The organism is Micromonospora sp. HNM0581, from assembly GCF_012726175.1.
Classification (GTDB): Bacteria; Actinomycetota; Actinomycetes; order Mycobacteriales; family Micromonosporaceae; genus Micromonospora.
In genome coordinates this window covers 1-91333 of record NZ_JAASAD010000019.1, presented here as the reverse complement: position 1 = coordinate 91333, position 91333 = coordinate 1, and the positions used below count along the sequence as shown (strand labels likewise).

General features: G+C 69.8%; 85 protein-coding genes. 42 read left to right on the top strand and 43 right to left on the bottom strand.

Annotated elements, in window-relative coordinates:
• Positions 1-117: 117 nt before the first annotated feature.
• Positions 118-330 (bottom strand): hypothetical protein, encoded by a 213-nt coding sequence (locus HCA58_RS20050; protein WP_169599376.1) that lies wholly within the window; start codon positions 328-330, stop codon positions 118-120.
• 357 nt (positions 331-687) lie between these two features.
• On the opposite strand from HCA58_RS20050, the gene HCA58_RS20045 reads away from it, so the two are divergent.
• Both HCA58_RS20045 and HCA58_RS20040 read left to right on the top strand, forming a co-directional pair.
• Positions 688-1272, top strand: coding sequence for an NAD(P)H-dependent oxidoreductase (locus HCA58_RS20045; protein ID WP_169599375.1), 585 nt, complete (start codon positions 688-690; stop codon positions 1270-1272).
• 269 nt (positions 1273-1541) lie between these two features.
• Entirely contained in the window at positions 1542-1724 is a 183-nt protein-coding gene (locus HCA58_RS20040) for an antitoxin (RefSeq protein WP_169599374.1), read from the top strand.
• Between the two features lie 149 nt (positions 1725-1873).
• Here the strand turns inward: HCA58_RS20040 and HCA58_RS20035 are convergent, their stop codons facing one another.
• Entirely contained in the window at positions 1874-2410 is a 537-nt protein-coding gene (locus HCA58_RS20035; protein WP_169599373.1) for a CGNR zinc finger domain-containing protein, read from the bottom strand.
• A gap of 82 nt (positions 2411-2492) precedes the next feature.
• Here HCA58_RS20035 and HCA58_RS20030 point away from each other — a divergent pair, with 82 nt between their 5' ends.
• The 5 genes from HCA58_RS20030 (at position 2493) to HCA58_RS20010 (ending at position 7476) form a co-directional block, all read left to right on the top strand.
• A complete protein-coding gene (locus HCA58_RS20030; protein WP_169599372.1) occupies positions 2493-3377 on the top strand; it encodes an alpha/beta hydrolase in 885 nt (294 codons plus the stop codon).
• 213 nt (positions 3378-3590) lie between these two features.
• Positions 3591-4769 carry an ATP-binding protein gene (locus HCA58_RS20025; RefSeq protein ID WP_169599371.1) on the top strand — a complete coding sequence of 393 codons (1179 nt, stop codon included), beginning with the start codon at positions 3591-3593 and terminating at the stop codon, positions 4767-4769.
• Positions 4759-6015 carry a hypothetical protein gene (locus tag HCA58_RS20020; protein WP_205809176.1) on the top strand — a complete coding sequence of 419 codons (1257 nt, stop codon included), beginning with the start codon at positions 4759-4761 and terminating at the stop codon, positions 6013-6015. Before HCA58_RS20025 ends, HCA58_RS20020 begins: the two co-directional genes overlap by 11 nt.
• Positions 5988-6701 (top strand): response regulator transcription factor, encoded by a 714-nt coding sequence (locus HCA58_RS20015; protein WP_169599370.1) that lies wholly within the window; start codon positions 5988-5990, stop codon positions 6699-6701. The genes HCA58_RS20020 and HCA58_RS20015 overlap by 28 nt, the downstream gene beginning before the upstream one ends.
• Before the next feature lie 73 nt (positions 6702-6774).
• Positions 6775-7476 (top strand): hypothetical protein, encoded by a 702-nt coding sequence (locus HCA58_RS20010; protein WP_169599369.1) that lies wholly within the window; start codon positions 6775-6777, stop codon positions 7474-7476.
• Between the two features lie 32 nt (positions 7477-7508).
• On the opposite strand, the gene HCA58_RS20005 is transcribed toward HCA58_RS20010, so the two are convergent.
• The 9 genes from HCA58_RS20005 to HCA58_RS19965 all read right to left on the bottom strand — a co-directional run bounded on the left by HCA58_RS20005 (position 7509) and on the right by HCA58_RS19965 (position 17047).
• Positions 7509-8258 carry a lysophospholipid acyltransferase family protein gene (locus HCA58_RS20005; RefSeq protein WP_169599368.1) on the bottom strand — a complete coding sequence of 250 codons (750 nt, stop codon included), beginning with the start codon at positions 8256-8258 and terminating at the stop codon, positions 7509-7511.
• A gap of 115 nt (positions 8259-8373) precedes the next feature.
• Positions 8374-10434, bottom strand: a complete 2061-nt coding sequence (locus HCA58_RS20000; protein WP_169599367.1) for a glycogen debranching N-terminal domain-containing protein — start codon at positions 10432-10434, stop codon at positions 8374-8376.
• Positions 10434-10802, bottom strand: coding sequence for an SCP2 sterol-binding domain-containing protein (locus HCA58_RS19995; RefSeq protein WP_169599366.1), 369 nt, complete (start codon positions 10800-10802; stop codon positions 10434-10436). Before HCA58_RS19995 ends, HCA58_RS20000 begins: the two co-directional genes overlap by 1 nt.
• 182 nt (positions 10803-10984) lie before the next feature.
• Entirely contained in the window at positions 10985-11401 is a 417-nt protein-coding gene (locus HCA58_RS19990) for a CBS domain-containing protein (RefSeq protein WP_169599365.1), read from the bottom strand.
• 113 nt (positions 11402-11514) lie between these two features.
• Positions 11515-12537: an aspartate-semialdehyde dehydrogenase gene (locus tag HCA58_RS19985; protein WP_169599364.1), complete on the bottom strand. Its 1023-nt coding sequence runs from the start codon at positions 12535-12537 to the stop codon at positions 11515-11517.
• 207 nt (positions 12538-12744) lie between these two features.
• Entirely contained in the window at positions 12745-14097 is a 1353-nt protein-coding gene (locus HCA58_RS19980; protein WP_169599363.1) for a pitrilysin family protein, read from the bottom strand.
• An 85-nt stretch (positions 14098-14182) separates the two neighbouring features.
• Positions 14183-15475, bottom strand: a complete 1293-nt coding sequence (locus HCA58_RS19975) for a pitrilysin family protein (RefSeq protein WP_169599362.1) — start codon at positions 15473-15475, stop codon at positions 14183-14185.
• A gap of 99 nt (positions 15476-15574) precedes the next feature.
• Positions 15575-15790 carry a hypothetical protein gene (locus HCA58_RS19970; RefSeq protein WP_169599361.1) on the bottom strand — a complete coding sequence of 72 codons (216 nt, stop codon included), beginning with the start codon at positions 15788-15790 and terminating at the stop codon, positions 15575-15577.
• Between the two features lie 105 nt (positions 15791-15895).
• Entirely contained in the window at positions 15896-17047 is a 1152-nt protein-coding gene (locus tag HCA58_RS19965; RefSeq protein WP_169599360.1) for an alkaline phosphatase PhoX, read from the bottom strand.
• Positions 17048-17349: 302 nt separating this feature from the next.
• Between HCA58_RS19965 and HCA58_RS19960 the strand changes: the two genes are divergently transcribed.
• The 3 genes from HCA58_RS19960 (at position 17350) to HCA58_RS19950 (ending at position 19172) form a co-directional block, all read left to right on the top strand.
• Positions 17350-18450, top strand: coding sequence for a 3-deoxy-7-phosphoheptulonate synthase (locus HCA58_RS19960; protein ID WP_169599359.1), 1101 nt, complete (start codon positions 17350-17352; stop codon positions 18448-18450).
• A gap of 277 nt (positions 18451-18727) precedes the next feature.
• Positions 18728-18937, top strand: coding sequence for a hypothetical protein (locus tag HCA58_RS19955; RefSeq protein WP_169599384.1), 210 nt, complete (start codon positions 18728-18730; stop codon positions 18935-18937).
• Between the two features lie 37 nt (positions 18938-18974).
• Positions 18975-19172 carry a hypothetical protein gene (locus tag HCA58_RS19950; RefSeq protein ID WP_169599358.1) on the top strand — a complete coding sequence of 66 codons (198 nt, stop codon included), beginning with the start codon at positions 18975-18977 and terminating at the stop codon, positions 19170-19172.
• Positions 19173-19188: 16 nt separating this feature from the next.
• On the opposite strand, the gene HCA58_RS19945 is transcribed toward HCA58_RS19950, so the two are convergent.
• Genes HCA58_RS19945 through HCA58_RS19935 form a run of 3 tightly spaced genes read right to left on the bottom strand, consistent with a single transcriptional unit; the run spans position 19189 to position 20426 of the window.
• Positions 19189-19719 (bottom strand): DUF1360 domain-containing protein, encoded by a 531-nt coding sequence (locus HCA58_RS19945; protein ID WP_169599357.1) that lies wholly within the window; start codon positions 19717-19719, stop codon positions 19189-19191.
• Between the two features lie 60 nt (positions 19720-19779).
• Positions 19780-20103 carry an SRPBCC family protein gene (locus HCA58_RS19940; RefSeq protein WP_169599356.1) on the bottom strand — a complete coding sequence of 108 codons (324 nt, stop codon included), beginning with the start codon at positions 20101-20103 and terminating at the stop codon, positions 19780-19782.
• Positions 20103-20426 (bottom strand): DUF6158 family protein, encoded by a 324-nt coding sequence (locus HCA58_RS19935; RefSeq protein ID WP_169599355.1) that lies wholly within the window; start codon positions 20424-20426, stop codon positions 20103-20105. The genes HCA58_RS19940 and HCA58_RS19935 overlap by 1 nt, the downstream gene beginning before the upstream one ends.
• 120 nt (positions 20427-20546) lie before the next feature.
• Here HCA58_RS19935 and HCA58_RS19930 point away from each other — a divergent pair, with 120 nt between their 5' ends.
• From HCA58_RS19930 to HCA58_RS19920, 3 genes are all read left to right on the top strand, one after another.
• Complete coding sequence (locus tag HCA58_RS19930) at positions 20547-21014, top strand: hypothetical protein (protein ID WP_169599354.1); 468 nt, start codon at positions 20547-20549, stop codon at positions 21012-21014.
• A 26-nt stretch (positions 21015-21040) separates the two neighbouring features.
• Positions 21041-21376: a DUF3817 domain-containing protein gene (locus HCA58_RS19925; RefSeq protein WP_169599353.1), complete on the top strand. Its 336-nt coding sequence runs from the start codon at positions 21041-21043 to the stop codon at positions 21374-21376.
• 347 nt (positions 21377-21723) lie between these two features.
• The gene (locus HCA58_RS19920) at positions 21724-22674 is read left to right on the top strand and encodes a C40 family peptidase (RefSeq protein WP_240956512.1); all 951 of its coding nucleotides are present in this window, start codon (positions 21724-21726) and stop codon (positions 22672-22674) included.
• A 110-nt stretch (positions 22675-22784) separates the two neighbouring features.
• Here the strand turns inward: HCA58_RS19920 and HCA58_RS19915 are convergent, their stop codons facing one another.
• Complete coding sequence (locus HCA58_RS19915; protein WP_205809186.1) at positions 22785-23774, bottom strand: sigma-70 family RNA polymerase sigma factor; 990 nt, start codon at positions 23772-23774, stop codon at positions 22785-22787.
• A gap of 502 nt (positions 23775-24276) precedes the next feature.
• Here HCA58_RS19915 and HCA58_RS19910 point away from each other — a divergent pair.
• On the top strand, positions 24277-24972 hold the full coding sequence (locus tag HCA58_RS19910; protein ID WP_169599350.1) for an SDR family NAD(P)-dependent oxidoreductase: 696 nt from the start codon (positions 24277-24279) through the stop codon (positions 24970-24972).
• Here the strand turns inward: HCA58_RS19910 and HCA58_RS19905 are convergent.
• Positions 24957-25685 (bottom strand): thymidylate kinase, encoded by a 729-nt coding sequence (locus tag HCA58_RS19905; protein WP_346776053.1) that lies wholly within the window; start codon positions 25683-25685, stop codon positions 24957-24959. The two genes, HCA58_RS19910 and HCA58_RS19905, sit on opposite strands and share 16 nt — an antisense overlap.
• Before the next feature lie 101 nt (positions 25686-25786).
• On the opposite strand from HCA58_RS19905, the gene HCA58_RS19900 reads away from it, so the two are divergent.
• The 10 genes from HCA58_RS19900 to HCA58_RS19855 all read left to right on the top strand — a co-directional run bounded on the left by HCA58_RS19900 (position 25787) and on the right by HCA58_RS19855 (position 34777).
• The gene (locus HCA58_RS19900; protein WP_277351280.1) at positions 25787-26434 is read left to right on the top strand and encodes a nucleotidyltransferase; all 648 of its coding nucleotides are present in this window, start codon (positions 25787-25789) and stop codon (positions 26432-26434) included.
• Entirely contained in the window at positions 26431-26706 is a 276-nt protein-coding gene (locus HCA58_RS19895) for a hypothetical protein (RefSeq protein WP_169599347.1), read from the top strand. Before HCA58_RS19900 ends, HCA58_RS19895 begins: the two co-directional genes overlap by 4 nt.
• A gap of 9 nt (positions 26707-26715) precedes the next feature.
• On the top strand, positions 26716-27492 hold the full coding sequence (locus HCA58_RS19890) for a metallophosphoesterase (protein WP_169599346.1): 777 nt from the start codon (positions 26716-26718) through the stop codon (positions 27490-27492).
• Entirely contained in the window at positions 27483-27626 is a 144-nt protein-coding gene (locus HCA58_RS19885) for a GPGG-motif small membrane protein (RefSeq protein WP_018786997.1), read from the top strand. The genes HCA58_RS19890 and HCA58_RS19885 overlap by 10 nt, the downstream gene beginning before the upstream one ends.
• A gap of 177 nt (positions 27627-27803) precedes the next feature.
• Entirely contained in the window at positions 27804-28298 is a 495-nt protein-coding gene (locus HCA58_RS19880) for a TspO/MBR family protein (RefSeq protein WP_169599345.1), read from the top strand.
• A 236-nt stretch (positions 28299-28534) separates the two neighbouring features.
• On the top strand, positions 28535-29884 hold the full coding sequence (locus tag HCA58_RS19875; protein ID WP_169599344.1) for an ABC transporter substrate-binding protein: 1350 nt from the start codon (positions 28535-28537) through the stop codon (positions 29882-29884).
• Positions 29885-29954: 70 nt separating this feature from the next.
• Complete coding sequence (locus tag HCA58_RS19870) at positions 29955-31007, top strand: sugar ABC transporter permease (protein ID WP_169599343.1); 1053 nt, start codon at positions 29955-29957, stop codon at positions 31005-31007.
• A gap of 1 nt (position 31008) precedes the next feature.
• Positions 31009-31974, top strand: a complete 966-nt coding sequence (locus HCA58_RS19865) for a carbohydrate ABC transporter permease (protein ID WP_169599342.1) — start codon at positions 31009-31011, stop codon at positions 31972-31974.
• Between the two features lie 61 nt (positions 31975-32035).
• Complete coding sequence (locus tag HCA58_RS19860; RefSeq protein ID WP_169599341.1) at positions 32036-33070, top strand: LacI family DNA-binding transcriptional regulator; 1035 nt, start codon at positions 32036-32038, stop codon at positions 33068-33070.
• A gap of 114 nt (positions 33071-33184) precedes the next feature.
• Positions 33185-34777 carry a glycoside hydrolase family 13 protein gene (locus HCA58_RS19855; protein ID WP_346776052.1) on the top strand — a complete coding sequence of 531 codons (1593 nt, stop codon included), beginning with the start codon at positions 33185-33187 and terminating at the stop codon, positions 34775-34777.
• Between the two features lie 127 nt (positions 34778-34904).
• On the opposite strand, the gene HCA58_RS19850 is transcribed toward HCA58_RS19855, so the two are convergent.
• From HCA58_RS19850 to xylA, 3 genes are all read right to left on the bottom strand, one after another.
• Positions 34905-36329: an MFS transporter gene (locus HCA58_RS19850; RefSeq protein ID WP_169599340.1), complete on the bottom strand. Its 1425-nt coding sequence runs from the start codon at positions 36327-36329 to the stop codon at positions 34905-34907.
• A 159-nt stretch (positions 36330-36488) separates the two neighbouring features.
• Positions 36489-37946, bottom strand: coding sequence for a xylulokinase (gene xylB / locus HCA58_RS19845; RefSeq protein ID WP_169599339.1), 1458 nt, complete (start codon positions 37944-37946; stop codon positions 36489-36491).
• Between the two features lie 10 nt (positions 37947-37956).
• Positions 37957-39144 carry a xylose isomerase gene (xylA, locus tag HCA58_RS19840; protein WP_169599338.1) on the bottom strand — a complete coding sequence of 396 codons (1188 nt, stop codon included), beginning with the start codon at positions 39142-39144 and terminating at the stop codon, positions 37957-37959.
• 49 nt (positions 39145-39193) lie between these two features.
• Between xylA and HCA58_RS19835 the strand changes: the two genes are divergently transcribed.
• Positions 39194-40453: an ROK family protein gene (locus HCA58_RS19835; protein ID WP_169599337.1), complete on the top strand. Its 1260-nt coding sequence runs from the start codon at positions 39194-39196 to the stop codon at positions 40451-40453.
• A 125-nt stretch (positions 40454-40578) separates the two neighbouring features.
• The gene (locus tag HCA58_RS19830; RefSeq protein WP_205809175.1) at positions 40579-42258 is read left to right on the top strand and encodes a PP2C family protein-serine/threonine phosphatase; all 1680 of its coding nucleotides are present in this window, start codon (positions 40579-40581) and stop codon (positions 42256-42258) included.
• 44 nt (positions 42259-42302) lie between these two features.
• Here HCA58_RS19830 and HCA58_RS19825 read toward each other — a convergent pair whose 3' ends face one another.
• Positions 42303-42854, bottom strand: coding sequence for a MarR family transcriptional regulator (locus HCA58_RS19825; RefSeq protein ID WP_240956510.1), 552 nt, complete (start codon positions 42852-42854; stop codon positions 42303-42305).
• 94 nt (positions 42855-42948) lie between these two features.
• Here HCA58_RS19825 and HCA58_RS19820 point away from each other — a divergent pair, with 94 nt between their 5' ends.
• Positions 42949-44073, top strand: coding sequence for a PP2C family protein-serine/threonine phosphatase (locus tag HCA58_RS19820; RefSeq protein ID WP_169599336.1), 1125 nt, complete (start codon positions 42949-42951; stop codon positions 44071-44073).
• A gap of 14 nt (positions 44074-44087) precedes the next feature.
• Here HCA58_RS19820 and HCA58_RS19815 read toward each other — a convergent pair whose 3' ends face one another.
• The 7 genes from HCA58_RS19815 to HCA58_RS19785 form a co-directional block, all read right to left on the bottom strand.
• A complete protein-coding gene (locus tag HCA58_RS19815; RefSeq protein WP_169599335.1) occupies positions 44088-45572 on the bottom strand; it encodes a sugar transferase in 1485 nt (494 codons plus the stop codon).
• Positions 45573-45776: 204 nt separating this feature from the next.
• Positions 45777-47540, bottom strand: coding sequence for a substrate-binding domain-containing protein (locus HCA58_RS19810; RefSeq protein ID WP_169599334.1), 1764 nt, complete (start codon positions 47538-47540; stop codon positions 45777-45779).
• Positions 47541-47685: 145 nt separating this feature from the next.
• Entirely contained in the window at positions 47686-48720 is a 1035-nt protein-coding gene (locus HCA58_RS19805) for a lactonase family protein (protein ID WP_169599333.1), read from the bottom strand.
• Positions 48721-48852: 132 nt separating this feature from the next.
• Positions 48853-49455, bottom strand: coding sequence for an ATP/GTP-binding protein (locus HCA58_RS19800; RefSeq protein ID WP_169599332.1), 603 nt, complete (start codon positions 49453-49455; stop codon positions 48853-48855).
• Positions 49436-49825 (bottom strand): DUF742 domain-containing protein, encoded by a 390-nt coding sequence (locus HCA58_RS19795; protein ID WP_169599331.1) that lies wholly within the window; start codon positions 49823-49825, stop codon positions 49436-49438. Before HCA58_RS19795 ends, HCA58_RS19800 begins: the two co-directional genes overlap by 20 nt.
• Positions 49815-50234 (bottom strand): roadblock/LC7 domain-containing protein, encoded by a 420-nt coding sequence (locus HCA58_RS19790; RefSeq protein ID WP_205809171.1) that lies wholly within the window; start codon positions 50232-50234, stop codon positions 49815-49817. The genes HCA58_RS19795 and HCA58_RS19790 overlap by 11 nt, the downstream gene beginning before the upstream one ends.
• Positions 50234-52840, bottom strand: a complete 2607-nt coding sequence (locus HCA58_RS19785; RefSeq protein WP_169599330.1) for a nitrate- and nitrite sensing domain-containing protein — start codon at positions 52838-52840, stop codon at positions 50234-50236. Before HCA58_RS19785 ends, HCA58_RS19790 begins: the two co-directional genes overlap by 1 nt.
• Positions 52841-53136: 296 nt before the next feature.
• On the opposite strand from HCA58_RS19785, the gene HCA58_RS19780 reads away from it, so the two are divergent.
• From HCA58_RS19780 to HCA58_RS19770, 3 genes are all read left to right on the top strand, one after another.
• Entirely contained in the window at positions 53137-53724 is a 588-nt protein-coding gene (locus tag HCA58_RS19780; RefSeq protein ID WP_169599329.1) for a hypothetical protein, read from the top strand.
• A gap of 10 nt (positions 53725-53734) precedes the next feature.
• Positions 53735-54523: a hypothetical protein gene (locus tag HCA58_RS19775; RefSeq protein WP_169599328.1), complete on the top strand. Its 789-nt coding sequence runs from the start codon at positions 53735-53737 to the stop codon at positions 54521-54523.
• A gap of 144 nt (positions 54524-54667) precedes the next feature.
• Positions 54668-54898 carry a hypothetical protein gene (locus HCA58_RS19770; protein WP_169599327.1) on the top strand — a complete coding sequence of 77 codons (231 nt, stop codon included), beginning with the start codon at positions 54668-54670 and terminating at the stop codon, positions 54896-54898.
• A 198-nt stretch (positions 54899-55096) separates the two neighbouring features.
• Here the strand turns inward: HCA58_RS19770 and HCA58_RS19765 are convergent, their stop codons facing one another.
• Entirely contained in the window at positions 55097-56887 is a 1791-nt protein-coding gene (locus HCA58_RS19765) for a glycoside hydrolase family 6 protein (RefSeq protein WP_169599326.1), read from the bottom strand.
• 531 nt (positions 56888-57418) lie between these two features.
• On the opposite strand from HCA58_RS19765, the gene HCA58_RS19760 reads away from it, so the two are divergent.
• Positions 57419-58597 carry a hypothetical protein gene (locus tag HCA58_RS19760; RefSeq protein WP_169599325.1) on the top strand — a complete coding sequence of 393 codons (1179 nt, stop codon included), beginning with the start codon at positions 57419-57421 and terminating at the stop codon, positions 58595-58597.
• On the top strand, positions 58581-59276 hold the full coding sequence (locus HCA58_RS19755) for a class F sortase (protein WP_169599324.1): 696 nt from the start codon (positions 58581-58583) through the stop codon (positions 59274-59276). Before HCA58_RS19760 ends, HCA58_RS19755 begins: the two co-directional genes overlap by 17 nt.
• A 103-nt stretch (positions 59277-59379) precedes the next feature.
• Here the strand turns inward: HCA58_RS19755 and HCA58_RS19750 are convergent, their stop codons facing one another.
• A complete protein-coding gene (locus HCA58_RS19750) occupies positions 59380-64434 on the bottom strand; it encodes an NAD-glutamate dehydrogenase (RefSeq protein ID WP_169599323.1) in 5055 nt (1684 codons plus the stop codon).
• A 287-nt stretch (positions 64435-64721) separates the two neighbouring features.
• Between HCA58_RS19750 and HCA58_RS19745 the strand changes: the two genes are divergently transcribed.
• Positions 64722-66677 carry a penicillin-binding transpeptidase domain-containing protein gene (locus HCA58_RS19745; RefSeq protein ID WP_169599322.1) on the top strand — a complete coding sequence of 652 codons (1956 nt, stop codon included), beginning with the start codon at positions 64722-64724 and terminating at the stop codon, positions 66675-66677.
• Positions 66678-66753: 76 nt separating this feature from the next.
• Here HCA58_RS19745 and HCA58_RS19740 read toward each other — a convergent pair whose 3' ends face one another.
• From HCA58_RS19740 to HCA58_RS19715, 6 genes are all read right to left on the bottom strand, one after another.
• The gene (locus tag HCA58_RS19740; protein ID WP_240956508.1) at positions 66754-67911 is read right to left on the bottom strand and encodes an arginase family protein; all 1158 of its coding nucleotides are present in this window, start codon (positions 67909-67911) and stop codon (positions 66754-66756) included.
• Between the two features lie 124 nt (positions 67912-68035).
• Positions 68036-68947, bottom strand: coding sequence for a tetratricopeptide repeat protein (locus tag HCA58_RS19735; protein ID WP_169599320.1), 912 nt, complete (start codon positions 68945-68947; stop codon positions 68036-68038).
• A gap of 98 nt (positions 68948-69045) precedes the next feature.
• Positions 69046-70734: a methylmalonyl-CoA mutase family protein gene (locus HCA58_RS19730; RefSeq protein ID WP_169599319.1), complete on the bottom strand. Its 1689-nt coding sequence runs from the start codon at positions 70732-70734 to the stop codon at positions 69046-69048.
• 102 nt (positions 70735-70836) lie between these two features.
• On the bottom strand, positions 70837-71241 hold the full coding sequence (locus tag HCA58_RS19725) for an Asp23/Gls24 family envelope stress response protein (RefSeq protein ID WP_169599318.1): 405 nt from the start codon (positions 71239-71241) through the stop codon (positions 70837-70839).
• 85 nt (positions 71242-71326) lie between these two features.
• A complete protein-coding gene (gene meaB, locus HCA58_RS19720; protein WP_169599317.1) occupies positions 71327-72331 on the bottom strand; it encodes a methylmalonyl Co-A mutase-associated GTPase MeaB in 1005 nt (334 codons plus the stop codon).
• Positions 72328-73527 carry an acetyl-CoA C-acetyltransferase gene (locus tag HCA58_RS19715; protein ID WP_169599316.1) on the bottom strand — a complete coding sequence of 400 codons (1200 nt, stop codon included), beginning with the start codon at positions 73525-73527 and terminating at the stop codon, positions 72328-72330. The genes meaB and HCA58_RS19715 overlap by 4 nt, the downstream gene beginning before the upstream one ends.
• Positions 73528-73588: 61 nt before the next feature.
• On the opposite strand from HCA58_RS19715, the gene mce reads away from it, so the two are divergent.
• The 3 genes from mce to HCA58_RS19700 all read left to right on the top strand — a co-directional run bounded on the left by mce (position 73589) and on the right by HCA58_RS19700 (position 78032).
• On the top strand, positions 73589-74062 hold the full coding sequence (mce, locus tag HCA58_RS19710; protein WP_169599315.1) for a methylmalonyl-CoA epimerase: 474 nt from the start codon (positions 73589-73591) through the stop codon (positions 74060-74062).
• A 405-nt stretch (positions 74063-74467) separates the two neighbouring features.
• Positions 74468-75748, top strand: coding sequence for a DivIVA domain-containing protein (locus HCA58_RS19705; RefSeq protein ID WP_169599314.1), 1281 nt, complete (start codon positions 74468-74470; stop codon positions 75746-75748).
• A gap of 166 nt (positions 75749-75914) precedes the next feature.
• Positions 75915-78032, top strand: a complete 2118-nt coding sequence (locus HCA58_RS19700) for a hypothetical protein (RefSeq protein ID WP_169599313.1) — start codon at positions 75915-75917, stop codon at positions 78030-78032.
• A 160-nt stretch (positions 78033-78192) separates the two neighbouring features.
• On the opposite strand, the gene HCA58_RS19695 is transcribed toward HCA58_RS19700, so the two are convergent.
• The 5 genes from HCA58_RS19695 to HCA58_RS19675 all read right to left on the bottom strand — a co-directional run bounded on the left by HCA58_RS19695 (position 78193) and on the right by HCA58_RS19675 (position 82942).
• On the bottom strand, positions 78193-79002 hold the full coding sequence (locus HCA58_RS19695) for an alpha/beta hydrolase (RefSeq protein WP_169599312.1): 810 nt from the start codon (positions 79000-79002) through the stop codon (positions 78193-78195).
• Entirely contained in the window at positions 78999-79289 is a 291-nt protein-coding gene (locus tag HCA58_RS19690) for a hypothetical protein (RefSeq protein WP_169599379.1), read from the bottom strand. The genes HCA58_RS19695 and HCA58_RS19690 overlap by 4 nt, the downstream gene beginning before the upstream one ends.
• Positions 79290-79363: 74 nt before the next feature.
• The gene (locus HCA58_RS19685; RefSeq protein WP_169599378.1) at positions 79364-81082 is read right to left on the bottom strand and encodes a 3-hydroxybutyryl-CoA dehydrogenase; all 1719 of its coding nucleotides are present in this window, start codon (positions 81080-81082) and stop codon (positions 79364-79366) included.
• Between the two features lie 161 nt (positions 81083-81243).
• Positions 81244-82314 (bottom strand): alpha/beta hydrolase, encoded by a 1071-nt coding sequence (locus HCA58_RS19680; protein ID WP_169599311.1) that lies wholly within the window; start codon positions 82312-82314, stop codon positions 81244-81246.
• 163 nt (positions 82315-82477) lie between these two features.
• On the bottom strand, positions 82478-82942 hold the full coding sequence (locus HCA58_RS19675) for an FHA domain-containing protein (RefSeq protein WP_169599310.1): 465 nt from the start codon (positions 82940-82942) through the stop codon (positions 82478-82480).
• A gap of 253 nt (positions 82943-83195) precedes the next feature.
• Here HCA58_RS19675 and HCA58_RS19670 point away from each other — a divergent pair, with 253 nt between their 5' ends.
• Entirely contained in the window at positions 83196-84692 is a 1497-nt protein-coding gene (locus tag HCA58_RS19670) for an aldehyde dehydrogenase family protein (protein WP_169599309.1), read from the top strand.
• Between the two features lie 12 nt (positions 84693-84704).
• Here HCA58_RS19670 and nucS read toward each other — a convergent pair whose 3' ends face one another.
• Positions 84705-85364, bottom strand: a complete 660-nt coding sequence (gene nucS / locus HCA58_RS19665; protein WP_169599308.1) for an endonuclease NucS — start codon at positions 85362-85364, stop codon at positions 84705-84707.
• Between the two features lie 71 nt (positions 85365-85435).
• Here nucS and HCA58_RS19660 point away from each other — a divergent pair, with 71 nt between their 5' ends.
• From HCA58_RS19660 to HCA58_RS19650, 3 genes are all read left to right on the top strand, one after another.
• The gene (locus HCA58_RS19660; RefSeq protein ID WP_169599377.1) at positions 85436-86056 is read left to right on the top strand and encodes a DUF4126 domain-containing protein; all 621 of its coding nucleotides are present in this window, start codon (positions 85436-85438) and stop codon (positions 86054-86056) included.
• 162 nt (positions 86057-86218) lie between these two features.
• Positions 86219-87067, top strand: coding sequence for an ABC transporter ATP-binding protein (locus tag HCA58_RS19655; protein ID WP_169599307.1), 849 nt, complete (start codon positions 86219-86221; stop codon positions 87065-87067).
• Complete coding sequence (locus HCA58_RS19650) at positions 87064-87912, top strand: ABC transporter permease (RefSeq protein WP_169599306.1); 849 nt, start codon at positions 87064-87066, stop codon at positions 87910-87912. The genes HCA58_RS19655 and HCA58_RS19650 overlap by 4 nt, the downstream gene beginning before the upstream one ends.
• 72 nt (positions 87913-87984) lie before the next feature.
• Here HCA58_RS19650 and HCA58_RS19645 read toward each other — a convergent pair whose 3' ends face one another.
• Together HCA58_RS19645 and murA are read right to left on the bottom strand one after the other, a co-directional pair.
• On the bottom strand, positions 87985-88833 hold the full coding sequence (locus HCA58_RS19645; protein WP_169599305.1) for a 3-hydroxyacyl-CoA dehydrogenase family protein: 849 nt from the start codon (positions 88831-88833) through the stop codon (positions 87985-87987).
• Positions 88834-88906: 73 nt separating this feature from the next.
• Positions 88907-90349 carry a UDP-N-acetylglucosamine 1-carboxyvinyltransferase gene (gene murA / locus HCA58_RS19640; RefSeq protein ID WP_169599304.1) on the bottom strand — a complete coding sequence of 481 codons (1443 nt, stop codon included), beginning with the start codon at positions 90347-90349 and terminating at the stop codon, positions 88907-88909.
• Between murA and HCA58_RS19635 the strand changes: the two genes are divergently transcribed.
• Positions 90348-90920 (top strand): cob(I)yrinic acid a,c-diamide adenosyltransferase, encoded by a 573-nt coding sequence (locus tag HCA58_RS19635; RefSeq protein WP_169599303.1) that lies wholly within the window; start codon positions 90348-90350, stop codon positions 90918-90920. The genes murA and HCA58_RS19635 overlap by 2 nt on opposite strands.
• The gene (locus HCA58_RS23650; protein WP_240956507.1) at positions 90917-91135 is read left to right on the top strand and encodes a hypothetical protein; all 219 of its coding nucleotides are present in this window, start codon (positions 90917-90919) and stop codon (positions 91133-91135) included. The genes HCA58_RS19635 and HCA58_RS23650 overlap by 4 nt, the downstream gene beginning before the upstream one ends.
• The last annotated feature ends 198 nt before the right edge of the window (positions 91136-91333 follow it).

Genomic DNA, 91333 nt, shown 5'->3' with positions numbered 1-91333 from the left:
CCGCCGAACCACCGATCAGCCAGCCCAGCGACTACCCCCTTCACGCCAACCAACGAGCCGTCAACACACGGGCTGAACAGACCACCGACCGATCGACCCGCGTTTAACACCAGTCACCTAGCCCTTGTCGATGACCTCGTAGCAGTTGATCCAGGAGTCGCTGAAGGTCAGCGACGGGCCGTAGTCCCAGATCAGGGAGACGGTCCACCGGCCGCGCCGACCCTGGAGGCTGTTGCGGATGATCACGTCGAAACTGCCGACAACCCCGTTGCTGTCGCCATAGGTGGCGTTGCCCTTCGTCTCGCCGATGTAGCGCGAGGCATCAATCATCCGGTGGCAGGTGCCGCTGCTCTCGCACCAGGTGTCGTAGTCGTCCGCGAGAACCGACGTCGAAGCGCGGGCCGGGGCGGTGGTGGCGGTGACGGGCGTGAAGGTGGTGACAGCCGCATCCGATACGCAATGCGGCGCAGCGCGTCCCGGCTGTACCGCCGCTGCGCTCGGCCTATTCGCCCACCGTGAACCCTCTGACGGAAACGTCGGTCATGGCGACACGGCACTTGACTTGAACCTTGGTTGAAGAGCGACGGTGGAGGCAGAGCAACGGTGTGTGACAGACCGCTGTGTCCGGCTGCCCGCCGAGGGTCCCGGAGGGATCGCCACCCGCCCAGTGATGGAAGGAACCTCGCTATGTCCGCGGAACTGTTGAAGATCGCCGTCATCGTCGGTAGCACCCGTAAAGCCCGCTTCGGCCCCGTGGTGGCCGGCTGGTTCGCCGAACAGGTCCGGCAGCGTGACGACATGGAACTCGACCTCGTCGACCTCGTGGAGGCGGCCCTGCCGTACGAGTTGCCGGACTTCCACCGGGGCGAGGAACCCGCACCGGTTCGGGCACTCGCCCCACGACTCGCGGCGGCGGACGGGTTCGTCTTCGTGACACCTGAGTACAACCACAGCTATCCCGCCTCGCTCAAGAACGTCGTCGACTGGTATCTGAAGGAGTGGCAGGCCAAGCCGGTCGGCTTCGTGTCGTACGGAGGGCTTGCCGGCGGTCTGCGTGCGGTCGAGCATTTGCGCCCGATTCTGAGCGAGGTGCACGCGATCACCGTCCGGGACGTCGTCAGCTTCCACGGTGTGTGGGAGCGGTTCGACACATCCGGCCGGCCGGTCGAGCCGCAGGGCTGTAACGCCGCCGCGAAGACGATGCTCGACCAGCTGGCGTGGTGGGCCCGCGCCCTGCGGACCGCGAGAGCTGAACGCCCCTACGGCGCCTGACCGGTCGAGCTCCGTGGTCGGGCGATGGCACTGCTGGGCACGGGCACTCAACGGATACCGCTGTCGAGGAGAACCGACACTCGTGGTGGTGCTGGAGGGCAGGTCGGGTGGGGATGAGGAATCGCTTTCCCGTCGCCTCGGGCAGCGTTTCGCCGGCGAGAAATCTCCACGGTGAGCGACAACAAGAGGATTTTGTGTCGATTTGTCGATGTTTCTACCGACGGGCTGAGGGAACCTGACGAAGGTCGCTCTAGCAAAGGAGGACCATCGTGGGTGACTTCATGAGCAAGGCTAAGGACTTGGCGGACAAGCACGACAAGCAGGTCGATCAAGGGCTGGAGCGGGCCGGCGACATGGCCGACGAGCGCACCGGCGGAAAGTACGACCAGCACATCGACAAGGCGGTGGATCAGGCCCAGGAGCGCACCGGCGAGGGCGACCAGGTGCCCTGACGCCTACGCCGGAGCCCGGGCCGCCCTCGAAGGACGGCCCGGGCTCGGTCATGTGTGACGAAGTTCGTCTCCACAACTGACATGCCCCGGGTGCGCCTCAGGCCGATGGGGGCGCCTCGGCGGTGTCGACGACCCGGTGACGGTGAGGTTCACCGCCGAGCGGGACGGTCCTGGTCGGCGGGTGGTGGACTGTCACCTGCCTGGCGTACCGCGCGCTCGTGGTGACGCCGGGCCTTGAGCCGGTTGCCGCAGGTTGCCATGGAACACCAGCGTGCACTGTTGGACCTGCTCCGGTCGAGCAGGAACAGGTGACACTCGTCGTTTGCGCACGGTCGCAACCGGCCTGGTTGAGACCGGCGCAGTTCGTCCCATTCGGCAACCGCGTCGACTATCACCTTCCGCGCACCTGTCGCCTGAATCTCCCAGGTCAGGCCCTGATCGTCGACGGTGGGGAGCGCGACGACCCCGGACAGCAGGGCTTCGAGCGCGGCGGGGCTCTGCTCGGCGCGGACCACCGCCTGTAACCGGTTCCGGGCCTCGCGCAGCAGCTGCCGCTCGCCGACCTCGACGGTGAGCCCCTGGGCGCGCAGCCACCGGCGGGTGGACTCGTCGTCGGCGAGTTGATCGGTCCTCGTACCGCGGACGATCGGCGTGCTGTTCAGCAGCGCCAGCAGAACCCCACTCACTTCTAACCTCCATCGATCATTTGACAGGTTACCGCATCACCTGCTTTGCTCTAACCTTCTTAGGCCTTCAAGGGGGTTAGCAATGCCGGAGATCCGTCATCGCTTCGCGACCGTCGCCGGGCATCAGGTCTTCTACCGCGAGGCCGGACACGCCGACGCGCCGGTCATCGTCCTGCTGCACGGCTATCCGACCAGCTCGTTCATGTTCCGCAACCTGATCGGACCGCTCGCCACGGACCACCGCGTCATCGCGCCGGACCACCTCGGCTTCGGCCTGTCCGACGCACCACCCGTGGACGAGTTCGAGTACACCTTCGACGCCCTGGCCGAGATCACCGCCGGCCTGCTCGGCCAACTCGGCGTAGACCGCTACGCCATCTACGTCCAGGACTACGGCGCCCCGATCGGCTGGCGGCTCGCCCTGCGCGATCCGGCAGCGATCACCGCGATCGTCACCCAGAACGGCAACGGCTACGACGCGGGTTTCGTCCCCGACTTCTGGCAGCCGGTATGGGAGTACCACCGCGAGCAGAACCCCCGGACCGAGGCCGGCCTACGCGCCGCGCTCAGCCTGGAGGCGATCCGGTGGCAGTACCTCACCGGAGTGCCGGACGAGAGCCTGGTCGACCCGACGGTGTGGTGGCACGACTTCCGCCTCGTGTCCCGGCCGGGCAACGACGCGGTGCAACTGAAGCTGTTCGCCGACTACGCAACCAATCCGCCCCTGTACCCGAGGCTGCACGAGTACTTCCGCACCACCCGGGTGCCGCTGCTGGCCGTATGGGGGCGCGGCGACCAGATCTTCGGGCCCGATGGGGCCAAAGCCTTCGCCGACGACCTACCCGACGCGGAGATCCACCTTCTCGATGGTGGCCACTTCCTTCTTGAGACCGCCGCCGCCCAGGTTGCCGACCTCGTCCGCGCGTTCCTCACGAAGTCGGGGGCCTCAACCAAACCACCCCGGTGATCGTCGCCAACCGGCTCGACTGATCCGCCGACCGCGCCTGCGCGACGGGTACGGCTCCGACACCGCCCCAGCCGAGCGTCACGGGTCAGCGACCGAAGGTCGACACGTACGTCACCGACGGTCGCTCGCCCGGCTGCCGCGTGTTATTCTCCGGCGTCGATCTCCGCTGTTCGGGCCCGGATCGGGTCGTTTGTCGCAAAGGACGCCTACCCGATGCCGGCCGTGCCCAGTCCGACCACGCCACCCGCCCCGAACGACCCGCCGGCCGCCGGCGCGTTCGCGTTCATCTTCAGCCGGCTACCTGCACTGCTCCGGCTGTCGTGTGGACTGTTCTGTCTCCTCGTGGCGCCCGCCGTACGTACCCCGCCGGTCCGCACGGAGCTGCTGCTGCCCGCCGTACTCGTGCTGACCGGGTGGGCCGTCTGGTACACGGTGCGTGCCTGGCGCGTCGACCTCGGCGTGTCGTTCGTCGCCGCCGATGTGGCCCTGACCAGCGCTGCGTGTCTCGCGATCCCGGTCCTGGTCGCTCCTGAGGTGCTGCCCGGTGAGGCCAGCTGGATCGCCGTGCTGGCGAGTACCACCGTGATCAATGCGCAGGCGACCGGGACGGCCCGAATGTCGGTTCCGGCCGGGCTGCTCGTCGTCGTCGCGTACACCACGGGCGCGCACACGGCCGGGAACCCGACGGAGGCGAGGGCCCACGCGGTCACCCTGCTGGCCCAGACCGGTTGCGCGGCGATGCTGACGGCAGTGATGCGCCGACGCATCGCCCGGGCCGACACCACCTTCGTGGCCGCTCAGCGGGCCACCCGTCACGCCATGGTCGCCCGGATCGCCCGTGAGGCGGAACGACGCCAGAACCGCGATCTGCACGACACGGTCCTGGCGACGCTCACCATGGTCGGGCAGGGCGCGGTGAGCGGACCCTCTCCGGCGCTACGCGAGAGATGCGCCGCCGACCTGCATACCCTCGCCGCCCTGGCGGAGGCACGCTCGGTGCCACACGATGCGACGGCCCGACTGGACGAGCGACTCCGCGCGGTGCTCGCCCGGCTGCCCGGCCTACCGGTCGCCGCCGACCTACCACCGTGCACGGTGACGGCGTCCGTCGCGGAGGCGGTCGCGGAAAGCGCGCACGCCGCGCTGGCGAATGCGGCCAACCACGCTCCCGGCGCACGGGTGTCCCTGCGACTGCGGTGGCTCGCCGGCACCGTCACGGTCGAGGTGGTCGACGACGGTCCCGGCTTCGACCCGGACGCGGTTCCGGCGCACCGGTACGGTCTACGCGAATCGGTACACGGCCGGATGGCGACGATCGGTGGACACGTCGATGTCGACTCCGCACCCGGTCAGGGCACCCGAATCCGGTTGGAGTGGTCGGATGTCGGCTGAACGACTGTCCGGAAACCCGGGGGTTCACAACGCGACGTTCCGACAAAAGTTCAGGCGTGCGACGTTCCTTCCCCGGCCGCCCCGGTCGACTGCGGTTCCCGACCAGCGCGCCAGGCCGGCCTCCGACGAATTCGACACAGTACCGGCAGCTGCTGCGGTCGCCCGTGCCTCCGATCGGGGTGCCCGCATCGTCGCGATCACCATCGCGCTGGTCTGGCATCTGACCATCGGACTGCCGGCGGTACTGGCCGCCTGGTCCACCCTGGCCGTTCCCGAGGTGGTCATCGGCGGCTGGCTCCTCGTGGCGGCCCTCGGCGTGATCGCCGGAAGCCGGCTGCTGCGCGACATACCGTTACCGGCGGCGCCGCTGGCCGGCCTGCTGCTTGTCGTCGACGTGGCGGTTTTCGCCACCGTGGGCCGGGCCCACCTGATCAGCCCGGCGAACTGGGTGTGGGGCACCCTCGCCTGGTTCTTCCTGGTGGCGATCTGGGGGCAGCCGGTACGCCGGCTGCTCGTCCTGCTGGGGGTGCACGCGGCCACCGCGATGGTCGCCGTGGTGCTGCACGATGCGACGAGCGCCGCCGACCTGGCCCGAGCCACGATGGCCATCTATGGCACGTCGTCGTTGCCGGTGGCGGTCTTCACCGGGGCGATGGCGCTGGCGGCGTTGTCCCGGCAGCGGGCTGCCACGGCGGCGACCGCGAACGCCATGGTCGCCGAGCGGGAAGCCGCCGAACAGGCTCGACAGGAGCGGGGCAAGCGGCTGGGTCTGGTCAGTCGCGCCGCCAGCGAGGTCCTCACCGAGCTGGCTCGTGGGCGGGTCGACCCGGCCGACCCGCAGGTGCAGCGGCGCTGCATGCACGCCGCTGCCCGGCTGCGTCGCCTGATCGCCGAGTCCGACGACGTGCCCCATCCGCTGCTGCACGAACTGCGGGCCGCAGCCGATCTGGCCGAGCGCAACGGTCTGCCGATCGACCTGGTCACCATCGGTACACCGCCACCGTTGCCGGTGGGGGTCCGCCGAAACCTGGCCGACCCCCTCACCGCCGGCCTCGCCGACGCACGGGACTGGGCCCGGTTGACAGTCGTCTCCAGCCCCGACGAGGTGGTGGTCAGTCTCGTCACACCCGACGGGGAGGGCCCGGACACCACCGGGCCCACCGGGGATGAGGACGACGGGCAGGTGGAGCACCTCTACGAACGGGACGGGAAGATCAGATGGACGCAGACGCGCTGGCACCGGTGATGCCGGGACGGCCCGTCGGTGTGGCGATCGTGGACGACCACCCGGTGGTCATCGACGGGGTACGCGCCTGGCTCGCCGCCGACTCCCGATTGACCGTACTGGCCACCGGCGACGATCCGGACGAGGTGCTACGGACGGCACCGCAGGCCGATGTGGTCCTGCTCGACCTGCGGTTGCACGGCCGGTTGGTGCTGGACAAACTCGCCGAGTTGAGTTCCGCCGGGAAACGCGTGGTGGTTTACTCCGAGCACTCCGATCCGGCGACGATGCTTGCCGCGCTCGATGCCGGGGCGGTGGCGTTCCTTGCCAAGCACGAGGGGCGCGAGCACTGTGTGGCGACCGTGCTGGACGCGGCGAGCGACCGACCTTACGTCGCTCCTTCGCTGGCCGGCGCGATGGTGGGCGATCCGCGACCGGACCGTCCGGTGCTGTCCGACAAGGAACGCGAGGCACTGCTGTTGTGGTTCCAGTCGATGTCCAAGGCGTCGGTGGCCCGGCGGATGCGGATCAGCGAACACACCGTCAAGCAGTACGTCGACCGGGCACGGATCAAGTACACGCGGGCGGGCCGGCCGGCTGCCACGAAGGCGGCGCTGCTCGCCCGGGCGATCGAGGATGGACTCGTACGACCAGAGGAGATTGGTATCTACCGGTCGCGTGCGTCGACCGATCAGCCGACCCCCTAACGACCGTCATGACAGCGACGGACGATTCGACCAGGCTCGTGGACAGTTGCCGTCCGCCCCGGAGGTTTCGACGATGCGCAGTGACGCGTCCCCGTTCTTCATCGCGCCGCATCGGTTCGACGCGGCGCACGACGGCTCAGGCCCGCTGCTGGACCGGCACCACGAACTGGTGCCGGAGAGCGGCGAACGGGTGCTCGACCGTAGCCGGGTGGACGTGGCGGGTTATCTACTCGGTCCCAGCGACGCCTACCGGGCTTGGGGGCTGCCCGCTCCGGTGACCCTCACCGTCACCGATCACCGGCTGGCGTACGTGGGTGGGAGCACGCAGCTGGCTGCCGTGGGCGCCACTCGGGGCGGAGCCACCCGGCTGCCCGGGTTGGTCAGCGGGCAGATCCGCTGGCAGTGGCCTTCCCGGTTGGAGCTGTCAACGGCCGACGACGGCGACCGGGCCACGTTGCTCGTGGTCTGCGACGCGCTTAGGACGATCCGGCAGCCCGCGCTCGCCCTGGTCGGTCCCGAGGGCCGGATAACCCAGATCGCCCGGCAGCTGCGCCACCTGGTCGCCACGTTCCGGCTGGTCCGGCCGGAGCTGGTGGACCTGTCCCCACCGGAGCGGGACGCGCTCGCACGCCTCGCCCGGGCCTCGTCACTCGGCGGCGCGGGGCGGGTGCTGCTGCCCGGTGCCCTGCCCGTGGAGTTCCACTCCCGCGACGACTACTACCGGCCCAGGCACACCGACGCACGATCGTACGATGCCGCCTCCGGCCAGCGTTAGGTCCACGGCGTCGACCTGCCGCGTCCGACGGCTCAGCGGTTCGCGGAGCGCCTGTCGTCGGAGTCGAGCACCGCGGCCTCCTGCGGGGTCGGCGCGCTGCCGCCGAGATGAGCCGGCAGCCACCACCGGTCCGCTGGTGTGTCCGGCTGGTCCGGGTACTCCCGCTGGGCCCGGTCGACGAGCGCGGTGAGCCGGGTCCGCAGTTCCTCGGTCATCGCGGCGGGGTCCTGGTACGCGGCCGGGTCCATCGGCTCACCCACGATGATGGTGATCGGGGTGTGCCGGCGGGTGAGCGTACGCGGGCGCCCCTTCGTCCACAGCCGCTGCGTGCCCCAGAGCGCGACCGGCAGCACCGGCACCTGTGCCTCCCGGGCCATCCGGGTGGCCCCGCTCTTGAGGTCCTTGACGGTGAAGGAGCGGCTGATCGTGGCCTCGGGGAACACCCCGACCACCTCGCCTGAGCGCAGTGCCGCGACCGCGGCGGCGTACGAGTCGGCACCGGCACGTCGATCCACCGGGATGTGTCGCATTCCGCGCATCAGGGGCCCGGACACCCGGTGCCGGAACACCGAGTCCTTGGCCATGAACCGGACGAGGCGCCGGGACGCGAGGGCGCCCAGGCCGCAGAAAATGAAGTCCAGGTAGCTGACGTGGTTGCTGGCCAGGACCGCTCCGCCGGTACGGGGAACGTGGTGGTCGCCCTCGACGGTGAGCTTCAGGTCGAGGGCCCGGAACATCGTCCGGGCGGCGGCGATCACGGGCGGGTACACGAGTTCCGGCATCCCGAAACTTTACCCCGAGTAGGTTACGCGTCGGTAGGGACCGTGGGTGTCTAACCATATCCCGCGGACGCGGCCGGGTCGCCCGTCGCCCGCACCGGCGACCCGGCCGTACCGGTCACCCGGCGAGCGAGTGCAGGTCGAGCCGACCACGAGCGAACGCGTCCACCCGCCCCCAACGACCCGGGATGTCGAGCACCTCGATCCGACCCATGCCCACGGGCAACCGCGGCTCGACCGCCAGGTGCCCCTCGTGCGGTTCGAGGCCGAGCATCGTACGCAGCAGCAGCAGCGGGGCCCCGGTCGACCATGCCTGCGGGCTGCACGCCGTCGGGTACTCCACCGGAAACTTGGTCTGCTCACGCGGGTATCCGCCGAAGGCCTCCGGCAACCGGCCGTCGAAGTATTGGGCGGCATCCAGGATGCCGTTGGCGACGACGGCAGCCTCCTCCGCGAAGCCGTACCGCCGCAGACCCCAGGCGCAGAACGAGGTGTCGAACGGCCAGACGGTGCCATTGTGGTAGCCGATCGGGTTGTAGCGAACCTCGCCCTCGGCCAGGGTCCGCACCCCCCAGCCGGTGAACAGCCGCGGACCGACCAGGTGGTTGGCGATCTGCTCGGCCCGGTCGTCGTCGACGATGCCGCTCCACAACAGGTGGCCGATGTTGGAGCTGAGCACGTCGCACTGCCGCCCGTCCGGGTCGAGCGCGAGCGCGTAGTAGCCGCCGTCCTCGACCCACCAGTCCCGGTTGAACCGTTCCTTCAGGGCAGCAGCCTCACGCTCCAACTGGTCGGCGTACGCCGGGTCGTCCCAGAACTCGCGGGCCAGCCGTGCGCCACGCATCTTCGCGTCGTACGCGTACCCCTGCACCTCGCAGGTGGCCCGGGGAAACGGCGGCAGCGTCCCGTCGCGGTAGGAGATGGAGTCCCAGGAGTCCTTCCAACACTGGTTCTCCAGGCCGGTGTCGGTGTTGCGCCGCTCGTACCAGATGTAGCCGTTGCCGACCAGGTCAGCATGGTCGTCGATCCACTTGAAGGCCCGGCGGCACTCCTGTTCCACCTCTCTCACCAACGCGGCGTCACCGCTCCACTGCTCGTACTCGTCGAGCAGCACCACGAACAGCGGTGTCGAGTCGACCGCCCCGTAGTACGGCGAGTGTGGCTGTTCCTCGAACGCCGCGCTCTCGCCGTACCGCATCTCGTGCAGGATCCGCCCGGGATCCTCCTCCCGGAAGTCGTCGAACCGGGTGCCCTGCAGGGAGGCCAGGATCCGCAGCGTCGTCGCGCTCAGTTCCGGCGTGAACGGCAGTGTCTGCAGACAGGTGAGGATGCTGTCCCGGCCGAACATGGTCATGAACCAGGGCAGGCCGGCGGCGGGCAGGGTCTGCCCGCCGAGCGACAGCGGCGAGAAGCGCAGCGCCGCCAGGTCGACGATGCACTTGCGGTACGTCGCGGCCACCTGGTCGTGCTCGCTGTTCACCTTCGGCGCCTTCGCGATCCACTCCTCCAGGTCGTGTTGCAGGGCGAGCCGCTCGTTACCGTGCACCCGAACCCCGAGGCGCAGGTCCCGACCGCCCGGGCCGAGGGCCAGGGTCTGCACGTCGACGGAAGTGTCCCACTGCTCGTTCGGTTCAAGGTGGATGGAGTACGCGAAGCCGTTCCGGTCGTACCGGGCCGGCGCGGACGACGAGATGATCGTCTCGCGCTTGAAGTTGCCGCGTCGGTAGCCCAGGCGCAGCCGGTCCGGTTCGGCCTCGGAGTAGATCTCGCCCTTCTTGTTGAGAATTTCGTCCTTGACCTCGAACAGGTCGGCGAAATCGCACCCGGCGTCCATTCGGACCTCCAGATCGACCGCCTTCTCGTCGTGGTTGAGGATGGTGATGTGCTCCCGGAAGCTCCCACCGACCGCCCGCTCCCGGATGACGGAGAGTTTGGCGTCCACGTAGTGGGTGGCCAGGCCGGGCACCAGGAAGAAACGCGACTCGTAGTACTGCAGGTCGTCGTAGGAGAGAGCGTTCAGTCGCTCCCCGTTGACGGTCAGCACCCACTTGGAGAGGAAACGCGTGTCGATGGAGAACAGTCCGGTCGGTTCGGTGGGTGTCGCCTCGATGTCCCCGGTGGCCTCGCAGACGACGAAGTTGTTGCCGTCGAGAATCCGTACGGTGTGGCTGGGCGCCATCACTGCACCCCCTTCCGGTAGCGCTGCGGTCCCCTGGCGTACGGCGACCCGGGAAAGATCCGTTCGACCTGCACCACCAGACGGGCGTCACCGGTGACCGTCATGTCCCCCCGTAACAGCGCCGCCAGCCCGTTCTCCCGACCGGTGACCAGTTCCTCGAAGAGCGCGGGACTGGTGCCGACCACCGTGTCCGCCTCCTTGTCCTGCCGGCTGACCTCGACGCTTCCCCGGTCGATCCGGATCAGCCAGTGCGTCGTCTGCGGCCCCTCGTGCAGGTCGAAACGCACGGCCCCGGAGGACTTCGCCAGCAGGGGTTCGTATCCCTGCTGGTCGAGGTCCTCGAAGAACCGCGTGGTCGCGTCCACCATCGGGCCCTCCTCCCACTCGCTCGATATCCCGCAGAGGGGTCCCCGGCGCCCGGTGACTCAACCTCACCCGCTTCGGGCGATCCTGTGGGATCGGCCGGTGACCGGGGCGTCCGGTGGCAGCCCGAGCGGCACGAAGCCGGCCCCCGACGACTCGGGGACCGGCTTCGCCTCGGCCGAGGTGATCAGTTGTTGGGGTCGTCAGCGCTGATGTCGGCGAGCACCGACTGGGGCTCCCGCTCCACCGCCAGATCACCCATCGACACCAGACCGATCAGTTTGCCGTCCTCCACCACCGGCAACCGTCGTACGGCGTACGTCCGCATCAGGTCGGCGGCGGCGACCGCCGCGTCGTACTGACTGACCGTCACCACATCCTTGGTGGTGATCTGGCTCAGTCGGGTCGTGTCCGGATCCATGCTCTCCGCCACGCCCCGGACCGTGATGTCCCGGTCCGTGATGATGCCGACCACGCTGTCGCCGTCGGTCACCACCACGTCACCGATCGCGGAGTCACGCATCTGCTGGGCCGCCGCGACGAGCGTGGCGCTGCCGTCCATGGTCACCAACCGGGTCGTCATGAACTCTCCGACCGTTGTCATGGCGCCTCCCTCTGGGTGTCGGGCAACCAGGGGTCTACCCGACCTGCGCAGTCGGTAACGTCGCCGTCGGGCACACCGGACCTGGCCCGGCCGCAGCACTGACCCGGTGTGTCTCAGCTCTCGGCGGCGACCAGCTCGGCCAACTGCACGGCGTTCAGCGCGGCGCCCTTGCGCAGGTTGTCACCGGTGCAGAAGAGCGCAAGACCGTGCTCGACGGTTTCGTCGACCCGGATCCGGCCCACGAACGTCGGGTCCTGACCGGCTGCCTGCAACGGGGTCGGCACGTCGGAGAGCGCGACGCCCGGTGCGTCAGCAAGCAGCTCGTACGCCCGCTGCGGGCTGATCGGCCGGGCGAAGCGGGCGTGCAGCTGAAGCGAGTGACCGGTGAAGACCGGAACGCGCACACAGGTGCCGGAGACCTTCAGGTCGGGAATCTCCAGGATCTTGCGGCTCTCGTTGCGGAGCTTCTGTTCCTCGTCGGTCTCCGCGGACCCGTCGTCGACGATCGAACCGGCCAGTGGGAGCACGTTGAAGGCGATCGGACGGGCAAACGAACGGGGGGCGGGAAAGTCCACCGCGCCGCCGTCGAAGGTCAGTCCGGTGGCCGTCTCGGCGACCTTGCGCACCTGCTCGTCCAGCTCGGCGACGCCGGCCAGGCCGGCACCGGAGACCGCCTGGTAGGTCGCGACGACCAGGGCGACCAGCTCCGCCTCGTCGTGCAGCGGACGCAGAACCGGCATCGCGGCCATGGTGGTGCAGTTCGGGTTGGCGATGATGCCCCTGGGGCGATCGGCGGCGGCGTGCGGGTTGACCTCGGCGACGACCAACGGCACCTGCGGGTCCATCCGGTACGCCGAAGAGTTGTCGATGACGACGGCCCCCGCAGCGGCCACCCGCGGCGCCAGCTCCTTGGCGGACCCCTTACCGGCCGAGAAGAGCACGATGTCCAGCCCCGAGTAGTCCGCGGTGGCCGCGTCCTCGACCGTGATCTCCTCGCCACGCCACGGGAGCGTACGCCCGGCTGAGCGTGCCGAGGCGAAAAGCCGCAGCTGCTCCGCCGGGAAGTTCCGCTCCGCCAGCACCTGCCGCATCACACCACCGACCTGGCCGGTGGCACCCACAATGCCGATCCTCATGCCCGCGAGGCTACCCAGCCCGACGTCCGGGCGGGGAACGCATTCCCACTGGCGGAGAGCCAGCGGCAGTACCGAGCCGGGCCGGTTCGGGACAGTCGCCCCTTACCGGCCGGTTCCACCGGAAGAACAGCGTCGCACCACGGTGACCGGCCGCAGCATCTCAGCCTCACTCACCTGCACCGCGATCGACGTCACACCTCCGGTCGATCAAACTCGTGGCGGATGGTCGATCAGCTCGCCGAGACCGGTGGCCACCAGTTCGTCCCTGATCACTGCGGCGTCACCCTCCACCACCAGGGTCAGCGAGTCGGGGCGCAGGTGCGTGGTGGCGGCAGCCGAGACCTGGGTGACCTGGGCGCCGAGCAGTTCCTCACGCAGCCGGGCGTGGTAGTCGTCCGGCAGGTCGTGCACCACGAGCGTGCTCAGTGCCCCGGCGATCGCCCGGGGGCTCTGCAACTCGACCGAAAGTTGACCCGCCCGCCAGGACCGGGCCACCGCCAACTCGTCCTCGGTCACCCCACCGGCCTGGGTACGCGCAATCTCCCCGACCGCCTCGACGAGCGCCGGTGCGGTGACGGCGGTCTGCACGTTCGAGCTGACCGCGAACCGGCCGAACCGGCGGGACGAGCCGAAGTCACCCCGGATTCCGTAGGTGTAGCCGCGGACCTCCCTGATGAGGTGGTTCAGCCGGGAGGTGAACGCCCCGCCGAGCACCGTGCCGGCGAGCGCGACAGGGACATGATCCGGGTGGGCCCGGTGCGGTCCGGGGTGGCCGAGCCGCAACGTGGACTGCACCGAACCGGGCCGGTCGACGAGGATGATCCGCCGCCCGCCCCGCGTCGGCACCTCGATCGGCTCCCCCCGGTCGACCGGCCCGCCACCGGTGCCGGTGAACGCGGTGGCGGCGAGGGCATCCAGGTCGAGCCGGTCCAGGTCGCCGGCCACGACGAGGGTGCCCGGACGGATGAACCACTCCGAGTGGAAGACGTTGACGTCCTCCACGTCCAGGCCGGCCACCGAGTCGGGGTCACCGTACATCGGGCGGCCCCAGCGGTTGCCGGCACCGAACAGGTCGGCGCGGAGCGCGGCCTCGGCGCGCGGCCCCGGGTTGGCCCAGTCCATCCGCAACGCGGTCACCTCGTCGTCACGTACCCGACGGACGTCGTCCGGATCCAGCCTCGGGGTGCGTACCGCCTCGGCGAGCAGTTCCACCGCCGCGCCCAGCCGGCCCACCGGCACCTGCACACTCGCCTGGAAGGTGTCCCAGTCCAGCCCGGTCACCAACTCGGTGCCGAGGGCCTCGATGGCCAGCGCGTACGCGGTGGCGTCCCGTTGTGAGGTGCCCTCCTCCAGCGCCTTGGCCAGCACCCCGCCGAGCCCTTCGCGGCCCACCGGTTCCCGCCCGGCACCCGCGTCCAGCAGCAGCATCGCCACGGCGAGGTTCTGCCCCGGCAGGTGCGCGGCGACGACCTCGCCACCGGCGACGGAGCGACGGACCACCGGGGGGAAGCGGTACGGGCGGGCGGTGCCCGGGCCGGGACGATCTGCGATCAGGGTCACCTGTCGTTCCTCTCGTTCGCGGCTGCAGAGCTGGCCGGTGCCGGTGTCGCACACCCAACCGGGCAACGCCGATCACTGATCGCGGTCACTGCTTTCCCTCCGGAAGGTAGATCAGGGTCGCCCGGTCGCCCGCGCCGAGCACCTCGGCCGCCGCCTCGGTGATCTGCCCGGCGGTCACCGCGAGCCAGGCAGGTAACCGTTCGGCCACCACGGCCGGGTCACCGAACTGGGTGGCGTACCGGCTGAGCGCGTCCGCCCTACCATCCACGGTGGACATCTGTCGCCACCATGCGGTGGTCAGCAGTGCCTTCGCCCGGTCCAGTTCGGCTGCGGTGACCGGCACGGTCGCCAGCTCGTCGACCACCTGGGCGAGCCCGGCGGCCACCTGCTCACCGGTGACCGACGGGCGGGCGGTGGCGGTGGCGATCAGCGGCGCCGGAGCGTGCGCCAGGTCCACCCCGTACGCCCCGACCAGATCGGGCTGGGCGATCCGTTCACCGTCGGCGAGACGCTGGTAGAGGCGGCTGCCCCGACCGCTGCCCAGCACGGTGGCCAGCACCGTCATCACGTCGTACCCGGGGGTGCCGAACGGGTAGGTGCGGTGCGCGACGTACACCCGGGGTGCCGGGACGTCGGTGACCACCGTCTCCTCGGCGGGGACTCCGGTGGCCGGTACCACTCGGCCGTCCGGTGCCGGCGGAATGTCGGGCCGGGGCGGGATCGCGCCGAAGTACCTGTCGGCCAGGGAGACCACCTCGTCCACTGTGGTGTCGCCGACCACGGTGAGCACGGCGTTGTTCGGCGCGTAGTAGGTCCGGTGGAACGCCTGGAAGGTGGCCAGGTCGGCGGCGTTCAGATCGGCCATCGACCCGATGGTGGCGTGATGGTACGGGTGGCCCGGCGGGTAGAGCAGCGGCAGCAGCCGCAGCCAGGCGTCGCCGTAGGGCACGTTCTCGTAGCGTTGCCGCCGCTCGTTCTTGACCACGTCGCGCTGGTTGTCGAGCGTCTCCTGGGTCAGCGCCGGCACCAGCCCGCCCATCCGGTCGGCCTCCAGCCAGAGGGCCAGCTCGAGGTGCTCCGCCGGGACCGTCTCGAAGTAGTTGGTGCGGTCCGGGTTGGTGGTGGCGTTCAGCGAGCCACCGGCCCCCTGGACCAGCTTCATGTGCTCGGTCTTCGCGACGTGCGTCGACCCCTCGAACATCAGGTGTTCGAAGAGGTGGGCGAAGCCCGTCTGGCCGGCCGGCTCGTGCCGGGAGCCCACGTCGTACCAGAGGTTGACCGCGACCGCCGGGGCGGTGCGGTCCTCGCTGACCACCACGCGCAGGCCGTTGTCCAGTCGGGTCGTCGAAATCGGCCAGGGGTAACCGCTGTCGGGCATGACACCGACGCTATCCGATCTTTTGCCTCCGCAGTCCCCGGGACACCCCGCCGGCACTGCGACACCGGGCGAGGATCCCGTCGGGCGGGAGCGCCGCTGTCAGTCCGGCGGCTCGACGGGGTGCACGGTCTGGTCCGAGGTACGCCGTTCCAGGACGGTGTCGGGGGCGACGTTCTGGTCGGCCGCGCGGGCGTCGGACTCGGCGAGGATCGCATCCGCCTGGGCACGTGCGTCGTCGCTGCCGGCTGCGGCCTCCTCCGGTAGCAGGTGGGCGCGGGACTCCACCCGCTCCTGGTCGCTTCGCTCGTCGTTCATACCGCTGCTTTACCCCGCCCCGCTCTCCCCCACTCAGGCGAGGAAGGGCACCTTGTCCACACCCGGCGTCGTGAAAGGCGCCCTTCCTGACATCCGCGGACCGGCTCAGCGGAACGGGCCACGAACCTCGTAGGTGATGCCGCCGGAGGAGGAACCGGAGGCGCCGCGCTGCGACGAGAAGTACAGACGGGTGCCGTCGGGCGAGAAGGCCGGCCCACAGATCTCCGAGTACGACTGGCCGGTGATTCGCAGGAACGGGGCGACCACCCCCGTCGGGGTGATGATGTTGATCTCCATGTTGCCGCCGTCCTCGGCCACGTAGAGGTCACCCGAACCGGTGCCGGTGATGTTGTCCACCCCGGTCAACGGTGCGGTGCCGGACACCAACGAGTCGTCGTACGCCAGGTCGATGCGTTGGTCGACCGCGTCGTACGCCCACACCCGGTTGTCTCCCTTCGTGGTGAACCAGCAGGTCCCGTCGGCGTACCAGCAGCCCTCCCCACCGTTGAACCGCTTGGCACCGGAGACCTGACTGCGGGTCACCGTCGGCGACCCGTCCGGGTCCGGCACCCGGGCCCAGGTCACCGGGCCGCTGGTGGCCGACCCCGCGACTAGCACCTCGAGGGTGCCGGCGGAGAGGTTGCCCCAACTGTTCGGCCGGAACCGGTAGAAGCAGCCGTTGTTCTCGTCCTCGGTCAGGTAGATCACCCCGCGATCGGGGTCGCAGGCGGCGGCCTCGTGCTTGAACCGCCCCATCGCCGGTCGTTGCACCGCCGTGGTGCCACCCTGCGGGTACGTCTCGTAGACGAACCCGCGGCTGACCTCCTCGCAGGAGAGCCAGGTGCCCCAGGGGGTGGCGCCGCCGGCACAGTTCTGGTTGGTGTTGGACAGGATGCGGTACGCCGAGGCGATGCTGCCGTCGGCGTTGAAGCGCACCGCCGAGGCGCCGCCGCCGGGGGTGATCTCGGAGTTCGAGACGTAGATCCAGCCTGTGCCGGCGACGAAACAGGCACCGCCGTCGGGCGCGTCGTGCCAGGAGTACGACGTTCCTGAAACTGCCTGACGGGACCGGGCGATCACCCGGCTGGTGAACCCGTTGGGCAGCTGGATGCCGTTGGCGTCGGCGCTGCGCAGCGAGCCGTAGGGGCTCGGGCCGGGTTGGGCCGGTGCGGCCACGGCGGCACCCGCCCACAGGCTGCCGGAGAAGGCGGCGGCGCCACCGGCGACGGTGGCGCGCAGGACGGTACGACGATCCATCGGGACCTCCGGGTGAGCGGCTTTCGGTGACGCCGAAACTACCGACGAACCCATTGATGTCGGTAAACATGAGACGAGGCTTTGCCGACGGGAGGATGAGCGCTCGGGCGCGGTCGGGTAGGCTTACCGCCGTGACACTGTCGTATCGATGGTTTAGCGAGCCGGCTCGTGGGCCGGTGACTTCACCATGATCTGACGTCACCGATTTCGAGCCGGCCGGGCAGGAGCTTTCGTTCCTGCCCTTTCGCGTACGAGCAGCCGGCTCGACCCGGGCACCGGCCCCGGGTGCGGTCGGCGGAAGGATGTCCAACGTGCCGACCCCGGAGAACCACCGGGTCATCGACCAGCGGATCGACCGTGTCGTGCCGCTCACCACTCCCGCCCTGCTGCTGCACGAGCTGCCTCTGGACGACGCACTCACGGCGGCCGTGCTGGCTGGCCGCCGCGCGGTCGGCCAGGTGCTCGACCGTACCGACGACCGGCTGCTGGTGGTGGTCGGGCCGTGCTCGGTACACGACCCCGCCGCCGCTCTCGACTACGCGCACCGGCTCCGCGTGGCAGCCGAGCGGGTCAGTGGGGACCTGCTCGTGGTGATGCGGGTCTACTTCGAGAAGCCGCGTTCCACGGTGGGCTGGAAAGGCCTGATCAACGATCCCGGGCTCGACGGTTCCGGTGACGTCAACACGGGGCTGCGCCGGGCCCGGGAACTGCTGCTGGACGTCCTGCGGCTCGGCCTGCCGGCGGGCTGTGAGTTCCTCGACCCGATCACTCCGCAGTACATCGCGGACACCGTCGCGTGGGGTGCGATCGGCGCACGCACCGTGGAGAGCCAGGTGCACCGGCAGCTCGCCTCCGGGCTGTCCATGCCGATCGGCATGAAGAACCGCCCTGACGGCAGTATCGCCACGGCCGTCGACGCGATCCGGGCCGCTGGCGTTCCGCACGTCTTCCCGGGCATCGATGTCTCCGGCATCCCGGCGATCATGCACACCCGGGGCAACGCGGACGGACACCTGGTGCTGCGGGGCGGTGGCGGCCTGCCGAACTACGACGCCGTGTCGGTGGCCGGTGCACTGGACCTGCTACGGGCCGCGGGACTGCCGGAACGGTTGGTGGTGGACGCCAGCCATGCCAACAGCGGCAAGGACCACCGCAACCAGCCGGTGGTGGCCGCCGACGTGGCCGGGCAGATCGCCGCCGGCCAGCGCGGCATCGTGGGGATCATGCTGGAGAGCTTCCTGGTGCCGGGTCGGCAGGATCTCGACCCCACCCGCGAACTCACCTACGGCCAGTCGGTCACCGACGCCTGCATCGGCTGGGACACCACCGACGAGGTGCTCGACGAGCTGGCAGCCGCCGTCCGCGCCCGCCGCGCCGCCACCTCCCTGCCCACCCCCGCCTGACAGTCACGCCGATCACGAGGTTGTCGCGCAGGTTCCGTTTTCCACCGCGACAGCCCCGTGATCACGGCGGGAGGCCGGGGGGCGGGCGTTTTGGCGGGTCGGGGACGGGTAGCTCCCGGGGGTGACCGACGACGTACCCGTGACCGAGGCGCCCACGGTACCCACGACGCAGGCACGGCTACCCGAAGCCGTGCTGGCCGACGTGCCCGTGGTCGACACCGCCGCGCTCGATCCGCCCGTCACCGACCTGCCCGGCACGGCTGCCGCAGTCGACGAGGTGGAGACCGAGGAGGTGGACACCCGTCCGCTCGACGACCTGCTCGACGATCTGTACCGAGGCCAGGAGCGGATCAGTCAGGTCGACATCTACCGTCGCGCGGTAGCCGCGGAGCTGCCGGCGCAGCTGTTGTCCCGGCTCAACGCCCTACCGCAGGGCGAGTACGCGGTCGACGAGGTGACCGACCTGCTGGGTGGGTCGGTGGGCTGACCGACCCACCGGCACCGGCGAGAGGGAGGGGAACACGATGAGGCAGCGCGAGGAAGATCAGCACACCGGTACGCCCGCGCTCGGCCAACCACCGGAGGGGACGGACACCCTGCCGGAGCCCGACTTCGCCAACGAGCACGATCGCACCGCCGTGGACCGGGACATCATCACCGGTGCCGACGAGGACGAGCGGGAGCCGGAGTCGCCCAGCGGCTGGTCCGGCATGCAACGCTGACCCTGCGCGTCGGGCCTCACTCCCCTGCGCCGCCCTCGGCTGCCCGCTGGGCCGCCGCGTACCCCATCTGCAGGAAGTCCGAGGCCGCCACGGCGGTGAGCGCCGTCGCGACGAGCCGGGTCAGTCGGGGCGCGAGCACCAGTCCGCCGGTGAGCCCGGTGGCCACCCACACGGCAAGGCAGAACGGGCAGCTGAGCAGTTCGCCGATGGCGTGCCGGGTGGAACTGCCGGAGTCGCGTACCTGCTCCATCACCTCGCCGCTGCCGATCGGTCGTTCGTACCTGGTGAAGGGGGCACGCAACGGACTCGTCACCGCGTCCTTGGAGAGCAGCCGGCTCAGCTTGTGGGTGGCGATGGCGAGCAGCACCACGTCCGACGTGGTCGGTCGCTCCGGCACCGTTCGGCCGGTCACCTTCACCAGACCCGTGATCACACCGGTCACCCCGGCGTAGGTGCCCATCGCCGCCAGGTAGCCGCCCAGCGGGCGGTGCTCGTGTGGTGCGTACGCCTGGCGCAACCGCGCCACCTTCTGCCTCAGGTCGCTCACCCGGCCTCCTTTTCAAGTCACGCTACGATTCCGCCGCGGTCCGGCGGCGGGCCGACCGACTCAGCCGGCCTGCAGGTTGTCGGCCACCTCACGGGCGAGGCTGTCCAGCGTCTCCCCCGCCAGTCGGTCGGCTGACGCGCCGCCCCCGCCGAGTTCGAGCCGGAGCCGTGAGCCACCGGCGTCGACCGGCTCGACCTTCAGCTCGACCGACCAGTCGGTGCCACGGGCGGTCCAGCGGGACCACAGTTGCTCGGCGTCGCCGTCCTGGACCGGGTCCGTCGACAGCAACGGGCCGGGCAACCAGGACGAGATCCGCCCTCGGTCGGTGGCAGTGTTGAAGACGACCTCTGGTGGCGCGGACACCCCCCGCTCCGCGTACGCCATCACCCGTCCCGCAGCCGGCTGGGGTCCACCTCACGACCGGGGTGGCGGGCGAGGTACTCGGTCTCCAGTTCGGCGGTACGCCGCAGGTGGTTGGCGAGGGCCGAGTCGGTTGCGTGGCGCAGCGTGTCCAGACGGGTGCGATGCAGACTCTGCATCTCCCGGACGAGGTCCTCCTCGCCCAGTTCGGCGGGATCGACGCCCAGGAGGTCGACCCCGGGGGCGGGGGCTGGCGTGCGGCCGTCCCTCCACTCGGGGATGCGCTGCTCGGGGCTCACCTCCGTACCGCCGTCAGGAAATTCGTCCGGTCGTCCCGGTGCCGTCATCTCGCCCCCTCGTCCGTCCTGGGCTGGCATCTGTACGGATGCCCACCTTGGGTGTGGCCAAACCACAAGGCACTACGACACCGCGTCGGAGAAGGCAGCCGCTTTCGGTACCCTCGTCACATGAAGCGGCTCTGGACCCCGGCGTGGATCGCCCGCCACGTGGCCATGGTCGTGCTGGTGATCTCGTTTCTCGGTCTCGGGTGGTGGCAGTTGAGCCGGGCCGCGGCAGGTAACGCCATCAGTTGGGGTTACGCCGTGGAGTGGCCCGTCTTCGCCGGCTTCGTGGTCTTCGTCTGGTGGCGCGAGGTACGCCACGCGCTACGCGCGGTCACCTCGGTCGACGGCGACGCGAGCGCGTCGGCGTCGCGTGCTCACCTGGCCGGGTCAGCCGGGCCTGGCGTCACCACCATCGGTGCGGCCGGGGCCGCCCGCACCGACCTGCCACGCCCGGGGATCCGACGTCCGGTGCGGGTTGCCCGGATCTCCGTCGGTTCCGGCGTGGACGACGCCGAACTGGCGGCCTACAACCGCTACCTGTCATGGTTGAACGCCAATCCGGGCGCGAAGCCTGGTGACTATCCCGGCTGAACCGGGTCCGGAAGGACGGACGAGAAGTGCGCGCTGCTCTCACCCGCTACCGCGTGATCGCCTGGGTCGTCGGCGTGGTGCTGATCCTGCTGGTCGTGATCGGAATGCCACTGAAGTACGGCTTCGACAACCCGGTCGTGGTGGAGACCGTGGGCCAGGCGCACGGCTTCCTCTACATGGTGTATCTGGTCGCCGCCTTCGATCTGTCCCGGCGGGCCGACTGGCAACTGAAGCGGATGATCCTGGTGATGTTGGCCGGCACCGTACCGTTCGTCTCCTTCTGGGCGGAGCGTCGGGTGAGCGCTCTTGTCACGGCCGAGCAGCGGGGGCGCGACCAGACGCCCGAGCCGATCGCCGGCTAGCACCGTCGCGGGCGCCACCGGTCGCCCGCCACGGCGAGCAGCACCGGCACGAGAACACGGCACCGAGCAGCAGGTACCCGGCGCCATTCGCCGGAAGCGACCGGTCCGACATGTCGTCGACAACCGCCTTGTCCACGCGAATCCGACCGGACCCCCGCACCCCAGCGCCACCACTGGTCCCGACTTTCTCTGCGGATGACTCCTGTCCCGTACTAGGTTGGGCAGGTCGGCTCGGCCGGCCGCCGTCCACCGGGACGGCACCGGGCCGTCGCCGTCGCGGTGCCTCAGCCGCCCGCGTCGGCCTCGGGAGAGGAGCACTCAGGCTCTTGTCGTCCCTGACGCACACGCTGCGTGCCCTGACTGCCGCCGCCTTCACGCTGGCGCTGCTCACGCCGGCGACGGTCGCTCGGGCCGAACCTTCCCCCGCCGAGTTGACCCGGCGGATCGAGAAGGCCTCCGTCGAGTTGGAACGCGTGGTGGAGGCCCACAACGAACTGCGGGAGAAGATCAAGGACAACCGTGCCGCGGTGCAGCGGCTGCAGGACCGGATCGGCCCGCTGGAGCAGCAGGCCGAGCAGAGCCGGGCAGATGTCGGCGAGATGGCGGTGACTGCGTACAAGACCGGCGCCCTGGGCACCGTCGATGCCCTACTGCACGGCGGTGACTCGACTGCCGTGCTGGACCGGCTCGGCACACTGGACCACCTGACCCGGCAACGGCATGCCACCATCGCCGGCTACACCGCCGACCAACGGCGGCTGCTCGACGAGAAGACCCAGCTCGACGTGACGCTGAGCCGGCAGGCGGCACAGTCGCGCGAGCTCTCCTCGGCGAAGAAGCGAATCGAACGCGATCTCGCCGAGCTCTACGAGCTGCGCCGGGAGGCGTACGGTCGGGCGACCGAACGACCGACGAACCAGGCCAGCAGCGCGAACGACGCCCCCGCGGTCTCCGGCAAGGCCGGTGTCGCCGTTCGGTACGCCTACGGTGCGTTGGGCAAGCCGTACGGCTGGGGGCAGGACGGCCCCGGCAGCTACGACTGTTCGGGGCTGACCTCGGCCGCGTGGCGGGCGGCAGGCCGCTCCCTGCCACACAACACGCGTATGCAGTGGGGTGCCGTGGCGCACATCAGTCGCGGTGAGTTGCGCCCCGGCGACCTGGTCTTCTACCGCAGCCTCGGCCATGTCGCCATCTATGTCGGAGACGGTCAGGTCATTCACGCCCCGACCTTCGGCCGCAATGTCGAGAAGCGACCCGTGGATCTGATGTCACCTTACGGATACGGTCGCATACGCTGAGTGACCAATGTGTCGGGTCCTGCCCGACGGAGTCGCGGCGAGCACGAGAGACGCGAACAGCCGGCGCCCCCCTATCGGGCGCCGGCCGTTCCCTGTCGTTGTCCCCCTGCTCAGGCCGCTTGCAGCCCCTCCGCTCGGGCCAACTCCCGAAGCCGGCCGAGCGCCTGGATCTCCAACTGCCGGATCCGCTCCCGGGACAGGGAGAACCGCGAAGCCACCTCGGTGAGCGAGTGCTCCCGGCCGTCCTCCAGCCCGTACCGGGCCCGCATGATGCCGGCCGAACGATCGTCCAGATGGTTGAGCAGCCCTTCGATCCGCTGCCGCTCCAGTCCGGTCAGCACGATCTCCTCAGGGGACGGCGCGTCGCTGTCGGCGACCAGGTCACCCAGGTTGGTGTCGCCGTCGTCGCCTACCGGCGTGTCCAGTGACACGGTGTCCTGCGACCAGCGGACCAGTTCGTTCACCCGCTCGACGGTGACCCCGAGGGCGGTCGCGATCTGCTCCGGTTCCGGGTCGCCACCCAACTCCCGGGTGAGCTGACGGGCGACGTTACGCATCCGGTTGACATCCTCCACCAGGTGCACCGGCAGGCGCACGGTGCGCTCCTGCTGAGCGATCGCCCGGCTGATCGCCTGGCGGATCCACCACGTCGCATAGGTCGAGAACTTGTATCCGCGCTCGTAGTCGAACTTCTCCACGGCCCGAACCAGACCGGTGTTGCCTTCCTGGATGAGATCCAGCATCGGCATGCCGGAGCGGACGTAACGTCGGGCGATCGACACGACCAGCCGTAGGTTCGCCCGGATGAACAGGTCCTTGGCCCGCTCTCCGTCGGCGATCAGCCGTTCCAGTTCCTCCCGGGTCGCCCCGTCCGGGACACGGTCGTCACCGATCAGGTGCTCGGCGTACAGGCCGGCCTCGATCGCCTTGGAGAGATCGACCTCCTTGGCGGCGTCCAGTAGGGGCGTCCGGGAGATCTCGTGCAGGTAGACTCCGACCAGGTCGCGCTCCTCGGCAACCTCGTCGGTTCGGATTCCGATATTCTTGTCCACGGTGCCCACGGTCCCCTCGCTCGCGCCGGTTGCCCGGTTCCTTGCCATCCCCACGCCCATCAGCCCTCCCCCGTAACCTCCGCTGTGCCCATCGGTGCTGACATCTACACAACAGATGAGACGTGTCGGGGATTCCATGTCGTGGGTCGAAAGTGTCACGAATGCCTGATAATCCGCTGAGAGCAGCGTCCATGTTTGCTGTCAGCACCCTGCCTGACTGTCGTCGGCAGGCGCCCTGTCAGGTCGACGGATCGACGGATCGCCGACCGTCCCGGTCCATGGCAACACTGCCCGCCCGATGATCACAGCGACCCGGGTCACCACCGTGCTGCGATCCCAGTCACTGCCAGATACGCATGTGTGGGCCGCTCGGTTCATCCACACCGGTGGTATTACCCCTCGCCGTGTTGAACAATCCGCACCCCGGTCCTATGCCCGCCCGGACAGCGCCCCATATGCAGCTGTCGGGTTCCTGACGTCACGGTCGAGCCAAGACCTCACGAACCGGGCGGCTCGACGAGATCCAATGGTCACCTCCTAGTCTCAGGTCATGGCGAATCGCACTGTGTTGGTCACCGGAGCGACGGGCGGGCTGGGTAGGGCGGTCAGCGCTGCCTTCCTGGAAACGGGCTGGCGCGTGGTCGCGCCCCAACGGCAACGGCCGGTCCCGGTGGGTGAACCGGGGCTGGACGCTCCGGTCCCGGTCGTGGCGGACCTGACCAACCCGCAGGACGCCGCCCGGGTGGCCGAGGTGGCATCCGAGGATCCCGGTGCACCGTTACGCGCGGTCGTCAACCTCGTCGGTGGATACGCCAGTGGCGGTCTGGTGCACGAGTTGCCTGTCGAGGAATTCGAACGGATGCTCACCATCAACCTCCGTCCGACCCACCTGGTCACCCGTGCGGCGTTGCCGCACCTGATCGCCGCCGGCGGCGGCGCGGTGGTGTGTGTCGCAGCCCGGGCGGCTGTCGCACCGTTTCCAGGGGTAGCCGGATACGTGACCGCGAAGGCCGCCGTCCTCGGGTTCGCCGCTGCGGTGGCGGTGGAGTACAAGCCGGCCGGAATTCGCTGCAACACGGTGCTGCCGAGCGTCATCGACACCCCGACCAACCGTGACGCGATGCCGGACGCCGACCGTAGCCGCTGGGTGGACCCGACCGAGATCGCCTCGGTGATCCGTTTCCTCGCCTCGGACGAGTCGGCACCCACCAGCGGTGCGGCCATACCGGTCTACGGGCGGGCCTGAAGCGGGACCAGTTCCGTCGCCGGTGCGGCGGTTCCCGCCGGATCGGCGACGGCCGGCTCGTTTCCCGCCGCCAACCAGGCCTTCAGGTGCCCGCGGATCTCCCGTGCGACCTCCTCGGCCGGACGACCCGCGTTGACCTCAACGAACGTCGGATACTCCGGCAGGGTGCGGTACGCCCAGTCGGCGGCGACCAGGAAGCGAAGACTCTCGTGGTCGGTGCCCCGGCGCTCGATCCGCCGGTACGCCTCGACCGGCTCGACGGTCAGCAGGAACGTCACCTGCGGCCGGGGGAAGATCCGGTAGGCGGCCCGGATCAGCCGCTCCCAGCGGTGCCCACCGTGCGCCCGCAGGCTGGCGTACTGGCAGGCAGCGTAGCGGTCCATCACGGCCACCCGCCCGGTGAACGGACCACCGAGCAGCGTCAGCGCGATGGCCAGCCAGCGCAGGACGGACTCCATCAGGAGCATCCCGTCCCGTCCGAGCAGACTCTGGGCGTCCGGGCGGCCGAGTCGTTGCGCAGCCCGGCCGAGCCAGCGCCGTCCACCAGCGTTGCGGTGGTAGGTGGCTGGATGCCCGGCTGCGGTGAGCGTCTCGGCCAGCCGGTACGCCTGGGTGGTCTTGCCCGAGCCGTCGATGCCGATCAGCGCTACGGTGCGGAGCCGCCCACCGCAGCGGACTCCCGTCGAGTCGGGCACTGCCGTCGATCTGGCCACCCTCGAAAGGTTATCCGACAGGCGCATGATGGGCGCACCATAGATCCGGTTTGAGCACCGTTCATCCCCTTGCGCATGTTCCGCAGGTGTGGACGACCGGAATGCCGGGTACCGATCGGGGAGCCCACCGGTGGCACCCCCGACGAGTCGACGGGAGAGGCGAGATGGCCGAGCGCGACGACGAGACTCTCCTGCACACCCTCAAGAAGGTCGCTGCCGTACTCAAACAGGCGGAGATCCCGTTCGCGCTCGGCGGCAGCTTCGCCGTCTACGCACACGGCGGGCATTCCAGCGAACACGACGTCGACTTCCTCATCCGGGAGACCGACGTCGAAGCCGCACTGGACGTGCTGGCGCAGGCCGGTTTCACCGCCGAGCGACCACCGGAGGACTGGCTGGTCAAGGTCTACGACGGCGGCCGGATGGTGGACCTGATCCACCGCCCGATCGAAACGCCGGTCACCGAGGAGACCTTCGCCGACACGGTCGTACGCCCGGTCGACGCCATCCACATGCCGGTGCTGTCGGCCACCCAACTGATGGTGCACAAGCTGCTCAGCTTCTCCCAGCACTACTGCGACTTCGCCCGTGGGCTGCCGTTGGCCCGCTCACTACGGGAGCAGATCGACTGGGAACGGGTACGCAAGGAGACGCAGCACTCGCCGTACGCCGAGTCGTTCCTGGTGCTGTTGGACAGGCTGGACGTCGTGCCGGACCCCGGCACGGCCGAGGGAAAGGGGAGACCGTGACCGCGTACCGCGACTCCGTCGCCGGGCCGCCCGACGAATACGTCGAGGCGGAGATCCACCGGCTGCTCACCGAGGATCCGGCCGTCGCTGAACAGGGCATCACCGTAGTCCGGACCGAACGCGCCCTCGTGCTGCACGGCGAGGTCGAGAGCGCACACCGGCGGGAGGAGATCCTGCGTCGGGTGGCTGATCGCTTCCCAGACGTGTCGATCACCAGCGACATCGGGGTGGTCAGGGCACAGGCGCCCACCGAGATCGAGCAACTGCCCTGAGGGGGTTCGATGGTTATCCGGATCGCCGCTGTGGGCGACGTGCATGTGGACGAAGACGTGCTCGGCCGGTTCCGGCCGGCACTCGAACAGCTGGCGGGCAGCGTCGACGCGCTGCTGCTCGCCGGCGACCTGACCCGGCACGGCACCGAGGCCGAGGCCCGCTGCGTGGCCCGGGAGTTCGGTGGCCTGGGCGTACCGGTGGTCGCCGTGCTCGGCAACCACGATCATCAGTGTGACGAGGTACCTCAGGTGGTCGGCGCGCTTGCGGAAGCGGACATCACCGTCCTTGAGGGCGACGGCGTGGTGCTGGACTGCCCGGGTGGCCGCCTCGGGGTCGCCGGGGTGAAGGGCTTCGGTGGCGGTTTCGCCGGCCGGTGCGCAAGCGACTTCGGCGAGCCGGAGATGAAGGCTTTCGTCCGCACCACCACCGAGAGCGCGGACCGGTTGGGTGAGACGCTGCGCGCCCTGGACTGCGACGTACTGGTGGCACTCACCCACTACGCCCCGGTGCCGGACACCCTGGCCGGTGAGCCTCTGGAGATCTACCCGTTCCTCGGCTGTTACCAACTGGGGCAGGCGGTCGACTCCGCGCCGACCGCGCTCGCCCTGCACGGGCACGCCCATCACGGTTCCGAGCGGGGTACCACGCCGGGCGGGGTACGCGTCCGTAACGTGGCCCATCCAGTGATCAAGCAGGCCTACAGTATCTTCCACCTGGGCGATCACCTTGATCAAGGCGAGGTTTCCGGAGTCGCCGCCGGGGGTATTCAGCAACCATGGAGCTGATTCTCTGGATTCTCGCAGTCGTGCTGGTGGTCGCCGGTATTCTCGCGCTGTTCCGCCGGCAGATCCTCTGGGGCATCGTCCTCATCGTCGTCGGGCTGCTCGTCGGCCCGGGTGGGGTCAGCATCTTCAGTTGACATGGCGGCGCAAGGCGTCGCTCACCGAACCCGCCGGGGTCGTCGTATCCGGTACTCCGTCCTCCCGACAGGAGTAACCGGACGCGGCGACCCCGGCGTGCTGTCGCCTCCGTTGCCGTGGGCCGACGGCAACGGACGGGAGGTTTGGCGGCCCCACCGAACGGAGAAGCACCCTTCATGCGGACGACTGCGGAGAAGACCCGACGCGACGGAGCCGGCCAGTGGTGGGCGCTCGCCGGTTTCATGGTGGCCGTGGTGGTTGCCGCCGGCGTCGGCAACCTGGCCGCTTCGGGGGCCGCCGACCAGTACGCGGGTCTCGACCGCCCGGCGTGGTCGCCGCCGTCCTGGCTGTTCGGCCCGGTCTGGACCGTCCTCTACGTGATGATCGCGGTGTCCGCCTGGCTGGTCTGGCGCCGGGTGGGGTTCGGTGCGGCCCTCGGCGCGTGGGCGGTCCAGTTGGTCCTCAACGCCGGCTGGACGCCACTCTTCTTCGCCGGCGACCGCTACGGGCTGGCCTTCGCCGAGATCATCCTGCTCTGGCTGGCGATCGGGGTGACGGTCCTGCTGTTCGCCCGGACGAGTCGCCTGGCTGCGGCGCTGCTGCTGCCCTACTGGGCCTGGGTCACTTTCGCTGCGGCTCTCAACTACTCGATCTGGCAGCTGAACAGCTGACCGCTTTCGGCCCGACGGTGCGCCCGTCCGGCTGACCGGAGTTCCGCGTACGGGCCGTGCCGGACGACAGAAATGGCCGTACGGCCAGCTTCCTGGTTTCCGGATTGTTACTTGCCCGTGTCCCTTCAGGTGTGGACCTCGGCCCGATGCAAGCGCTTGCATGAGGTACGCCCATCGGACCGGCGCCAGGTCACCAGATGTCATCCCGGCCGGCGCCGGAGAGGAAGGAGGACGGCATGGCGGTCTTCACCAGACCACGCCAGGCCCTCGCGATCGTCGGCGCGATCGGGCTGGCGCTCGGCGCCACCGCGTGCGGCACCGGGAGCAGCAACGACAGCGACAGCGACAGAGCCGACTCACCGGAGTGCGCGCCTTACGAGGACTATCAGGGCCACAGCGGCACGACCGTGAACATCTACTCGTCGATCCGGGGTATCGAAGCCGACCGCCTTGCGGAAGCCTGGAAACAGTTCGAGGACTGCACCGGCATCAGAATCAACCACGAGGGTAGCGGTGAGTTCGAAGCCCAGCTCACCGTCCGCGTCGACGGCGGCAACGCTCCGGACCTTTCCTTCATCCCGCAACCCGGCCTGCTCGCCAGGTTCGCCGAACGCGGCCAGCTCAAGCCGGCCAGCGCCGAGACGAAGGCGATGGCCGAGGAGAACTACTCCCCCGACTGGCTGAAGTACAGCACCGTGGACGGCACCTTCTACGGCGCGCCACTCGGTTCCAACGTGAAGTCGTTCGTCTGGTACTCGCCGACGATGTTCCAGGAGAACGGCTGGACCGTCCCGACCACCTGGGACGACATGATCAAGCTGAGCGACACCATCGCCGACAGCGGTCTCAAGCCGTGGTGCGCTGGCATCGCCTCCGGTGAGGCCACCGGTTGGCCGGCCACCGACTGGATCGAGGACGTGCTGCTGCGTACGCAGACCCCCGAGGTCTACGACCAGTGGACGACGCACGAGATCGCGTTCAACGACCCTCGTATCGCCGAGGCGCTGGACCGGGCCGGCACCATCCTGAAGAACGAGAAGTACGTCAACGCCGGCTTCGGCGGGGTACGCAGCATCGCCACCACCTCCTTCGAGGAGGCGGGCATCCCCATCACGCAGGACAAGTGCGCGCTGCACCGGCAGGCGTCGTTCTACGCCAACCAGTGGCCTGAGGGGACCCGGGTGGCCGAGGACGGCGACGTGTTCGCGTTCTACTTCCCGGCGATCGATCCGGCCAAGGGCAAGCCGGTCCTGGGTGGTGGCGAGTTCGTGACGGCCTTCAACGACCGCCCGGAGGTGCAGAAGGTCCAGACCTACCTGGCCTCGGGCGACTACGCCAACAGCCGGGCGAAGATCGGTGACTGGGTGTCCGCGAACAACAAGGTCGACCTGGCCAACGTCGCCAACCCGATCGACAAGTTGTCCGTGGAGATTCTCCAGGATGACAGCACGGTCTTCCGCTTCGACGGTTCCGACCTGATGCCCGCTGCCGTCGGCGCCGGGACGTTCTGGAAGGGCATGGTCGATTGGATCAACGGCGGCGACACCGCCTCCGTCCTCCAGGGCATCGAGAGCAGCTGGAAGTAACTCCAGTGGTGGGCCGGTCCGCGATCGCGCACCGGCCCACCGGCTTGTGCCGATAACCCGGGGAGGATTGATGGACTTCGACTTCACCGAGCAGTCACCGAAACTCATGATGCTGCTGTGGGGGTTGATCGCCTTCGCGGTGGTCGTGGGTGGGCTGCTCGTACTACTCGACGCGGTGCCGGCCTTCTTCGCCCGGCGACGCGAGGCGCGGTTCGCGACCGCCGCCGCCAGCGGCGCTCCGCCCCCCCGGCAGGGCGGGTCACAAGAGGGACTGTTCGCGACGTTCTTCCTGCTGCCGGCGGTCCTGTTGCTGCTCATCGGTCTGGTCGTCCCGGCGATCCGGACCACCCTGCTGTCCTTCATGGACGGTGGCAGTCAGAACTGGGTCGGCCTCGACAACTACCGGTGGATGTTCTCCGACGACTCCATCGTCCGGGTGCTCATCAACACGCTGGTCTGGGTCACCCTGGTCCCGCTGGTCGCAACCTCCATCGGGCTGATCTACGCGGTGATGGTCGACAAGGCCCGGCTGGAGGCGGTCGCCAAATCACTGATCTTCATGCCGATGGCCATCTCGTTCGTCGGCGCCAGCATCATCTGGAAGTTCGTGTACGCCTTCCGCAGCGAAGAGCAGGAACAGATCGGACTGCTCAACCAGATCCTGGTCAGTCTCGGTGGACAACCGCAGCAGTGGTTGCTGGACTCGCCGCTGAACACGCTGCTGTTGATCGTGATCATGGTGTGGATCCAGGCCGGATTCGCCATGGTGGTGCTCAGCGCGGCCATCAAGGCGATTCCGGCCGACATCGTCGAGGCCGCCCGGCTCGACGGGGTCAGCCCGTGGCAGATGTTCTGGCAGATAACCCTGCCCAGCATCCGACCGGCGTTGATCGTCGTGGTGGTCACCATCTCGATCGCCACGCTGAAGGTATTCGACATCGTCCGCACCTCGACCAACGGCAACTACGACACCAGCGTGATCGCCAACGAGATGTACAACCAGGCGTTCCGGTACGGACAGAACGGACAGGGGTCCGCGCTTGCGGTGTTCCTCTTCATCCTGGTGATCCCGATCGTGATCTTCCAGATCCGCAACCTACGTCAGCAGCGACGGGAGGGCTGAGATGACCACCACCACTCCCCCGGTCGCCGCCGGCGCACAGAACACCAGCGGGCGGCCCACCCGGGCGGCCCGGGTACGCAAGCGACTGAACACCCACACCGCGACCCTGATCGCCATCGTCATCGCGGTCGTCTGGACCATCCCGACCTTCGGCCTACTGGTCTCCTCGTTCCGGCCGGAGAACCAGATCAAGACCACCGGCTGGTGGACGTTCTTCCGGGAACCGGAGTTCACCCTCCAGAACTACCAGGAGGTGTTGTTCGGGCAGTCCGCCTCGTCCGGACAGCTCGCGAGCTACTTCATCAACTCGTTGGTGATCACCCTGCCGGCGGTGCTGTTCCCGCTCGCCTTCGCGGCCCTGGCCGCGTACGCCCTGGCGTGGATCAACTTCCGGGGCCGGGACTGGGTGTACATCGGCATCTTCGCGCTCCAGATCGTGCCGTTGCAGATGGCCCTGGTGCCGCTGCTGAGCTTCTTCTCGCGTGGAGTCAGCCTCGGCGGGGTCACCCTGATGCCCGCCTGGAACCTCGACGGCGCGCAGAACTTCGCCCAGGTGTGGTTCGCACACACCTGCTTCGCGCTTCCGTTCGCCGTGTACCTACTACACAACTTCATCTCGCAACTACCGAAGGATCTGATGGAGGCGGCACGGGTCGACGGCGCCACCCACCCGAAGATCTTCCGCACCATCGTGCTGCCCCTGGTCGCCCCGGCACTTGCCGCGTTCGGCATCTTCCAGTTCCTCTGGGTCTGGAACGACCTGCTGGTAGGGCTGATCTTCGCGGGCGGCAGCGACGTCACCGCACCGCTCACGGTCCGCCTGGCCGAGCTGGCCGGCACCCGTGGCAACGAGTGGCAACGGTTGACCGCCGGAGCGTTCGTCTCGATCGTCGTACCGCTGATCGTGTTCCTGTCGTTGCAGCGCTACTTCGTCCGTGGGCTGCTCGCCGGCAGCGTCAAGGGTTGATCCGCCCGTGGTGCCGCCGCCCACGGCGGCGGCACCACGCGGGACGTGAGCGGGGTTCCTCGTGACCAGAATCGACGACGTCGCCCGGCTGGCCGGCGTCTCCACGGCGACCGTCTCCCGGGCGCTGCGTGGGTTGCCGACCGTGTCCGCGTCGACCCGCAGCCGGGTGCTCGCCGCAGCCGAGCAGCTACAGTACGCCGTGTCGCCGAGCGCCTCACGGCTGGCCGGCGGCCGGACCGGCACCGTGGCGGTGGTGGTACCCCGGATCACCCGGTGGTTCTTCGGCGTGGTCGTCGAGGCGGCTGAGGAGTTCTTCCACCGCGCCGGGTACGACCTGCTGCTGCACAACCTGGGTGGGCGGGAGCAGAACCGGCAGCGGGTCCTGCACGCCACCCACCTGCACAAGCGGGTAGACGCGATCATGCTGGTCGCCACCCCGCTGCGGACCAGCGACGTCGCCGCGCTGGCAGCACTCGACCTACCCGGCGTCACCATCAGCTCAGGTACCACCGTGCCGGGCTGGCCCTGCGTACGCATCGACGACGTGGCCGCGGCCCGGACCGCGACCCGACACCTGCTGGATCTGGGGCACCGCCGGATCGCGCACATCTCCGGTGACCCCGACGACGAACTCGCCTTCAGCGCTCACCTGGACCGCCGCCAGGGGCATCAGGAGGCGTTACGCGCGGCCGGATTGTCGCCGGACCCGAGCCTCGACGTGGAGTCCAGTTTCGACATCGCCGGCGGCACCCGGGCCACCGAGGAACTGCTCCGCCGGGGCGACCCACCGACGGCCGTCTTCGCCGCCTGCGACGAGATGGCGATGGGTGCCCTCACCGCGCTGCGCGAGGCCGGTCTGCGGGTTCCCCAGGACGTCAGCGTGATCGGCATCGACGACCACTCCCTCTCCGGCGTACTGGGACTGAGCACCATCGCCCAGCCGGCGGCGGAGCAGGGCCGGCTGGCGGCGCAGATGTTGCTCGACCCGCTCTGTGGACGGGCCGGCGACGCGAACCTGGCCAAACAAGATCCTTCGGTGATCCTGGACACTCGGCTGGTCGTGCGTGATTCGACCGCGCCCGTCCGGGCACACTGAACGACAGCCAGTACGCCGTCCGGGCTCGCCGGCCCGACGGCTCGACGACGGGAGCACGCCCTGAACCGCGACGCGACGCACCAGAACCCCGCGGCCTCATGGTGGACGGAGGCGGTGATCTACCAGATCTATCCCCGCTCGTTCGCCGACTCGGGTGGCGACGGCATCGGTGACCTGCCCGGGATCACCGCCCGCCTCGACCATCTGGCAACACTGGGTGTCGACGCGGTCTGGCTGTCCCCGTTCTATCCGTCCCCGCAGGCCGACGCCGGGTACGACGTGGCCGACTACCGGGACGTCGAGCCGCTGTTCGGCACTCTCGCCGACGCCGACGACCTGATCGGGCGGGCCCACGCGCACGGCCTACGGGTCATCGTCGACCTGGTGCCCAACCACACCTCCTCGGCGCACGCCTGGTTCCAGGCCGCGCTGGCCGCCGGGCCGGGCAGCGCCGAACGGGGACGGTACATCTTCCGCGAAGGCCGCGGACCGGGCGGCGCCGAACCGCCGAACGACTGGCAGAGCGTCTTCGGCGGCCCCGCCTGGACCCGCGTTCCCGACGGCCAGTGGTACCTGCACCTGTTCGACACCGCCCAGCCCGACCTCAACTGGGACGATCCCGAGGTCCGCGCCGAGTTTCTGGACGTGCTGCGGTTCTGGCTTGACCGCGGCGTGGACGGCTTCCGGGTCGACGTTGCGCACGGTCTGGTCAAGCAGGCCGACCTGGCCGACTGGCAGGAGCCACAGGAAATCCTCTCCGGGCAGGAGGCGGACAAACCTCGCCCGCCGATGTGGGACCAGGACGGCGTGCACGAGGTCTACCGCGAGTGGCGGCGGCTGCTGGACGGCTACCCCGGCGAACGGATCCTGGTGGCAGAGGCGTGGGTGGAACCGGCGGAGCGGCTGGCCCGCTACGTACGCCCCGACGAGATGCACCAGGCGTTCAACTTCGAATACCTGCTCGCCGCCTGGACGGCTCCCGCCCAGTACGCGGTGATCACGCGCTCGCTGGAGGCCACCGACGCCGTCGGTGCGCCCACCACCTGGGTGCTCTCCAACCACGACGTGGTACGCCACGCCTCCCGACTCGGGCTCCCGATCGGTGCTCGCCGGCCCAACGGCATCGGTGTCGACGACGAGCAGCCAGATACCGCCACCGGGCTACGGCGGGCCCGGGCAGCCACCCTGCTGATGCTGGCCCTGCCCGGCTCGGCCTATCTCTACCAGGGTGAGGAACTCGGGTTGCCGGAGCACACCACTTTGCCCGACGCGGCCCGCCAGGACCCGACCTGGGAACGCAGCGGGCACACCCAGCGGGGCCGCGACGGTTGCCGGGTGCCCATCCCGTGGGAGGCCGACGCACCCTCGTACGGCTTCGGGCCGACCGACGCCAGTTGGCTGCCGCAGCCACCGGTCTGGGCCGAGTACGCGCTGGACCGCCAACGAGGGGTGCCCGGCTCGACGTACGAGCTGTACCGGGAGGCTTTGCGGCTGCGCCGTGCGTACGGGCTTGGTCGAGGCACCCTGGAGTGGCTCTCCTCCACCGACGAGGTGCTGTCCTTCCGCAACGGCAACCTGGTGGTGTTCACCAACTTCGCAGCCTCCGCCGCCCCGGTACCCGAGGGCGAGGTGGTGCACAGCAGCGGCCCGCTCAACGAGGACGGTTCGGTGCCCACCGACGTCACCGTCTGGATCAACACCAACTGAGTTGCACGGGAGGGCACCCTGTCACGCCGGGTGCACAGCAGGGCCCCTTGTCACCGGCCGTTCCGTCGCCGGGGTCGACGAGGGGCCCGTCCTCTGCCGAGGCGTCGATGAGCTTCCCTTCCTTCGGCTACGGCTGCTGGGCGCGGGTCTGGAGCAGGTTGCGGACGTCCGCGATGTCCTTGGGGGAGGTACGGGCTGCGAGCCAGTACATGACGCCGGTGGGGATGAAGAAGAGTTGGAAGGCGGCCAGCCCGACGGCGTAGTTCAGCGGCGGCGGGAAGGCAACCCGCAGGCCGTGGAACGCCACCCCGACCAGGCCGTTGCCGGCCGCCCGCCCCACTCCGTTCAGCAGGTTGCCGAGGCTGTAGACGGTGCCCCGATTCTCCGGCGGGTTGACGTCGGCGATGAGCGCGAACCAGTTCGGTGAGTTCGCCGAGGTGAGCGCGAGGGCCAGCAGTGCGGCGAGCAGGCTCAGCCCGACCGTGGGTTCACCGACCACGCTTGCCAGTACCGCCCGTACGATTGCGCCGCTGCCCTCACCGTCGGGCACGTCGATGCGCATCGGTACGAAGAACAGCACCAGGTAGAACGGAAGCGCGGCGAAGATGCCGACGGAGGCGACCAGAGCCCGACCCGAGGGCGTACGGCGTTGCAGCGCGTCGCCGATCAGCCCGCCGACGATGGAGAACACTCCGCCGAGTTGGAACAGCGCGGCGAAGACGCTACCCACCACGATGGCGGTCGCCGTGGTGTACCCCTGGTCCTCGGCCCGTTCGCGGAAGAGCACCGGCAGCCAGACGAGCGAACCGAAGGCGGCCTGCGCGGTGAGGCCCTGGAGGATGAGCCAGCGGTTGGTCCGCCGCCCCAGGATGACGGGCAGGTCGGCCCGGCTGATCCGGTAGTCGTAGTCGTCGCCGGTGGCGAGCGCGGCGGCCAGTGCCGGCTCGCTCTGGCCGCGCCGGATGTCGTACGTGAACAGGTAGGCCGCTGTTGCGGCCAACCCGACGACCGTGAGCACGAGGAACGGGCGACGCCAGTCGACGGCGCCGAGCAGCCCGCCGACGAGGCCGCCGGCCACCGTGCCGGCTCCCTGGGAGAGTCCCCAGAAGCTCATCACCAGGCCCCGCCGGCGGGGCGTGATCAGGTCGGTGACCACCGAGTAACCGACGGACCCGACGGCACCGAGGCCCACTGCGGCGAGTAGTTGCGCGGACAGGAAGGTGGGGTAGTTCCCGGCCAGTGCGCTTCCGCCCGTTCCGGCCGCCCACAGCAGTGTGCCGATCATGAGCAGTGGTTTGCGGTTGGTGCGGTCCCCGAAGTACGCCCACCCCACCGCCGCCACCGCGCTGACCAGGAAGCTGACGGCGGTGACCAGGCCGATCAGCCGTTGCGGCACGTCGAAGGATGCGGCGATCGCGCCGTACAGCGGGGGCACCAGACCGATCGCCACGTTGTCCAGCGAGGCGAGTAGCACGAAGACCACGACGCTGTAGAGCCGACGCGACGCGCTCCTGCCCCACGCCCGCGTGGTTCCGCCTGTGGTCGAGGTCATGCGGGCAGCCAATCAGGGCGGGTCACCGAGCTGTTCACCGGGCCACCCCACAGCGCACTCGGGACGGTGCTCATCCCGGATCGGGTGGTTCCCTCGGCATGGGATGCCTCCCGATCCGGGATGAGCAACGACGGCAGCCGCCTCCGGGAGCGGCTCTGGTCACCCCTGGGGTGACCGGTCCAGGTGGAGTTCCCGGGCCTGCGCGTAGCGCTCCCGGATGCCGGGCACCGGCTCACCGGCGTACTCCTCGGTGCCGGACGGTGTCCAGGACGGCGGTTCCTCCGTGCCGAGAGCCAGCCACGCCGCCTGCCGGGCGGCGCCGTCGGCAACGTACTCACCGGGCGGCGGGGCGACCACCGGGCAGCCGAACACCTGCGCCGCGACGCGACGCACCGCCGCCGATCGGGCACCGCCGCCGACCAGGATCACCCGGCGTACGGTCGCGCCCTGGGCAGCGAGCGCGTCGAGCCCGTCGGCGAGGGTGCAGAGCATCCCCTCCACGGCGGCCCGGGCCAGATGCGCCGGGGTCGAAGTGCGCAGGGTCAGCCCGTGCACCGCACCGGTGGAATCCGGCCGGTTCGGGGTGCGTTCACCCTCCAGGTACGGCACCATGACGAGCCCGTCCGCGCCGGGCGGGGCGGACAGCGCCAGGTCTGCCAGCTCATCCAGCCCCACCCTCAGCATCGCGGCGGCGGCGTCCAGCACCCGGGCCGCGTTGAGTGTGCACACCAGCGGCAGGAAGCGGCCGGTGACGTCGGCGAAGCCGGCGACGATACCGCTCGGGTCCGCCGCCGGGGTGTCCGCGACGCTGAAGACCGTGCCGGAGGTGCCGATCGACACCACCACGTCGCCGGGGCGCGCCCCGACACCGAATCCGGCAGCGGCGTTGTCCCCCGCGCCCGGCCCGAGCAGCGCCCCGCCGGAACCAGCGGTGGCCATCGCACCGGGCAGCGCCGCCGGAGCCAAGCTGCCGGCGGCCTCGGCCGGACCGAGCACCGTCGGTACTTGTACCAGCCGGCCGAGCGCCCGCTCCAACAGGTCCGGCCGGTATCGGCCGGTGGCCGGGGACCAGTAGCCGGTGCCGCTGGCGTCGCTGCGATCGGTACGCAGTGCCCCCAGCCCGCGGGCGCCCGCCAACCGCCAGGTCAGCCAGTCGTGTGGCAGGCAGACCGCCGCCACGCGGGCGGCGTTCGCCGGTTCGTTGCGGGCCAACCAACGCAACTTGGTGACGGTGAAACTGGCTACCGGTACGCTGCCCACCGCATCTGCCCAGAAGCGGTGCCCGGCCTGCCCGTCGCCCGCCTCCCGGACCAGCTCGGCAGCCGCCCCGGCGGACCGGGTGTCGTTCCACAGCAGCGCCGGCCGGATCACCTCACCGGCTTCGTCGAGGCAGACCATGCCATGCTGCTGCCCTGCCACGGAGATCGCGGCGACGTCGGTCAGTCCACCGGCGGCGTCGATGGCCGCCTGGAGAGCCGACCACCAGGCCGACGGGTCGACCTCGGTACCGTCGGGGTGCGCTGCCCGGCCCTGCCGGACCAGGGCACCGGTCTCCGCGTCCCGGATGACCACCTTGCACGACTGGGTGGAGGAGTCCACCCCGGCGACGAGCGGCATGTCGGCCGCCTCAGCGTGCGCCGAGCACGTGCTCGACGGCGAGCTGGTTGAGCCGGACGAAACCGTAGCCCTTGGCGGCGGTCGTCTCGAGGTCGAACTTTTCGAACGCGCTGGTGTCGGCGAGCAGTTCGGCGTAGCCCTCGCCGTCGGCGAGGGTGGGCACGGCCAGGTCGGCGACCTTGCTGATGGCAAGTGCCTCGACGACCTCCGGGTCGGCCCGGAACGCTGCGGCCCGCTCCTTGAGCAGCAGGTAGGTGCTCATGTTCGCCGCTGCCGACGCCCACACCCCGTCGACGTCCTCGGTACGGGACGGCTTGTAGTCGAAGTGCCTCGGCCCGTCGTACGCCGGACCGCCTCCCGGCGCACCGTGTTCCAACAGGTCGACGAGGGCGAACGCGTTGAGCAGGTCGCCGTGGCCGAAGACCAGGTCCTGGTCGTACTTGATGCCGCGTTGGCCGTTGAGGTCGATGTGGAACAGCTTGCCCTGCCAGAGCGCCTGGGCGATGCCGTGCACGAAGTTCAGCCCGGCCATCTGCTCGTGGCCGACCTCCGGGTTCACGCCGACCCGTTCCGGGTGGGCCAGGGTGGAGATGAACGCCAGGGCGTGCCCGACGGTGGGCAGCAGGATGTCGCCGCGCGGCTCGTTGGGCTTCGGCTCCAGCGCGAAACGCAGGTCGTACCCGCGGTCGATGACGTACTGGCAGAGCAGGTCGACCGCCTCACGGTAGCGTTCCAGTGCGGCCTGGACGTCCTTGGCCAGGTCGTACTCGCCGCCCTCCCGGCCGCCCCACATGACGAAGGTCTTCGCGCCCAGCTCTGCGGCGAGGTCGATGTTGCGCAGCACCTTACGCAGCGCGTACCGCCGGACGTCACGGTTGTTGCTGGTGAAGCCGCCGTCCTTGAAGACCGGCTGCTGGAACAGGTCGGTGGTGACCATCGGCACCACCATGCCGGTCTCGTCGAGCGCCTTGCGGAACCTGGCGATCTGGGCGTCCCGGGTGGCGGCGTCCGCGCCGAACGGGACCAGGTCGTCGTCGTGGAAGGTGACACCGTACGCGCCCAGCTCGGCGAGGCGGTGCACCGACTCCACCGGGTCCAGCGCGTCTCGGGTGGTGTGGCCGAACGGGTCGCGACCTTGCCAGCCGACGGTCCAGAGCCCGAAGGTGAACTTGTCGGTGGGGGTGGGACGGGGTGCCATGGCAGACCTCCGGTGGTGTCGTCCGCAATTTGTTCAGTGGTTGAATTAAATGACCGCAGTGTGGCAGTGTCAAGGGGTGAAGTCCCCCGCAGCCCCCTCCGGCGCAGTGCGTCAAGGCAACCTGCGTGAGCTGAATCTCGCCCTGGTGCTCGGACGCATCGCCGCCGCCCGCCGTCCCCCGTCGCGGGCCGCGTTGGCCGCCGACACCGGTCTCACCCGGGCCACCGTCTCGGCGGTGGTCGAGGACCTCGTCTCCGGCCGGCTCGTCACCGAGGCGGACCCGACGCCGCGGGCCGGCGCCGGTCGTCCGGCACGTGGACTGGTGCTTGCCGACGACGGTCCGGCCGGGTTGGGGCTGGAAATCAACGTCGACTATCTCGCCGCCTGCGTCATCGACCTCGCCGGTCAGGTCCGGCACCACACGGTGCACCGGGTCGACCTGCGGCCCGTCTCCCCCGCCGACGCGCTCAGCCGCCTCGCCGGGCTGGCCGGTCGGGCCCGCGCCGACGCAGAGGCCCGGGGCCTGACCCTGGTCGGAGCCGCCCTGGGGGTGCCCGGCCTGGTCGACGACGCCGGACGGGTCCGCCTCGCGCCGAACCTGGGCTGGCGCGACGTCCCGGTGCCGGCACTACTGGCCGGCCACCCCCCGCTTACCGAGCGGGTAGCCGGGGTGCCGTCGCTGGTGGTGGACAACGAGGCCAACCTCGCCGCGTTGGGTGAGCTGCACGCCGGTGCCGCACCGGGCAGCTTCCTGCACATCTCCGGTGAAGTCGGCATCGGCGCAGGCATCGTCCTCGACGGCGCGTTGTTCCGGGGCACCCGTGGTTGGAGCGGGGAAATCGGGCACATTCCGGTCCGGCCGGACGGACCGACCTGCCGCTGCGGCGGTCGAGGCTGCCTGGAACTCTACGCCGGTCAGGAGGCCATCCTCTCCGCCGCCGGCCTGGTCGGAGCCGACCTGCCCGCCGACCGGGCGTCGACCCGGCTGACCGAGCTGGCCGCTGCCGAACATCCCGCCGTGCTACGCGCCCTGACCGAGGCCGGCACGGCGATCGGGGTCACCGTGGCAAGCGTGGTCAACCTGCTGGACCTCGACACAGTGGTCCTCGGCGGAGGCTACGCCCCACTCACCGGCTGGCTCCGACCGCCCGTGCTCGCCGAGATCGAACGCCGGGTACTCACCGCTGCCTGGTCGCCGGTCACGGTCCGGCCGGCCACCCTCGGCGCCACGGCCGCCGCGGTCGGCGCGGCCGGTTCGGTGGTACGCCGGATCATCGCCCGCCCCGGGGGTTGGTTGGCCCGACTCTGACCCGCTCGACAGCATGCCTCAGGAACAGCTCGGTACGCTTGCCCGCAGGTAACCAACCGTGATCCCGAGGAGTGCACCACCGGCATGGGTACTGGTCGACGTCGTCCGGCGCCGGGTGTCCGCCGATGACCAGCAGCCAACGGGGCAACTCCACCGGCGCGACCGGCGAGCGGGTCAACGACAGCCGGTCGGACGGCAGGCCCACCGGGGTGCCGCACGCCACGGCGCCCGTGGACGCCGACCTCGCCGGTGAGCTGCTCGACGGGCTCACAGAAGCGGTACTGACCACCGACAGTTCCGGGCTGGTCGTGCTGGCCAACGCGATGGCCGGGGAACTCCTGCCGGACATCGCCGTCGGCACCGAACTGGCTGGTTGTCCGCTGGCGGCACTGGCCACCGCGACCGTCACCGGTACGGACAGCTTCGAGGGTGAGCACCTCGGTCGGCGACTGCGGGGGGTCCGCCGCGCACTCGGTGGCAACCGGTCCGCCTGGTACGTCCGAGACGTCACTGACGAGCACCTTCGTCGGGCGGAACTACTCGCCGAGCGTCGACGTACCCGGTTCCTGGCCGATGCCGGCCGCCAGCTCGGCCTGGCCCTGGAGCGGGACCTGGCGCTGCACGTCGTTGCCAGCCTGCCCGTGCCCTACCTGGCCGACCTCGCCCTGGTGGTGCACCTGCCATCGACGCCAACCGAACACCGGCCACACTGGGTCCGACACTGCGTCGACGACAGCACGCCGGTCAGCGGAGCGGTCGACTGGGACGTGCTCGCCGCCGTACCTGGTCTCGTCGAGGCCCTCGACGGCGAACCCGCCAACCCGAAGCCCTGGCCAGCCCTCGGACAGAAGGAACTCGACCCGCTGTTCCCGGCGGGTTTCGACCCGCCCGCGACCCTGTTGGTCAGCCCGATCCCCGGAGCCGGCCGCACGGCCGGTGCCCTGGTGCTCATCCGCCGGACCCGACGAGCCGGCTTCGACCACCGCGACGTCGAGCTGATCCAGGAGCTCACCGCCCAGGCCGGTGCCGCGCTGGCCACCGCGCAGCTGCACGACGAGCAAAGCCACCTCGCCCGGGTACTCCAGAACAGTCTGCTGCCACCACGGCTACCCACGGTGGCCGGGGCGAGCCTGGCCGGGGGCTACCGCGCAGCCGGGGACAGCCTGCGCATCGGTGGCGACTTCTACGATGTCCTGCCGACCGGCGACGACACACTTTTCGTCCTCGGAGACGTCTGCGGCAAGGGTGTCGGTGCGGCCGTGCTGACCGGCCGGGTACGCCAGCTGTTGCAGACCCTACGACTGGTCGAGCAGCAGCCGGAGGAACTGCTCCGGCTGCTCGACCGGGCGTTGCTCGACACGCCCGACGCGAGCCGGCGCGGCCAGTTCACCACCCTGCTGCTGGGAACCCTGCGGGTCACACCTGCGGGCAAGCTCTCGTTGCGGATCGCCGGTGGCGGACATCCGCCGCCCCTCGTGGTCCACGCCGACGGCACGGTGACCGCCGTTCGGGTGGGCGGCATGCCGGTCGGCGCGCTGCCCGGGGCCCGGTTCACCGCCGCCGACCTGCGACTCGACCCGGGGGATCTGCTGTTCACCCGTACCGACGGGGTCGCCGATGCCCGAGGGGGGCCGCACGGTACGGAGCTCTTCGGCGAGCAGCGGCTACGCCGGACACTGGCGGCCGGCGCCGGCCTGCCCCCGACGAGGCTCGTCGACCGGGTGCTCGAGGAGATCGACGAGTGGTGTGCCGGCCACCGCCACGACGACATAGCGATGCTGGCGGTCGGTCCGGCCGGAGAGTGATCCGGCCAGCCGGCACCGCTGCCGGGCCGCCGGTGCCCGGGCCGTCAGGCCGTACGGTAGGCGGTGGCGTCCTCCGCTGCCCAGCCACCCGGCGCCACCTCGACAGCGTCCCGGCCGCCCGCCTGCTCCACCTGCGGTTCCTCCGCCTGCGGCACCAGCGACGGCACCGGTCGCACGACCCGCGCACGGGCGGCCTCGTCGAAGGCACTCAACCCAAGCAGCAGCGCCTCCCGCTCAGCGGAGGTCATGTCAGCAAGAATGGCCGCCAGGTGCCGGTGACGATCGGCACGCAACTCGGCCAGCAACCGGCGGGCCTCGGCGGTCAGATGCAGCGAGATCTCCCGCCGATCGGAACGACCCGGCTCCCGTTCGAGCATGCCGGCGGCCACCAGTCGGTCACAGAGCCGGCTGGCCGACGAGAGCAGTATGTCCAGGCCGGCAGCGAGGCGCCGGAGATTGATCCCGTCATGGCGTTCGACGAGCATGACGGCGCGAAGTTGGACGGTGGAGACGCGGTTGGCCGTCCGCTCGCGCGCACCGTCCCAGACCGTCAGGAGGGCACCAGCCGCGGCGTCGAGTGCGGCAGCCATACTCATCTCGGGTCCTGGTGGACCATGCAGTTCCGCCATGGTGCGCCTGAGCGTACCCCGGTTCCGTCGGCAACTGGGCTTGTGATCACGAGGGGGGACCATGACCGAGCCAATCGACAGGGGGCGCACGGCCCTCACCGCTGCCCCCGCGGACCGGCTCGTGACGGACCTGGGGGAGCTGTTCGAGCGGGAGTACGGCATCACCGGCACCGAACTCCTCCAGGTCGACTACCGGCTGGCGGCACTGCTGCCGCTGGCGGGTGGGGAGGCGGTGACGACGCCCGGGCACCCGGCGTGGCGCTGCTTCGACCACCAGAGCCCGATCCATGTCGACGGTGTCGGCTACCTGCCGGTGAGCATGCGTGGGCAACGGTGGGGTGTGCTCCGGGTGGCACCGGTCACCGACGCTCGGCTGACCGAGTTGGCGGTGGTCGCCACCGCGCTGGCCCACGAGCTGGCCGCCGTCGACGCCGGCACGGACGTGTACCGTGTGGCCCGGCGCAGCCGCCGACTCACCCTCGCCGCCGAGATGCAGTGGGAACTGCTGCCGGGGCGCAGTCGACTTCGTCCCTCCTTCAGCCTCGCCGGCCAACTGGAGCCGGCGTACGCGGTGCGCGGTGACAGCTTCGACTGGTGCGACGACGGTGCACGAGTCTGGCTCGCCACCATCAACGGGATGGGTGAGGGAGTCGCCGCGTCGATGCTCACCAGCCTCGCCACCGGTGCCCTGCGTAACGCCCGCCGGGCCGGCATCCCCCTGGCCGACCAGGCGGCCCTGGCCGACCAGGCGATCTATGACCTGCACCGGGGCGAGCAGTACCTCGCGACTTTGCTGCTCGAACTGGACCTACGCACCGGGGGGTTGACCGCAGTCGACGCCGGATCGCCTCGGCTCGTCCTGCTGCGCGACGGTGAGGTACGCGTTCAGCCGCTGGAGGAGCAGTTTCCGCTCGGCATGTTCGAGGCGACCGGCTACCGCGAACAGTTCGTTCAGCTTCAGCGCGGCGACCGACTTTTCATGATCAGTGACGGGGTGATCGAGGCTGCCGGGAGCACCGAGCGGTACGGTCGGACGGCGCTGGACCGGATGCTGCGCCGGACCGCACCGATGGCAGCGCTGGACGCGGTCCGTTCTCTGCTCGGCGACCTGCGGGCATTCGTCGCCGGTGATCTCACCGACGACGCCGTCGTGGTCTGCCTGGACTGGCTCGGCCCACACCCGTGACCGCCCGCACCGGATCAGTACGCGCCGCGGCTGTTGACCACCGCGCCGACGGTCTTCCACATGATCGTCAGGTCGGCTGCGAGGGACCAGTTCTCCACGTAGTAGAGGTCGAGTCGGATGCCGTCCTCCCAGCTCAGATCGGAGCGTCCGCTGACCTGCCAGAGCCCGGTCATTCCCGGCTTGACCAGCAACCGGCGGGCGACGTCTCCGTCGTAGCGGGCGACCTCGGAGGGTAGCGGGGGCCGCGGACCGACCAGGCTCATCTGCCCCAGCAGGACGTTGACAAGCTGCGGCAGCTCGTCCAGGGACCACTTGCGCAGCAGGCGGCCCATCCTGGTCACCCGCGGGTCGTCCCGCATCTTGAACAGCAGGCCGTCGGTCTCGTTGCGTACGGCCAGCTCCGCCAACAGCGCGTCCGCGTTGACCACCATGGTACGGAACTTGAAGACCCCGAACTCCTGGCCGCCCTGCCCGACCCGGGTCTGCCGGAACAGCACCGGGCCCCGGCTGTCCAGTTTCACGGCCAACGCGATGAACGCCAGCAGGGGTAGCAGCAGCGCCAACGCGACAGACGAGATCGACCGGTCGACGAAACCCTTCACCAGTTTGCGGACACCACGGAACTCGGGCGCCTCCACGTGGATCAGTGGCAGGCCGGCGACGGGCCGGGTGTGGATACGCGGACCGGCCACGTCGGTGAGTGCCGGAGCCAGCACCAGGTCGATACCGGTGCCCTCCAGTTGCCAGCCGAGTCGACGCAGCCGGGTGGCGGTGAGTTCACCGCAGGCGGTGACGGCGACCGTGTCGGCGCCGATCGTGGCAGCGGCCTCCGGGATGGCCCGGAACGAGCCGACCACCGGCACGTCGCCCAGCCGCTGGGCGACCGGGGCGAGCAGGGCGTCTGGAATGCAGGCACCGACGACCTGGTAGCCGGCGTAGGGTTCGCGGCGCAGGGTGTGTACCAGCTCCAGCACGTGGGCGGTGTCACCGACCACCAGCACCCGCCGTGACCAGCCCGCCCCCTGCGACCGGGCGTGGTGCAGGCGTTTGCGGGCCGCGAACCGGGCCACCTCCAGACCGACGGTGCCCACCGCGAAGCTGATGGCCAGGAAGCCTCGGGAGACACCGACGTCGGCGACGTAACCCGCGATCGCGGTGGCGCCGGCCAGCCGCAGACTCGCCATGCTCACCAGCCGGTATTCGTCCGCGCCGTAGCCCACCACGCGGTCGTCGTAGCAGCGCAGGGCCTTCAGCGACACCAGCCAGGCCAGGACGAGCGCCGGAGCGAACAGGACATACGGCACCGGGCCGCGGGGCGCGGCCTCACCGAACCGAACGGCGTAGCCGACGAGTACCGCCACCACCAGCACGGCGGTGTCCAGCACGACCAGGGTTCTGACGTACGCCCGTTGGTCGGTGCGCACCGGTCGCCCCGGCGGCGGGGTTTCGTGCGGTCGCGATGACGTTCTGACCGGGGTCAACAGCGTCGCCGAGGTCACCAGCCCTCCCACCTCGCTTGCCGACGGCACGGGCCCGGCCGGGTAGGTCGGGTCTGCCGATGCACGACGACATCCTGCCCTGACAACCATGACTACCAATTGCTTCCGACGTATTGCCGTCAGTTTCCGAGGTGTAGGAGAAAAAGAAAGAGGTCTGTGGTACTGGCGAAATCAGTACCACAGACCCCCTTCGGATGCCTCAGGTCAGGCGGGCGCCTTCCGCAACGCGATCGCCCGAAGGAAGATATCACCGATCTTGGTGGGGTCGGTGGCGACGAACGCACCACCACCGGCGCTCTGCGCGATGGTGTCCAGCTCCGACTTGCTGACCTCGGTGCCGATACCGATGATGATCACCTGGATCGGCTGCTCCGGGTCCTTGATCTTCTCCAGCTCGGCGATCAGGGCCTTCTGGGAGATTCCGTCGGCGTCCTCGTTCCTGCCGTCGGTGAACAGCACGATCGAGTTGACCTTGCCCGGTTCCCAGTTCGCCTGGACGTCCTTGTACGCGGCAAGCAGCGTGTCGTACAGGCCGGTGTTGCCGCTCGACGAGGTGACCCGGTCCAGACCCCGCTCCAACTCGCTGCGCTGCCGCGACAGCGGCGCGATCGGCACCAGCTCCTGGTGGTCCCGCGAACCCACGAGGTTGGTGGAGAAGGACCACAGACCGATCGACCACGAGTCGTCGAACAGGTTCAGCCCGCGCCGCGCCGCCTCCACGGTGACCTGCTGTCTGGTCGCCCCGTTGGCGGTCGGCACCTCGTTCTTCATCGAGCCGGAGACATCGATGACGCAGAGCATCCGGCCGGAAAGAGTGGCGATGGACCAGCTGGAGACCGCCCGCTCGACCGCGTCCGGGGCCAGTCCGCCTGCGGCAACGCCGCCCTGTGCCGGAGGTGCGGCGGAGGCGTCTGCGCCAGCCGGGCTCGGTGCACCCTGCGGCGCGTTGAAACCGGTGCCCCAGTTGCCGTCCGGCGCCCGCAACGACTGCGCGGCCAGCTTGTCCTTGAACGACGTGGTGGTCAGCGCCTCGAAAAGCACCCCGGCGGCGGACGCCTTGGCCGGCTCGATGCCGGGCAGCACCGCGTACGGGTAGTCCAGCGGCAGCGGCGCGGGGTTCAGGTAGAGAGCCGCCAACGGCACCGGAGGCTTCCGGGCGTTGTACTGGATGACGTCCTCCTCGGACAGCGCTGCCGCACCGAGAGCGCTGGCCAGGGTGGTGGCGTCGGTGGCCGTGGGGAACTTGGCGAGCAGATCCTGACGCAGCGCCGAGGCGTCCGAGGCCAACGCCCGCAGCGCGGCGACGCGCTCCTGCTCGGCGGTCTCGCCGCCGGTCGACGCCGCAGCTGTCATCAACGACAACAAGCCGGACAGGCCGGCGGCGTCCCTGGTCGGCTCGACGATACCGGTCTTGAGCGGCCGGTCGCTGTTGAGTCGGGCCAGCAGTTCGGTCCAGCCGAGTTCCTGCTGCGGCCAGCCGAGCCGGGTGGCGATCGGCTCCGGCATGGCGACCACCACCGGGCTACTCGCGACGGAGGAGCCGTTGCCCGGCTCGAAGGCCGCAGCGCCTCCGGTCTTGAGTCGTAGCAGCCAGGTCGAGGAGTCCGGGATCCACACGTCCGGACTCACCGCGGTGCCACTGGCCTGCCCTACGCCGGCCAGGATCGCGCCGTGTTTCGCCGCCACCACCGCGGCCACCTCGACCGGGTCGGAGGAAGCGACCGTCACATCGATGCACGTCCCATCAACCGCGGCACCCTTCTCCTCCCACTCGGAGGCTGCCTGGTCGACCGCCGGGGCGAGCTCGCTGGCCACCGCGACGGACAGCTCGATCTTGCCTGAGCAGTCCTGGCCGGTGAGTTGGCGATAGCCGACCCACCCGCCAGCGGTGACGACGAGAACGCCGACCGCTGCTGCGGCGGCGGCACCGTGAATACTTGAACGCATGCGATGGCGGCCTGATGACACGCTGACCATCTTGCGTATCCGACCGTTGTACTGCCATGGCCGTTCGGTCGAAAGTTACAGAGGAGAAACAGTAACCCGGGATTTGGTTACTTTGAGTTACCGCCCAGCCCCGCAATGTGGATGCATCTATGTCTCAAGCCCATGATCAGGGCATAAGGCAGGTAGGGCTCGCAAGCGGCAACGGCTCTCCGACCGGCACCGGCACCCCTGTCGCCGGCTCGACCCGGAACGTGCGCACCATGTCGGCCCGTTCGTCGGCGACGTAGAGATGTTCCCCTACGAAGGCGAAGTGACGAGGCCACCCGCCGCCGGTCTCCACCTCCGCCACGAGTTCCGGTAGGCCCGCACCGATGGCGAAGACCGTCACCGTGCCGACGCCCCGGTTCGCGACGTAGAGGAAACGGCCGTCCGGACCGATTTCGATCTCGGACGGTTGTACGTGCCCACCCCGGTCACTGGCGTCGACCCGGCCACGTTCGTGCGGCACCCCGTCGATCAGCTCGTAGGCCAACACCGACCCGTCCAGCTCACCCGAGACGAAGCAACGGTGCCCGTCGGGGTGTCGGGCCAGGTGCCGAGGTCCCACACCGGGTGAGGTTCGTACCCGGGGCGCGCGGACCACCAGTCGCCCGGTGGCAGCGTCGATGTCGTAGCGGTAGATCGAGTCGACCCCGAGATCAACCACCAGCAGCGGCGACCCACCCGGACCCGGCGAGACCATGTGGGCATGCGCCCGCTCCTGACGGTCGGGGTCGACCCCGTGGCCCTGGTGTTCCACCACGTCCGTGCGTTCGCCCGGCACCCCGTCGGCGTCGAGCGGGAACACCGTCACGCTGCCGCCACCGTAGTTGGCGACGAACAGGTGCCCGCCGTCGGCCGCCAACGCCAGGTGACACGGCTCCGCGCCGCCGGTCGGCCACGAGCCGAGGAACGACAGGTCACCGTCTGAGCCGACCCGCCATGCGCTGATCCGGCCGTCGGGCAGTTCATTCACCGCGTACAGCACGGGCCGCGTCGGATGGCGGGCGAGGAACGAGGGCGACGCGGTGACCGCGACGGTGCCCAGCGACGTCAACTCGCCCGTACCCGGCTCTCGCCGGGCGGCGACGATGCCGGTGCCGCGGCCACCGCTGTGCGCGGTGTACCCACCGATGTGAACGATCCCGCCATGATGTGCCACCGATCGCCGCCCTCCGCTCGTTCCCGTCGAATCCACCTCTACAGCTCTTCCCCCCGCACCACGGACCAGACCTCCCACCGCAAACCGACCAGGTCGTGCCGACCGGCCAGCACCCGGGTCACCGGTGTCGGCTCAGGCCACTGGTACGGGCTGACCCCGATGGCGGGCGACGTGCTCGACAAGCGAGATCAACACGGTCTTGCCGGACTGCCGATCACGGGCGTCGCAGAGCATCATCGGCACGTCCGGATCCAGATCCAGGGCCCTGCGCACCTGCCCCAGACTGAACCGCCGGGCGTCGTCGAAGCAGTTCACCCCCACCACGAACGGAACACCCCGCCGCTCGAAGTAGTCGATCGAGGGGAAACAGTCGGCCAGCCGTCGGGTGTCGGCGAGCACCACCGCGCCGAGCGCACCGAACGCCAGCTCGTCCCAGAGGAACCAGAACCGGTCCTGCCCCGGCGTACCGAACAGGTACAGCTGGAGGTCGTCGTTGATGGTGATCCGACCGAAGTCCATCGCCACGGTGGTGGTCGTCTTGGTCTCCACACCGGAAAGGTCGTCGGTGTCGATGCCGGCGCCCGTCAGAATCTCCTCGGTCTGCAACGGTCGGACCTCACTCAACGCGCTGACCAGCGTCGTCTTGCCGGCTCCGAAGCCGCCGGCGACGAGGATCTTCAGCGCGATGGGAACCCGATTTCCCCGCCGCTCGCCGTCATAACGCACGGAGTCCATCGACCACCGCCTTGAGGATGTCGTTGTCGGGAAGGTACGTGGCGCGTGACGGCTGGTGCACGGCGACCAGCCCGCGGGACAGCAGATCACCAAGTAGCACCCGGACCACCCCGACCGCCAGGTCCAGATCCGCGGCGAGTTCGACGACCGGAGTGCCACGCCCGGCCAACTCCACGAGCAACCGGTGCTCCGGATGCAGTTCCGGATACGCGGCGAGGTCCGGATCCGGCTTCGACGACACGTACGCGACCATATCGAGTCCGTCCGTGCTGGGACGAGCACGTCCCCCGGTCAGGGTGTACGGCCGTACCACCGGCCCGGCGTCATCGTCGAGCCACTCGTGGCGATACCCGGGGACGTCAGGCCGCATCTGTTGTACCCGCTGTCGCCCGAGCCGGTGCGCCCAACTTCTCACCCACCCGGGTCACCAGCATCGCCATCTCGTACGCCACCAGGCCGATGTCCGCGTCGGTGTCGCTGGCGACCGCCAGGCACGCGCCCTGGCCCGCCGCGCTGACGAAGAGGTACGCGGACTCCATCTCCACCACGGTCTGCCGGACCGGTCCACCGGTAAGGTGCCGGCTCGCACCCCGCGCAAGGCTGGAGAGGCCGGACGCCAGCGCACAAAGGTGCTCAGCATCGGCGGTTCCCAGGCCGGTGGAGGCGCCCAGCAGGAGGCCGTCCGCCGACAGCACCACGGCTTGCCGCGCGGTCGGCACCCGCTGCAACAGATCGTCGAGCAACCAGTCGAGATCTGCGTTCTGCCTCGTCGATCGCATCAGGCGTCCCTCTCAGTCGCGGTCGGGGGATCCACCGGCGCCGATCGGGTCGACGGCGGGGAGCCGGGCGGTGTGGTGCTCGGGTCGGTCTCGTTGCCGAGTGTCGGTGCGACCGGTTCCGGGCCCGAGGTTCGGGTGGCGGCCTCCCGACCCCGGGCGGTACCCGTCTGCAACGCCGACATGACCCGACGTGTCTCCTGCGGGCTGCGCGGCGTCGGCTCACGGTGTGGCCGGGGCACCACCGGCTGCCGGACGGTCGGACCGTCGATCGCGGCGGCCCGGGTGGGCGGTGCGGTAACCGTCGGCAGCACCACGGTGGGCGTGTCCTGCGTCCGGTCGCCTCGGCGTACGTCCCGGTCGGTGGGGACCGGTCCGGTCGACGCACCGACCCCGGGGGTGGTGGGTGCGGTCGGCGAACCTGACGGATCGGCCACCGGACCGCGGCGGCGTACCCGGTGGGGCAGTCCGTCGACCTCCGCCGGCTCGGCAGCCGAACCGGCACCCGGAGTACCGGCCGCCGCCGAGACCCCGCCGCCGGTGGCCGAGCCACCGCCGGATGCCACCGGGTCGGATGATCCGGCGCGCGTTCGAGGTCGGGGCGACGTGGTCAGCCGAGTTGCGCGGGCCAGTCTCCGCTGCTCCGGCGTGGCACCCTTGTCGTCTCCCGCCAGCGCTTCCAGGTCGGGCAGGGGCGACGGTTCGTCCGTTATCAGGTCGGTCGGGATGAGCACCACCGCGGTCAGACCGGCTGCCTCCGACCGACGCAACCGCACCCGAACATCGTGCCGGGCGGCCAGTCGGGCCACCACGAACAGGCCGAGCCGGGCAGTCTCGCTGGGATCGAACTGCGGCGACCGGGCCAGCTTCCGGTTCGCCTCCTCGATGGCCGCCTCGCTCATGCCGAGCCCCTTGTCGGTGACGGAGAGGGCGTATCCGTGGGCCACGTGTTCACCGGAGATCTCCACCCGCGAGTCGGGGGGTGAGAAGGCCGTAGCGTTCTCGACCAGCTCGGCGAGCAGGTGGATGATGTCGCCCACCACCCTTCCGACCGTGCCGGCCGGCTGCACGGTGGTGATGTCGACCCGGTCGTACGACTCGACCTCGGAGATCGCGCCCCGGATCAGGTCCACCACGGCGACCGGGTTGCGCCAGCCCCGGCCCGGCGCGGCACCGGCGAGGATGACCAGATCCTCCGCGTGCCGCCGCATCCGGGTGGCGAGATGGTCGACCCGGAACAGCTCGGCCAGGTGGTCGGGATCCTCCGCGTCGCGTTCCAGCCGGTCGAGCAGCGCGAGTTGCCGGTGCACCAGACCCTGGCTACGCCGGGCGATGTTCAGGAACACATCGTTGAGGCCACACCGCAGGCTCACCTCGACCATGGCCGAGCGGATGGCGGCCTTGTGTACCTCGGTGAACGCCTGCGCGACCTGGCCGATCTCGTCGGCGCCCCGGTCAGCCACTACGGCCTCCCGGGCCACGTCGACCTGCTCACCCTCACGTAACCGGTTCACCACCTCCGGCAGCCGCTGCTCGGCGTCGGCGAGGGTGCCGCGTACCCGGGTCAGCCGCCGCGCGAGGGAGCGACCGACCTGGACCGCCACCACAAGCGAGAGCACCACGGCGAACAGGCCGAGCAGTCCGGCAGCCGCCAGCCGCACCAGGGTGCGTACCGCCATCGGCACCGAACGATCGGCCAGTCCGTCCGCCTGGGTCAGTTCGAAGTCCCGCAGCGACTCCTGCACCGCGTCGTGGCTCTGCTGCCACACCGCAGGGTCGAGTTGGAGTCGGCCCTGCGGTGTGGCACCGACGATGTCGTCCTGCATCGCCCGCAGCCGACCGAACGCCTCCTGCTCGGTCAACCGTTGGTACGCAGCGCGGTCCGCCTCGGGCAGGTCGGCCACCGCGGCCTCGGCCAGGAACCGCTGATTGCCGATGCCCTGCACGAGCAAGGTGTGCTCACCCTCGGCGAACCTGCCCGCTGTCAGCACTCCGGCTACCAGCGCGTCGGTCTGACCGAGTAGTTCCCGGGAGTGGCCGAGGCTGGTCAGCGCCAACGCCTCGCGGTTGAGGTCGTGGTCCGGCAGGTTTGCCAGGGCGGTGAACGTGTGGAAGGCAGAGGAGATCATTCGGCTGTAGAGGCTGACCGCGGCGGCGCGGTCGAGATCCCGGCGGTCGATCAGATCGCGGCCAGCCGGCAATCCGTCCAGCTCGCCGAGGAGAAGGTCGAGCCGGGCTTCGAGGAGCTCTCCAGCGGCGTCCCGCAGCTGGTCTCCGCCAACTCGACGACGCAACTCGGCGATAGCCTCGTCGGTACGGACCCGTTGTGTCACCAGGGCCGGCAGCACGCACTGGGCCGGCGGCTGTCCACAGTCGGTACCCGCCGAGGCCAGATGCACCACGGAGAGCCGTCTTTCCCGTTGCAACTCGGCAACCGCCGTCTCGCCGGGTCTGCCGAGGTCGTACAGGAGGGTACGGGCGGCGAGCAGGTCGAGCGCCGGCCCGAAGGTCAGCGCGGTCGCGAACATCCACAGTGCCAGTAACGCGGTCACCGGCACGACGACCAAGGCGGTCAGCTTCGAGCGGATTGGCCAGTCACGGGTGTTCAATCGGACCTCGCCCGGAAGGGTGGCTGGAAGGGCTCCGGCGCAGCCGGGCAGCGCCGTCACCGGACGCGTCCCGCTTGTCCCGCCGGGACGCCGGCTCGGGCGCCTTGGGCAGGATACGTAATCCGCGCCGGTCGCACTACCGTCCGTCGAGACGGCCGGTACGTTACCGAACGTCCCGACGACGATCTGCCTGTCGGTTTCCGCCTCGTCGACAGCCGAATCGGATCAGGAAAGTGCCCCGGAACGGGATTGGCGATCAGTGGGTGGCGGGAATACCTGCGGGCGAAGGAGGAGTCATGTCGCCCACGCAGATCGTCGTCACCGTCCTCGTCATCCTGGTGGTCGCCGCCCTCGCCGCCGCCGTCGTCGTGGCCGGCCGTCGCCGGGCGCTCCGGCAGCGTTTCGGCCCGGAGTACGACCACGTCGTCGCCGAGCAGGACAGCCGCAGCGCCGCCGAGCGCGAGTTGCGGGACCGGGAACGCCGGCACGCAGAACTCGAACTGGTTCCGTTGACCCCCGAGTCCCGTGCCCGGTACGCCGAGGCATGGGAGGAACTCCAGGTCCGGTTCGTCGACTTCCCCGCCGAGACCGTCGGTCAGGCCGACGAGCTGGTCAGCCGACTCATCGCCGAACGCGGCTATCCCACCGGTGAGTTCGACGACCAGGTCGCCCATCTTTCCGTCGAGCACGCGCGCACGCTGGGCCACTACCGCGATGCGCACGAGATCCACCTGCGCAACTCCCGGGGCGAGGCCGGCACCGAAGATCTCCGCCAGGCCGTCGTCCACTATCGCGCCCTCTTCAGCGACCTGCTCGGCGACGAGTCGCCGGTCGCCGCGGGGGCGCCGGAACAGCGCCACCCCGACGACGCCACCAACCGCTGAGGAGAGCGTAATGCGGCAGGAAGAGCAGCAGCTCAACAACGACCAACCGGAATCCGTACGCTCCGCCCCGGTGGCGGTTCCGGCTACCGGGGACGACCGGGAGCCGGGCGACGAGGTCGGCACCACCGACGAGCCGACGGATCGTGACCGGTCGGCAGCCGACCGGGGGCGCCCCTGGGACGGCCGGCCCGGCACCGAAGGTGAGCGAACCGATTTCCACGAGCCCGGTCCGGTGCCGACCGCCTTCGGCGCGAGCACGGTCGGCGGCGCGGTCGCCGCGTCCGCGTTGGCCAGCCCGCATCCCGAGGACGAACGCGACCCACGCGAGGAGGACACCGCGCGACCTGGTGACGGTGCCGTCGATGGGGATCGGGAGGGACGGCGGGCGGACCCGACGGCAGAGTTCGACGGTGCCGGCGACACGGCGGCGGGTGGCGCCGGCTACGGCAGTGCCGCCCCGACGATGGTCGACCCCGACACGCAGACCTCGGACGAGGGTCCGTCCGCTGCCGAGGCGGCGGTACCCACCGGAGCGGCGACCCTGTTCGACGATGCGACGGCGCAGGGCTTCCGGGACCGCTGGCGCGACGTCCAGCTGCGCTTCGTGGACGACCCCCGGGCCGCGGCCGGCGAGGCGCAGTCACTGGTCAGCGAGGCGATGGAGGCGCTGTCCGCCGCACTTGCGGAGCACCGCAACAAGCTCGGCGGCTGGCAGGAGGCCGGTGCTGCCGACACCGAGCAGCTTCGGGTGGCGGTCCGCGAGTACCGGGACTTCCTCGACCGGGTGCTCGGGCGCTGACTTTCCGCAACGGTGTCAGGACAGGGCGGGTACCCCGACTTTCGGGGTACCCGCCCTCGGCGTACGCGGTCCAGGCATGGGCGCCGGCAGGGCGGGTACGCCGAACAGGGCCGGAGATCGCCCGCGGACAGGAGGGCAGCAGCGATGACGGATCGTGATCGCAAACGACCGCTGGAGGAGCGTCCGGAGACGGGCGCGACGGGCACCGGCACCGGCGCCGGTCGGACGAACATCCGCACCGGCGCGGAGCAGCCCTGGGAGCCGGAGGACCTGGTGATGGCCCGGGGCCAGGACCTCACCGCGGAGAACGTCGAACGCGCCCAGCGTGACCTGGACGAGATCGGCGGCGCAGCGATCGAGAAGACGGTTCCCTGATCCGCCCGCCTCACGGTGCGCCCCCGCTGAGACGGCGGTGCCGGTTGCGGCGTACCACGCCGGCTGGTGGGTGACGGCAACCGTGGCGCAGGCGGCGCGAGGGGCCCCTGGTCCGACCGGTTCGGTCGGACCAGGGGCCCGGGTGACCTGCCGCCGCAGCGCCTCACCTACTGTCGGCGGCTGGTTTGCCTTTGCCCGTCAGGACAGCGGCGGGTAGGCGTTGCGCATCAGCTCGGCGAACTGTGCCGGGAACCAGGCGCCCGAGATCGGGGCGTCCGGCAGGGCACCGCTGCGGTTGTTGCCGTTGCGCGCGTTGCCGGTGTAGGTCGGGTCGCACATCCGGTCGAAGCCCTTGCCGTCGTTGTTCGGGATCTCACGGCTGGAGCCGTCGGACTCACCCGGGGGCTTGATCCAGACGTACGCGTCGATGCCCGGCTCCGGCGCGGCCTGCGGGCGCTCACCCAGACCCGCACCGGACTGGTTGCACCAGTTGCCCTTGTGGATACGCCGGTCGATCCGGCCACCGTCCACGTAGGCGTCGACGCTGGTCATCGGGCCCGCACCGGTGGGCCGGGCGCTGCCGCCCCACCCGTTACGGGAGGTGTCGATCAGCATCCCGATGTTGCTGGCGAAGCCCTGTCGGACCAGTTCCTGGCGGAACGCCTGAGCGAAGGAGAGCTCGTCGTTATACTGGTTCCAGTCGATCCACTTGGACTGTCGTACCGTCTGCCCGTTCACCGAGTCGGTGACCTTCGCGTACGGCTCACGCAACGCCGAGTAGTTGGCGGTGTTGACGATGAAGCCGTGCACGTGGGCGGTGGTGGCACCGGAAGCGCTGGCAGCCTGCCGCAGGACCTGGGCGGTCGGGGTGAAGTTGCTGTCCCAGCCCAGCCAACCGTGGTGGCCGGCGTCGATGTAGTTGTAGACGTTCGGGATCGCGCCCAGCTTGGCCAGGGCGTACCCGACGCCGTTGACGTAGGCACCGTTGGCCTTCACCGTGTCGCACATCGCGGTGCCGCCGGGGTTGCCGGAGGTGTTGGTCACCAGGTTCGGCAGTGAGTCGATCTCGATGATGTTGATGATCCGCAGGTTGCGGTACTTCGCATCCGCCTGGATCGCCGCGATCGGGTCGATGTACTGGGCCTTGTACTTCGGCAGTTCGTCCGCCTTCAGCTCGCCGTTGGAGGCGAGTGCGGAGCAGTCACGGCCGGGCAGGTTGTAGATGACGATCTGGATGTACTGCGCGTTCTGTCGCAGGGCCTCATCCAGGTGGTCACGCAGTCCCATCGGGCCGTTGGACTGGCTGTTGTCGGTGCCCTCGATGGCCGCGATCCGGTCCAGCCACACGCCGGTCGGGGTGTTCGAGATGCGGTTACCCCCGCTCACCGACTCGGCCTTGGCCTTCCACTCCGGGTTCACGTAGCCCCGGGCACCCACGTACGGGTTGTCCACCCTGGTGCCGGGCGGCGGCGTCGTCGGCGGCGTGGTCGTCGGCGGGGTGGTCGTCGGCGGGGTCGTGGTCGGCGGCGTGGTCGTCGGCGGGGTCGTGGTCGGCGGGGTACCGCCGTTGCAGGTCACCCCGTTGACGGTGAACGAGGTGGGCTTGGGGTTGCTGCCGCTCCACGAGCCGTTGAAGCCGATGCTCGTGCTGGCGCCGGTGGCCAGGTTGCCGTTCCACGACTCGCTCTGTGCGGTCACGTTCCGGCCCGACTGGCTCCACCGCGCCGACCAGCCCTGCACCAGACGCTGGTTGGCGTCGGGGAAGGTGAAGCCGAGCGTCCAGCTGCTGAGCGCGTCGCCGACGTTCTTAATAATGATGTTGGCGGTGAATCCGCCCTGCCAGTCGTTCGACGTGTACGTCACGTTGCACTGGGTAGCCGCGTGGGCCGCGGTCACCGGAAGCGTCACCAAACTGCCCGCGACCAGCGCGCCCGCGCCGGCCAGCGCGACGGCCCGGCGTCGACCGGACAGCCTTCTCCACACATTCATGCCACTGATCTCCTTGGGCGAGACCGGAGCCGCGTAGGGCCCGGTACGTGGCCCGAGGGGCGCCCTGTGCGGACGACCGCCGGTGCCAACGGGATTCTTCGGGAGCGCCCGGCCCGGACGGGCGTTGGTGGTGGTGCGGCGACCGACATCGACCGGTCGCGGCCAGGTCGTCGTCCCGGCGAACCGGATGCCCTCGACACCTGCCTGCGCGGTGTGGCTCAGCTCACCGCTGCAGCGATTCTTGCATGGGAGCGCTTCCATGGCAATGGTTCGATTCTTTCGAAAGTGCGCCCGGCAAACGCCCCATCCCTCCGAGAGTGGAGCGAGCCGCCCGGCGAATGCGAGGCCGCCCATCCTGGCCTCGCACTGGACAGGTGGACATCCCCTCGGCCAGTCGGTACGACAGAAGACGACAAATCGATCTAATGGTAGAACGCGAATTTTCCCTACATAAGTCATGAAACGGTCTAACGTCAGTCCTGGCTCGGCTGTTGCCGGCCGCAGGACAACAGGGATGGAGTGACACAGGTCATGGCTAAGAAGATGCTGGGGAAGGTCGTTGCGGGTGCTGCCCTCGGCAGCGCTTCCCTGCTGGTGTTCGCGCCGGGCGCCGCGTACGCCGACGGCCAACCACCAACCGACAGAGGCAAGGTTTTCGCCAAGCCGCACGCCGTCAGGGCCGGCGAAGAAGTCAAGATCATGCAAATCTGCCCGGATGAGCAGGAGCACGCTTCCGTCTGGTCCAAGGTCACCGGCAAGGTGCAGCTCGAATCGGCTCGGGGCGGCGACTCGCGTGCCGACCACCGGGGTCGACCCGCACAGAACGGCGCCGCCGAAGGCGCGGAGAACGAGGGCCGACCCGGCCACGAACGTCCGGGGCCCGCCGAGGCCGAGTCCGGCGGCGGTTGGGGCGGCGGAGCGGCGGACGCCCGCGACGACCGGGAGGGCGAGGAGCACGCCCGGAACGCCGAGGGCGCCGAGGACCACGGCAAGAAGGACCGGAAGGGCCAGGCCGAGCGGAGCAACTCGGCCGACGAGGACGCCGGCGGCTGGTCGGGTCGGCACGAGAACGGCCCGGATTCCGCCGGACGCGACTGGTCCAGCGAGGGCAACCGGGCCGGCGAATCAGGCGGACGCGGCTGGTCGAGCGAAAGCGACCGGCCCGGACACGACTGGTCGAGCGAAAACGACCGGCCCGGACACGACTGGTCGAGCGAAAGCGACCGGCCCGGACACGACTGGGCCGGCGAATCGGGCGGACGCGGCTGGTCGAGCGAAAACGACCGGCCCGGACACGACTGGTCGAGCGAAAGCGACCGGCCCGGACACGACTGGGCCGGCGAATCGGGCGGACGCGACTGGGCCGGCGAGCGCGGCGCCCGCCCCGGCGAGGCCGACTGGTCCGGCAAGCGCGACGGTGCGGCCGACCGCGGCCAGGGTGACCGGTGGGAGCACACGAAGGATTTCGTCTACTACGGCGAGACCCGGGTGGCCCCGGACGCCAAGCCCGGCACGTACGAGTTGGAGGGCTCCTGCGGCATCGGCGAGTTGGTCGTCCTGCCCCGCGGTGGGGTCGACGGCGGTGACGGTGGTGCCACCACCGGTGCCGACCGTGGCCTGGCGACCGCCGGAGCGAGCCTGGTCGGCGCGGCAGCCCTCGGTGGCCTCGTGCTGATGCGTCGTCGTCGGGCCGATGAGTTCGCGGCCTGACACGACGACGAGACGGGCCGGCGGCCGTCACGGTAGATCGTGGCGTGCCGTCGGCACCGCCGTCGTCGTCCTGCTCGCCGTGACGGGATTCGGGCTCGTCGGCGCGTCGTTGACGACCATCGACTCTCCGCGCCCGCCGCAGCCCATGGCGGGAACCGCCGACCAGGGACTGCCGACCGCCGCCACCGGCCTCGACAACGGTGGGCAGGTAGCGGCCGGACTCCCCCGTGCCGTCCCCACCGGGATCACCATTCCCCGCATCGGAGTCCGCGCCGGGATCATGGCCCTGGGCACCAATCCGGACGGCACGGTCCAGGTGCCCCCGCTCGACCAGGCACTGACTGCCGGCTGGTACGAGCCGGGTCCGAGCCCAGGCGAGCCAGGCAACGCCGTCATCGTCGGGCACGTCGACTCGGCCGCGATCGGTCCGGCCGTCTTCTTCTCCCTCGGCGCGCTGCAACCCGGCGACACGCTGAGCGTCGAGCGGGCCGACGGCCGGACGGCGACATTCCGGGTGGACTCGGTGGCCTCGTACCCTAAGGACGCTTTCCCCTCCGAGCAGGTGTACGGCCCCAGCGACCGACCGGCACTACGGGTGATCACCTGCGGCGGCCAGTTCGACGACATCACCGGCGACTACCCCGACAACGTGATCGTCTTCGCCTCCCTCACCCCGTGACAGTCCACCAGCCAGCGCCGATCATGCAGTTGTGGCACCGCAGTGGCGGCCGACCACCCCATTTGCGGGCGCCACAACTGCATGATCACGCAGGTGGGAGGGGTCAGGTGGCGGCGGAGGTGCGGACCAGGGTACGGATCTGGCGGAGCAGGACCGAGAGGGCTGCCAGATCCGCCCGGGACTCGTCGAACTCGCCCATCGCCCGTTCGGCGCGGTGGATCGAGGTGGCGTTCGACTGCTCCCACTGCATGACCCGCTCCTGCGGAGAAAGGTCTGCCGGCGTGGAGTCGAGCACCTCCGCAGTGAGAGCCGCCAGCGCGGCGTACAGGTCGTAGCGCAGCGCCATCCGGGCCAGCGTCTGCCACCTGTCCTCGCGCGGCAGCAGGGATATCTTCGACAGCAGCGAATCCACCCGGAACCGGTCGGAGAGTACGAAGTAGACCGAGGCGACCTCGCCGACGTCCCGTCCCGTGCCGGCGGCGGTCTCCACCACGTCCAGCAGGCCGAAGCTGTACATCAGCCGGGTACTGCGCTCGGCCAGCTCCCGTGGCACCCCGCGCTCGCTCATCGAGTCGATGTGCGCCGCGATCGACTCACGCTCGTCGCCGTAGAAGAGCGTCTCCATCCGAGGCAGCAACCGGGCGATCCCGTCCCGCAGTCGGGCGATCTCCGCCGGCACGTCGATCGGCGCGCGGCGGTTGGTCACCAACCACCGCACCGCCCGGTCGAGCAGCCGCCGCGTGTCGAGGTAGACGCTCGTCTGCAGCTCCGGATCGATCCGGCTGTCCAACGCCTCCACCGCGTCCCACAGCTCGCGCAGGCCGAAGACCTCACGAACCACCACGTACGCCCGGATCACGTCCGCCGCGGTCGCGGCGGTCTCCTCGACGACCCGGAAGACGAACGAGATCCCGCCCCGGTTGATCGCCTCGTTGACCAGCACCGTGGTCACGATGTCGCGACGCAACCGGTGCCGGTTCATCCGGTCGGCGAACCGCTCCCGCATCGGCGTCGGGAAGTAGTTGACGAGTACCTTGGCGGTCCACTCCTCGTCGGGCAGCCCGTCGGTGAGGATCTCCTTCTCCAAGGCGATCTTCACGTACGCCAGCACCACGGCGAACTCCGGCGCGGTGAGTCCGGACTCGGTGCGTACCGCAAGCTCCTCGTCCGGCGGCAACGCCTCCAACGACCGGTCCAGGACGCCGGCACGCTCCAGCTCCGTGATCATCCGTCGGTGCACCGGAAGCAGCGAGGTCGCCTGGGCCTGGGCGTTGTTGATCGCCCGGGCCTGGTCGTAGTTGTCCCGCAGCACCAGCTCCGCGACCTCGTCGGTCATCCGGGCCAGCAGCTCGTCCCGCTCGGGCACGGTCAGCTCGCCGTCGGCGACCGCGGTGTTCAGCAGAATCTTGATGTTCACCTCGTGGTCGGAGCAGTCCACCCCTGCCGCGTTGTCGATGAAGTCGGTGTACATCCGGCCGCCCGCCTGGGCGTACTCGATCCGGCCGTGCTGGGTGAAGCCCAGGTTGCCACCCTCACCGACCACCCGGCAGCGCAGGTCGCGACCGTCCACCCGGATGGCGTCGTTGGACTTGTCGCCCACCTGGGCGTTGGTCTCACTGGCCGCCTTGACGTACGTGCCGATGCCGCCGTTCCAGAACAGATCGACAGGGGCGGTGAGGATCGCCTTCATCAGCTCCTGCGGGCTCAACTGGTCGACGTCGTCGTCGAGCCCGAGCACCGCACGGACCTGCGGTGAGAGCGGCACCGACTTCGCCGTACGCGGGTGGATCCCGCCACCGGCGGAGATCAGCGCGGCGTCGTAGTCCTCCCAGGTGGACCGGGGCAGTTCGAACAGCCGCCGCCGTTCGGCGTACGAGGTGGCCGGGTTCGGATTCGGGTCCAGGAAGATGTGCCGGTGGTCGAAGGCGGCGACCAGCCGGATGTGCTCCGACAGGAGCATGCCGTTGCCGAACACGTCACCGGACATGTCACCGACCCCGGCCACGGTGAAGTCCTGGCTCTGGGTGTCGTGCCCCATCTCGCGGAAGTGCCGCTTGACCGACTCCCACGCACCACGGGCGGTGATGCCCATCTTCTTGTGGTCGTAGCCGGCCGAACCCCCGGAAGCGAACGCGTCACCCAGCCAGAAGTTGTGCGCCGTCGAGATCTCGTTGGCGGTGTCGGAGAAGGTGGCGGTGCCCTTGTCCGCCGCCACCACCATGTACGGGTCGTCACCGTCGTGCCGGACCACATCGTCGGGCGGCACGATCTCACCGGCCACGATGTTGTCGGTGACGTCAAGCAGCGCCGAAATGAACTCCTTGTAGCAGATGACGGCCTCGTCCCGGTCCCCTGGCTTCTGCTTGAGCACGAAACCACCCTTGGCGCCCACCGGCACGATGACAGCGTTCTTCACCATCTGCGCCTTGACCAGGCCGAGTACCTCGGTGCGGAAGTCCTCCCTCCGGTCCGACCAGCGCAGGCCACCCCGGGCCACCGGCCCGAACCGCAGGTGTACACCCTCGAACCGGGGCGAGTACACGAAGATCTCGAACTTGGGCCGGGGCGCGGGCAGTTCGGGGATCGCCTGCGGATCGAGCTTGAACGCGACGTACGGCTTGGGTCGCCCGCCCACCGGCTTCTGATAGAAGCTGGTCCGCAGGGTGGCCTGGATCAGGTTCAGGTACGACCGCAGGATCCGGTCCTGGTCGAGGCTGGCCACGTCGTCGAGCGCGGTACGGATCTCGGCCAGCAGCTCCGCGCCGTGCCGCTGGCGCTGCTCGGCGTCGACCGGGCCCGGCTCGAACCGCGCCTCGAACAGTCGCACCAGCAGCGTGGCCAGGTGCGGGTACGCGATGAAGGTGGACTCCATGTAGTCCTGGGAGAACACCGTGCCGGTCTGCCGCAGGTACTTCGCGTACGCCCGCAGCACCACCACCTGCCGCCAGGTCAGCCCGGCGAGCAGCACCAACTCGTTGAAACGGTCCACCTCGGCCTCGCCCCGCCACGCCGCCGCGAAGGCGTTCTCCACGTGTGGGCGCACCTCGGCCAGCTCCTGGTGTCCTTCGGGCAGTCGAAGACCGAAGTCGTAGAGCCAGATGCGTCCGTCGACTCGCTCCACCTCGTACGGGTGCTCGTCGACGACCTTGACACCGAGCGAGTGCAGCACCGGCAGCACCGCCGAAAGCATCATCGGCTCGCCGTAGCGGTACACCTTGAACCGCACGTCCATCGACTCGTCGACGTACGTACCCCGGCCACCGGCACGCGGCGCCAACTGCTTGCGGAACAGGTGCATCTCCAGCTGGCCGGGTTCCTCCAGCAGCTCCAGCTTGGCCAGGTCCTTCATCGCCTCGTACGGCGTGTGACCGTCCTTGTAGCCCTCCGGAAACGCGTCGGCGTACCGACCGAACAGGTGTTTGGCCTGTTCGTCGCCGAGTTTGCGTTCCAGCACCAGCCGGTAGTCGTCGTCCCACAACCGGGTGGCGTCGGCCAGCTCCTCAGCCAGCAGGTCCGCGTCGATGTCCCCGGGCGGGTTCGTCGGGTCGGTACGCACGATGAAGTGCACCCGGGCCAGCATCGACTCGGTGACCCGGGTGGTGTAGTCCACCCCGACACCGTTGAGCTCGCGCAGCAGGATGTCCTGCATGCGTAGTCGGTTCTGGGTGGTGAACCGGTCCCGGGGCAGGTAGATCAGACAGGAGATGAACCGCCCGTACGCGTCCCGGCGCAGGAACACTCGCAACTGCCGGCGGCCGGCCATCCGCAGCACCCCGATGACCGCGTGGTACAGGTCGTCGGTCTTGATCTGGAAGAGTTCGTCGCGCGGGTACGTCTCCAGAATCTGCATCAGATCCTTACCGGAGTGGCTGCGCAGGCTCAGTCCGGAGCGGTCCAGCACCTCGGCGACCTTGCGCCGGACCACCGGCAACTCCTGCACGCTGGTGCGGTAAGCGGCGGTGGAGAACAGACCCAGGAAGCGGCGCTCCCCCACCACCTCGCCGTACTCGTCGAAAATCTTGAAGCCGATGTAGTCGAGGTACGCGGAACGGTGCACGGTAGCCCGTGAGTTCGCCTTGGTGATGATCAGCAGGCGTTTCTCGGTGACCTTCTCGTGCGCCTCGGGCGTCATCGAGGACAACGCCCGCGCCTCCGGCGAATCCTGCCGCAAGATGCCGAGCCCGGTGCCGAGCACCGCCTCCAGGGCCGGCCCACCCTCCGCCGAGTTCGACACCAGCCGGTACTCCCGGTACCCGAGGAAGGTGAAGTGGTCGTGCGCGAGCCAGCGCAGCAACTCGACCGAGTCGGTGATGTCCTTCTCCGGCACCGGCGGCCGGTTGTCGCTGGTCCGAGCGGCGGCCAGTTCGTCGGCGAGAGCCAGAGCGCACAGGCGCATCTTCGGCCAGTCCTCGACGGCCTCCCGCACGTCGGTGAGTACCCGCTGCAACTCCCGGCGCAGCTTGTCCTGCTCCTCCGGATCGCGCACCGGGTCGATCTCGATGCGCATCCAGCTCTCGACCAGATCACCGTCGATCGCGTCGTCCGGCTCCACGTCGGCAGCGACCTCGACCAACTGCCCCAGCGGCTCCCGACGCACCACGACCAGCGGGTGCACCAGCAGGTGAACGTCCAGATGGTGAGTGTTGAGCAGGGCAGTCACCGAGTCGACCAGGAACGGCATGTCGTCAGTGACGATCTCGACGACGCTGTGGTGCTGCTCCGTGTCCGGCGAGTGGATCCGCAGCTTCAACTCACCCGGCACCCGCTGCCGGGCCAGTTCCCGGTGCGCACGGGCGGCGTCGAGCATTTCCTCGGCGGTGAACCCGATCAGTTCCTCGTCCGGCGCGAACCGCCAGAACCGGCCCACGAGTGTCGCCGCGTCGTGGTCGTCGCCGGCGAGCGACACGGCCTGGGCCACCAGCCGCTCGGCGTTCGGCACCGGCTCGTCGAACTCGGCGTCCTCCGTGTCGTCGCCCAGCGACTCCGGGGGTAGCCCGAGGTCGTAGAGGGTGTCGATACTCGAACCGGTCAACCCGGTCGCCCCCGTGTCTAGCCGACCGAAACCGTCCCCGTCGGTCGTCGTGTCGAAACTGTCGTCGCGGCCGGTGCCTACCGGCCGGAGGTCGGGTTCCGGTTTGATCGCCGGACGCCGGTCCATCGGTGCCACTCCCCTCGACCCACAGCGCTGTGGGTCACTCTGCCGCCTAGCCTAGGCCGACCGATCGCTTTCTTCGTCGGCGGTCCACCAGCCGGACATCCAGATCTCCGACGTCGTCCTTCCACCTGTTGCCGTACCAGCTTCGACCGGGTTCGGAGTACCCCACCTGATGTTGTTCATCACACCAGCGCAGGCTCGTCTTTCCGCCCCGGCCAGCGCGGCAGGGACGGCAGCCGGGGCGTCGGCGTACTAGCGTGCGGAGCGACCCGGCCAGGAGGAGGCGCAGGATGTTCGTTCCGTGCCGAGATCGCCACATTCGGTCAACACTGACCCTCACCGCTACCTGCCTGGTAGTGGCGGCCAGCCTGGTGGCCTGCTCCGACGCGGACGGCCCACAACGCACCGTCGACGCCTTCCTCGACGGATGGCGCGAGAGCAACCTGAACGCGGTCGGCTTCGTCGACCCGACCGGCGCGAAGATTCCCGCCGTCGACGTCGTCCGGGAGATCCGGGAGCTTTCCGGCGAGCTCGTCGACGCCCCGCTCACGCTGACCCGCCGGGGTGAACCAGAGGTGGTCCGGGACACCGCCACCGCCACCATCCGGGCGGAGTGGACGCTGCCGGGCGGGACGACCTGGGCGTACGACCGGCCGGTGCGCCTCACGCAGGGCCGCGACGACCAGTGGCAGGTGATCTGGGAGCCGGCCGTCGTCCACGAACAGCTCAGCCGTGGCGACCGGCTCGGGTTGCGGCGGGATCCGGCGCCCAGAGCCGCCGTGCTCGATGGTGCCGGTCAGCCGATCGTGGCGCCGCGCGACGTGGTGCGGGTTGGCCTGCAGCCCAGCGAGGTCACCGATGTCGAGGCAGTGATCCGCGAGCTCGACGCGGCGTTCCGCGCCATCCGACCGGCGATCGTTCCGCCGGTCGACCTGTCCGACGTGCCCCAACGACTCAAGGAGGCGAAACCGGACGCATTCGTCGAGGTGGTCACCCTTCGGGACGAGGCGTATCGGCAGATCAAGTCACGCATATACGATCTACCGGGGACGAAGTTCCCCACCGACACACTAGATCTCGCACCCACCCGAGAGTTCGCTCGGGCGGTACTCGGCAGCGTCGACCTCGCGTACGCCGAGGACCTCGCCAACCACCCCGACCGGTACTCCCCCGGCGATCTCGTCGGTCACGGCGGGTTACAGGGCCGTTGGGACGAACGGCTGCGCGGCGTACCGGGGCTGACAGTCGTCGTCAACCGTGCCGGGCCGGGCGGCGCCGTGGAGTCGACCGGTGCCGAGGTGTTCCGCCGGGAGCCCCAGCCCGGCCAACCGGTTCGGACCACCCTCGACGTGGCCACCCAGAACGCCGCCGACCACGCGTTACGCGGAGAACGTCGCCGGGCCGCCCTGGTGGCCGTACGGGTCACCGACGGCGCGGTGCTCGCCACCGCGAACGGCCCCGGCGCTGCCGGGGAGAACCTGGCCTTCACCGCGCAGGTGCCACCCGGTTCCACTCTCAAGATGGTGAGCGCGTTCGGGTTCGTCGAGCGGGGGGCGGTCACCCCCGACACCCCCGTCGCCTGCCCGAAGCGCTTCGTCGTGGACGGACGTTCGTTCAAAAACTCCGACGACTTCGCCCTTGGCGAGGTGCCCTTCCGCACCAACTTCGCCAAATCGTGCAATACCGCCTTCGCCGCGCTGGCCCCGCAGTTGGGCGCGGATGGCCTGGCCACCACCGGCCGAAGCCTGGGTCTGGAAGGTGAGTGGGCAGACTTGGGCCTCGACGCCTTCACCGGCAGGGTTTCGGCGAACGGCGGCGCCACCGAACAGGCAGCCGCGACGATCGGTCAGGGCACGACCGTGGTCAGCCCGCTGGCGATGGCCGCGGCGACCGCGGCGGTGGCCAAGGGCGGCTTCGTCGCTCCCCAACTGCTGCTCGACCCGACGCCGCAACGGGCAGCCGAGCCAGGTCCACCGCTGAACCCGGAACCCGTCACCGCCGTCCGGCAGATGATGCGCGAGGTGGTCACCAACGGCACCGGTACGGCGCTACGGGATGTACCGGGAGAGCCGGTGCACGGCAAGACCGGCACCGCCGAGTACGACGACAACCCGGAGAACACCCACGCCTGGTTCGTCGGCTGGCAGGGCGACATCGCGTTCGCCGTCTTCGTCGAGAAGGGTGGATCGGGCAGCGGCACCGCCGTACCGATCGCCGAGCGCTTCCTACGCGCCCTGACCGGCTGATCACTTGCACGCCGACAGGCGGTACTGCTACCGGAAACTGCGGCAGACTCGCCCGGCCGTACACGGCCGTGAGCGGTCAGGCGGCAGGCCCGCCGGTAACGCTCGTCGGACTGGTGTCCCGCATCAAGGCATCGTCACCTCGTTCACCGTCGGCCGCGCAGTCGACCGGGACAACGCTGCTCGGGTCATCGTCGTCGGGCAGCTGACCGTGGTCGGCCGGAGCCGTCGCCTGCTGCACGCCGAGCTTGTCGACGCCCCCACGCGGGCCGGGAGCGGGCCGTGGCGTCGGTTCGACGCGCAGCCGGGACGGCGCCGAGCCCGGGGCAGTCACCGGACGCAGTCCGGCAACCACAGTGTTGACGATCTCTGCGGCGTACGCACCGTCCGGATCGTAGTCAGGATCGAAGACGGTCAGCTCGACGCCGAGGCAGTGCGGAGTGTCGACCAGGCCGGCGAGCAGGATCTCCAACTCGGCGAAGGCGATGCCACCCGGGTCGGGCGCGTCCACCGCCGGCATCACTGCGGGGTCGAGCACGTCCACGTCGACGTGCACCCAGTAGCCGGCGCAGTCGGCCAGTTGCTCGTGCGCCCACTGAGCGGTACGCGCAGCGCCCTCGGCACGCAGCGCCGGAACCGGTCGGGTGGTGATCCCGGCAGCCTGCAGGTCGAGCCGGTACTCATCCTGGGCACGAATACCGAGCACCACCACGTCGACGTCCCGGAAGTAGGGGCGCCGCCCCTCAATGCCCGCCAGATCTACCTGGCCCCGACCGGTGACCAGGGCGAGATCCTCACCCGCCGCCGCACCCACGTACGAGGCGTTGCCGGGGTGCCGAAAGTCGGAGTGGCCGTCGACGAAGACCAGCCCGATCCGGCCACCGATCGCCTCACCAAGCCGGTGCATGGCGAGCGCGGAGCCGAGCAGGATCGAGCAGTCGCCACCGAGAACCACCGGGAACTCACCCCGGTCGATGATCGCGCCGATCCGGTCAGCTAGTATCGCCGAATAGTCGGCGATCTCCCGTGCGTGGCAGACGCCGTCGCCGGGCCGCCAGTCACCGGCGTCGTAGCGGGGTGGGGTCAGGCAACCGGCGTCCCGGGCACGCAATCGGGGTAGCAGTCCCTGGTCCCGCAACGCTCCGGGTGCTTTCCCGCAGCCCGGTACGGAGGTCGGTGTCGGTGGGCGCAGACCGAGATTGCTCGGTGCGTCGAGGACGGCGATCCGGCGCATCATGGGCTGCTGTAGTTCACGACTGCGGGGCTCGCAAGCTCACTCCTCGCGCTCACCGGCGCCTCCCGTCTTCTTCCGCTGTGGGGCGGGCCGGCGACACGCCGGCCCGCGCTGGCGTGGCAGGTACTCAGAACAATGCGCTGGCCAATGCCCTACGGGCCGACGCGACCGCAGGATCCTCCGGTCCGGCGATGGCGAACAGGCCGACCAGGTGCTGACGGACCTTCTCCCGATCGTCGCCACCGGTGCGGCGGACCAGCCCGACCAGTCGCTGGTAGGCCTTGTCCGCCAGACCGCTGAGCACCTCGATGTCGGCAGCGAGCAACTGAGCGTCGACATCGTCGGGGGCGGCCGCCGCTGCGGTGAGCGCGGCCTGCGGGTCGGCACCGTCCACCCGGCGGGCAAGCCCCACCTGGGCCAGCCCGGCCACGGCGGCGGCGTCCGCCGGTGTCTCGGCAAGAATTTTCCGGTACGCCTGCTCGGCCGCGTCCAGATCCCCGCTCATCAGCGCGTCGTCTGCCTCGTCGAGCCGTGGGTCCTCCGGTTCCGCCACGCTCACGCCACCGGCCTTGAGCACAGCCTGGATCCACTGTCGTAGTTGCGCCTCGGGCACCACGCCGGAGAACGCGTCGACCGGCTGCCCGCCGACCACCGCGTACACCATCGGGATGCCCTGAACCCGGAACATCTGCGCGAGCCTCGGGTTGGCGTCCACGTCGACCTTGGCGAGCACCCAGGCGCCGCCGCCTTCGACCGCGAGCCGTTCCAGCACCGGGGAGAGCTGCTTACAGGGCTGGCACCACTCAGCCCAGAAGTCGACCACGACGGGGGTGGTCACCGAGCGCTCCAGCACCTCCGACTGGAAGGTCGCCTCGGTCACGTCGACGACTGTGACTCCGCCGACGGCACCGCCGGGCGCCCCGGCGGGCGGACCGGCCTGAGCCGGAGCCGGTGTGGGACTGGGGGCAGGGGTGCGCAGCGCGCTGAGGTCGACCGCGCCGCGGGTGAAAATCGACGAGGTGATCCGTGGGTCGCTCATGGTTAACTAGTCTCGCACGCAGTCCGCCGAACTCGGATCAGCCTCGGCCCGCGTAGTTGCCACTGTCACCCCTGCCCAGCCACGCTGACGGCCGCCAGTCAGAACCGTGCGGGCTCGCGGTACACACCCCATTCGGCACGCAACGCGTCGCAGATCTCGCCGAGGGTGGCTTCCGCCCGTACGGCGTCGAGCATCGCCGGGATCATGTTCTCCCCGGTACGACTCACCGCCACCATCGCCTCGACCGCAGCACGCACCCGGGTGTCGTCCCGATCGCGCTTGCGTTCGGCAAGCATCCGGCACTGTTCCAGCTCCACCTCGTGCGAGATGCGCAGGATCTCCAACTCCTTGGCGACCGTGCCGGTGTGGCAGTTCACGCCGACGATCTTCTTGTCGCCCTTCTCCAGCGCCTGCTGGTACGCGAACGCGGCTTCGGCGATCTGTCCGGTGAACCAGCCGTCCTCGATGCCCCGCAGGATGCCGGAGGTCATCGGCCCGATCTGGTGCGGGCCGTCACCGCCGAGCACGCGGATGCGGGCGAAGATGTCCTCCGCCTCGGCCTCGATCCGATCGGTGAGCGCCTCGACGTACCACGAGCCGCCCAACGGGTCGGCCACATTCGTCACCCCGATCTCCTCCATCAGCACCTGCTGCGTACGCAGGGCGATCTCTGCGGAGGAGTCGGTGGGCAGGGCCAGGGTCTCGTCCAAGGCGTTGGTGTGCAGCGAGTTGGTACCACCGAGCACTGCGGCCAGTGCCTCGACGGCGGTCCGCACCACATTGTTCACCGGCTGCTGAGCGGTCAGCGACACGCCGGCGGTCTGGGTGTGGAACCGCAGCCAGAGCGCCTTCTCACTGGTGGCGCCGTAGACGTCACGCAGCCAGCGCGCCCAGATCCGGCGGGCGGCCCGGAACTTGGCGATCTCCTCGAAGAAGTCGACGTGCGAGTCGAAGAAGAAGCTCAACCCGGGTGCGAAGACGTTGACGTCGAGCCCGCGCGACAGCCCCAGTTCCACGTAGCCGAAGCCGTCGGCGAGGGTGTACGCCAGTTCCTGCGCGGCGGTCGAGCCGGCCTCCCGGATGTGGTAACCGGAGACCGACAGCGGCTTGTAACGGGGAATCTCGGCCGCGCAGTACTCCATCAGGTCACCGATCAGGCGCAGGTGCGGCTCCGGGTCGAACAGCCACTCCTTCTGCGCGATGTACTCCTTGAAGATGTCCGTCTGCAGGGTGCCGTCGAGGCTCGACAGGTCGGCGCCCTGACGCTCGGCGGCAACCAGGTACATGCAGAACACCGGCACCGCCGGGCCGGAGATGGTCATGCTCGTGGTGACCCCGGCCAGGTCGATCCCGTCGAAGAGCACCGCCATGTCGGCGGCGCTGTCCACCGCCACCCCGCAGTGGCCCACCTCGCCGAGTGCTTGCGGGTCGTCGGAGTCGCGCCCCATCAGCGTGGGCATGTCGAAGGCGACCGAGAGTCCACCCCCGCCAGCACCGAGGATCATTTTGTAGCGCTCGTTCGTCTGCCGGGCGTTACCGAACCCGGCGAACTGCCGGATCGTCCAGGTTCGCCCCCGGTAGCCGGTCGGATGCAGCCCCCGGGTGTAGGGGAATTCCCCGGGCCAGCCGATCCGCTCGAAACCCGGGTACGCGGCGCCTTCCGGCGGACCGTAGATGGGGTCGACGGGCATCCCGGAGAGCGTGGTGAAGTCGGCGTCCCGCTTGCGCGCGGAGTCGTAGCGGGCCTGCCAGCGGGCCCGCCCGGCCGCGATGTCGTCGGCGTTCATCCGGGCTCCTCCTCGAGTCCTCGACTGCACGTCGAGTGTAGAGCCCCACCTGAACGATCGCTAAGGTAGTTCGTACCGGCCGGTAGCCCGAACTGCGCGAACTCAGGCGAGCGGCGGATCGATGGTGACGTCGTCCACCCGAATGTTGATCTCGTCGACCCCGAGTCCGTACGCCTCGACCGCCCGGGTCACCTCCACCCGCACCGCCGTGGTCACCTCGGGCACCGGATGCCCGGCGTCGATCACGATGACCAGATTGATCACCGCACCGCCGTTGGTCACGTGCGCCGAGCACCCCCGCCGCGCGTCACCGACCTGGTCGAGCCCCACCCGGTCCAGTACCGCGTTGAAGAACCGGGCGACGTCGCCACCCAACTCGACCACACCCGGCACGGACTTGGCCGCAGCTACCGCGATCTTCTCCACCACCTCGTCCGAGATGTGCGTGCTACCGCCCGGCACCACGTCCGGAGTCATCGCCAGCTCCTGCGTCATCTCGTGGTCCATGCGTCCCCCAGCGGCCTTCGCAATACCCGCGCACCCGCGCGGCGCTGCGAGCCTAACCGTCTCCAGCGATCCGCAGTGGACGCGGTCAGCCGGACAACTGAGCCAGCAACGCCTCAGCTGCGGCGTACGGATCGGTGGCACCGGCCGCCACCTCGGCGGCGAGTGCCGGCAGCTGCGTACCGTCACGCAGCGAGCCGATCCGGGCACGGAGTGCGCCGAGCGCGATCGCCTCGACCTCGGCGGCGGCCCGCGCCTCGCGCCGACGTCGCAGCTCATCGCGCTCCACCAGCCAACCACGGTGCTTGTCGATGGCGGCAGCGACGTCGTCGATGCCCTCGGCGCGGGCGGCGATCGCCCGCACCACCTGCGGACGCCACTGGCCCGGCCCACGCTCGCCGAGAGCGATCATGCCCTGGATGTCCCGGACGGTGGCGTCTGCACCGTCCCGGTCAGCTTTGTTGACCACGAAAACGTCGGCGATCTCCAGGATGCCGGCCTTCACCGCCTGAATCGCGTCACCCATTCCCGGCGCGAGAAGCACAAGCGTGGTGTCGGCCAGCGAAGCCACCTCGACCTCCGCCTGACCGACCCCGACGGTCTCCACGAGCACCACGTCGCAGCCGGCGCCCTCCAGCACCCGCACCGCCTGCGGGGTGGCTGCCGACAGCCCACCAAGATGCCCCCGGCTGGACATCGATCGGATGTAGACGCCCGGGTCGGTCGCGTGGTCCTGCATCCGTACCCGGTCACCGAGGATCGCGCCTCCGGTGAACGGACTTGACGGGTCGATTGCCAGCACGCCGACCCGGTGGCCCTGCTGCCGCAGGGTACGGACCAGTTCGTTCGTGGTGGTGGATTTACCCACCCCCGGCGAGCCGGTCAGTCCTACCACCTGGGCTCGTCCGGTGTAGGGGGTGAGCGCCGCGGCGATGGCCGGCACGGTCGGGTCGCCCGACTCGACGAGTGTGATCAGCCGGGCCACCGCACGGGGGTCGCCGTCGCGGGCACGGTCGACGAGCAACGGTACGTCCCGGCTGCGACGCACCGAATCGACGGCCGCCGCCGGGACGCGGGTGTCCGACTCGTTCACCGATCGGTTTCGCTGACATCGGGAACGTGGATGATCAGCGCGTCGCCCTGGCCCCCACCCCCGCAGAGCGCCGCCGCACCGGTGCCACCACCACGCCGCTTGAGTTCCATCGCGAGGGTGAGCACCAGCCGGGCACCGGACATGCCGATCGGGTGGCCGAGCGCTATCGCACCACCGTTGACGTTGACCTTGTCCGGGCTGACTCCGAGGTCACGCATCGACTGGATGCCCACTTGGGCGAACGCCTCGTTGATCTCGATCAGGTCGAGGTCGGAGACAGCCAGACCCCCCTTACGGAGGGCATGCTGGATGGCGTTCGACGGTTGCGAGTGCAGGGAGTTGTCCGGACCTGCCACGTTGCCGTGCGCCCCCACCTCGGCCAGCCAGGCCAGGCCCAGTTCCTTCGCCTTCGCCTTGCTCATCACCACCACAGCTGCGGCGCCGTCGGAGATCGGCGAGGAGCTGCCAGCGGTGATGGTGCCGTCGGCGGTGAACGCCGGTCGGAGCTTGGCCAGGGACTCCGCCGTGGTGTCCGGCCGGATGCCCTCGTCCTCGCTGACCACCAGCGGGTCACCCTTGCGCTGCGGGATGACCACCGGGGTGATCTCGTCGGCGAAGTGGCCGTTCTTCTGGGCAGCGGCGGCACGCTGGTGGCTGCTGGCCGCGAACTCGTCCTGCTCCTGACGGGTGATGCTGCGGGTACTGCCGTGCCGCTCGGTGGACTCACCCATCGAGCAGCAGTCCCAGGCGTCGGTCAGCCCGTCGAGCGCCATGTGGTCCTTGACGACCACGTCGCCGTACTTGTAGCCGGCGCGCTGACCGAGCAGCAGGTGCGGGGCGTTCGTCATCGACTCCATGCCGCCGGCCACCACGATGTCGAACTCACCGGCCCGGATCAGCTGGTCGGCCAGGGCGATCGCATCGAGCCCGGAAAGGCAGACCTTGTTGATCGTCAGGGCCGGTACGGACATCGGAACACCGGCCTCGACGGCCGCCTGCCGGGCCGGGATCTGCCCGGTGCCGGCCTGGAGCACCTGCCCCATGATCACGTACTGCACCTGGTCGGGTGCGACCCCCGCCCGTTCGAGCGCGGCCGAGATGGCGACACCGCCGAGCTTCGTTGCCGGTAGGTCCTTGAGGTTGCCGAGCAGGCGCCCCATCGGGGTCCGCGCGCCGCTGACGATCACCGAAGCCATACCTGCCTCCGAGGGGGTGCCGACCTGTACGCCTTAACGAATGTTCGGCCAGACTAGCGTCATGCCTGAGAACTGCCCCGTCGAGCCCGCTGCCGACTATGTCACAGACGTCGGACTACGCCGCATCGACCATGTCGGGATCGCGGTGCCCGACCTCGACGCCGCCATCGACTTCTACCAACGCACGTTCGGGATGCGCTGTGTGCACACCGAGAACAACACCGAGCAGGGCATCCGGGAGGCGATGCTGGCGGTCGGACCGGGCAGCGAGGGTGGCCGGGTGCAGCTGCTCGCACCGCTGAACGCGGAGTCGACGATCGCGAAGTTCCTGGGCCGCAACGGCCCGGGCGTTCAGCAGGTGGCGTACACCGTGGCCGACATCGACGCCGCCTGCGCGGCGTTGCGCGAACGCGGCGTTCGGCTGCTCTACGAGACACCGAAGCGGGGTACCGCCGACTCGCGGATCAACTTCGTGCACCCGAAGGATGCCGGTGGCGTCCTTGTCGAACTGGTGCAACCCGCCACGCCCCACTGACCTGGCGCGCCGGCACGCGGGCCAGCCGGAACCGCCCGCCGCCGGGCACGAAGGTGCGCCCGCCACGCCCGAGGCGATCAACCGACGCTGACCTGACGGCGGATACACCGATGGCCATTCGGTGATCGCCGATTAGCTATCCACACGGGCGACCGGACGCCCATTCGCGCGATCGGACGACACGGGAAACAAGACGCGGGAAACAATGGGCCGTGCGCGATCCCGCCACGGCCCATTTCCACCTCACGCTCCGTGCCATCCGGCTTCCCCGGAGCTGGCAAGATCGCCTGCTGCCCCGGTGTCGCCCCGGTGGTCGGCCGCCGTGCGGGGTCGACCCGGTAATACCGGCGGCAAAGGACGGCACGCTCTTGCGAAGCACCCCAGGGAGTCTGCCAGTATGTCCCAATGCCCCAGCAGCAGTCCTCCCCTCTCGCGTTCTTCGATAACGCGAACTCGCAGCCAGATTTCACGGTTGGCCTGCGCGGATACAACACAGGTCAGGTCGACGACTTCATCGGCCGGCTCAACGCCGCGCTGAGCCAGGCCAACAAGGACCGCGCCGACGCCGAGCAGGCACTCAACGACGCGCAGCGCCGGCTCCGGCAGTCCGAGCAGCGACTCACTGCCCTTGAGCAGAAGCTCACCGACACCAACAAACAGCTCGAGGAGAACAGCCGGCCCACGCTGTCCGGCCTCGGCACCCGGGTCGAGCAGATCCTCCGGCTCGCCGAGGAGCAGGCCAACGACCACCGCAACGAGGCCAAGCGCGAGTCGGAGGGCATCCTCTCCGCCGCGCGCCTCGAAGCGCGGGAGATCACCGACAAGGCGCGCGCCGAGGCCGCGGCGATGAAGGCGACCGCCGAGCGGGAAGCGGGCAACGTCCGTACCGCCGCCGAGCGCGAGGCTGCCGAGGTCCGCGTCCAGGCCCGCCGCGAGGCCGACACCCTGCGCGCCGATGCCGAACGGGAGACCAAGCAGCTACGTACGGTGACCGCGCACGAGGTCGCCGAGCTGAAGTCCACAGTGGAGCGCGAGGTCGCCACCCTGCGGGCCACCGCCGAGCGTGAGATCACCCAGCAGCGGGCCAAGGCCGCCCGCGAAGCCGAGGAGAAGCGCGCCGAGGCGACGAAGCTGCTCACCGATGCCCGCGACAAGCGCGACAAGGATCTCCAGGCTCTGGAGTTGCAGCTCGCCGAGCGGCGGGAGAAGGCCGAGCGGGAGGAGTCGGAGCGGCACGCAGCTCAGGTCGCCCAGACCCAGAAGCTGGTGAACGAGGCCGAGCAGCGGGCCCGGGCCGCGCAGGATCGGGCCAAGGAGATCGAGCAGCGCGCCGAGGCCCGCCGGGTCGAGTCGGAGCGCAACGCGACCGAGACGGTGGAGAAGGCCAAGGCGCTGGCCGAGCGGACGCTCAACGAGGCCCGCGCCGAGTCGCAGCGTCTGCTCAACGAGGCCCGCACCGAGGCCGAACTGACCACCCAGGCGGCCAACCGCGAGGTCGAGGACCTCACCCGGCAGAAGGATGCCGTCACCGCTCAACTCGTCCAGATCCGCTCCAGCCTCGCCGGCCTCGCCGGCCTGGTGCCGGGTGTGGCCGACGCGGTGGTTGCCAAGGTCGAGGCCACGAAGGCGGAAGACGTCAAGGAGGAGGACTCCGACAAGCGCATCACCGCCGAGTCGGCCAGCTGAGCCGACTCCGCACAGGGGCATGTTCTACGGCGTGAGGTGACACCGGTAACCCGGTGTCACCTCACGCCGTCATGCGTCTCGGGCTCGCTCCGATCCGTGTGAAGTACCTCCTATCCTGGGCGTCCGTATCGCCCCAGGAGGGCCTGATGCGTGTGAGGATGGGAGCATGTCGCACGGCGAGGAACTGTTCGCTCTCGGCGGGGACGTGACCACGGAGCCCAGCTTCGAGTCCGCCCTGCGGGGGTACGAGAAACGACAGGTCGACCGGTACGTCGCCCGTGCGGAGCACGAGATCGCCGCGCTCGCGGCCGAACGGGAGCAGGCGTACACCCAGATCCACAAGCTGGCCGGCCAGGTCGAGGTGCTGCAACGTGACCTCGCCCAGGTGCGCAGACAGGTCGGGGTCGTCGACCGGGCCGCCTTCCGGCACCTCGGGCCCCGGGTGGAACAGATCCTCTCGCTGGCCGAGGAACAGGCTGAGGACATCCTCGCCGCCGCCAACGAGGAGATCGAGGCCCGGCGAGCCGCCGCCGAACACATCATCGAGGAGGCCCGCGTCGCGGCGGCCACCGCGCTCAAGGACTTCGAGATCGCCTTGGCCGCCCGTCGAAGCGAGGAGGAGCGGCAGGCCGCCGCACGTCGGGCCGAGTCGGAAGCCGCCGCGAGGTCGGCGAAGGAGGAGGCCGCCCGGCTGCGCAAGTCGGCTCAGGAGGCGATGGCCCGAGCCCAGCAGGAGGCGACGCAGCTACGGGACGCCGCCAAGGAGATTCACAGTCGGGCCCAGCAGGAGGCGACCAAGCTGCGCGACGCGGCCCGTGAGGTGCTTGCCACCGCGCAACAGGAGGCGGTCCAGCTTCGCGACGCCGCCAAGGAGGTGCACGCGAAGGCGCAGCACGAGTCGCGACGGCTTGTCGATCAGGCCACCGAGGCGGGCCGGGCCACCCACGCAAAGGCCCAACAAGAGGCCAAGCAGATCATCGACGACGCCGCCGAGGCCGGCCGGGCCGCCCGTGACAAGGCCCGCCAGGAAGCCGAGCGGTTGAAGGCCCAGGCGACCGAGGCTGCGAAGCACACCCGCGTCGAGACCGAGGCGTACGCCGAACGGATGCGCAGCGAGACCGAGGCGTACGTGCAGCAGGCCCGTGCACAGGCGCAGCAGGAACTGGGTGCCTGGCGGGCCGGGGTGGAGAAGGAGGTCAACAGCCGACGCGAGGCGGCCGACCAGGAGTTGACCGAGCGCAAGGCCACCGCCGAACGCGAGTTCACCACCCGCCGCGACCAGTTGGAGAAGCAGTACAAGACCCGCAACACCGAGTTGGACGAGCGGACCCGTGCCCGTACCGCCGAGATGGAGTCCGGCTTCGAAACCCGTAGGGCGCAGCTGGAATCGGAGTACACGGCGCGGAAGAACGAGATCGAGCAGGGTGCCGACCAGATTCGCCGGACCGCCGAGCAGGAGGCCGCAGACGTCCTGGGGCGGGCGCAGGAGCAGGCCGGTGAGTTGCTGCGCCAGTCGGAGGCCGAGTCGGCCACGAAGCGGCGCGAAGCCGACGAGTACGCCACCGCCACCCGACGCGAAGCCGACGAGCACGTCACCGCGGTGCGGCGCGAAGCCGACGAGTACGTCGCCTCGTCCCGCCGCCAGTTCGAGGAGTACGCAGCCACCACCCAACAGCACCTGGCCACCACCCAACAGCACCTGGCCGCCACTCAGCAGGAGGCGGCGGCGAGCCGGCAGCAGCTCGCGCAGGTGATGCTGGAGATCGCCAAAGCCCAACAGCAGCTCGCCGACCTGCGCCAGGAGACATGGAAATCCCGGCAGGAGTCCGACGAGTTGGAGCGTAAGCTACTCGGTCTGCGCTTGCAGGCCACCTCAGCGTCCACCGCGTCGACCACACCCCTGTCCTCGTCCGCCGGCAGGTCCACGAACGGGGCACGCCCCACCGGCAGCTCAGTGAACGGCGTCCGAACCTCCGGTGACACGCCGGCTGCTGCTCCGTCCGGCGATCCCGGGGACAAGGGGCCGGCGAGACCGGTGGCGGAACCGGTCACCACGGTCGAGGATTCTCCGCTGGCCAGGCCGGTGGCCGAGCCGACAACCGTCGACGGCGGAACCGCGAGCGAGGGAGTGGAGGGCGAACCGACGGTGGCGGCGGTCCCCGGTGAAGGGGGCCGAGGTGCCACCCCGACGAAGATCACCAGTACCGGCGAGAACGGCAAGCGTCCTACCAAACCAACCACGGACGAACGCAGCGCCAAGCCCAGCAAAGTCATCTCCGACTGACGCACCGCACCGGTCCTCCGCCGCACACGCTTCTCCGGCGAGCCCCTTGACCTGGGTGGGTCGGTGGGTGGACGGGTCCGGCTCAGGGGTGACGGTGCTCCCACCCTGTCGAGCTGAGAGCGTGCACGCAACACGACCTCTGGTGCCGGACGTGCGGTGTTCAGTCGGCCTGACGTTGGGGTGGGCCCGAAATCGGGGTGTCAGCGTACGCGGCGACCGTCCGGTCGGCGTACGCACTGGCGTCACCGGTCTGCATCGGCCCGTCCCAGGTGGTCGGCAGCGGCACCGACACCGACGGGTTCACCCGCCGGACCACCTCGTCCAGCACGGTCTCGGAGTCGCCGACCCAGAGATGCTTGGCACCGGGTACACCGACGACCTCGGCCTGTGGCACCGCCGCGAACTGCTCGCGGGCCTGCTCCGGGCGCAGGTAGTCGTCGAACTCCGGCACCAGCGCGGTGAGCGGCTTGCCGGACTCTGCCCACTCGGCGAGGTCCGACCGACCGGAGTAGCGCAACGGTGGGGAGAGCAGGATCGCGCCGTTCACCGCCGGGTCGCAGCCGTAGCGCAACACCAGGTCGGTGCCGAACGACCAACCGAGCAGCCAGACGTTCGGCAACTCGTGGAACTCGGCGTACTCGATCGCCGCGGCGACGTCGAAGCGCTCGCCGACGGCGGAGTCGAAGCTGCCTTCGCTGGTGCCGCGTACGCTGCTGGTGCCCCGCGTGTTGAACCGGAGAACCGCCACGTCCGCCAGGGCGGGTAGCCGCCAGGCAGCCTTACGGAAGATGTGGCTGTCCATCATCCCGCCGTGGGTGGGCAGCGGGTGCAGGCAGATCAGGGTGGCGGCCGGTTCCCGGTCGACCGGGCGGGCCAGCTCGCCGACCAACCGCAGGTCGTCTGCGGTGTGCAGCTCGATGTCCTCCCGATGCCCGGGCAGGATCGAGGAGGCGCGGATCGGTGTGCTCATGCCTCGAGTCTCCCGTTGCGGTGACCACGCTGAATCACCGGGGCCCGCCTGTCGCGTGCCCGCCAGCAGCCGGTGTGCCAGTGCCGCCGGTCGGTGAGGTCACCCCGGCCGTCCGCTGGCCAGGCCACGACGTGCGCCACCCCGGGCCGGATCTCCTGGTCGCATCCGGGGCAGCGGTACGTCTTGGTGGACGCGCCGCCGCTGATGCCACGCACCTGCCACTGACCGTCGCGCCACTGTTGGACCGTGGCGACGCCGTGCCGGGCGCGCTCGATGTCGACGTGCATCCCCTCGTCACGGCGGGGACGGTTGCGACGCGGACTCACGTCGTCAAGCGTACGGGTGAACGGCCGCGCCCCGGTCAGCGGTGGGTGTGGTCGCGGAAACCACGGCCGGACCTCCGCCCCAGGTAGCCGGCGGTGACCAGATGTTCCAGCAACGGGGTGGGGGCCAGGCCGGGCTCGCGTAGCTCCAGGTACAGCCCACGTTGTACGGCAAGCGCCACGTCCAGGCCCACCATGTCGAGCAGCTCGAACGGGCCCACCGGGTAGCCGCATCCCAGCTTCATCGCGTGGTCGATGTCGTTGACGGTGGAGTAGCCGGCCTCCAGCATCCGCACCGCGTCGTTCAGGTACGGGAACAGCAGCGCGTTGACGATGAAACCGGAGCGGTCTGCGCAGACCACACCGGTCCTACCCAAGCTGGCGGTGACCGCCTGAGCGGTGGCGACGGTCTCGGCGGAGGTACGGATCGTCCTGACGATCTCGACGAGCGGCGTCGCCGGGGCCGGCCCGGGAAAGTGCAGACCCACCACGGCGGCCGAGCGTCGGGTGGCCATCGCCAAATCGATCACCGGCAGCGCGGCGGTGGCGGTGGCCAGCACCGCACCCGGCTTGCAGATCTCGTCGAGGCTGGCGAAGAGGGCCTTTCGGGCGTTGGGCTCCTCGGCCGTGGCCTCGACCACCAGGTCGACGTCGGCCAACTGGTCCAGCATCGCCGCCCAGGTGACCCGGCCGGTACCACCGTCCCGGCCGGGTGCGCTGAGCCCGCCCGTGGACACCGACACCACCTCGTAGCCGGCCCCGGCGAAGGCCTCGACGATCCCGGTGGCCGTCGTCGATGACCCCACCACGCCGATTCGGGTTGTCGCCACGTCGACCGGTGCCAGCTCCGTCGCGGTCGGCGTCTGCTCGTCCGGTACGACCTTCGAGGAGCCAGGCCCCTCGTAGGTGTAGAAGCCCCGGCCGGTTTTCCGTCCGAGCAGTCCAGCGGTCACCATCTGCTTGAGCAGCGGCACCGGGGTGTGCCGACGGTCCCGGCCACCCCGCCGGTACATGGTGTCCAGGATCTCGTAAGCGGTGTCCAGACCGATCAGGTCCAGCAGCGCGAGCGGCCCCATGGGTAGCCCGCAGCCGAGCTTCATGGCGGCGTCGATGTCCTCGCGGGCGGCGTACCGGCATTCGAACATGCCGACGGCGTGGTTCAGGTAGCCGAAGAGCAATGCGTTGGCGATGAAACCGGCCCGGTCGCTGATGGTGACATCAACCTTGCCGAGCCGCCCGCACAGGGCTTCCACGTCCGCTACCACCTCGGCCGAGGTGACCACAGTGCGGACCACCTCGACCAGCTTCATCACCGGAGCCGGATTGAAGAAGTGGATGCCGACCACCTGGTCGGGGCGACTGGTGGCCACGGAGATCTCTGTGACGCTCAGCGACGACGTGTTGGTGGCGAGGATCGCTTCGGGCTTGCAGACCCGGTCCAGCTCGGCGAAGATCCGCCGCTTGAGGTCGAGGTACTCGGGTACCGCCTCGATCACCAGGTCGACCGAGTGCAACGCGTCCAGTCCGACGGCGAAGGTGACTCGGGCCAGCAGGGTGTCCCGGTCGGCCTCGGTGAGTTTCCCGCGGGCCACCGCCCTCTCCGTCGAGCTGGTGAGGATCGCCCGCCCACGGTCGAGTGCGACGTCGGAGATCTCGACGGCCACCACGTCGATGCCGTGGCGGGCGAAGACCTCGACGATGCCGGCACCCATGGTGCCCAGACCCACCACACCCACGCTGGTGAACTCGCGCGCCACGTTCATGCCTCCCGATGTCCTGCCACGATACGGCCGAGCTGAACGGCCGCTCAGGTCATGCGCGCGAGTCTGCCATGTGACACAGGGTTGTCGAGGAGTCGTGGCACATGTCACCGATGCCCTGGTTTACCCGTTCGGCTGGTCGCGAAGGGTCGGACGGCTCAGCGCGGCGTGCCGTCGACCGTGACGGCCTCGACCAGGGTGAGCAGTTCCGCGACGAACTCGGCAGGGCGTTCCAGGTGTGGGCTGTGCCCGCAGCCGGGCAGAGCCACCTCCCGGTAGTTGCCGCCAGCCAAGGCGTACCGGTTGAGCACCGCCCGGGTCTGCCCGATCATCGGCTGTGGCGGGCAGTCCTGCGGCCCGGGCCAGCCGGGCACCACTCCGAGCGCCCCGAGCTGCGCGAGATCGAACAGTGAGGTGTCAGAGACGATCACGTCGGCGTCACCGCGGATCCAGGTGACCGGAGGCTTGGGCGTCACGGCCACGAGTTCCTCGGCGACCCGGAAGCGTGCGAGCGCATTGAGGACGCCACGATCGCCGGGAGCGCTTCCCGGCCAGTTGGGCGACCCTGTCACGTCACCGGGGTAGTTGTCCGTGCCGGTCGCGGTGGAGAGCAGGCTGTCGAGCAGCAGTTCCTCGTCGTCGCCGAGGCAGGCGGGCTCGTTGACGTACGCGGTCCGCAGCACACTACGCGGGCTGGTCGGTGCCTCGGTACTGCGGTCGCCGGCAGCGAGTCGCGCGACGAAGTCGCCGTTCGCCGTGCCCGCGCCGGAGCCGGCGAGGTCGGGCGTGGTCGGGTTGCCCGTCAGGTCGCGGGTGGCCCCGAAGCCGTACGGAGAGACCGGCGCCGCCAGCAGCACCCCGGCGATCCGGTCGGGGTGGTCCACCAGCAGGCGCATCGCCACTCCGCCGCCTAGTGAGTGGCCGACCAGCACGGGTCGGCTGCCCTGGGCGAAGAGCGAGGGCTCGTCGAGCAGTGCCGCCACGTCGTCGGCGAAGTCGGTCAGGCCACGGGTGGCGTCGACCGGGGCCGGCTGGGAGGCACCGTAGCCGCGCAGGTCCGGGGCGACCACCCGCAGGGTCTCCGGCAGGCGGCGGACCAGTGGCTCCCAGAAGGCTGCCGAGGAGCAGTTGCCGTGTACGAGCAGAACCGGCACGCCGTCGACAGGTCCGGTCACCCGGACGGCCTGCGTGACCCCGTTCGCGGTGACGACCTGCTGCTGGGTTTCCATCCGCGGGATGCTGCCACGACCGCCACCGCCGGTCCATGTGGCGGAGCCCCACGTGTCCGGGCCGGCGCTTGTGGTCGGTATCCATCCGACTGCGTGGGATGCAGGGCCGGCACCTCACGCCGTCGGGCCGGGGCGGTGACCTGGGCTGGCCGGGGCCTGGTTGTCAGCGGTGGCCGCCGAGTACGGCTGCCGTCTCGGATGCGCCGGATCGACCCGGCAGCGTGGGCGAGGCGACCGTGGTAGGCAGTGGCCGGGTCGTACGACGCTCCTGACGGGGCAGCTCGAAACTGAAGCCCACCGGGTCTGTCCGGGCCACACCGGGGTCGAAGAATCTCAGTTCGGTGCAGCCGACCCGTATCACGTCGCCGTCACTGAGCTGGACGACCTCGGTGGCCCGGCGGTCGTTCACCCAGGTGCCGTTCGTCGACCCGAGATCCACCAGTGCGGTTCCCTCGCCGGCCCGCCAGATCTCGACGTGTCGCCGGCTCAGGTGCGGATCGTGCACCACGATGTCGACGGTCGGGTCCCGGCCGATCACCTGGGGCCGCTGGGGCAACCGGAAGCGACAGCCCCGCATCGGCCCGGCAGCCACTGTCAGCAGCGGCATCAGTTGCGGATGTTCCTCCATGGACAGTCAGCCCCTCCACCCGTGCGACGATCCGGGACAAGCGTGTCATCACCCGGTCTTCATCTCCACCGTCCAGCCGGATGCGTAGCGGTAACCGTCTGGGTGCTTCGTGTTCACATCTTCCACGGTGACCGGCGTCGAAACTGCCGAGCGGATCACGAGTTTCGTCCGATTCGATGCGGTGGACGGCTGGGATGATTCGCCCAGTTCTCCATCCCTACCGGCGAGTAATTCTCAGGTCTACACTTCCGCCATGACGGCTGTACCACCCCCCGGCACCCCGACGGTCCAGGGCAACCTCCTGGTCTCGACCAGCCCGGCGTCGGGTGACGAAGCAGGCCGGGTGCCGGTCGCCGCCGCCGCCGACGTCGAACGCGCCGTCGAGCGGGCCCACGCCGCCGGCCAGTGGTGGGCCGGGCTCGGTTTCGACGAGCGGCGGGAGCGACTGCTGCGGTGGCGGCGGCTGCTCGCCCAGCGGATGGAACAGTTGGCCGAGCTGATGCGCGCCGAAGCCGGCAAACCGGTCGCCGACGCACTCGTCGAGATCGTGACCGCCGTGGAACACATCGACTGGGCGGCCCGCAACGCACAGCGGGTGCTGGGTCCCCGGCGGGTCCGCTCCCGACTCGTCCTGGCCGAGTTCTCCGCTCACCTCGAATATCAGCCGCACGGCGTGATCGGCGTGATCGGTCCGTGGAACTATCCCGTCTTCACTCCCGTCGGCTCCATCGCGTACGCGCTGGCCGCCGGCAACGCGGTGGTCTTCAAGCCGAGCGAGTACACCCCGGTCGTCGGCCAGTGGCTCGTCGACAGTTTCGCCGAGGTGGTGCCCGAGCATCCGGTGCTCGTCGCGGTGCACGGCCTCGGTGACACCGGCGCCGCCCTGTGCCGCGCCGGTGTCGACAAACTCGCCTTCACCGGTTCGACGGCCACCGCGAAGAAGGTGATGGCGACCTGCGCCGAATCGCTCACCCCGGTGTTGCTGGAGGCCGGCGGCAAGGACGCCATGATCGTCGACGCCGACGCCGACCTGGACGCCGCCGCCGAGGCCTGTGTCTGGGGGGCCATGACGAACGCCGGACAGACCTGCATCGGCATCGAACGGGCCTACGTCGTGGAGCCGGTCTTCGACGAGTTCGTCGACAAGGTCGTCGACCACGCCGGACAGCTCACCGTCGGTCCCGACGACGCGGACATCGGTCCGATCACCATGCCGAGTCAACTCGACGTGATCCGCCGGCACATCGAGGACGCGGTGACCCGTGGCGGTCGCGCGGTGCTCGGTGGACCCGACGCGGTCCGACCTCCGTACGCGCACCCGACCGTGCTGGTGGAGGTGCCGGAGGACGCTGCCGCCGTACGCGAGGAGACCTTCGGCCCCACGCTGACGGTCAATCGGGTCCGAACCGTCGACGAGGCGCTGTCCCGCGCCAACGCCCTGCCGTACGGGCTGGGTGGTTCGGTCTTCGGTCAGCGGCACGCGGTCTCGATCGCCCGGCGGCTGCGTTCCGGCATGGCTTCGATCAACTCGACGCTGACCTTCGCCGGCATGTCCACCCTGCCGTTCGGCGGGGTCGGGGAGTCAGGCTTCGGCCGCATCCATGGCGAGGACGGGCTACGCGAGTTCGCCCGGACAAAGTCCGTCACCCGCCGCCGCAGTCGTTCACTGCTGCCGTCGACCACCTTCAGGCGTACCGAGGCCGACGTCGCCCGGCTGGTGAGGGCGGTCAAGCTGCTCTACGGCCGCTGACCGGCGCCGTCGTCAGAAGAGCGTCAACTCGTCGCGCTCGATGCCGCGCAGCCGGTCGTAGTCGACCACCACACAGCGGATCCCACGGTCGGTGGCGAGCACCCGCGCCTGCGGCTTGATTTCCTGAGCGGCGAAGACCCCGGCGACCGGTGCGAGCAGCGGATCCCGGTTGAGCAGTTCCAGGTAGCGGGTGAGCTGCTCCACCCCGTCGATCTCACCCCGGCGCTTCACCTCGACGGCGACCGTGCCCTGCTTGGCGTCCCGGCAGAGCAGGTCGACCGGCCCGATGGCGGTCATGTACTCCCGGCGCACGAGGGTGTACCCGTCACCAAGCGCCTGAGGGTTGGCCGCCAGCAACTCCTGGAGGTGGGACTCCACGCCGTCCTTCCGCAGCCCCGGATCGACGCCGAGTTCGTAGGAGGTGTCCTGGAAGATCTCTTCCAGGGTGATCCGCAACTCCTCACCAGCCTTGTTCACCACCCGCCAGACGCCGGGTGCCTCCTCCAGCCTGCAGGGCGGGCTCATCCAGTTCAACGGCTTGTACGCCCGGTCGTCGGCGTGGATCGACACCGATCCGTCCGCCTTCACCATCAGCAGCCGGGTGGCCGGCGGCAGGTGGGCCGAGAGCCGTCCGACATAGTCCACCGAGCATTTCGCAATGACCAACCGCACCCGAGCAGGGTAGCGGAGTCACCGGGTCCCGCCACCGAGCGGCGCTGGCGTACCGGTGCCATGCTGTGCTGGTGCTCGAAGTGCTCACCGGTACCGGTCTCGCCGCCTCGGCGGGGCTGAACGCCTACATCCCGTTGCTGATGATGGGGCTTCTCGCCCGCTTCACCAGCGTCATTGACCTGCCTGGCGGGTGGCAGTGGCTCGGCAACGAATGGGTTCTGGGCATTCTCGCGGTGCTGCTCGTCGTCGAGGTCGTCGCGGACAAGGTGCCTGTGGTGGACCACGTCAACGACATGGTGCAGACGGTCGTCCGGCCGACGGCCGGCGGGCTCGCGTTCGGTGCCGGATCCGCGTCCGAGACGGTGACGGTGAGCGACCCTGACAGCTTCTTCGCCAGCGGCGGCCAGTGGCTGCCAGTGCTGGTCGGGGTGCTCATCGCGCTCGGCGTCCATCTGCTGAAGTCGACCGCCCGGCCAGTGATCAACGCGGCAACGGCCGGCGTGGGAGCGCCGGTGGCCAGTGCCGCCGAGGACGCTACGAGCGTGATCATGTCGCTCGTGGCGATCATCCTGCCGGTGCTGGTACTGGCTTTCCTGGTCGGCCTGGTGTTCGTCCTCCCGTGGCTGCTGCGCCGCCGGGCGGACCGGCGTCGGGAGCGGCAGGCCGCACGGGAAGCGGGCTTCCGCGTCTGATCACGAACCGGGCAGACCCCGTCGACGGCGCCGGCCCCCCACCCGGAATCCGCGGGATCGACCGTGGGCCCGGTGGTAGCGGTCCGGTAGCTGTGCGCAACCACACAACCTCCGCCACCCCCGGTGCGGACACCGGGTGCCGTAAGGTCGCACACTTGACGCATGAGTGACGACGTCGCGATCCGCGTCCGGGGGCTGCGCAAGACGTACGGCGGCAGTGTCGCGGTCGCCGGCCTGGACCTGGACGTCCACCGGGGCGAGGTTTTCGCCCTGCTCGGCCCGAACGGCGCCGGGAAGACGACCACGGTGGAGATCCTGGAGGGCTACCGCGGGCGCGACGCCGGTGAGGTCCGCGTCCTCGACGTCGATCCGGCCGACCCGACGCGCGACTGGCGGGGGCGGGTCGGCATCGTGTTCCAGGGCACAGGAGAGTTCGACGAACTCTCCGTCGCCGAGGTGGTGCACCACTTCGCCGGCTTCTACCGCGACGCCGACGACCCTGACAAGGTGATCGAACGGGTCGGACTGACCGCCAAGGCCGGCGCGCGTACGCACACCCTCTCCGGGGGGCAGAAGCGCCGGCTGGACGTGGCGCTCGGCATCGTCGGCCGCCCGGAGCTGCTCTTCCTGGACGAGCCGACCACCGGCTTCGACCCGGAGGCACGCCGGGAGTTCTGGGAGCTGATCCGTGATCTCGCCGCCGCCGGCACCACGATCGTGCTGACGACGCACTACCTGGACGAGGCTGAGGCGCTCGCTGATCGGGTCGGTGTGATCGCCGGCGGCCAGCTGGTCGAGACCGCCGCGCCGCACCAGCTCGGCAACCGGCAGGAGGCACTGGCCACCGTTTCCTGGCGTACCCCGGACGGGACGCTGGACAGCGCGCAGAGTGCGGCGCCGACGGCGCTGGTGGCGGAACTCGCCGCGCGTTTCGGCGGCGAGGTCCCCGGCCTGACCGTCTCCCGGCCCACCCTCGAGGACATCTACCTGACCATGATCGGACACCGATGACCACCACGACGAAACCGGCGCAGCCGGTCACCGCGGCACCCCCGGCCCGGCGCAGCGGTCCGGCCGGCCTCGCCCTGCGTCAGGGACGGCTGGAGATCCGGCAGTTCCTGCGCAGCCGCGAGTCCGTCGTGTTCACGCTGGGCTTCCCGCTCATCATGGTGCTGATCTTCGCATCGATCTTCGACGGCGAGATCGCCCCCGGGGTGAGCTACACGCAGTACTTCATCACCGGGATGATCGCGACCGGCCTGATGACCGTCAGCTTCCAGAACCTCGGCATCTGGATCCCGATCGAGCGGGACCGGGGAGTGCTCAAGCGCTACCGGGGCACGCCGATGCCAAAGTGGGTCTGGTTCGCCGGAAAAGTGATCATGGTGCTGGTGACCGGCGTCGCGACGACCGCGCTGCTACTCGCGGTCTCGGTGACCCTGTTCGACCTGAACCTGCCGACCAACGCCACAACCTGGTTGACCTTCGGCTGGGTCAGCGCCCTGGGTGTGACCGCCTGCACGCTCTGCGGCATCGCCATCTCGTCGCTGGCCCGGACCTCCCGCAGCGGCTCGGCAGTGGTCACCCCGGTCTCGCTGGTACTCCAGTTCATCTCCGGGGTCTTCTTCGTCTTCACCAACCTACCGACCTGGATGCAGCAGGTTGCCGCGCTGTTCCCCCTCAAGTGGATGTGCCAGGGGCTACGGGCGGTCTTCCTGCCGGAGAGCTTCGGCGCCGACGAACCCGGCGGCTCGTTCGAGCTGACCAGAGTTGCCCTGGTGCTGGGCATCTGGTGCGTGATCGGTCTGGTGCTCTGCCTGACCACCTTCCGCTGGACCACCCGCCGCGACGGCTGAGCCGCAGGGAAGGGCACCCCCTCGACGCCTCCGGTTGCGGACGAGGCGTTGGTGAGCTGCCCTTCCTCGCACTCAGTACGAGTAGAAGCCCTCGCCGGTCTTGCGGCCCAGGTCGCCTGCGGTGGCCATCCGCTGCAACAGCTCCGGCGGAAAGAACTTCTCGTCGGCGGTGTCGGTGTAGATGTTGCGAGTGGCGTTCAACAGCACGTCGACTCCGGTCAGGTCGATGGTGGCCAGCGGGCCCATCGCGTGCCCGAAACCGAGCCGGCAGGCGGTGTCCAGGTCTTCGGCGGAGATGACACCCGCCTCGACCAGCTGGACCGCCTCCATCGCCAGGGCGCAGATCAACCGGGTGGTGACGAAGCCGGCGATGTCACGGTTCACCACCACGACGGTCTTGCCGATGCCCTCGGCGAAGGACTTCACCTGCTCCAGCGTCGCGTCGCTGGTCTTGTAGCCACGGACCAGCTCGCAGAGCTTCATCATCGGCACCGGCGAGAAGAAGTGGGTGCCGACGACCGCCTCCGGTCGCTCGGTTGCCGTCGCGATCTGCGTCACCGGAATCGCGGAGGTGTTGGTCGCCAGCACCGCGTCCGCCCTACAGATCTTGTCGAGCGCGCGGAACACCTCGTGTTTGATCTCCAGCTTCTCGAAGACCGCCTCGATCACGATGTCCGCATCGCCGGCTGCTTCGAGGTCGGTGGTGGCGGTGATCCGCCCGAGTGCCGCCTCGACGTCGTCCTCGGAAAGCTTGCCCTTCTCGGCGAACTTCGCCAGCGACCGCCGGATGCCGTCCAGACCGCGTTTCGTCGCTGTCTGGTCCAGGTCCCGCAGCACCACCTGCCAGCCGGCCTGCGCCGCCACCTGAGCGATACCCGAACCCATCAGTCCGGCACCGACGACCGCGAGTCGACCCGCCATGCTGCTTCTCCTTCGCCGCGAATGAGTGTCTGACTGCACCCTAATGCGCGAGCCTGAACGACAGCTAAGGCGCTCAGATGGTCAGTTCGGGCTCCTCCGGTGCCCGCGCCCGTTCCACCTCGATACCGAGCGCCTGCAGGTCGGCCACGAAGTCGGGGTAGCCCCGGTCGACGTGGTGCACGTGGGACACCTCCGTAAGTCCGTCGGCGCAGAGCCCGGCGATGATGAGCCCAGCTCCGGCGCGGATGTCGGTCGCGCGTACCGGCGCTCCGGAGAGCCGCTCCCGGCCGCGTACCACGGCGTGATGCCCGTCGGTTTTGATGTCCGCGCCCAGCCGCATCATCTCGTTGGCGAACATGAAACGACCGTCGAAGATGTTCTCGGTGATCAGGGAGGCACCCTCGCTGAGCGCCGCGAGCCCGATCGCCATCGGAAGCAGGTCGGTGGCGAAGCCCGGATAGGGCAGTGTCACCACGTCGACTGACCGGGGCCGGTCGTCCATGCGTACCCGGAAGCTGTCCGCCCGGGTCTCCACCATGCCGCCGGCCGTCACCACCTTGTCCAGCGCCACCTCCAGGAACGCGGGGTCGAGTCCGGTCACGGTGACGTCGCCACGGGTCATCGCCGCACCGAACGCCCAGGTACCCGCGACGATCCGGTCCCCCACCGTGGCGTGCCGGACCGGATTCAGCCTGGGTACGCCGACGATGGTGATCGTCGACGTACCTTCGCCGCCGATGAGCGCGCCCATCCGCTGGAGCATCGTGCAGATGTCGACGATCTCGGGTTCGCGGGCCGCGTTGTCGATCACCGTGGTGCCCTCGGCCAACACCGCCGCCATGACCAGGTTCTCGGTCGCTCCGACGCTGGGAAAGTCCAGCACGATCTCCGCGCCACGCAACCGGTCGGTGGCGGAGGCGATCACGAAACCGTGCTCGCCGGAGATGTCAGCGCCCATCCGGGTCAGCCCGGAGATGTGCATGTCCAGGCCCCGTGAGCCGATCGCGTCGCCGCCCGGGTGGGCCACCCGCACGTAGCCGCGTCGGGCCAGCAGCGGACCGAGCACACAGATCGACGCGCGCAGCCGGCGGACCAGGTCGTAGTCGGCTTCCATGCCCGGCTGCTCCGGCACGTCGATGGTCACCGAACGAGACCGGGCCACCCCGCCGACCGCCACCATCGGGTCCACCGGGTCGTCGGCGTCGAACCGTACGTCACAGCCGAGGCGACGTAGCACCTCACCCATGATCGCGATGTCGGTGATCCGGGGCACGTTCGTGATGACCGTCCGGCCGGGTGCCAGCAGGGCGGCGGCCATCAGCTTCAGCGCCGAGTTCTTCGCACCGACCACGTGCACGGTGCCGGTGAGCCGGGCGCCCCCGCGCACCCGGATGACGTCGACGTCGGCGAGCCCGGGGTCACCGGCGTCACCCGGGCCGACACCCGCAGGCCAACCCGTGCCGATGTCCGGCCGCGCCGGGATTGTCAGGTCCGGTATCCGTAGGCTGTGCGTCATGGCCGTCCACCTCACGCGCATCTACACCAAGGCCGGCGATGCCGGCATGACCAGGTTGAGCAACAACGAGCAGGTGCCGAAGAACGATCCTCGGATCGCCGCGTACGCCGACGTCGACGAGTGCAATGCCGCGCTCGGCGTGGCGCTTGCTCTGGGCCAACTCCCGGACGTCCTCCGCTCGGTGCTGGGGTCGATCCAGAACGACCTGTTCGACGTGGGTGCCGACCTGTCGACCCCCGTCGAGCCGGATCCGAAGTACCCGCCGCTGCGGGTCACCGAGGAGTACGTCGAGCGTCTTGAGGGCTGGTGCGACGAGTACAACGTGCGCCTGAGCAAGCTCGACTCCTTCATCCTCCCCGGCGGCACCGCGGGCGCGGCGCTGCTGCACGCGGCGCGGACGATCGCCCGGCGCGCCGAGCGGTCGGCGTGGGCGCTCATCGCTCACGACCCCGACCGGACGAGCCACCTCCCGGCAAAGTATCTCAACCGGTTGTCGGATCTGCTCTTCATCCTGTCAAGAACGGCAAATCCGGACGGAGACGTGCTATGGGTGCCGGGCGGAGGCCGGTGACCGTCGGTGCACTGCACCACGTGGAGCTCTGGATACCCGACCTGAACGCCGCGATGCGTAGCTGGGGCTGGCTGCTCGGCGAGTTGGGCTGGACGTCGTTCCAGCAGTGGCAGGTCGGCCACTGCTGGCGACTCGGCGGACGTCACGACCGGCTCGCCCTCCGGCCTCAACCACCTGGCCAGCGGTACGAGGTGGAGTTGGTGGCCTCGGGCTGAAGGCTGCCCGGGTGGTTGCCGGGTACGTTCTTGGGTGGTTGCGGTGTGGGTATACCGCTGGCCGGCACCCGGGGTGTCGGGTGCCGGCCAGCGGTTTGGTGTGTGTGGGTGGGGTCAGCTGGTCCAGTGTTGGGTGACGAGGTCGGCGGCTTGTTGTTCCCACTGGGCGTAGTGGTCGGGGTACGCCGACACCTGCAC

Bases quoted from the DNA above. Each gene is read 5' to 3' on its own strand.
- HCA58_RS20050 (WP_169599376.1), bottom strand. From the start codon at position 330: ATGATTGATGCCTCGCGCTACATCGGCGAGACGAAGGGCAACGCCACC.
- HCA58_RS20045 (WP_169599375.1), top strand. From the start codon at position 688: ATGTCCGCGGAACTGTTGAAGATCGCCGTCATCGTCGGTAGCACCCGT.
- HCA58_RS20030 (WP_169599372.1), top strand. From the start codon at position 2,493: ATGCCGGAGATCCGTCATCGCTTCGCGACCGTCGCCGGGCATCAGGTC.
- HCA58_RS20025 (WP_169599371.1), top strand. From the start codon at position 3,591: ATGCCGGCCGTGCCCAGTCCGACCACGCCACCCGCCCCGAACGACCCG.
- HCA58_RS20020 (WP_205809176.1), top strand. From the start codon at position 4,759: ATGTCGGCTGAACGACTGTCCGGAAACCCGGGGGTTCACAACGCGACG.
- HCA58_RS20015 (WP_169599370.1), top strand. From the start codon at position 5,988: ATGGACGCAGACGCGCTGGCACCGGTGATGCCGGGACGGCCCGTCGGT.
- HCA58_RS20010 (WP_169599369.1), top strand. From the start codon at position 6,775: ATGCGCAGTGACGCGTCCCCGTTCTTCATCGCGCCGCATCGGTTCGAC.
- HCA58_RS20005 (WP_169599368.1), bottom strand. From the start codon at position 8,258: ATGCCGGAACTCGTGTACCCGCCCGTGATCGCCGCCGCCCGGACGATG.
- HCA58_RS20000 (WP_169599367.1), bottom strand. From the start codon at position 10,434: ATGGCGCCCAGCCACACCGTACGGATTCTCGACGGCAACAACTTCGTC.
- HCA58_RS19995 (WP_169599366.1), bottom strand. From the start codon at position 10,802: ATGGTGGACGCGACCACGCGGTTCTTCGAGGACCTCGACCAGCAGGGA.
- HCA58_RS19990 (WP_169599365.1), bottom strand. From the start codon at position 11,401: ATGACAACGGTCGGAGAGTTCATGACGACCCGGTTGGTGACCATGGAC.
- HCA58_RS19985 (WP_169599364.1), bottom strand. From the start codon at position 12,537: ATGAGGATCGGCATTGTGGGTGCCACCGGCCAGGTCGGTGGTGTGATG.
- HCA58_RS19975 (WP_169599362.1), bottom strand. From the start codon at position 15,475: ATGCCCGACAGCGGTTACCCCTGGCCGATTTCGACGACCCGACTGGAC.
- HCA58_RS19970 (WP_169599361.1), bottom strand. From the start codon at position 15,790: ATGAACGACGAGCGAAGCGACCAGGAGCGGGTGGAGTCCCGCGCCCAC.
- HCA58_RS19965 (WP_169599360.1), bottom strand. From the start codon at position 17,047: ATGGATCGTCGTACCGTCCTGCGCGCCACCGTCGCCGGTGGCGCCGCC.
- HCA58_RS19960 (WP_169599359.1), top strand. From the start codon at position 17,350: ATGTCCAACGTGCCGACCCCGGAGAACCACCGGGTCATCGACCAGCGG.
- HCA58_RS19950 (WP_169599358.1), top strand. From the start codon at position 18,975: ATGAGGCAGCGCGAGGAAGATCAGCACACCGGTACGCCCGCGCTCGGC.
- HCA58_RS19940 (WP_169599356.1), bottom strand. From the start codon at position 20,103: ATGGCGTACGCGGAGCGGGGGGTGTCCGCGCCACCAGAGGTCGTCTTC.
- HCA58_RS19935 (WP_169599355.1), bottom strand. From the start codon at position 20,426: ATGACGGCACCGGGACGACCGGACGAATTTCCTGACGGCGGTACGGAG.
- HCA58_RS19930 (WP_169599354.1), top strand. From the start codon at position 20,547: ATGAAGCGGCTCTGGACCCCGGCGTGGATCGCCCGCCACGTGGCCATG.
- HCA58_RS19915 (WP_205809186.1), bottom strand. From the start codon at position 23,774: ATGGCAAGGAACCGGGCAACCGGCGCGAGCGAGGGGACCGTGGGCACC.
- HCA58_RS19910 (WP_169599350.1), top strand. From the start codon at position 24,277: ATGGCGAATCGCACTGTGTTGGTCACCGGAGCGACGGGCGGGCTGGGT.
- HCA58_RS19900 (WP_277351280.1), top strand. From the start codon at position 25,787: ATGCCGGGTACCGATCGGGGAGCCCACCGGTGGCACCCCCGACGAGTC.
- HCA58_RS19890 (WP_169599346.1), top strand. From the start codon at position 26,716: ATGGTTATCCGGATCGCCGCTGTGGGCGACGTGCATGTGGACGAAGAC.
- HCA58_RS19885 (WP_018786997.1), top strand. From the start codon at position 27,483: ATGGAGCTGATTCTCTGGATTCTCGCAGTCGTGCTGGTGGTCGCCGGT.
- HCA58_RS19880 (WP_169599345.1), top strand. From the start codon at position 27,804: ATGCGGACGACTGCGGAGAAGACCCGACGCGACGGAGCCGGCCAGTGG.
- HCA58_RS19875 (WP_169599344.1), top strand. From the start codon at position 28,535: ATGGCGGTCTTCACCAGACCACGCCAGGCCCTCGCGATCGTCGGCGCG.
- HCA58_RS19870 (WP_169599343.1), top strand. From the start codon at position 29,955: ATGGACTTCGACTTCACCGAGCAGTCACCGAAACTCATGATGCTGCTG.
- HCA58_RS19865 (WP_169599342.1), top strand. From the start codon at position 31,009: ATGACCACCACCACTCCCCCGGTCGCCGCCGGCGCACAGAACACCAGC.
- HCA58_RS19850 (WP_169599340.1), bottom strand. From the start codon at position 36,329: ATGACCTCGACCACAGGCGGAACCACGCGGGCGTGGGGCAGGAGCGCG.
- xylB (WP_169599339.1), bottom strand. From the start codon at position 37,946: ATGCCGCTCGTCGCCGGGGTGGACTCCTCCACCCAGTCGTGCAAGGTG.
- xylA (WP_169599338.1), bottom strand. From the start codon at position 39,144: ATGGCACCCCGTCCCACCCCCACCGACAAGTTCACCTTCGGGCTCTGG.
- HCA58_RS19835 (WP_169599337.1), top strand. From the start codon at position 39,194: ATGACCGCAGTGTGGCAGTGTCAAGGGGTGAAGTCCCCCGCAGCCCCC.
- HCA58_RS19830 (WP_205809175.1), top strand. From the start codon at position 40,579: ATGACCAGCAGCCAACGGGGCAACTCCACCGGCGCGACCGGCGAGCGG.
- HCA58_RS19825 (WP_240956510.1), bottom strand. From the start codon at position 42,854: ATGAGTATGGCTGCCGCACTCGACGCCGCGGCTGGTGCCCTCCTGACG.
- HCA58_RS19820 (WP_169599336.1), top strand. From the start codon at position 42,949: ATGACCGAGCCAATCGACAGGGGGCGCACGGCCCTCACCGCTGCCCCC.
- HCA58_RS19800 (WP_169599332.1), bottom strand. From the start codon at position 49,455: ATGGACTCCGTGCGTTATGACGGCGAGCGGCGGGGAAATCGGGTTCCC.
- HCA58_RS19795 (WP_169599331.1), bottom strand. From the start codon at position 49,825: ATGCGGCCTGACGTCCCCGGGTATCGCCACGAGTGGCTCGACGATGAC.
- HCA58_RS19790 (WP_205809171.1), bottom strand. From the start codon at position 50,234: ATGCGATCGACGAGGCAGAACGCAGATCTCGACTGGTTGCTCGACGAT.
- HCA58_RS19780 (WP_169599329.1), top strand. From the start codon at position 53,137: ATGTCGCCCACGCAGATCGTCGTCACCGTCCTCGTCATCCTGGTGGTC.
- HCA58_RS19775 (WP_169599328.1), top strand. From the start codon at position 53,735: ATGCGGCAGGAAGAGCAGCAGCTCAACAACGACCAACCGGAATCCGTA.
- HCA58_RS19770 (WP_169599327.1), top strand. From the start codon at position 54,668: ATGACGGATCGTGATCGCAAACGACCGCTGGAGGAGCGTCCGGAGACG.
- HCA58_RS19765 (WP_169599326.1), bottom strand. From the start codon at position 56,887: ATGAATGTGTGGAGAAGGCTGTCCGGTCGACGCCGGGCCGTCGCGCTG.
- HCA58_RS19760 (WP_169599325.1), top strand. From the start codon at position 57,419: ATGGCTAAGAAGATGCTGGGGAAGGTCGTTGCGGGTGCTGCCCTCGGC.
- HCA58_RS19755 (WP_169599324.1), top strand. From the start codon at position 58,581: ATGAGTTCGCGGCCTGACACGACGACGAGACGGGCCGGCGGCCGTCAC.
- HCA58_RS19750 (WP_169599323.1), bottom strand. From the start codon at position 64,434: ATGGACCGGCGTCCGGCGATCAAACCGGAACCCGACCTCCGGCCGGTA.
- HCA58_RS19745 (WP_169599322.1), top strand. From the start codon at position 64,722: ATGTTCGTTCCGTGCCGAGATCGCCACATTCGGTCAACACTGACCCTC.
- HCA58_RS19740 (WP_240956508.1), bottom strand. From the start codon at position 67,911: ATGATGCGCCGGATCGCCGTCCTCGACGCACCGAGCAATCTCGGTCTG.
- HCA58_RS19735 (WP_169599320.1), bottom strand. From the start codon at position 68,947: ATGAGCGACCCACGGATCACCTCGTCGATTTTCACCCGCGGCGCGGTC.
- HCA58_RS19730 (WP_169599319.1), bottom strand. From the start codon at position 70,734: ATGAACGCCGACGACATCGCGGCCGGGCGGGCCCGCTGGCAGGCCCGC.
- HCA58_RS19725 (WP_169599318.1), bottom strand. From the start codon at position 71,241: ATGGACCACGAGATGACGCAGGAGCTGGCGATGACTCCGGACGTGGTG.
- HCA58_RS19715 (WP_169599316.1), bottom strand. From the start codon at position 73,527: ATGGCTTCGGTGATCGTCAGCGGCGCGCGGACCCCGATGGGGCGCCTG.
- mce (WP_169599315.1), top strand. From the start codon at position 73,589: ATGCCTGAGAACTGCCCCGTCGAGCCCGCTGCCGACTATGTCACAGAC.
- HCA58_RS19705 (WP_169599314.1), top strand. From the start codon at position 74,468: ATGCCCCAGCAGCAGTCCTCCCCTCTCGCGTTCTTCGATAACGCGAAC.
- HCA58_RS19700 (WP_169599313.1), top strand. From the start codon at position 75,915: ATGTCGCACGGCGAGGAACTGTTCGCTCTCGGCGGGGACGTGACCACG.
- HCA58_RS19695 (WP_169599312.1), bottom strand. From the start codon at position 79,002: ATGAGCACACCGATCCGCGCCTCCTCGATCCTGCCCGGGCATCGGGAG.
- HCA58_RS19690 (WP_169599379.1), bottom strand. From the start codon at position 79,289: ATGCACGTCGACATCGAGCGCGCCCGGCACGGCGTCGCCACGGTCCAA.
- HCA58_RS19680 (WP_169599311.1), bottom strand. From the start codon at position 82,314: ATGGAAACCCAGCAGCAGGTCGTCACCGCGAACGGGGTCACGCAGGCC.
- HCA58_RS19675 (WP_169599310.1), bottom strand. From the start codon at position 82,942: ATGGAGGAACATCCGCAACTGATGCCGCTGCTGACAGTGGCTGCCGGG.
- HCA58_RS19670 (WP_169599309.1), top strand. From the start codon at position 83,196: ATGACGGCTGTACCACCCCCCGGCACCCCGACGGTCCAGGGCAACCTC.
- HCA58_RS19655 (WP_169599307.1), top strand. From the start codon at position 86,219: ATGAGTGACGACGTCGCGATCCGCGTCCGGGGGCTGCGCAAGACGTAC.
- HCA58_RS19650 (WP_169599306.1), top strand. From the start codon at position 87,064: ATGACCACCACGACGAAACCGGCGCAGCCGGTCACCGCGGCACCCCCG.
- HCA58_RS19645 (WP_169599305.1), bottom strand. From the start codon at position 88,833: ATGGCGGGTCGACTCGCGGTCGTCGGTGCCGGACTGATGGGTTCGGGT.
- HCA58_RS19635 (WP_169599303.1), top strand. From the start codon at position 90,348: ATGGCCGTCCACCTCACGCGCATCTACACCAAGGCCGGCGATGCCGGC.
- murA (WP_169599304.1), bottom strand. From the start codon at position 90,349: ATGACGCACAGCCTACGGATACCGGACCTGACAATCCCGGCGCGGCCG.